The organism is Streptomyces sp. NPDC030798 (genome assembly GCF_055572275.1).
In genome coordinates this window covers 1-93,309 of the sequence record NZ_JBVIDR010000004.1, presented here as the reverse complement: position 1 = coordinate 93,309, position 93,309 = coordinate 1, and the positions used below count along the sequence as shown (strand labels likewise).

The following is a 93,309-nucleotide window of genomic DNA, read 5'->3' as shown; positions in this document are numbered from 1 at the left end:
GAGAAGGGCTGTTTGGTCAGGGGGGGGGTCGGAGAGCACCCCCCCAGGGGGGGGGGGGGGGTCGACCCCCCCCCCCCGCTCCCGCTTCATTGCGCCTCTGCCTGCTTCGCCGCCGCGTCGATCGCCGCCAGCGACTTGCGGACCTGGTTGCGGTCCGTGGTGTACCAGAAGTCGGGGAGCGAGGCCTTCAGGTATCCGCCGTACCGGGCGGTGGCGAGCCGCTGGTCCAGGACGGCGACCACACCGCGGTCCCCCGAGGCCCGGACGAGACGGCCGGCGCCCTGGGCCATGAGCAGGGCCGCGTGCGTCGCGGCCACGGCCATGAAACCGTTGCCGCCCGCGTCCTCCACCGCCTTCTGGCGCGCGCTCATCAGCGGGTCGTCGGGACGCGGGAACGGGATCTTGTCCATGACGACCAGCTGACAGCTGGGCCCCGGGACGTCGACCCCCTGCCAGAGCGACAGCGTCCCGAAGAGGCAGGTCCTGGGATCGGCCGCGAAGTTCTTGATCAACTCACCGAGCGTCTCCTCGCCCTGGAGCAGGATCGGGAACTCGGGAATCCGGGAGCGCAGCTCCTCCGCGGCGAGCTGGGCGGCCCGCATGGACGAGAACAGCCCGAGGGTGCGGCCCCCGGCGGCCTGGATCAGCTCGGTCAGCTCGTCGAGCATGTCGGCGCGCTCGCCGTCCCGCGCCGGGCGGGCGAGGTGCTTCGCGACGTACAGGATGCCCTGCCTGCGGTAGTCGAACGGCGAGCCGACATCGGTCCCCTTCCAGCGCGGCAGGTCGTCTCCCTCCACGCCCTCGGGACCGAGGCCGAGAGAGGCTCCGACGCCGTTGAAGTCTCCGCCCAGTTTGAGGGTCGCCGAGGTGAGGACGACGCTGCGGTCCGCGAAGAGCTTCTCCCTGAGCAGCCCGGAGACCGACATGGGGGCGACGCGCAACGAGGCGCCGAAGCGGTCGTGGCGCTCGTACCAGACGACGTCCCACTCCGAGCCGTTCACGACCCGCTCCGCCACGTCGTGCACGGATTCCACCGAGGCCAGCGCCTGCTTGCGGACCGCGTCCTCGTCCTGGACGGACTTGTCGCGGGTCGTGCCGAGTGCGGTGATGACGGTCCGGGCGGCGTCACGCAGGGCCATCAGGGCGTAGGCGAGGTCTTCCGGGATCTCCTCCAGGCGACCCGGCAGGGCCAGTTCCATCAGCCGCTCGAAGCCCTCGGCGGCGGTCTGGAGCTGGTCGGCGGCCTTCTCGTTGACGAGCTTGGCGGCCCGCCGCACGGCACGGTTGACCTGGCCGGGCGTGAGTTCGCCGGTGGCGACGCCAGTGACCCGGGAGACGAGTTCATGGGCCTCGTCCACGATCAGGACCTCGTGCTGCGGCAGCACCGGCGCGCCCTCGATGGCGTCGATGGCCAGGAGCGCGTGGTTGGTGACGACGACCTCGGCGAGCTTGGCCCGCTCCCGGGCCATCTCCGCGAAGCACTCCGCTCCGTACGCGCACTTCGAGGCGCCGAGGCACTCCCGGGAGGACACCGACACCTGGGCCCAGGCGCGGTCGGAGACGCCCGGCGTGAGGTCGTCGCGGTCGCCGGTCTCGGTCTCGTCGGACCAGTCGCGCAGGCGCAGCAGGTCCTGGCCCAGCTTGCTCGTGGGCGCCGCGGCCTCGAACTGGTCGAAGAGTCCGTCCTCCTCGTCCTGCGGCATGCCTTCGTGCAGACGGTGCAGGCACAGGTAGTTCGACCGGCCCTTGAGCATCGCGAACTCCGGGCGGCGGCGCAGCAGCGGGTGCAGGGCCTCGACCGTGCGCGGCAGGTCGCGCTCCACGAGCTGGCGCTGCAGCGCGAGCGTGGCCGTGGCGACGACCACCCGCTCCCCATGGGCGAGTGCGGGCACGAGATAGCCGAGCGACTTTCCGGTGCCGGTGCCGGCCTGGACCAGCAGGTGGGATCCGTCGTCGATCGCCTCGGCGACCGCTTCGGCCATGGTGACCTGGCCAGGGCGCTCCGTGCCGCCGACGGCTGCGACGGCGGCATGCAGGAGTTCGGGGAGTGAGGGCTTCGTCATAGCCCGACCACCCTACGGCCCGGCAGTGACAAACGGGTGGTCGAGGCGGAGACGAGGGCTGGGATCACGGCCAAGCTCCTGAGAGTGGAGAGGGGTCGCTGGTTCGCGGCAGTCTGCGGGCTGGTGGGGCGGTCCACGGTGGTTCCGGCACGGCGTCGAATTTCTTTCCGCGGGCGGGAACCGGCGCGGCCCGAGCCGCGTTCCTCTTGTGAACGCGTCGTCACGCAGCGTCACATCAGATCGCGCAGGACTCGGTCCCGGATCACGAGGGCGGCCCGCTTGCCGGGCAGGTCGACCTCCGCGGCGAACCGGAATCCGGCGCTCAGGAAGGCCGCGACGGAGGGAGTGTTATGAAGATCGGGTTCGGCCACGACACGGGTGCAGGCCGGGCGGCGGTCCAGGACCAGGTCCGCCACGGCTCTGAGCAGGGCGGATCCCAATCCCTTTCGCCGGTCGGCGGCCTCACCGATCAGCAGGTGGATCCCGGTGTCATGCGGGCGGGCCGGATAGTGCAGCGCCAGCGGGTCCAGGTCCGCCCGGTAGATCTCCCAGTAGCTCATGGGGTTGCCGTCCAACAGGCCCAGGCACGGGACGCTGCGCCCGTCGCCGGTGAGTTGGGCCCGCAGGTGACTCTCCGTCGCGCTCGGGGGCCCGGCCAGGTCCCAGAACGCGGCGACGGCGGGGTCGTTCATCCAGCGGTGAACGCGCGGGAGATCACGCTCGACCTGGACCGGCACCAGCTGGAAGGACCCGACCGGGGTGGCGGTGGGCCCCCAGCCCGGCACATGGTCGAGCAGGTCGTCCCCGGCACGGGTGAGGCGTTCCCGCCCTCGGCCGAGCCGCAGGGCGGTTGCAGTGCACCCGCCCCCTCCTTCCCGGCCACCGCGTTCCGCGTCGGACGTCCCCCCGGCGAGGAGAGCGGCGAACTCGCGCGGCAGGCGCAGGTCCAGGGTGTCCTCACCGCGGGCCAAGGCTCCGGTGCCCGCCGGGCCCTCGCGGTCTCGGGGGTCGCGGCAGTCCGGGCGGACGGGGACGGCGCCGGGCCCGCTGCCGGCGCTCGCATCGGTGGACGGCACAGTGCTCTCCTCTCAGGAGACGAAAGGGGTGAGGGTTCTCGCAGGTGAAGGACGGCGGTTCTGTTCGTTCACGACGGTTGGGTTCGAGTCGTTCGCTTCACGCGTGAAGGGGGTTCGCGATGGTGACGTAGACGGACTGGGTGTCGACCGGGCCGACGAGTTCGTCGAGGCCGTGCAGCCGGGTCAGCAGGTTGGCCTTGCAGCGCAGGGTGGGTGAGTCGAGCAGGAGGCCGGGCAGCGGGGTGCGCAGGGCGTCGGACCCCGAGGCGACGCCGGTGAGGAAGCGGCGGAACGCCGCCAGGAGCAGCCGCTCGTCGGCGATGCGCTGGGAGCCGAACGCGCCGATCAGGCCGAGCACGTTGTTGAGAGCGAGGTAGTACGCGAAGCGTTCGTCGGTGACGTCGTCGGAGACGAAGGTGTCGCTGTGCTCGCCGATGCCGGGCAGCCGGGCGTCGAGCTCGGCCCGGCGGGACTCTCGGAAGTAGTAGCCCTGGTTGTCGCGGTAACGGCCGCCGGCGGGCCAGCCGTCGTCGTCGAGCAGGAGCAGGGTGTTCTGCTGATGGGCCTCGAGGGCGACTCCGGCCTCGCTGTCCAGCCACAGCACGGGACGCACGACCTGCTCGAGGTAGCGCAGGAACCACTCCGCCGCCACGGCTCCCACGGGCCGCCCGGTGCGTACGGCGAGTCGCGCGACGATCTGGGCCAGGCGGGACCGGAGCGGCCAGGTGCCCTGCGCCGGCGGGGCCTGGGGGCTCGGTTCGATGAGCGGGCGCGGCGAGACGAGACCGGCGACGCAGCTGACGTCGTCGGCCGGGGAGAACGGGTTGTGCCGGATCACGACGTCGAGGCCGGGCACGGGCCGGCCCTCCGGATCGTCGACGGCCAGCCACGCCGGGTCGCGGACGATGTCGAAGCCGGGGTGGACGGCCTGCCAGTCCTTGGACAGGCCGCCGCGCAGCAGCCGGTGCACCTCGACGCCGCGGTGGAGTTCCTTGCGGAGGTTCTCGCGACGGGAGTTGGTGATGCGCAGGCCCAGCGACAGCTTGACCATCGCGGGGGCACCGGACCGGTGGACGGTGCGTACGGAGGAGGTGGGGTGCCAGGGAGGACCGAGCGGACCCAGGTCGCGGAGCGCTCCGGCCTCGAGCAGGGAGGCGACCGTCTCGCGGTGACGGACCTCGCGCGCCTGCCAGGGATGCAGGGGCAGGGCGGCGAATCCGTCGGGCAGGCGCAGCGCGGATCCCGCGAGTCGCTGGGTGAGGTGGTCCGCGGGGACGGGGCGGCCGCGTTCGGTCCAGGCCGAGTCGGTGGCGAGCAGAGAGGGGGCGACAGCCAGCCAGTGCAGGGGGAAGGAGCCGCGCACCTCCGGTGAGTACCGGCGGGCCTCGGCTTCGGTCAGGCCTTCCCTGCTCTTCGGGGTCGGGTGCAGGGGGTGTCCGAGGAGGAGGGCCTGCTCGGCGCTGAGGAAGAGGTCGGGGCCGTCGGCCGGGTGCGCCCGCCGATCCCGGAGGAAGACCGCGGTGCGGCGCACCGAGTCGGCCACCCGTGCGACAAGGTCGGCGCCGGTGGCTGTGACCCCGGGAGGGCCGGTGGTGGGCTCAGGAGTGCCGGTGGTGCCCGCAGCTCCGGCGGCCGTGGACTCAGGGGTGTAGGGGAGGTCTGCAGCGCCGGTGACCGTCGGCTCAGGAGTGCCGGTGGTGGCTGCAGCGCCGGTGGCTGTGGGTCCGGGGGTGTCGGCGGTGGTGTCGGGACTGCCGACGGTGCCCGCGGCGTCGGCGGGGGTTTCCCTGGCGAGCAGGGCTGCGAGGGTGACCGCGTCGACCGGTGGGGCCGTTTCGGCGGCTCCGGTGAGGCGGGGTGGGCCGAAGCGGTGCCAGCCCGTCGCGGACCAGTGGCGCACCGGTGCGGTGAGGGTGGTGCCGCTGGCGGGCAGCGGAATGCGCAGGGTGGCGCCGGCCGGCTCGGCGAGGTTCGTCTCCCGGGCCCAGCAGCGCAGGAGGTTGTCCACCGTCGCGGCCTGGGCGGCGGTGTACGGGTCGGGGTCCTCCAGCGGGTCGGTACCGGTGGCGCCGGGACGCGGGGCAGCCGGAGTGCGCCGCTTCTGCGGGGGCACCGACTCGGCGAGCGGCACGGACGCGGGCGGGGTGCCGGGGTCTGCCTGTTCGTCGGGGTTGCCGGAGCGGCCGTCGGGTGTGGGGGTGGCGTTCAAGACGGCTCCTCGGGGCTGGGTCGGGGTCGTGCTGGGTGGTTCTCGTGCGGTCGGGCGACCGGTCGTCCGGCCCGCGTCGGGGCGTCGGGCGGAGTCGGCCGGCGTACACGGCCGGGATGGGCGGGTGCCGGGTGGTCGAAGGGACGAGGGCGTGGACGTGCTGGTGGGAGGTGCGGGTGACATGGGGTGCTGCGCGGGCCGTGACGTGGTCTCGGGGCGTGGCGGCAGGGCGGCCGGTCTACGGCAGTCGGCCGGTGCGTGGGGCAGGGCCGTCGTGCTGTCGGTGGCGGCGACGGCGGCCCTGGTGCTGCTGATGGCGGGCCGCGGCGGCGATCGCGTCGGAGAGGCGGTCCAGTACGGCCGCCGCCTGCTCGTCGCTGATGGTCAACGGAGGAAGGATCCGTACGACGGCGGCGTGGCGGCCGCCGAGTTCCACGATCAGGCCGCGGTTCAGGCACTCCCGCTGGACGGCCGCGGCGAGTTCGGGGTCGGCGGGGCGAGGGGTGCGGGTGGGCGGGAGTCCGTCTGGGGGCGGTACGTGCCCACCGGGAGGGGCCTCGCCTTGTCCCGGCGCGGTGCCGGCGCCCTCGGGGTCCACCAGCTCGACGCCGATCATCAGCCCTCGTCCGCGGACGTCTCCCACGCAGGGCAGCTCCGCCTGGAGCCGGCGCAGTTGGGTGAGCATCCGGGAGCCGAGCGCGGCGGCTCGTTCGGCGAGGCCGTTCTCGCGGACGTGGGCCAGGGTGGCGGCGCCGGCGGCCATGGCGAGCTGGTTGCCGCGGAAGGTGCCCGCGTGGGCGCCGGGCTGCCAGACGTCGAGGTCGTCGCGGTAGACGACCACGGCCAGCGGAAGGCTGCCGCCGATGGCCTTGGACAGGACCATGACGTCGGGCGTGATCCCGCTGTGCTCGACGGCCCAGAAGGCGCCGGTCCGGCCGACGCCGGTCTGGATCTCGTCGGCGATCAGGGGGATGGACCGGTCGGCGGTGATGCTCCGCAGGCGGCGCAGCCAGTCGTCCGGTGCGGGGATCACCCCGCCCTCGCCCTGGACGGGTTCGAGGATCATCCCCGCGGGCAGCGGGACACCCGACTTGGGGTCGTCGAGCAGGGACTCGGTCCAGCGGGCGGCGAGTTCCGCGCCGCGGGGACCGCCGATTCCGAACGGGCAGCGGTAGTCCTGCGGGTACGGCAGCCGGGCGACCCGTACGTCGCCGGCGCCGCCGGACGCGGCCAGGGCACCCGCGGTCATGCCGTGGTAGGCGCCGGTGAAGGCGAGCATCCCGGTGCGCCCGGTGGCGGCGCGGACCAGTGTGAAGGCGGCTTCGACCGCGTCGGTGCCGGCCGGCCCGCAGAACTGGACGCGGGCGCGGTCGGCGAGCCCCGGCGGCAGAGTGGCGAACAGTTCGGTGATGAAGGCGTCCTTGACCGGGGTGGCCAGGTCCAGGACGGAGAGCGGGGCGCCGGAGTCGAGGACGCGGCGGACGGCCTCCAGCACGACCGGGTGGTTGTGACCGAGGGCGAGGGCGCCGGCGCCGGAGAGGCAGTCGAGATAGCGGCGGCCGTCGGCGCCCTCGATGGTCAGCCCCCGCGCCCGCACGGGGACGATGGGCAGCGCCCGGGCGTAGGTGCGCGCTGCGGACTCGCGCGCCGACTGGCGCCCGAGGATCCCCTCGTGCGCAGTGCGCGCGCCCCCGTACGCCCCTTCAGCCACCGACTCGGTCACGGCCACGGCTCGTTGTCCTCCCCGCTGTTCAGAGGCGAGTTGATCCGCGGGGACCGGACACAGGCAGCAGTCCCCCCACCGCTACCAACCGCGGACCGGCCCTCGGGTTACGGGTTGCCCCAAGATCCTTGCTGTGACGGAACCGTTGCCGTTCCATCGGAAGTCCCCCACAGCGACCGCATAGTGTGTGGTCCCGTTCCCACAGGGTCATGAGACCGGCGTGAACTCCCCATGAGTTCGGCGCCGGTGCCGGGCCCCGAGCGCCGAGTTCCTTTATCCCAGGGGGAGTCAAGAGCATGCGATCCATACGACCGTCGTTCACCGTTCGCCGAGGGAGGGGCGTGTTCCGCAGGTCCTCCCCCGTGCTGGCGACGGTCGCCCTCGTTTCCACGCTGGCGATGACCGCCACCGGCTGCAACGGCGACGACAAGGCCGACGCGAAGCCGAGCGTGAGCGCGACCGCGGCCACCGGCGACGGAAAGATCAAGATCCCGGACGACATCAGGAACAAGCTCAAAGAGCACGGGATCGACATCGACAAGTGGAAGCACGGCGCCTGGAAGAACTGGAATCGGGACGACTGGCTGCGCGAGGCCAACGACTTCATCAACCCGATCATCAAGGGCCTGTGGGACCCGGACCGGATGCGGCGCGCCGACGACCCGGACAAGGGCGTCGACGACAACGACATCTCCGGTGACCAGGGCGTGACGGACCCGACGCCGGCGCCGGTGAAGGCCCAGCAGGTCAGGCCGCCTTACCACACCAACGCGGCGACCTCGGGCAAGGTGTTCTTCGACTCCCCCGAGGGCACCATGGTCTGCTCGGCCACGGTGGTCGAGGACCCGGCGCACCCGGGCAAGTCCAACCTGATCTGGACGGCCGGGCACTGTGTGCACGCCGGCAAGAACGGCGGTTGGTACCGCAACATCGCCTTCGTGCCGTCGTACAACAACCAGGGCGAGTCGGAGGAGCAGCTGCAGAACGCGTCCAGGGCCGAGGTCGCGCCCTACGGCGTGTGGTGGGCCGATGCCGCGAAGACCTCGCAGCAGTGGATCGACCAGGGCGGCCACTCCGGCGGGAACGGGGCGTCGTACGACTTCGCCGTCATTCATGTGACGCCGGAGCAGGGCAACGCCGGCAAGTCGCTCGAGGAGACGGTCGGCGGGGCGCTGCCCGTCAACTTCAACGCGCCGGCGGTGCCGAAGGTGCAGAGCATCACGGCGAGCGGGTACCCGGCGGCGGCTCCGTACGACGGTCAGCTGCTGTACCAGTGCCAGGACAGGCCGGGGCGGCTGTCGATCAGCAAGTCGGACCCGACGATGTACCGGATCGGCTGCACGATGACCGGTGGCTCCTCCGGCGGCGGCTGGGTGGAGACAGGTGCCGACGGCAGGCCGGCGCTGGTGTCCAACACGTCGATCGGCCCGGTGAGTTCGGGCTGGCTGGCCGGTCCCCGACTGGGTGATGTGGCCAAGGGTGTCTACCAGGCGGTCAGCAAGAAGTTCGCCGGCCGGTAGGCGGACGGCACCCGGGCGCGGGCGGCGGGAGGTCCGACAGGCCTGCACGGCCTCGCCGCCGTCCGTCCGTCCGCGACCGAGGTGGCGGCATGGGCGCCTGGTGCTGTCCGGTGGCGCCGCCCTGCAACGGACGGACGGTGCTGGTGTCGAACACGTCCATCGGCCCGGTCACTCACACCTGGCTCGTGGGACCGCACTGGGCACGGAAGCAAAGGCGCTGTACCGGAACATGAGCGGGACGTACCGCGGCCGGTGGGACTCCCGGCACGCGAAAGGCCCGCCCCGGCCGGGGCGGGCCTTTCGCGTGTGTGACGGTCAGGCGGCGGAGGCCGGCGTGTACGGCGCCAGCTCGGCGGCCAGTTCCTCGTGCACCCGGGCCTTGAGGAGGGTGCCCTCGGCGGTGTGCTCCTCGGAGAGCACCTCGCCCTCGGTGTGGGCGCGGGCGACCAGCTTGCCGTGCGTGTACGGCACGAGCGCCTCGATCTCGACGGACGGCCGCGGCAGCTCGTTGTCGATCAGCGCGAGCAGTTCCTCGATGCCCTGGCCGGTACGGGCCGAGACCGCCATGGAGCGGGGCTCGATCCGCAGCAGCCGCTGGAGCACCAGGGGGTCGGCCGCGTCCGCCTTGTTGATCACGACGATCTCGGGCACGTCGGTGGCGCCGACGTCCCGGATGACCTCGCGCACGGCTGCCAGCTGCTCCTCCGGGGTCGGGTGCGAGCCGTCCACCACGTGCAGGATCAGGTCGGAGTCGCCGACCTCCTCCATGGTGGAGCGGAACGCCTCGACCAGGTGGTGCGGCAGGTGCCGGACGAAGCCGACGGTGTCCGCCAGGGTGTACACCCGGCCGCTCGGGGTCTCGGCACGGCGCACGGTCGGGTCCAGGGTCGCGAACAGCGCGTTCTCGACCAGGACGCCGGCGCCGGTGAGGCGGTTGAGCAGGGAGGACTTGCCGGCGTTGGTGTAGCCCGCGATGGCGACGGACGGCACCTTGTGGCGTCGGCGCTCCTGGCGCTTCACCTCGCGGCCGGTCTTCATGTCCGCGATCTCCCGGCGCATCTTCGCCATCTTCTCGCGGATCCGCCGCCGGTCCGTCTCGATCTTGGTCTCACCGGGGCCACGGGTGGCGAGGCCACCGCGACCGCCGCCCATCTGCCGGGACAGCGACTGACCCCAGCCGCGGAGCCTCGGCAGCATGTACTGCATCTGCGCGAGCGCGACCTGCGCCTTGCCCTCGCGGGACTTGGCGTGCTGGGCGAAGATGTCGAGGATCAGGGCCGTACGGTCGATGACCTTGACCTTGACGACGTCCTCCAGCTGGATCAGCTGGCCGGGGCTCAGCTCACCGTCGCAGATGACGGTGTCCGCGCCCGTCTCGAGGACGATGTCGCGCAGCTCGGCGGCCTTGCCGGAACCGATGTAGGTGGCGGCGTCGGGCTTGTCCCGGCGCTGGATCACGCCGTCGAGCACGAGCGCACCCGCCGTCTCCGCGAGGGCGGCCAGCTCCGCGAGGGAGTTGTCCGCGTCCTGGGCGGTGCCGGTGGTCCACACGCCGACGAGCACGACGCGCTCCAGGCGGAGCTGCCGGTACTCGACCTCGGTGACGTCCTCCAGCTCGGTGGACAGACCCGCCACGCGGCGCAGGGCCGCGCGCTCGGAGCGGTCGAACTGGTCACCGTCCCGCTCGCCGTCGATCTCGAAGCTCCAGGCGACGTCCTCTTCCATCAGGGCATCGGCCCGAAGACCTTCGGGATAGTCGTGCGCGAGGCGCTTGGTGTCCTGGGAAGGGGAAGAAGAGGAGGTCATTGGATCCTTACGTCGATGGGAGTGCCGATTCGGTGTGCCGACTCGGCGCTGGCGAGTCCGGCTGTCACCAGGGACAACGCACGGGCACCCCGGGAGATTCCCGTGTCCCGTGCCGCGCCGGCCCGAAAATGGTCGCACGGCACGGGTGGTCTCGTCACCGCCTTATTCCCGGGCGAGCATCCAGGCATTCCCGGGCATCCAGGCATTCCCGGGTGAGGATCCCACGTCTCATGTGCGGGCCGGGGTCTTGCCCGCCTTGGTCGCGTCCGCGCTCTTCCAGTCCGGGTGGCCCGGCATGGGCGGGGTCTTCTCGCCGTACAGCCAGCCGTGGAGGAAGCCGCTCAGGTCACGCCCGGCGACGGCGGACGCGAGGCGCACGAAGTCGGCGGTGCCGGCGGAGGAGTCCCGGTGCTCCTGGACCCACATGCGCTCCAGGCGCTCGAAGGCCGGCCGGCCGATCTCCTGGCGCAGGGCGTACAGCGCGAGCGCGGCGCCGTCGTAGATGTTCGGGCGGAAGATGCTGATCTTCTCACCGGGCGCGGGAGCCTTGGGCAGGGCGGGCGGGCCGCCGGCGGCGCGCCAGCGGTCGGAGGCGCCGTAGGCGGCCTTCATGCGCTCGTCCAGCGGCTTGTGCGCCGTCTCGTCCGCGTACAGGGCCTCGTACCAGGTGGCGTGCCCCTCGTTCAGCCAGACGTCGGACCAGGTGCGGGGGCTGACGCTGTCGCCGAACCACTGGTGGGACAGCTCGTGCACCATGATCGACTCGATGTACCACTTCGGGTAGGCCGGCTCGGTGAACAGCTCCTTCTCGAAGAGCGAGAGGGTCTGCGTCTCGAGTTCGAACCCGGTGGAGGCCTGTGCCATGAGCACGCCGTACCGCTCGAACGGGAAGCGGCCGACCTTGCTCTCCATCCAGGCGATCTGGCCGGGCGTCTTCGCGAGCCAGGGTTCGAGCGCCGTGCGGTCGGCGCTGGGCACGACGTCCCGGACGGGCAGCCCGTGCGGTCCCTCGCGGTGCACGACGGTGGAGCGGCCGATGGACACCTGGGCGAGCTCGGTGGCCATGGGATGCCGGGTGCGGTACGTCCACGTCGTCGCCCCGCCGGCCCGGACCGCACCGGTGGGCACGCCGTTGGCCACGGCCGTGTAGCCGTCCGGTGCGGTGACCCGGATGGTGAACATCGCCTTGTCGGAGGGATGGTCGTTGCACGGGAAGACCAGGTGGGCGGCGTCGGCCTGGTTCGCCATGGCGAGACCGTCGGCGGTGCGCACCCAGCCGCCGTCCTGGTCCTTGCCGGGGACGGGGTCGCTGGTGTGCTTGACGGTGATCCGCGTCCAGCTGCCCGCGCGCAGCGGCCGGTCGGGCGTGACGACCAGGTCCTCGCCGGAGCTGGTGAAGCCGGCCGGGCGCCCGTCGACGCGGACGGACTCGACGGTGCCGTGCGCGAAGTCGAGGTTGACGCGGTTCAGGTCGGCGGTGGCCCGGGCGTCGATCGTGGTGACGGCCTGGAGGGGCTTGTCGTTGGTGCCGGGATAGGTGAAGGAGAGGTCGTACGACGCCACGTCGTACCCCGGGTTGCCCAGGTAGGGGTAGAGCCGGTCGCCGACGCCGAGCGGCTCGGCCGGGGCGGCTGCGGAGAGGAGGCAGAGGGAGACGGCGGCGGCGAGCAGGGCCGCCGTGCGGCGGCGGGCGTGCGGGCGCGGGCGGGAGGTGAGCGGCATGCACCACCGCTACCAGCGCGCGCCTGTGCCACGGCGGCGACGCGCGCCCGGCCCACCCGAACGGGTCGGCCGGGGGAGCCTTCTTCCGGACAGCCCCCGTCTGTTCGAGTCTTTTCGGAACGTCCTTCGAACTGCCCTTCGGTGACTTCTCGGCGCGCGGGGGCCGCCCTCAGGGAGCCGGCGCCTGGTGCTGGGCGCGGCTGACGTCGTACACCCCGGGGACGTTCCGCATCGCGCGCATCAGGGCGGGGAGGTGGGCCGCGTCGGGGAGCTGGAGGGTGTAGGTGTGGCGCACCCGTTGCTGGGTGGGCGGTTCCACGGTGGCGGAGACGATCTCGGCGCCCTCCAGGGCGATCGCCTCGGTGAGGTCGGCGAGCAGATGCGGGCGGCCGAACGATTCAGCGACCAGCGTGACCCGGCACTCGGTCGCGTCCCCCCAGCGCACGCCGATCTCCGCACGCCCCCGGCTCTTCATGTGCGCCACCGCCGCGCACTCCTCACGGTGCACGGTCACCACTCCCCCGCGTACGGCGAAGCCGGTGATCGCGTCGGGCGGTACGGGCGTACAGCAGCCGGCGAGCCGTACGGTGGCCCCCGGCCGGTCGGCGAGGACGTCGGCGCCGCGGGGGCGGCCGACGGAGCCGGCGCCCGCTGCCTCGGCGGGGCGGGCGGCCGGTCCGGTGCGCGGCCCCGGCCGCTCGGCGTCGGCGGCCCGTACTGCGGGGTCACTGCTTCCGTGGCTGCCGCGTGTGTGGTGCGGTCCGGCATCGGTGGGCCCGGCCGCCGTGCCGCTTCTCGCGCTTCCGGCACCCAGGACATCGCCGAGGTGCCCCTCCGCCGCCTCCGCCCCGCTGTCGCTCTCGCCGCCCGGATGCGCCGCCAGCCAGCGCTGGATGGCGATGCGGGCAGCCGGGGTGTGGGCGTGCTCCAGCCACTCGCGGGAGGGCTCGGAGGCGGGGTCCTGGCCCATGAGGAGCTGGACCGAGTCCCCGTCCCGCAGGACGGTGCTGAGGGTCGCCAGGCGGCCGTTGACGCGGGCGCCGATGCAGGCGTGCGCGTCCTCGCCGTACTGCGCGTAGGCGGCGTCCACGCAGGTGGCGCCCTCGGGCAGGCCCAGGGTGCCGCCGTCGGGGCGGAAGACGGTGATCTCCCGGTCCTGGGCGAGGTCCTCGCGCAGCGTGGACCAGAAGGTGTCGGGGTCGGGGGCGGCCTGCTGCCAGTCGAGGAGGCGGGAGAGCCAGCCGGGGCGGGTGGGGTCGGCTCGCTCGCCGTCGGCGGGGTCGTCGGCCCCGGGGGCGTACGGGTTGCCGAGCGCGATGACCCCGGCCTCGGCGACCTTGTGCATCTGGTGGGTGCGGATGAGGACTTCGACGACCTGGCCGTCCGCGCGGGCGACGGCGGTGTGCAGCGACTGGTAGAGGTTGAACTTCGGTACGGCGATGAAGTCCTTGAACTCCGAGACGACCGGCGTCATACAGGTGTGCAGCTCGCCCAGCACGCCGTAGCAGTCGGCGTCCTCGCCCACGAGGACCAGCAGCCGGCCGAAGTCCGCGCCGCGCAGCTGTCCGCGCTTGCGGGAGACGCGGTGGACGGAGACGAAGTGGCGGGGGCGGATGAGGACTTCGGCGGTGATGCCGGCCTCGCGCAGCACCGCGCGCACCTCGTCGGCGACCTCGGTGAGGGTGTCGTCGGGGCGGCCCGCGTTCTCCGCGATCAGCTCTCTGGTGCGGTCGTACTCCTCGGGGTGCAGGATGGCGAAGACCAGGTCCTCCAGCTCGGTCTTCAGGGCCTGCACGCCCAGACGTTCGGCGAGCGGGATGAGGACGTCGCGGGTGACCTTGGCGATCCGCGCCTGTTTCTCGGGGCGCATCACGCCGAGCGTGCGCATGTTGTGCAGGCGGTCGGCGAGTTTGATCGACATCACGCGCACGTCGCTGCCCGTGGCCACGAGCATCTTGCGGAAGGTCTCGGGCTCGGCGGCCGCGCCGTAGTCGACCTTCTCCAGTTTCGTGACCCCGTCGACCAGATAACGCACTTCCTCGCCGAACTGTTCCCGCACCTGGTCCAGCGTCACGTCCGTGTCCTCGACGGTGTCGTGCAGCAGAGAGGCCGTCAGGGTGGTGGTCTCGGCGCCCAGTTCGGCGAGGATGAGGGTCACGGCCAGGGGATGCGTGATGTACGGCTCGCCGCTCTTGCGCATCTGGCCGCGGTGCGAGGACTCGGCCAGGACGTAGGCGCGGCGCAGGGGTTCGAGGTCGGCGTCGGGGTGGTGGGCGCGATGGGCCTCGACGACATGGCTGATGGCATCGGGCAGTCTGCCGCGGGCGGCGGGGCCGAGCAGCGCGGCCCGGCCGAGGCGGCGCAGGTCGATCCGGGCCCGGGACTTCTTGCGGGTCGCCGCGGGCACGGTGGCCGCTGTGGCTGCCGCGGGCGCAGTGGGCGCAGTGGGCGCTACCGGGCCAGGGGTCGCAGGGTTCGTGGCCTCCGCACTCATGGGCACCTCCGGCTCGTGGACCGGCGGACGGGGCCCCCAGGGCGTACGCGGCTCAGGGATGGCGACGTTCCCCCGTCCGTGCCGGTGCTTGATGCTACCGAGCCCATCACGCGCGACTGACCGCCTCTGGCCGAGCGTGAAACGGATCACCCCATCGAGGGATGTGTAAAAGGTTTAAGAGTTTGCGCCACCTGTCCTGCACTCGGCCGCGGTTTCGAACGGCCCCGGCCGCCGGGACACGCGGATCCGGTCGTCCGGGGCCTCGGTGGCCACGGTTTCGTTCAGCTGCCGGGTCGTCAGCGAGCGGCGCTTTCCAGCCACTCGGCGTCGATCTCGCCCTCGGCGACGATCACCGCGGGGCCGGTCATCTCGACCTCGCCGTCGGGCCGCTCGGTGATGACCAGGCGTCCGCCGGGCACGTCCACGGTGTACGTCACCGGGGTGCCGGTGACGCCCGGGTCGACGCCGTCGCGGCGGGCGGTGGCCACGGCGACGGCGCACGCGCCCGTGCCGCACGAGCGGGTCTCGCCGGAGCCGCGCTCGTGCACGCGCATCGCGACGTGCCGGGGGCCGCGGTCGACGACGAACTCCACGTTGACCCCGTCGGGGTAGGCGGCGGCCGGGCTGAACGGCGGCGGGGCGAGCAGATCACCGGCGTGCGCGAGGTCGTCGACGAAGGCGACGGCGTGCGGGTTGCCCATGTTCACGTTCCGCGCGGGCCAGCTTCGCTCGCCGACGCTCACCGTGACGTCCCCCTCGGGGAGGCGGGCGCGGCCCATACCGACGGTGACGTCACCGTCCTTCGCGATGTGGATGCTCTTGACTCCCGCACGCGTGGCGATCGCGATGTCGCCCTCGGCCACATGTCCCGCGCGCTGGAGGTAGCGGGCGAACACACGGGTGCCGTTGCCGCACATCTCGGCGATCGAGCCGTCACCGTTGCGGTAGTCCATGAACCACTCCGCCTCGGCCGCCATGTGCCGGGCCTCCGGATGCGCGGCGGACCGCACGACGTGCAGCACCCCGTCACCGCCGATGCCGGCGCGGCGGTCGCACAGGGCGGCGACGGCGGCCGGGGTCAGGTCGAGGGCGTTCTCGGGGTCCGGGACGATCACGAAGTCGTTCTCGGTGCCGTGCCCCTTGAGGAAGGCGATCCGCGTGCTCATGCCTCGATCGTACGGGGTCGGTACGACAGTCCCCGCGTCAGCGTCACCGGGCAGCCGCCCCCTCCCGCCGGCTCGCGACGAGCCCGCCTAGCGGAGCCGGGCCACGCGCCACACGGCGAGGACGGCCACCACGGCCAGCACCAGGACGTAGGCGATCACGACCCGCCAGTCCGGCCGGCGTCCGGAGCCGCGCGGCGGCAGGCCGGGCCAGGTGTAGCCGACGCGGCGGGCGGCCATCATGCCCCAGCCGGCGGCGCAGCAGCAGATCAGCAGGCCCAGCATGGCGATGACCGCGCCGCTGTCACCGAAGTCGAAGGCGAGCGGGAAGGCGAACATCAGGGAGCCGCCCGCGGCCAGCCCGACGATGGGCGCGAGCTGCCACAGGCGCAGCCGACGCTGCGGGCGCAGCTCGACCTCGACCTCCGGACCCCCGGCGTACATCTCCTCCGGCTCCGGCCCGTCGTCGGTCACCTCGCCCACGGTCTCGTCGGGGCCGTCGTCGGCGAGGGGGCCACCGTCCTCCACCAGGGCGTCCGGGCCGGCGGCGAAACGGCCGCCGTCCTCGGCCACGGGGTCGGGGCCGGCGTCCAGAAAGGGGTCGTCCAGAAGGGCGTCGTCCTCGGCCAGAAGATCGTCGCCTTCGGCCAGGCCGTCACGCCCGCCCGCAAGACCGTCGTCCTGCGGCAGGACGTCCCGACCGACCGGCAGACCGTCGCCGTCCTCCGGCAGGAGATCCCGGCCGCCGCCCCACGGACCGTCGCCGTCCTGCGGCAGGCGGTCCCGGTCGGCGTCGAGGCGGTCGGTGTCGTCCGGACGGCCGTCCCGGCCGCCGGTGAAACGGTCGCTGTCCGCAGGCAGGCGGTCCTTGCCGCCGCCGTTCGGACGGGCCTCGCACTGTTCCGGTTCGCCGCTGTCGGCGCCGACGTGCTCGGCGGTTTGTGCGGTGTCACGAGGGCCGGCCTCCATCGCCACGCGCCCTCCCAACTAGGACTCCACTTGGTCGATCGAAGCTCGATGATGGCACGGCGTCAGAGGCCGGGATGACCGGCGGCGCATCCCGATGCCATGACGTGATCAGGCTGTGACCGGTCGTTCGACCAACGCCAGAGCCAGCCTCGGAAGTTCCGCGCGGTCCGCCGCCGCCCCGCTCAGCCAGTGCACCCGGGGATCGCGGCGGAACCACGAGTCCTGGCGGCGCGCGAAGCGCTTGGTGGCGCGTACGGTCTCCGTCCGCGCCTCCGCTTCCGTGCACTCCCCGGCGAGCGCCGCGAGCACCTGCTGGTAGCCCAGCGCGCGGGACGCCGTGCGCCCCTCGCGCAGCCCCTCCGCCTCCAGGGCGCGCACCTCGTCCACGAGCCCCGCCTCCCACATCCGGTCGACGCGGCGCGCGATGCGCTCGTCGAGTTCGGGGCGGGCGACGTCGACGCCGATCTGGACGGTGTCGTAGACGGAGTCGTGGCCGGGCAGGTTGGCGGTGAACGGCTGCCCGGTGATCTCGATCACTTCCAGCGCGCGGACGATACGGCGGCCGTTGCTGGGCAGGATCGCCCGCGCGGCCTCGGGGTCGGCGGCGGCCAGGCGCGCGTGCAGCGCACCGGAGCCGCGCAGGGTGAGCTCCTCCTCCAGCCGGGCCCGCACCTCGGGGTCGGTGCCGGGGAACTCCAGGTTGTCCACGGCCCCGCGGACGTACAGTCCGGAGCCGCCGACCAGGATCGGCCAGCGGCCCTCGGCGAGCAGCGCGTCGATCCGCGCGCGGGCCAGTTTCTGGTACTCGGCGACGGACGCGGTGACCGTGACGTCCCAGATGTCCAGCAGATGGTGGGGGACGCCGGCGCGTTCCTCCGGCGTCAGCTTGGCGGTGCCGATGTCCATCCCCCGGTAGAGCTGCATGGAGTCGGCGTTGACGACCTCGCCGCCGAGTCGCTGCGCCAGGAAGACGCCGAGATCGGACTTTCCGGCCGCGGTGGGTCCGACGACGGCGATGACACGAGGAGTGGAGGGTGCGCTGCTCACCGCACCAGTCTCCCAAACCTCCCGGCCACGCCTCGAACGAGTTACGTGACGCCACGCATCCAACGTCGTTGCACCGAGGTGCCGCCCACCGGTCACCGGAGGCGGTGAACCGGGCGGCGCAAACGGACGCACCGTTTGACGCGGGATTTCGCTCGCACGAGTAACGTATGGAGTGGATATGGGCGTTTTTGCACGGCTTCTCGGCAGGTCGAAGGCGGCGCAGCAGGCGACGGCCGCCGAGGCGGAGCCCGGCACCGGGCCGGAAGAGGCCGAGGCGGAGGAAGCGGCTCAGGCAGCGGAGGCGAAGGGGTCGGCCGAGGACGGCCACGAGGGCGGCCACGAGGACGGGCACGAGGCCGTGGCAACGGAGTCCGGGACGGCCGAGGCCGCCGAGGCCGCGGAGATCCCCAAGCAGCAGTCCGCGGACGAGGCCGCCGACCGCGAGGCCGGTGACGGCGCCCGCACGTGACTGTTCCGTGAGGGAAGGTGGACCATGGGTCTTTTGGACAATATGAAGGCCAGGCTCGGCCCTGCCAAGGAAAAGGTGTCGGACCTCGCGCGCGAGCACGGGGGCAAGGTTCAGCACGGCATCGACAAGGCCGCGCGAGCCGTGGACGAGCGGACCAAGGGCAAGTACAGCGACAAGATCCACGCGGGTACGGGCAAGGCCAAGCAGGCCATGGACCGGCTCGCGCACAAGGGTGGACCGGGTACCGACGCCGCCATGCCCCCCACGCGGCCGGAGGGCCCGCCCCCCACTTCCTGAACAGCACACACATCGGCGGACGGCCGTGGAGCAGCAAGGCTCCCGGCCGTCCGCCGTTTGACGCACAGGGGCTACGACCAGGCGGCGACCAGGTAGCCCACGCCGTACGGCGCGTCGTCGTACAGCAGTGATCCGCTCAGACCCGCGCCCTCGGCGGCGCCGGCGAGGACCTGCCAGGGGGCGCGGCCGGAGACCCGCAGCTCGCGGGCCAGGCCGGGGTCCAGTGCCGCGACGGCGGCCAGGTCCGCCGTGCCCAGCGCGCGGGCGGCCTCGGCGTCGAAGGGTGCCGCCCGCTCGTCGAGGTAGCCCGGCGCCTTGACCGTGCGGCAGGCGCTGGCATCGCCCATCACCAGCAGGGCCACGCGCCCGGCCCGGGCGGCGAGGTCCCGGCCGGTCCCGGCGCACTGCTCGGGCGGCAGCGCGTCCGCGACCGCGAGCCCCTCCACGGGTGCGTCCGCCCAGCCGGTGCGCTCCAGCAGCCAGGCGCCGACGGCCAGCGACGTCGGCAGCGCGGGCCCGGGTACGGCGGCCGCGGCGTCTCCCGGGGGGCCGAGCCGTACGTCGACGCCGACGCCGAAGCCCCGGAAGGAGCCCGGGGTGCCCTGCGGGTACCGGCCGGCCCCGGCCTGTCCGGCGGCGCCGACGACCACCAGCAGATCGGGACGGGCGGCGGCGAGGACACCGAGCGCGTCGGTGCAGGCAGCGCGCCCGGGGTCCAGTTCCGGTGCGGCACCCGCCGCGACCTCCGGGACGAGCAGCGGCGGGCAGGGGCAGACGGCGGCGGCGACAAGCATGATCGGCAGGGTAACGCCGTGCGGGGACGGAGTGTTACCCCACGCCGGCCGGCGCCGGAGTCGCTCAGTCGCAGCCGCAGCCGCCGGCCGCGACCGGCAGCGGCGCGGGGACGCCGACCTTGGGCAGGCCGAGCAGCACGCCCGCCGGCTTGGCGGCCTCGGCGGCGTTGCGCTTCTCCCACGCGTCGCCCGCGCGCGTGCGGCGCACCTCGCGGACGGGGCCCTCGGCGAGGAGGTGGTGCGGGGCGGCGTACGTCACCTCGACGGTGACCACGTCGCCGGGGCGCACCTCCTGCTCCGGCTTGGTGAAGTGGACCAGGCGGTTGTCGGCGGCGCGGCCGGAGAGGCGGTGGGTGGCGCCGTCCTTGCGACCCTCGCCCTCGGCGACCATCAGCTCGAGGGTGCGGCCGACCTGCTTCTTGTTCTCCTCCCAGGAGATCTCCTCCTGGAGCGCGACGAGCCGCTCGTAGCGCGCCTGGACGACCTCCTTGGGGATCTGGTCGTCCATGGTCGCGGCAGGGGTGCCGGGCCGCTTGGAGTACTGGAAGGTGAACGCCTGCGCGAAGCGGGCCTCGCGCACCACGTGCAGCGTCTGCTCGAAGTCCTCCTCGGTCTCGCCGGGGAAGCCGACGATGATGTCGGTGGTGATCGCGGCGTGCGGGATGGCGGCGCGGACCTTCTCGATGATCCCGAGGTAGCGCTCCTGCCGGTAGGAGCGGCGCATCGCCTTCAGGACCGTGTCCGAGCCGGACTGCAGCGGCATGTGGAGCTGCGGCATGACGTTGGGCGTCTCGGCCATGGCGGCGATGACGTCGTCGGTGAAGTCGCGCGGGTGCGGGGAGGTGAAGCGGACGCGCTCCAGGCCCTCGATGGTGCCGCAGGCGCGCAGCAGCTTGCTGAACGCCTCGCGGTCGCCGATGTCGGAGCCGTAGGCGTTGACGTTCTGGCCGAGCAGCGTGATCTCGGAGACGCCCTCGGCGACCAGCGCCTCGACCTCGGCGAGGATGTCGCCGGGGCGGCGGTCCTTCTCCTTGCCGCGCAGGGCCGGGACGATGCAGAAGGTGCAGGTGTTGTTGCAGCCGACGGAGATCGACACCCAGGCCGCGTAGGCGCTCTCGCGCCGGGTCGGCAGCGTGGAGGGGAACGCCTCCAGGGACTCGGCGATCTCGACCTGCGCCTCCTCCTGCACGCGGGCGCGCTCCAGCAGGACGGGCAGCTTGCCGATGTTGTGGGTGCCGAAGACGACGTCCACCCAGGGCGCCTTCTTCACGATGGTGTCGCGGTCCTTCTGGGCCAGGCAGCCGCCGACCGCGATCTGCATCCCGGGCCTGCTCGCCTTCTTCGGCGCCAGCCGGCCGAGATTGCCGTAGAGCCGGTTGTCGGCGTTCTCGCGCACGGCGCAGGTGTTGAAGACGACGACGTCCGCGTCCCCGTCCGAGCCCTCGGGGGCCCTGACGTACCCGGCGTCCTCCAGCAGGCCGGCCAGTCGCTCCGAGTCGTGGACGTTCATCTGGCATCCGTACGTGCGGATCTCGTAGCTCTTGGGTGCGGGCACGTCCACTGCGGGGCTCCGGTCGCTGCTGCTGGTCATGGGTCAAGGGTAGGCGCTGTCGGGGGGAGCCCCGTCCCGCTCCTCGGAGGCGAGGATTCCGGGGCGGCGGTCCCCTACGCTCCCGGCATGAAGTCCGTCGTCACGGCCATCGACCAGGTCTCCCCGGACAACGACCGGACGTGCAGCATGCACACCTCGCCGAGCCCGCACTGCAGCGGTCCGGTGGTGGCCGTCGTGACGTTCGACGACGCCGGCGGCCGGGACAACCACTGGAACGTCTGTCACTGGTGGCTGACCCACCACCCCGCCGCGCGGGCGTTCCGGAGAGGCCGCACGCCCGCCGTGTTCTCACGCCCCGCGGCCGCGCCCGTACGGCTGTCGCGGCCGCCGGTCCTGGAGAGCTGGGACGCGAGCACGCACCCGAGCCGGCAACTGCTGCGCGCCCATCTCGACTCCGTCGCGGCGCTCGTCGGGCCGGCCCTCGCGGAGGACACCGCGCGGCGGGCCCTGGCGCTGGACGTCGGTCTCCCCGACCACATCGCGCTCACCCGTGGCGGACACGACCTCGACAACTACCTCTTCCCGCTGGCGCGCAGGTTCGGCGCGGACGGCTTCGATGCCGTGTTCGCCCGCAAGCGGCACGCCGCGGACTCCACGATCGCCGTCGGACCGACGACTCCGCAGGTCCCTGAGCCGCCCCTGATGTCCGTACGCACCAGCATGTCCGCCACCTCGGCCGCGTGGAAGGGAGCCGTCCACCGGGCCTGCCGTGCGGTGCGGCCGGAGCCCGCGCCCGACGGGCCGCTGAGCGTCGCCCTCTGCTTCGGCGTCTCCTCCGCGCGCAACTGGTCCACGCTCTGGAAGCCGGCGATCGACGCCCTGGGACCGCTGCTCGGCATGCCCGACCCGAGCCGCCCGTACCGGCCGAACGACGACCGCATCGTCGACCTCGCCCTGCATCGCCACGTGGACGACACGCTGGTCCACGATGTCGTGGTCACCGTGTGGTGGGCACCCGCCGAGCCGCTGGGCGAGGGTCGGGCCCGCTCGTAGACGGACCGGTCGGGGTCGGTCCTGACGATCAGTCCGCTCCCGGCCGGCAGGCGCAGGGTCCTGCGCGCCTCCTTCTCCGCGGCCCGCCGGTCCGCCGGTTCGTGTCCGGCGCACGCCTCAGGCGAGCGGTGCTCCCAAGGTCGCCGGTGCGGGGCCGTCGGGGCGGACGGTGATGCCGTGGACCGCCTTGGTGGGGGTGGAGCGGAAGACGGGGATGTACGGCGGCAGCAGGTGTTCGAGCAGGGTGGTGGACTCGCGGAGCGCGAACTGCATGCCGAGGCAGGCGCGGGGGCCGATGCCGAAGGGGTAGTAGGCGCCCGGCCGGCCGGGCCGGCCGTCCGGGGTGAGGAAGCGCCGGGGGGTGAAGTGGTCCGGGTCCGGCCACAGGGCGGGGTCACGGTGGGTGAGGTAGGGGCAGACCAGGAGGTCGGTGCCCGCCTCGATGCGGTAGCCGGCGAGGGTGTCGTCCTCGGCGGCGTGGCGGGGCAGGAGCCAGGCGGACGGGTAGAGCCGGAGTGTCTCGTGGACCAGTGCCTGGAGGGCCTGGCGCCGCCCCGGTGAGCCGTCGGGGCCGGCGGCGAGAGCTTCCTCACGGGCGGCGGGGTGCCGGTCGAGAAGCAGATACAGCCAGGTCAGGGTGGTGGCCGTGGTCTCGTGCCCGGCCACGAGCAGCGTGACCAGCTCGTCGCGGATCAGCCGGTCGGTGTACTCGGGGTGCTCGGTGGCGGCGTCGAGCAGGACGTGCAGCAGGCCCGGGCCGTCGGGGCCGGCCTGCCCGCGGCGGACGGCCTCGACGGCGCGCCGGGCGACCGCGTCGATCCGGGCCAGATCGGCGGCTACGGCCTTGCGCGCCTCGGTGTCGTCGGCGGGCAGCGTCGGCAGCGCGGCGCCCACGGCGGTGACGGCGGCCAGTTCGCGTTCCGTCGCCTCGTCGAGCGGGTGCCCGGTGAGCGAGCGCCAGATGGCGTCCAGTGCGAAGCGGCGCATCTCCTGCCCGACGTCGAAGGTCTGCCCGGTACGGGCGTACCCGGCCCATCGTCCGGCGGTGGTCCGGGCGGCCGCGGTGATCCGCCCTTCGTGACGACGCATCCCGGTACCGGTGAACTGGGCCTGCAGCAGGCGGCGTTGTCGCTTCCAGGCGTCGCCCGTGGCGGCGAGGACACCGTCGCCGATCAGCAGCCGGGCCCGGTGGGAGCGTTTGACGTAACGCTCCGGGTGCCGGGCGAGGACGTGCTGGACGGCCTCCGGGTCGGTGACGAGAACGGTGGGCTCCGGCCCGAGGCGGAAGGCGGCGACGCCACCCGACCGCACGCGCACCAGGGAGAGCAGGTCGACCAGTTCGCCCCCGTCCGCACGCCACCGCTCGACGAGTGCGGGCTCGGCCTCGGGGACCGGCAGCCCCCGTCCGGGAATGTCCGGCAGGGAGCCGGTACCGGTTTTGCGGTCCATGTTTGTGCCTCCTGGCCAGCACGGCGCCGCCCCCGCGCCGGAGCATGGTCGGCGCGGGGGCGGCGGCGGTCAGCGCACCTTGCGGGGATGTCGCTCCGCCCATGCTCCGGTCTCTTCCCGCAGATAGGCCGGGACGCACCAGCGGGGCCGGTTGAACCATGCCACCGAGAGCTGGAGAACGATGCCCGCCAGGAAGACGACGAACAGCAGGGCGGCCACGACGAGTGCCGCGGAGGGACCCTCGTTCGGGCGCTGGCCGACGCCGGCGGCGATGAACATCAGCATCGCCGCCAGCAAGGCCACCAGCCCGACCGAGAAGGGGGCCCAGCCGCGGACCAGTCCGCGGCTGACGTCGTCCCTGAACCGGAACACCCGTTGGTTCACGACTCGCCGGTAGTAGTCCGGGTCCTTCCACAACCGCTGGGCACGCCAGGCGGAGAAGCAGGCGCTGCCGCCCCAGAAGATCAGAAGAAAGATCCCCACAACTATCACTCCGAACTAGAACCAGCTGGCGATGTCGGTGATGGCATGGTTGACGTAGCTGCTGGAGAACACAGCGACGGCACCACCGACCACCCCTCCCACAGCCCCTCCGACGAGAGTGCCTCCGCCTGGCTCGATCGCCGTACCGATCGAAGCGCCCCAGGCGGCACCCGTCTCTGCGGCGCCCCAGCCTATCGCCGTGTCGGCGACGCCCTCCGAGGCCCCGACCGCGACGGACTTGCGGACGGACATGCCGTCGTCGCGCGCGGTGTCGTAGCCGCCCACCGCCGCCGTGACGGCGCCGGCGCCCAGCAGTGCCTTTCCTGCCACGTTCCAGGCCCCGCTTCTGCCGAGGGCGGCGAGCTGCCGGGTGCCGGGGTTGTTGCGCAGGACGTTGAGGGTCTTGGCACCGTTCGAGCGGATCTCGGGCGTCGCGCCGGTGCGCATGTTCTTGCCCGCCTCGCTGGAGAGGTCGCCTATCGTGCCGATGCCTCCTTGGACGGCACCGACTCCGGTGACGGCCGCTCCGCTGCCCGCGCAGGCGATCTCCGCCGTTCCACGACCGTTTCCGCACCAGAGGTTGCCCATGTTCTGGGAAGCGACCGGATTGAAGATGAGCGGTGACAGGTAGTTGATCTTCTGCGACTGGACCGTGCGGTGCACGGGGGTGGCAGGAGCGCTGCCGCAGGGGTTCAGCAGGACGTAGTAGCAGCCGGTGTGGCCGCTGCCCGAGCTGCCGGAACCACCGCCGCCGCCACCACCGCCGCCACCGCCGCCACCGCCCTGCTGGTACAGCGGCCCGCCCGTGGGATCGGCCGTGCCGTCCGGCTTCTCGGCGCTGCAGTAGATGTCGGGGTCGCTGCACTTGTCACCCGCGTGCCCGCACTTGAGGCCGCCGCACGGGTCGGTTCCGGCGGGGTCGGAGAAGGTGACGGGATTGTCGTTGGCGTAGGTGTAGCCGCCGAGCGACTGGGGCTCGGCCGTGTTGAGCAGGGGGTCGGCGCTGATGAAGCGACCCAGCTCCGGGGCGTACTTGCGGGCGCCGACGTCGGTGTATCCGGTGGAGGTGTCCTTCGGCTTGCCCAGATAGCTGTGTGTGGGGTCGGGCCATGCGGCGCTGTTGGCGCTGGCCCGCTGTTGGCCGAAGGGCGTGTACTGCTGACGCGCGACCTGCTGGGTGGTGGCGTCCATCGCCAGTGTCGCGGTGCCGTGCGGGTCGTTGAACAGGTACTTCAGGCCTCCGCCGGTGAGGCTGGAGCGTACCGCCACGGGTGATCCGCTGCCGCCGTGGGCGTAGGTGCGGACAGCGCCGAGGAGGACGTTCGGAGTCACCGAGGTGTTGACCACGATCTCGGTGTCGCCGGCGAAGAGGGTGGTCTGGCCGGGGTCGCGGCGGATGAGCTGGCTGCCGTCGGCGTCGTAGAGGTACTTGGTGGTCGACGGGTGGGCGCCGGTCGTGTCGACCTGGGCCAGGTTGCCCTCGTCGTCCCAGATCAGGCTCTGTCCCGGGGCGGTGGTGGGGGTGCGGGTGAGCAGGTTGCCGTCGACGTCGTAGACGAGTTTGGTGGGGTCGGCTCCTCCGGTGGTGGCGGTCAGGGTGTGCGGCTGGGCACCCGTGGCATTGCAGTTGGCGGTGCAGCCGTTGGTGTAGCCGGTCGTGGTCGTGGCGCCGGTGGATCCGATGCCGTGGTCCACGCTCTGCAGGCGGTCACCGACCGCGTCGTAGGTGAAGGACTGCCAGTACGCGCCCGGCGTGGTGGCCAGCGATGCGCTGGTGGGCGGGTTGGCCGCGCAGTTGTCGGTGGCCGTCCAGGCGTCCGTCAGCCGGTCCAGCGTGTCGTAGTTGTAGCACTGCTGGTCGGTGGCGGTGTTGCCGGTCTCGGACTGCTGGTCGGTGGTGGAGGTGGGGTTGCCCGAGGCGTCGTAGGTGTACTTGGTGTCGTCGACCGTGGGGCCGGGGGCCTGGGTCCGCTCGATGAGGCGGTCGGTGAGCCGGCGGGTCTGGTCGTCGTAGCTGTAGGTGATCCAGGCCGGGTTGGTCGAGGCGCCCAGGGTGACCCGGGACGGCTCGTTGTAGTTCGTGTAGACGGTCGCGCCGACGTAGGTGAAGATGCTGCTGCCCGTGGTGGTCGGGGCGCCGAGCGCGTCGTGGCCGTAGGTGATGACCTCACTGTTCAGGCCCTGGGTGCGCGGATCGGTCTGGGTCGCCAGCGTCTGGGTGTTCAGCGTGTAGGTGTAGGTGGTGGTGTACGTCGACGGCAGGGGCGTCTCCGACGAGGGCAGGGTGATCCTGGTGCCGGTGGGCCTGCCGAGGCTGGTGTAGCCGGTGGTGGCCACCGTGTAGCCGCCGGACACCCCCTGGACGTAGCGGGTGGAGCTGGTCGGCTTGCCGATCTTCAGGGTGTCGTACGTCCAGGAAGCGAACTGGAAGCCCGCCTTGGACTTGTCGGTGCCCGCGAGCTTGCGGCCGAGCAGGTCGTACGTGTAGTCGAGCTCGATCTTGCGGGCGTCCTCGGTCGAGATCATGTTGCCGGCGTCGTCGTAGCCGTAGTCGGTCTCACCGGCGTCCGGGTCGGTCGTGGAGGTCTTGCGCCCGAGCAGGTCGTAGCCGAACTTCCACACCGCCTTGTCGGGCCCCGTCACCTGACGCTGCTGACCCGCGGGGTAGTAGGCGTACGTGGTGGCCGACGTGGTGCCGCCGGTGGCGGTGAAGCCGTCGGACGCGTTGCCCGACAGCGTGGGCGCGGCGGTGTACTGGTCGAGTTCCGTGGTCTGGCCGCGGGCGTCGACCACGGTGCGGGTCGCCACGCCGCCCTTCGGAGGAACGACAGTGGTCCTGTCCCCCGTGTACGCGGTGGTCGTGGTCCAGGCCCTGGCGCCGTCGTGCTCCTCGGTGACCAGGCCGGCCCGGCCGAGTCCGTCGTAGTCGGTGACGGTGGTGTCGGGGATCGAGACCTGCGAGACCGAGATCAGGCTGCTGCCGGGGTTGCCGCCGACGCTGTAGGCGTTGTTGCTGACGACCTTCCAGCCGTGCGAGTCGTACTGCGTGTCGGACACCGTGGTGGTGCTGTTCTCCCCTGTGTCCTGCGTCTGCAAGGTGCGCAGCATGCCGTCGTACAGCGTCTCGTTCGTCCGGTAGCTCCCGTTGTCGAGGAGGGAGTTCTCGGTGACGACGGAGGGGCTGGTCTGGGACAGGCGATAGCTGTAGGTCGTGTTCGCCGGCGCGCTGTTGGCCTTGCTCTCGTTGGGCAGCCAGACCGCCGTCAGCCGGCCGAGCGCGTCGTACGTGAGGGACGTGAGCAGTCCCGCCGCGTCCGTCTTGGCGGTCGGCAGAGCGCGGGCCGGGTCCTCGGTGCTGCTCGTGAGCTCGCAGTCCTTCGACGACGTGGTGACGGCGGAGCAGTCGGTACCGGGCGTGACCTGGGTGACTGTCGTCAGGGACGTCGGCAGCGCGCCACTGGCGGGTGTGTACGCGGTGAAGACCGACTGGCTCAGGCTCTTGCCGTCGGGTGAGGTGGACTTGGGGGTGCGGGTGACCTTCGTCGGGCGGCCGTAGGAGTCATAGGTCGTGGCACTCTCGTCGACGAACGTCGTCGCGTTCGCACCGCTGGCGTCCGAGGCCCGCTGGACCAGGGTGGCGTCGCCGTGGTCGGGCAGTGCCGGGTTCTGCTGGCCGTCGCCGTCGTAGGCGAAGGGGTTCTTGTCGTACGAGGTACGGGTGTCGGAGATCAGCGTCCCGCTGGGCGTGGCACCCGCGGCGGAGCAGTCCTGGGCCGTGGTGATGACCTCGGCGGGCACCACCAGGGTGTCCACCCCACCGGTGAGGTAGCGGGTGTAGGTGCACTTGGCGACGTTGTCGCTGTCGGCGGTCTCGCCACGGTCGTCGACCTGCACCGGCATACCGGTGGTCGGCTTGCCCAGGGTGGTGGTGTAGAAGGTGTCGGTCTCGGTCTTGCGCCAGCCGTAGGACACCGCCTGCCGGGTCAGCGACTTCGCCGTGCGGACCATCTGGGCCGTCAGGTCCGGCAGGCCGCTGCGCGTGCGGGTGGCCGTCGGACCGATGATCTTGGGCACGGTGACCACGGCCTTGTCCAGGCTGCCGCCGGAAGCCGTGTAAGTGTCGGCCTCGAAGACCTGTCCGGCCAGCGCGTTGTCGTCGGCGACCGTGGTCGCGCCGTCCTGGCTGGTCAGGTCGGGCACCGAGCGGGTCTTGCCGCCGGGCAGCGTGTCGCCGTTCATGCCCAGGAAGTAGTACTTCTTCGACAGGGTCTTCCGGTCGTAGACCTTGGCGCCGTTGGTGTAGTGGAAGACGCTCGGGTCTCCGGTGGTGATGTCCACCTCGGGGTAGCCGCGGAACTGGCCCCAGGTGCGGTTCTTGGCCTTGACGACCTCGTTGTCGTCGTAGTGCCAGCCCGGGTTGCCCTTGTAGGCGTAGTCCGTCTCCAGCTTGGGCTGGGTGCCGTCCTGGTAGGAGTTGTGCGGGTCCTCGGTGACCACCGAGGTGACCTTGTACTTGTAGAACCAGTCCATCCACGGCGCCGGCTGCCCTGTCGGGGTCCAGTACACGGGGAAGCAGGACAGGGTGTTGGTGGAGGCGAAGGTCTTCGCGGCCGCGTCCGTGGGATCGTTGGGGTCGCTGGCCGGGGCGCTGGAGCAGTCCGGGCGGTCGTAGGTGACCGAGGTCTGGGCGCCGGTCTCACTGGTGACCGTCTGGATGCGGTCGTGGTACATCAGGGGCATCTGCGGGATGGTGCCGACGCGGTTGGGCAGCTGCAGCGGCGGGTCGAAGCTGACGGCCGGTGTCGAGGTGCTGCCGGAGGCGCCGCCGAGCGTGTCGAGGCCGGTGCGCTGTACCGAGTCCAGCCACAGCGTGGGGGCGTGGTCGCCGCCGTCGGGGAAGGACTGGGTGAAGGTGTACTTGTCGACCTGCTTGGTCGCCCCGCCGGTCTGGATCTGCGTGGTGATGGCGGTCAGCCGCTTGCGGGACCAGAAGCTCGGGCCGTGGTTGGTGCAACTGGAGCCGGAGGTGCAGTTCAGGTCGACCGGCACGTCGGGCCAGTAGGCGGCGTTGGCGGCGGTGAACTGGCTGTCGGCGCAGGTGTTGCCCGACGGGGTGCCCGCGATGCAGCGCTCGGCGGTCTCGAAGAGGATCTGCTCCGGCGCGGTGCCCGAGTAGATCGTCGAGGACGTCATTCCGTAGTCGATGCGCGCGAGCGTGCCGCCGCGGGTGTAGGAGACCGCGGTGTCCTTCATGTCCGCGCCGTAGTAGCCGGTCTCCGGCTTGTAGTACCACGCGGTGGCGTTGCCGTGCAGGTCCACGGCGTAGTCGAGGTTGAAACGGTAGCCCAGCGTGCAGGAGGTGGAGGCGAAGTCCGTGCTGTCCGGGCAGGCCGACACCCCGTCGTGCGCGTGGTAGACGGGCATCGTCCAGACGGACTTCGTCTCTTCCTGGCCCGACGACCAGCCCGGCAGCCGGTTGAGGCCGAAGAAGTACTGCGTCCCGCCCTCGGTGACCTTGAAGTACTCCTTGTTGTCGGTCCCGTTCGTCGTGTCCTTCAGGTTCTCGATCTTGATCGTGGAGTCGTCGTCGGCGGCGTGGAACGTCTTGGTGGCGTCGTCGTAGACGATCTCGGTGGATTTGCCGTTCAGCGACAGGGTCAGGATCTGCCCCGCCCAGCACTCGTCCCCGTCGTCCTTCGGCGCACCGGAGGAGGAGTCGTCCTTGCACGGCTTGTAGGTGCGCTCGACGTAGTTGTCCGTCGAGGACCAGCCGTCGCCGAGCCAGGAGGACTGGTTGTTCGTGCCCTCGGTGCGGGCGTCCTGGCTGGAGGAGTCGTAGGACAGGTCCACCTTCGGCGCCGCTCCGCCGACGGCCGCGGGCACGTTGATGGGGTACGTGTACGTGAACGACCCGGTGTTGCCCGAGGTCGACCACGTCCCCGCGGGCGACAGGCTCGTCGCCGAGTAGTCACCCGACGAACCCGACGTGTCCGAGGTCGCGGCCATGACCACCATGGCGCCGGACGACGCGGTCGCCTCACTCGTGCGGAAGGTGCTGCCGGGCGCCGCGCCCGGCACACCGACCTGTCCCGACAGCGGCGCCCCGGGGGCGGTGCGCACCGGCGCCTGGACCTGGCACTTGCGCAGCTTCGGCGTGGTCAGGGCGCACGCGGGCAGCTGCACCAGGTGCAGACGCGAGGCGAAGTCACCGCCGAAGGCGTAGCGGAAGGAGGAGTCGTCCACCCGCACGGCGACCTTGCCGCCGCCCGGGCCGGTGCGCCGCAGGGTGAAGAGCACACCGTGGACACCGGCGGCACGCGCCGCCTTCTGGCCCAGCACGTTCACCCGCACACGCTGCGCACCGGTCACGGCACCGCCCTGGGGCCGGGTGGTGGCGGCGGCGCCGAGCAGGACGGGGGTGTTCCCGGCCCGCACCTGCGTCGCCTTGGCGCTCAGCCTCGTCGAGGCGGGCGCGACCGGCAGGGTCACCACGGCACTGCCCGCCGCCGGGAGCTTGGCGTGTACGGCGGGATCGAAGTGCTTGAACCCCTTGTGCGAGGGGACGTGCCGGGGAGTGGCGTGCGTGAAGGGGATCCGCTTGTCGTGCGGCACGGCGGGAGCCGACACATGCCGCGTCGTCCTCGTCCCGGAGTCCGCCGCGGCCACACCGGCGGGCAGCAGGCCCGACACCAGCAGGGTGCCGGCCGTGACGAACGCCGTACGCCGAAGTCTTCGGGTGCGTGAGGCCGACCGCCCCCGTCTCCACCCCGTTGTTCGCACCATGGTGTGCGATCCCCTCCCTGAGGCAAGAGCACACAGGTCACCCGGCGGGCGTCTGAGTGCACGTCAAACGGAGGGCACACACAGCTGTCACACCCCCGTGGTGGATCACGCTAGGACCTCACATGATCTGCACAGGCAAAGAATTTCCTGTGAAAGCCCCAAGGGATCATCCAAATTGAAACTCAAGCCGTCTCGCATCCGTCAAAAGCGGACCATCCAGGGAGAGTTGCCGATCAGTTCGTGATGGACCCCGATCACCGGTGCCCGCAGAATGCACTGCGGCGCGGGCCCACGGGGGGACCGCCTTAGATCTGCGAAGGATCCCAACCTCGATGCCTTCCCATGGCACACCCATGCGTGCGTCCAGACGTCCCGCGTCCAGACCCATCGCCGTCGCCGTCGTCGCAGCACTGGCCACGGGCTCGCTGACCGCGACGGTGTCGGCCCACGCGGCGCCTGCCGCCCCGTCACCCCACGCGAAGCCGCACAGCACGCATCCACATCCCGCCACCAGGCGTCTCAACCCGACACAGGCGGCGTCCGCGCGGGCGAAGGCCACCGGCAAGCCGGTGACGATCGACCAACTCACCGACACCGGAACGGTGGTGGTCGCCAACCCGAACGGGACCTTCACCCGCACCGACTCCTCGATGCCGCAGCGCACCCTGCAGCACGGCCGGTGGGTGCCGATCGACACGACGCTGGTGCGGCGGGCCGACGGCACCTGGGCGCCCAGGGCCGCCGTCACCGACGTGACGTTCTCCGGCGGCGGTCCAGGCACGCTGGTCATGATGCGCGACGGCAGTGACAGGCTGGGCTTCTCCTGGCCGGGCAAGCTGCCCCGGCCGGTGATCTCCGGGGACACCGCCACCTACCCGAACGTGCTGCCCCAGGTCGATTTGCAGCTGACCGCGGACGCCTCCGGTTACTCCTCGATCCTGGTGGTCAAGTCCCGCAAGGCGGCGGCCGATCCGCGGCTGCGCACCCTCGCGCTGAACACCACCTCGGCCCATGTCGAGGTGACACCCACACGTGACGGCGGTGCGCAGGCCACCGACCGGCGCACCGGCCGGACGGTGTTCCACAGTGACACCGCGCTGATGTGGGACAGCGCCGGCAAGAAGGCCTCCGGTGTGTCCCCGGCCGGCACGGCGACCGTCGCCTCCGCCCGCGCCGAGCACAAGGCGGCGGTCAAGGCCGGCAGACACCGCGCCCAGGTGAAGGTGAGCCTGAAGTCCGGCAAGCAACTGCTGGGCCTGGACCGCAAGTTGCTGTCCGCGAAGAGCACCACCTACCCGGTCTACGTGGACCCGGAGTGGAGCGGCAGGCCGTCCCAGCTGGACTGGGCGCGGATCTCCGACAACGGGTGGAACGTCTACAACTCGACCTCCACGTCGGGTGAGACCAATGCCCGCGAGGGGTGGGACAACTCCTACCCCGGCAACGGTGAGCGGGCGCGCACCTACTACCAGATGAACACCAGCGGCATCAAAGGCGCTGTGGTCACGCACGCCTCGCTGTATGTGAAGCAGCTTTCGGCCGCTTCCTGCGCGGACACCCCGGCTGCCGTCTACGGCACCGACCGGCCCGCCGGATGGTCGTCGTCCTCGCTGTACTGGGGGCACGAGCCCGGCGGCCGTACCGGCTCCCTCGGCACCAACCCCAAGAGCCACGAGGCGGGCACCTGCCCGGTCACCAGCGGTTCCAACTCCTGGGTGAGCCCGCCGTCGCTGGAGTTCGACGTGACCTCCCGCGCGCAGAGCGCGGCGGCAGGCGGCTGGAAGAGCATGACGCTGATGGTCCAGTCGCCGGACATGAACGACGCCACCCAGTGGAAGCAGCTCGCGTTCGGCGGCGGCGCCACGATGTCGGTCACCTACAGCTACCGCCCGAAGCTGAAGAACGGCACCGGCACCCCGGCGATCAAGCCGTCCATCGTCAGCTCGGGCAAGACGATGACCACCACGCACACCCCGACCCTGTCGGCGCGGGCGGTCGACCCGGACCTGGCCGGCGGCAGTGAGCTGGTGCGCATCGACTACAACGTCTTCAACTCCTCCGGCACCCTGATCCACCAGGGATTCGGCCCCAATCTGGATTCCAAGAAGCGCGCCCGGTACAACACCAACGGCAGTGACTGGACCACGCCGAGCCTGCCCGACGGCACCTACACCTGGAAGGCCACCGCGCAGAACGCGGCCGGTTACTGGGTCGGGTCCGGCTCGGGCATCTGGACCAAGACGCAGACGTTCACCGTCGACACCAGCGCGCCGCCGGCGCCCACGGTGACCTCCAGTCAGTTCCCGTCGAAGCAGATCGGCTCCGCCTTCGGCGACAAGGGCACCTTCACGCTGAGCAACAACCGCACCAACAACGTCACCGGCTATCTGTTCTCGCTGGACGGCACGCTCGGCAACACGGTGTACAGCAGCAGCGTCACCCACTGGACCACCACCACGAAGATCACGCCGGGCAAGGTGTACTACGTCACCTCCGACAACGGTTCCGGCACCGGCACCGCGGTGATCAACGGCAGCGCCTCCCCCGCCTTCGCCCCCGGCACCGCGGGGCCGCACACCCTGTACGCCAAGGCCGTGGACCAGGCCGGCTCGACGTCGATCACCCAGACGTCCTACGCCTTCTACGCCGGCACCAGCACGCCGACCTACGCCTACGGCGACAAGATGGTCGCCGGGTGGACGGCGACCAATGCCGACGGCACGACCACGGCCGTGCCCAAGGCGACCCTCACCTCCAAGGGCGGTCAGCTGATCAGCCAGGCCGCCGGCAGCGGCTACGAGTTCGCCGACGGCTACCAGGCCTTCCTCGCCAACAAGAGCACGACGAAGGTCGTCTCCGGTGACAGCGCGACGTTCGGCTTCGACGTGCCCAAGGACGGTCCCTGGAGCTTCGGCGTCAACCTGACCAAGGCCAAGGACTACGGCATCTACCGCCTCGTCCTGGACGCGGGCAAGCCCACCGAGGCCACCCTGATCAACGGGTTCGACGCCTACAACTCCTATGTGACCACCCGGTTCGTGAATCTGGGCATTCCGAAGGACTCCAGTGGTCAGCTGCTCAGCCTCAAGCAGGGTGCGCACACCCTGACCCTCACCCTGACCGGGAAGAACCCCAGCTCGACCGGTTACCAGGCGGGCATCGACGTGCTGCGCCTCGCGCCCGCGCTGACCTGCGCGGTCAACAGCACCTCGAGCTGCCTGAACAACACCGCGACCAGCACCTTCACCACCACGACCAGCACGGCCGACGCCGACGGCTCGGGCAACAGCATCAACTCCGCCGACCTGACCGGCACGGCGGGCTGGCAGAGCGGCAAGTCGGTGACCGTGGACGGCGCCGCCGTCACCCTGCCCAAGTTCGGCACCGGCACCTACGACAACATGCTGGCCTCCGGGCAGACCCTCACCGTGCCGGGCAGCGGCGTGGTGAACACCGGTGGAGCGGTGGTCTTCCTGGCCTTCGCCACCGGCGGAGCGGCCAAGGGCGCCACCGGCACCATCACCTACGGCAAGAACAACTGCCTCGACCCCGACGGCAACCCCGCCGACCAGACGTACACGCTGGACACCGTGCCGGACTGGATGAGCGGTCCGGCCTCCGCGGCCACGCTGACCCTGGTCCACCAGAACCACAGCAACAACACGCAGACCAGCCCCAGCCCCGGCCCGAAGATCTACGCGATCAGCGTGCCGCTGGCCTGCCCGGGCTCGGTCGTCAGCAGCATCTCCCTGCCGCTGTTCACCAACGGTGTGCAGGCCGGCCAGCCCACCCTGCACGTCCTCGGCGTCGGTGTGCGGCCCCTCACGGGCAGCAGCGCCCAGCACTGGGTCGGCACCTGGTCCTCCGTCCAGGACACCGCCAAGGTCCAGCAGTCCGGCGGCACCACCGCCACCGTGAGCGGGCAGACGCTGCGCATCCCGGCGCACGTCAGCATCGGCACCGACGAGGGCAACGGGGTCCGCATCCACCTGTCCAACGCGATGGGCAGCAGCCCGGTGACCTTCGACGCGGCCTCCGTCGCGCTGCAGGACGCCACCGCGGGCGGCGCCACGGCGGCCGCGGCACCGGTGCCGCTCGCCTTCAACAACGGCTCCGCATCCGTCACCGTCCCGGCCGGCGGGGACGTCACCAGCGACCCGGTGACGCTGGCCGTGGGGCAGCAGGCGACCGTGCTGGTCAGCCTGCAGGTGCACGGCTCGGTGTCCGCCATGCCCGGCCACGGCCTGGCCCAGACCCCGGTGTGGGTCAGCGACGCGGCCAACCGCACCGGTGACACCGCGGCCACCAAGTACACGCAGACGACCTACACCGGTCTGCCGTACCTGGCCGGCATCGACGTCACCACTCCCACCTCCGCGCCCACCGGCTCGCTGGTCCTCTACGGCGACCAGAGCGTCAACGCGGACACCGCGAGCGGCGACGGCCGGCACCACCTCAGCGACGCCATCACCAGCGCCGTCGTCGACGACCCCAACGGGGACGACACCATCGACTACGGCATCCTCAACGCCGGCACCAACAGCGCGTCCCTGAACAACAACCTGCTGCCGCAGGTCACCAACAGCGACACCCCGACCAACGCGCTCAACCCGCTGGACCGCAACGTACTGGCCCAGGGCAACGTGCGCACCGTGCTCGTCTCCACCGGCGCCGCCGACCTGCTCAACTGCACCAGCGACGCCAACACCTGCGCCACGAAGGTCGAGAACGGACTGGCCGCGCTGAACAGCGAGCTCAGCTCGTACTACACCGACGACGGGCAGACGTACATCAACGGGCAGCCGGTCACGCAGAACTCCAACATCACCGTCTACCTCACCACCATCGCCCCGTTCACCGCCGCCCACCCGGGCACGGCGACGCAGGAGTCCGCGCGCGAGCAGGTCAACAGCTATCTGCTGGACAACTTCCCGACGCAGGTCATCGACTTCGCGGCGGCGGTCTCCACGGACGGCACGGCCACCTCGTCGACCGTCAAGGCGGCCGACCTCTCCGGCGGCAACCCGTCCAACGCGTACTACGACGATCTCGCCGCCCGGTACCTGAACGACACGAACACCCAGGTCGTCGCCATCGCGCCGAACCTGATCGTTCCGGAGGCCACCGGCAGCGACACTCCCGACAACGAGTGGGACCTGTCCGCCGACGGAAGTGACCAGCGCGGGGACAACCCGTTCACCGCGGTCGGCGGGGCCACCTTCAACGCGGCCGGGCCCGACGCGGTCAACGCCCCCGCCGGCGCCACGTCCTTCGACGGCAGCACCGGGTTCCTGGAGAGCGACCACACGGCGGTCAACACCCTCGCCGACTACACCGTCTCGGCATGGGTGAAGCTCGACTCGGCGGACAATCCCGCCACCGCCATCTGCGAGGGAACCAGCCAGCACCAGGCGTTCTACATCGGCTACGACAGAGGCAACCAGGGCTGGATGTTCCAGACCACGACGACCAACGACGACAGCGCGGACTTCCCGACCGCGGAAGGAGACACCGGCACCGGGGCCCTGGGCACCTGGACCCACCTGCTGGTCACCTACACCGCTCCGGTGGACGGTGACTCGGGCACCGGCGTGATGTCGATCTACCAGAACGGCACGCTGATGGGGACGGCCACCAACCCCACCCCGCAGTACGACTCGTCCATGCCGCTGACCATCGGCGGCTGCATCAACAGCCCCGACGCGACGTCGCCGTACAACGCCTTCCCCGGCTCCGTCTCCGACGTGCAGGTCTACCCGTACGCGATGACGGCGAGCGACGCCGGCGCGAACAGCGTGATCGTCCCGTCCGGCTGGGACAAGGGCATGCCCGAGGACGAGTGGAAGCTCGGCTCCGACGGCAGCGACAGCGCCTCCCTCAACGCGCTCACCCCGTCCGGCAGTGTCAGCTTCGGCACCGACGCGCCGAGCGGGCTGTCCGGCAGCGCGGCCTTCGACGGCAGCACCGGCTTCCTCAAGAGCAAGCAGAGCGCGGTGAACACGCTCGGCGACTACACGGTCTCGGCCTGGGTGAAGATCAACTCGGCGCTCGGCACCACCGCGGTCTGCCAGGGCACCACGGAGCACCAGTCCTTCTATCTCTCCTACGACAAACCCAGTGGCGCCTGGATGTTCCAGACCACGACCACCAACGACGACAACGCCGACTTCCCCACCGCGGAGGGAGACAACAACACCGGTCCGGTCGGCACCTGGACCCACCTGGTGGCCACCTACCGGGCACCGGTCGCCGGGGACTCCAGCACCGGCACCATGACCCTGTACCAGAACGGCACCCTGATGGGGACGGCCAAGAACCTCAGCCCGCAGTACGACTCGTCCCTGCCCCTGACCGTCGGCGGCTGCGTCAACAGCGCCTCCGCCACGACTCCCTACATGGCGTTCCCCGGCTCCGTCGCGGACGTCCACGTCTATCCGCGCACACTGTCGGCGACCGAGGTCAGTGCCCTGCACTGAGCCACGGCCGGCACCGGCACAGCGGGCCCCCGCCACTCCCAGCAGGAGCGGCGGGGGCCCGCCCGCGTTCCCGGCCGCTCAACTCCGGGCCGACGGGGCGTGCGTGCGCCGGAACCGGCCGGCGTAGAACAGCAGCGCCGCCTCCTCGTCGGCCGTGCTGGTGGAGGAGAGCACCTCGCCGAGGAACAGCGAGTGGTCCCCGGCGGTGTACGACTCCACGAGCTTGCACTCCAGCCACGCCAGCGCGCCGGTGAGCAGGGGCGCGCCGGTCAGCGGGCCGGGGTTCCAGTCGACGCCGTCGAACTGGGCGGGCCCCAGCGGGCGCAGCTTGTCGGCGAAGTGCCGGGCGGTCGCCTCCTGGTCCGCGCCCAGGATCGAGACGCCGAAGCTGCGGGAGCGGGTGAGGTGGCCGTGCATGACCGCCGTGTGCGCGATGCAGCAGTGCACCAGCGGAGGGTCGAGCGAGACCGAGCCGAAGGCGTTCGCCGTCATCGCGTGGAGGTGGGGTTCGCCGACGGACAGCACGACGACACCGGAGGCGAATCTGGACATCGTCTGCCGGAACGAGGCCGGTGCGGACCGCCCGCCGGATTCGGACACCGTCGCTCCCTTCTGTACGGCGGTACGCGGGTACGGCTGTACGGCTGTACGGCCGCTCAGTCGGACGTGAGCCTGCCGGGCAGCCGCTCCCCCACCTGGCTGCGGACGGCGAGGGCGGTCAGTTCCCGCACCCGGGCCGCCGTGACCGGGACCAGGGGCGTCTCGCGGAACCAGCGGTGCAGTTCCTCCTCGCGCGCCCCCCAGGGCGGCTGCCCCGGGAAGTACGGCCGGACGTAGACGGGTGTGCCCGGTTCGCTGCGCCAGCTGTCGGCCAGGGTGCCGAGGTCCACGGTGTCGTAGCCGAGGACGTCCAGCAGGTCCGCCACCTCGGCCTTGGCGGCCGGGTCGTCGCCGGCCAGGGGCAGCGCGCTGCGCCCGGGCGAGCCGGCGGGCCGGGCGGCGGTGAGCAGGCTCAGGAAGAAGAGGTTGTTGCACGCCTTGACCACGCGCGAGCCGGGCAGCCGGCGCTGCACCAGGGCGCTGGAGGTCAGCTCGCCCCGGACCAACGGAGCGATGCGGCCGTCGCGCTCGGGGTAGTAGTTCATGGTGTCGATCACGGTCTTGCCGGTCAGGGCGTCGGCGGGCAGGCGGTCGTGGGCGTGCAGCGGGACGGTCGCCACCACCACGTCACCGGCCCGGGCGGCCTCGGCGGGGGTGGCCGCCCGGGCTTGGTCCCCGAGGTCGGCGACGAGGCCGGTGAGGGTCTCGGGGCCGCGGGAGTTGCTCAGCACGACCTGGAGACCGGCGGCCACGGCGAGGCGGGCCAGCACGCCGCCGATCATGCCGCTGCCGATCAGCCCGAGCGTCTTCGTCACGGTACGGTCTCTCCGTTTCTGTGGAGGGGTGTCGGGTCGGGTGAGAAGGTCCGGTCGCGTCACACGAACGGGCTCACGGTGTTGTCCGCGCCCACCAGCGCGGCGCCGTAGACCTCCAGGTTGACCTGCGGGATGAGCATGCCGTGGCGCGCCGCGACGCTCGCGTCGCGCCAGATCCGCTGCAGCGGGCTGGCGTCGGCGAGACCGCTGGAGCCATGGGCGGTCATGAGGGTGTCCAGGGCGCGGCCGATGTGGCGTACGGCCACGGCGGCATCGGCGCGGTAGCGGGCGCGCAGGAGTTCGGCGGGGTACACCGCCTCGGCGGCGTGCCGGTCGAGGGCGTCGGCGGCGCGGTGGATGTGCAGGTCGGCGGTGTCGAGGGCGGTGGCGGCCTCGGCCACCTGGAGCTGGAAGGCCACGGAGTCGCGTTGCCGGGCGAAGCCGGTGAAGGCGATGCCCTTGTGCCCGGAGGCGTCGATGACGTGCTCCAGGGCGGCGCGGCCGAGGCCGAGTTGGGGACCGGCGACCATCAGGACCAGAGTGGGGACGATGGCGGTGCGGTAGGCGGGCGCGACGCTGTAGGTGACGTTCGAGCCCTGGACGAGCGGGCCGAGGCGCAGCACGCGGTGGTCGGGCACGAAGGCGTCCTCGATCACGTACCGGTTGCTGCCGGTCGACCGCATGCCGGCCATGTGCCACTCGTCCACGATCTCGTAGTCGCCGCGCGGTATCAGCATGGCCGCCGGGCCGTCCTCCAGCACGGTGGAGGCGATCACCCAGGAGGCGTGCCAGATGCCGGAGGCGTAGCTCCAGCCACCGCTGAGCCGGTAGCCGCCGGGCACCCGGCGGACCGGCCCGCTGGGCTTGAGGGTGCCACTGACCAGGGCGTCGGGGTTCTCGCCCCATATGTCGTCCTGCGCCTGTTCGGGAAAGAGGGCCACGCACCAGCTGTTGCCGTTCCACAGCGAGGTCAGCCAGCCCGCGCCGCCGTCGACGGCGGCCACGGCGGCGGCCATCTCCAGATGCGTGCGCAGCGACGCCTCGCCGCCGCCGTAGCGCTTGGGCGTGGCGATGCGGAACACGCCCGCGTCCCGCATCGCGGCCACGGTGTCGTCGGACAGCCGGCGCTCGGCGTCGGCGCGGGGGGCGGCCGCGGTCAGTCGGGGCGCCAGGGCGGCGATGGCGGTGAGTGCGTCGGAGCTCATGGCGAACCCCTTCCGGGTCGGGCCGCGTCCGCCGGGCGGAGCGACGGTTCGGGTGTCTCGTGGGTGACGGTCCTGTCGTGCGTCGGTGGCGGTCAGTGCGTGCCGTCGCCGCGTTCGACGGGGACGCCCACCAGGGAGCCGTACTCGCCCCAGGAGCCGTCGTAGTTCTGCACGGCGGGCCAGTCGAGCAGCTCGCTGAGGACGAACCAGGAGTGCGCCGAGCGCGCGCCCACCCAGCAGTAGGTGATGGTGGTGCGGGCCGGGTCCAGGCCGCCGTAGAGGTGTTCCAGTTCCTCCCGGGATTTGAAGGAACCGTCCTCGCGCAGTGCGCGGTCCCACTCCAGGTTGACCGCGCCGGGCACGTGGCCCGCCCGCTGCGCCACCTCGTGCGGGTTGTTGCCCGGCGCGAACGCCTCGCCGGCGAACCCGGGGGCGAAGATGCGGCCCGCGTACTCGTCCGGGGTGCGGACGTCGATCAGATTGCCGGTGCCGAGGGCGGCGAGCACGTCGTCCCGGGTGGCCCGGATCGAGGTGTCGGGTTTCTCGGCGTGGTAGGCGGTGGCCGGGCGGACCGTCTCGGCGGGAGTGAGCGGGCGGCCCTCGCGCTCCCACTTCTCCCGGCCGCCGTCGAGCAGTTTCACCGACCGGTGCCCGTAGAGCCGGAAGTACCACAGCGCCAGGGCCGCGAGGAGGCCCGAGTTCACCGAGTAGAGGACGACGGTGTCGTCGTTGCCGATGCCCTTGGCGCTCAGCAGCTTCTCGAACGCGCCGCGTTCCACGACTCCGAGCCGTAGGTCGTCCTGGAACTCCTCCCAGCCGATCCACACGGCACCGGGTACATGGCCGGCGCGGTAGGGGGCGGCGCTGTTGCCCGTCTCGACGAACACCGTTGCGGGGTCGCCGAGACAGGCGGCCGCCCACTCCCCGTCGACCAGGGCGGATGCACGAGCCATGAGGTGCGCTCCTTCGCGTTGGAGAAGCACGCGGCCGGCGGCGCCGGGGCGTGTCAGGCCACCGAGACCTCGGCGTCCGGGCCGGGGTCCGCGGCCACGGCCGTACGGCGGTCCCGGTGCCAGGCGAGCAGGCTCGCCAGGATGCCGAGGAAGGTGATGCCGGCGGCGACGGGGTAGATGCCGCGCAGCCCGAGGTCGGCGTCGATGATGCGGCCGCCGATCCAGGACGCGAACGCCGCCGCGAGCTGATAGGCGGAGGCGTTCACCGCGAGGGCCAGGGTGGGCGCCTGTGCGGCGGTGCCCAGCACCCGCGCCTGCATGCCGGGGACGATGGCGAAGCCCAGCGCGCCGAGCAGGAAGACCATGATCGCGGAACCGACGAGGCTGGAGCCGACCGCCCACATCGCGAGCACGGCCACGGTCAGCGCGGCGAGCAGCCCGACCAGGGCCGGCATCGGCGCCCGGTCGGAGAGCCGCCCGCCCAGCAGGTTGCCGCCGGTGGCGCCGACGCCGTAGACGAGCAGCAGGACGGGCACCGCGGAGTCGCTGAAACCGGAGACGTCCGTCAGCAGCGGCGCGAAGTAGGTGAAGACGATGAGCAGGCCCGCGTTGCCGACGACGGTGACCAGGATGGCCAACTGGACGGGGGTCTTGCGCAGCACCCGCAGTTCACCGAAGGCCGAGGTGGAGGTGCCGCCCGCGACGGCCGGCACGAACCGCATCACCATGAGCAGGCCGACGGCGCAGGTCACCGCGATGGCGACGAACGTCGCGCGCCAGCCGAGGCTGTTGCCGATGAAGGTGCCGAGCGGGGCACCGAGGATCATCGCGAGGTTCATGCCGAGGATCAGCTTCGAGACGGTGGAGGCCGCCTTCTCCGGCGGCACCGTCGAGGTGGCGATGACGATCGCGTTGGCGAAGAACGTCGAGGTCACCAGGGCGGTGACGACGCGTGCCGCGAACGCCACGCCGTAGACGGGCGCGAGCGCGGAGGCGAGGTTGCCGACGACGGCGATCACGAGCAGGGCGAGGATCAGCGGTTTGCGCTGGTACCGGGCGGTGAGCGCGGTGACCACCGGGCCGCCGAAGATCATGCCGATGGCGTACGCCGTGACGAGCAGACCGGCCGCCGGAATGGAGACGTCGAGGCCGTCGGCGACGTCCGGCAGGATGCCGGCGACCACGAACTCGCCGGTGGTGATGCCGAACACGCACAGCATCAGGGACAGGATACTGATGGGCATTTTCCCTCTCGCATCGAAATAGGGGGTGGTGCGCGGGCGCGCAGGGGGTGCGGGGGTCAGGGACGTCCGGCGTCGACCGTGGGCCGGCCGTCCTCGGTGCGGCTCTTGAGGAAGGCGTCCACGCCGTCGGGGCTGGACAGCACGGCCCATTGCGCCACCGGGTCGTGGAAGCCGCTGACGAACGCGTCGGCGATCCGGCGGTCCTCGGCCGCGTGGCCGAGCAGCCGCCGGACGTGCGGCGGGGGCGGCGCGAGGAAGGCGTTGGTCCACTCCACGACGTGGCGGGCGTGGTCCCACAGCCGCTCGGAGGCCGCGCGGCAGAAGTCGGGGTCGAGCGGGCCGGTCGCCGTGGCGATGAGCTCGGCGAGGGCGAACGCGGTGCGCGAGCCGAGGTTGGCGCCCTGGGCGGTGAGCGGGTCGTTGGTGATCCAGGCGTCCCCGATGGCCAGCGCGCCGGTGCCGTCGGCCAGCCGCGCCCAGCCCCGGCGGACCACCGGTGTGATCGCGCCCTGCGCCAGCTCGCCTGGGGCGATGAGCGCGAACCGGTCGATGTCGACGCGTGCGCGCAGACCGGGCGCGAACTCGGCCACCAGGCGCAGCACTTCCCGGTGGAAGCCGGCCGGGTCGGCGTCGGCGTCCAGGTGGGCGGGTGGCTCCAGCGGACCGCCCGGCACGGCCTCGAACGCCAGCACATGGGCCGGGCCGAGCCGGGACAGGAACGGTATCCGCAGGATCTCCCCGACGCCGGGCATGAAGTGGATGTCCAGGGTGTGCGGCGCGTCCTCCCGGATGCCGTGGTAGAAGCCGCTGCACAGGACGCGCTGCGGGGTGCTGTACGGCGAGCGGGCGGGGTCGGCCGGGAACAGCTCCCGCATCGACCGGTCGCCGTTGGCCACCACCACCAGGTCGTGCCGCCGGGCGACCTCCTCCACCGGCGCGTCCCCGGTCACGATCTCCCCGCCGCGCCGGCCGAACTCGGTGAGCAGGTGCGGCAGGTAGAGACGGAAGTCGACCACGCTGGACGGCGGGGTGAGCGCCGCGGTGAACTCCAGTGGCGCGCCCTCGCCGTGCAGGCTGACCGCCCACCGGTGCACCCGGGCTTCGTCGGACTGCCACGCGTGCACGCCGAGCGTCTCCTCGCGTTCCTGCGTGGGCCCGAACCGGGCCGGGAAGTTGCGCGGCCGTGCCGAGCCGAGCTGCTGGGCGGTCTGCGCCGAGTACAGCGTCGCGGGCACGCCGAGCTGCTGCAGACGCAGGGCCAGGTGCAGCCCGGAGATCCCGGAGCCGATGATGCCGATGCGGGTCATGCCGTCACCCGCCCGCTCTCCGCGCGGAGTTCGGCGGCCAGCCAGGCCACGCTCTCCACGGTGTACAGGGCGGCCTCCGGGGAGGCCAGCGCCGAGACGGGGATCAGCACGGGCAGGCGCAGGCCGGCGTCGGCGAGTTCGCCGATCCGGTCGAGCACCGTGCGCCGGCTGCCCACGATCGCCAGGTCGGTGACCAGCTCGTCCGGCACGACGGCCAGGGCCTCCTCGACCTCCTCGCGCGTCAGCCGGTGCGGCAGCAGCTCCGACAGCCCCTGGTAGCCGTCGCCGAACGGGTGCTCGACGCCGTACGCGCGCCACTGCGCCGCCCCGGCGTGCAGGGCCAGATAGCGGATCGCCCGGGCCGTGCACAGCTCCCGGGCCGCCTCGTCGGTCTCGGCCACCACGATCGGCACACCGCCCGCGGGGACGACCCGGTCCGGGTCCCGCCCCGCGGCGACGGCCGCCTCCCGGACGACGGCCAGCCTGCGCGCGTACGCGTCCGGCGTCATCAGGTCCGAGGGGAGCCAGCCGTCCCCGTACCGGCCGGCGAGCGCGGTCATCCGGGGTCCGCTGCCGCCGACCCAGATCTCCGGGACGCTCCCGTCGGGTGCGCGCAGGTCCATGACCGCCTGGTCGAGGGTGAAGAACTCGCCCCGGAAGTCGTAGGGCCCCTTGGAGTCGAAGAGCATCCGCAGGATCCGCAGCGCCTCCTCCACCCGGGCCGCCTTGCGGTCGGGGTGGATGCCGTAGGGCTGGAGGTTCTCCCGGGCACCGGCGCCGATGCCGAGGACCGGCGGGCGGTCGGTGAACTGGGCCAGGGTCAGCGCGGTCTGGGCGAGCACCGCGGGGTGCCTGCGGTGCGGATCGGTGACGCCGACCGCAAGCCTGACGGGACCGGCGTGCGACGCGAAGTTGCCGAGTACGGTGGCGAACTCCAGCGACAGGTCGGGGCTCGGCAGGGCCGCGGCCAGGTGGCCGAAGCCGGTGCCCCACGCCTGGCGCGGAAACACGTTGATCAAGTGGTCGAACACCAGGAACGTGTCCACGCCGGCCGTGCGCGCCAGCTCGAGCAGACCCCGCCCGCCCTCCACCGGTCCGACGGCGTCCCACGCCAGTCCCACCTTCATACCCGCTCCTCACAGCCAGTGCTTGCGCGATGAACTCGTCGGCGCCGCCGGGCAGCGGCCGCTGCCCGGGACCGGATGTGCGCTCAGATCACCTCGACCCGCTGCAGGTGGCGCGCGGTCGGGCCGGTGAACGCGTTGCGCCCGTGGATGAGCGAGAAGTTGTCCGCGATCAGGATGTCGCCGGCCTGCCAGTCGTGGGCGTAGCAGTACTCCGGGCGGTGCACGCGCTCGGCGAGCCCGGTGAGGAAGGCGTCTACGTCCGCCTCGCCGATGCCGTTCGCCTTCACGTACACCGGGTTCTTGTACGTCTCCGGCGCCAGCGGCTCGGCGAAGCGCAGGACCGGCAGCCCGGTGGCCGGGTGCTGGGTGACCAGCCGCTCGGTGACCTCGCCGCCGTAGTGCACGACCTTGTCGGTCGCGTACGTCAGGCTGATCCGGCTCCAGCGCTCGCGGGTCTCGTCGTCGGCGTCCCGGTAGACCCGTGAGGTGTCGCAGAAGACGGTCTCGCCGCCGACGCCCGGAGTGACGTCCAGGCACTGGAAGAAGAAGTAGCGCGGGTCGGCGTCGGCGAAGGCGCCGTCCCAGTGGAAGGGCACGTCGCCGCTGTCGAAGAGGTAGTTCTTCGGGTTCTCCTCGACGACGAGGTCGACCACCTCCCCCGCGTCCCACTTCAGGACCTCGCCCCAGCGGCGGCAGTAGTCGGCGAACTCCTGCTTGGCCAGTGACTGGAAGCCGCGCAGCACCAGGACCCGGGACTCCTCGGTCCAGCGGGCGAGCTTTTCGACCGGGATGTCCTCGATCCGGGCGCCGCCGCCGGCCGCCGTCACGACACGGCCGAAGGGGCGCAGCGGGGTGTGGGTCAGCTTGGTGGTCTCCGTGGAACCGCAGGGAAAGTCGCGGCCCGCGGACTGTGACACCGAAGAGGGCACGGGATTGCCTTTCTAGGAGGTGAGCGCGGAGCGGGGTTCGACGAAGTGGCTGGGGCGGCCGCCCCGCCAGACGAGGGAGGCGTCGAGTTTCTCCGCGTCCCATTTCTTGACCAGCGACAGCGAGGTGCCGTCGTCGAGGACGACGCCGTGCCAGGGCGTCAGCCAGGCGTCCTGGGCCCGCAGCAGGCGCACGCCGATCTTCCGGGAGTGCGGGGACTGCGGATGGATCGACAGCCGGACGGCCCGGGGAAAGCGTTCGGCCACCACGCCGCTCCAGGCATTGCTGCGGCTGATGGTCCGGTACGCCCGCTCCTTGGACTCGTTGCGCAGCGCCGTCCGCGACATCGTGTCGCCGCCCACGCCCACGGCGTCCTCGAACATGAAGCGGTGGATTCCGTTGAAGAGCGCCCGGGTGCCGCTGTCGGTACGCACGCTTTCCTTCAACTCGTCGAGGGGCGGCGCGTAGTGGTCCTCGAGCACCTTGCGCAGGGTCGGGTAGTCGGCGCCGCCGAAGGCGTCGTCGAGGCCGTACAGGTCCAGCGACGGCCAGTTGGCCCGCTCGATCATCCGTGCCAGGTGGGTGCGGTAGGCGGTGACCACCTCGTCGCTCACGCCGACCACGTCACCGAAGACGTGACCGTCCGAGCAGATCGTGATCCGCGCGCCCGAGGCGTGGTAGTGGCTTATGTAGTCGCACAGCGCCTGGAGGGACGCCAGCCCCAGGTACTCGCCCAGGTCGGGCAGGTCCCCCAGCACCTTGGTGCGGTTGGGCGACTTGGCCGGGAACGCCGGCAGGACCAGGTGGATCGGCTGCGCCCGGCGGATGAAGTAGTCCAGTTTGGCGCGGTGTTCCTCCAGGCAGGCCGGGCAGGGCGCGGAAACGCACTCCTGATCACCGGCGTCCTTTCCGACCGATGCCAGCCAGGTTCGCTGGGACCGGTACAGCAGTTTCACGATCTTGTCCGATAACTCCGTACAGCCGGCCTCTGTCAGGCTAGTACTCACTTTTACTCCCCCGTGGAACACAGACGTGGACATGGAATGGGCTGATGACGCACCGACCATGCCGAACTCGAGACGCCGCACACACCTCACCGATCTTCGGGATTCAGGTGGTGCGACCTGACGAGAGAAAGCGCCTGGCGCTGAAATCGGGAATTCCCGCTGCCGATCTCTGCTTCGGCTTCGTTCATCCCCAAGGCGCTGCCAGGTTTACACAGCCCCGAGCGGGGCCGCAATAGCCGACCGATTAGATACGAACGCCGATCCATAGAGGGAAGGTTATGGATCAGGTCAGGGCAGAAGTTCGGGGATGGGGCGGGGGTCGGGGGCCGGGGTCCAGCCCTCGGCGCAGTGGCGGTAGGTCCAGCGGGGGCCGCGCCGCACGAGGGCGGCCAGGGCTCCCAGGAACCGTTCGACGTGCTCGGCGGTGGTACCGAGGCCGACACTGGCCCGCAGGGCGCCGTCCGGGCCGCCCGCCAGACGGTGCACCGCCTGGTGGGCGCAGAAGGCGCCGTGGCGGATGCCGACGCCGTGCTCGGCGGCCAGCGCGGTGGCGATCAGCTGCTGGTCGGCCGGTTCTCCGGAGCGGTCCAGGACGGTGAACGACACGACACCGATCCTCGGATGGTCCGAACCCCACATCCCGAGCAGCCGCACACCGGGTATCCCGGACAGGCCACGCCGCAACCGGCCCGCCAGGGCCCGCTCGTGGGCCGTGATCGCGTCCCAGCCCGCGCCCGCCAGAGTCTCGCAGGCGATGGCCAGCGCATGCGCACCCACCACGTTCGGCGACCCCGCCTCATGCCGGTGCGGCAGATCCGCCCAGGTCACGGCCTCCTTGCCCGCCTCTACGGCCACGAGTGCGCTCGCCCCGCCCCCGGCCAGGTAGGGCTCGGCCCGGGCGAGCCAGTCGGCCGCCCCCACCAGGGCGCCGGCGCCGAACGGGGCGTACAGCTTGTGCCCGGACAGCGCCACCCAGTCCACGTCCAGCGCGGTCATGTCCAGGGGCCGGTGCGGCACCAACTGGGCGGCGTCGAGCACCACCCGTGCGCCGTGCCGGCGGGCCACCCCGGCCAGTCCGGCCACCGGCCACACCTCACCGGTGACGTTGGAGACGCTGGTGATCACCACCAGCCGGGGCCCCTTCGGCGCGCCGGCCAGTGCCTGGTCGAGCAGGCGCAGCGCCTCCTCCGGCCGCTTCGGCCAGCCGAGCCGCCGCACCCGGGCCTCGCCCCAGGGCAGCAGCGCCGCGTGATGGTCGGTCGGGAACCGGAACACGGTGGTGTCCGGCGGCACCGCGCGCGCCAGGAGGTTCAGCGCGTCGGTGGTGTTGCGGGTGAACAGCACGGTGGCACCGGGCGGCGCGCCCACGAAGGTCCGCACCGAGTCCCGGGCCCGCTCGTAGACCCGGGTGGAGACCTGGGAGGGGAAACCGGAACCCCGGTGCACGCTGCTGTACCACGGCAGCAGCCGGTTCACGCCCCGCTGGACGGCGGTGAGGCAGGGCGCGCTCGCCGCGTGGTCGAGGTTGGCCGGTGACACCCGTCGTCCGTCGACCAGCGGCACCAGGAGATCCGCGCCCACGACAGCAGGAATGCGGTTGATTCCGGCGGGCGCAAATGACTCCATCAGCATACGGACCCTCCATTGCCATTTACCTGCGCGGCCACGGGAATGGGTGAGCTGGGACGGGCGGGGGGACCGCATCGCGGCGATGCCCGGCCGAATCCCGACCGGGCTGCACCAGAATCAGCTATTCCGACCCGTCCCGGCCTGCGGATCGATCAGGGGTCCGATCCGGGGAGGTGTCGTCGCGCGGAGGCCCTAATTCCAGGCAGAACAGACCGAAAACGGATGGTTGACCCACTCGGCCGCACGCTAGAGTGGGGGTTCATGGTGTCATTTGAGGAATCTTCCGGTCAATGCCTCATCGATTAGGCATCGGTGCACGGCAATAGATCAAAGATTATCCATACGGGGGGAGATGCGGGCCATGGAGGACCCGACCGTTCACCAGCTTCGGCTGCTGCTCACGCTGGCCGAGGAACTCCACTTCAAGCGGGCGGCGGGCAAGCTCTATCTCACCCAGCCGGCGCTCAGTCAGCAGATCCGCTCCCTGGAACAGCGGCTCGGCGTGCGGTTCTTCACCCGCACCAGCCGGCGGGTCGAGCTGACCCCGACGGGGCAGGCGCTGCTGCCGCTGGTGAAGAACGTCGTCGACGCGGCGGATCATCTGCGCAACGCGGCGTCCCGCTCCGCGCTCGGTGACACCCGGCTGCGGCTCGGCGTGTGCGAGAACGTCGCGGCACTGGAGGCCACCCGCAGCGTGCTCGGTGCGATCACCGCGCTGTACCCGTGCATGGGGCCGGAGATCCATGTCCTGGACCTGGTCGAGCAGATGACGGTGCTGGAGAACGGCACGATCGACGCCGCGTTCGCCTATCTGCCGGTCCCCGAGAGCCTGCACAGCCGGCCGCTGGCGACGGAACCCCGGGTGGTTTGCGTGGCCAGTTCGGATCCGCTCGCCGCTTCCACCTCGGTGACACTGGCGGACCTGGCCGACTATCCGGTGGTCAGTCTGGCGCCGCAGATGTTCGAGGAGGGCCGTGCCTTCTGGGCGGCGGACCCACGCCCGGACGGCACGCCGGTCCGCTACACCGACCACCATGTCACCCGGTTCGAGTCGCTGCTGTCCATGGCCTCCTTCGGCGGGGCGATCGCCTTCGTGCCCTCGGCGGCGGCGCGTCTGTATCCCCGCCCGGACATCCGCTATCTGCCGGTGCGTGATCTGCCCGACTGCACACTGGGGGTGGTCTGGCCCGCGGTGGACCAGGGCAAGCCCCAGATCACGGCCCTGGAGGACATCTGCCGGCAACTGCACCACCGGGACCTGCCGGCCGACGCCCGGGACAGCCTGACCCGGCTGCCGCAGGTGGAGTCGGCGTACTGCTGAGGGTCAGGCGCCGCCGGGTGTCCATCCCTGACGGCGCAGGACGGCCGAGACGTCCGGCGCCCGGTAGTGCTCGCCCTTGAGGACCTTGCCGTCGGCCCGTCGGGCGACCTGGCCGTCGGGGCCCAGCTTGCTCATGTTGGCGCGGTGGATCTCGGCGATCACCTCGTCGAGGTCGATGCCGTGCACCAGCGCGGTGCCGTACGCCACGTACACCACGTCCGCCAGCTCGTGGGCGAGCCGGTCCAGCGGGCCCGCGACCGCCACCTCGGCGACCTCGGCGGCCTCCTCGGCGAGCAGCTCCCCACGGTGCGCGGCCAGATCGGGGGCCACCTCCGTCGGCGTACTGCGGGCGTCGAGCCCGAAGGCGTCGTGAAACTCCCGGACGAGCGGGGCGGGCGAAGAGCTCATGCCCCGAAGATACCGACCCCCACTGACAGCCCCGCCCGACCGACCGGTGCCCGCATCTCGCCCCGATGGCTCCGCCACGCTGCCCCCTCCACCCAGCCCCCGGAGTGACCCCGGCCCTGGCCAGTCCCTCGGGGGGCTGGCAGGATCGCCCGCATGGTCAAGTCGTTCCCCTCCCTCAGCAGGCGCCGGGTGCTCCAGGGCGCGGCCGCCGGGGTCGTGGCCCTCGGGCTGCTGCTGTGGTGGCTGCTGCCCCTGGGCGAGACGCCGCCGAGCGGGACGATCGTCTTCAGCACCGGCACGCCCCGTGGCGTCTATCAGGAGTACGGCGAGCGGCTGCGCGCCGAACTGGGCAGGGACATGCCGGGACTGAAGGTGAAGCTGCTGAACAGCGCGGGTTCCCAGGAGAACGTCGAGCGGGTGGCGACCGGCAAGGCCGACTTCGCGTTCGCGGCGGCCGACGCCGTGCAGACGTACGAGCTGCGGCACCGCGCGAACGCCGGCCGGTTGCGCGGGGTGGCCCGGCTCTACGACGACTACGTGCAGCTCGTCGTCCCGCGCGGCTCGAAGGTCCAGAGCGTCGCCGACCTGCGGCACAGGACGGTGGCCACCGGGCTGCCCGACTCCGGGGTGCGGCTGATCGCGAACCGGGTGCTCCGGGCCGCCGGCATCGACCCCGAGAAGGACATCACGCCGGTGGCGGACGGCATAGACACCGGCCCGGCCCACCTGCTGCAGGGGAAGATCGACGCCTTCTTCTGGTCGGGCGGGCTGCCGACCAAGGGCATCCTCGAGCTGACCCGGAAGTCCGCCGTCAGGTTCATCCCGATCGACGGCGCCCTGGTCGCCAAGCTGCACGCGAACGCGGAGTCCGCGCGGTACTACCGGGCCACCAACATGCCCGAGTCGGCGTACCCGCTCGTACAGCTCGGCTCCGTGGTGCCGACGATCGCGGTGTCCAACGTGCTGATGACCCGCAAGGACATGGATCCCCGGCTGACCGAGTGGGTGACCCGTACCGTGATCAAGAGCCGTGACGGCATAGGGGCCCACGTCCACTCGGCCCAGCTCGTCGACCTGCGCACCGCCATCTACACCGACCCCCTCCCCCTCCAGGAGGGCGCCCGCCGCTACTACCGGTCGGTCAAGCCGTAGCGGCCGCTAGCGGCCCTCCGCCTGACGGGGCACCGTCAGCGTCACCCGCAGTCCCCGCGGCTCGTGGTGGGCGTAGTGGATCGATCCGCCGCCCGCGGCGAGCAGGACGCGGGTGATGGACAGGCCGAGGCCCGAGCCCTTGACGTTCTGGTGGCGGCCGCTGCGCCAGAAACGGTCGCCCACGCGCGCGAGTTCCTCGTCGGTGAGACCGGGCCCGGTGTCGGTGACCACGACCGTCGAGGTGTCGCCGTTGGAGGAGACCGTGACCTCGACCGTGCCGTCCTCGGGCGTGAACTTCACGGCGTTGTCGATGACCGCGTCCAGCGCGCTGGACAGGGTGATCGGGTCGGCCCAGGCGGTGGTGGGCGGGCAGTCGCCGACGAGCCGGACGCCCTGGGCGGCGGCGGCCGGTGCCCAGGCGGCCACCCGCTCCCCGGCCAGCGCGCCGACGTCGGTCAGCCGGAGGTCGGCCTCGGCGTGCTCGGCCAGCGCCAGGTCGAGCAGGTCGTCGAGGACCTGCGCGAGGCGTTTGCCCTCGGTGCGGACGGAAGCGATCTCCGCATTGCCCTCCGGGAGTTCGAGCGCGAGCAGTTCGATGCGCAGCAGCAGCGCCGCGAGCGGGTTGCGCAGCTGGTGCGAGGCGTCGGCGACGAAGGCGCGCTGCTGCTCCAGCACGTCCTCGACGTTGTCCGCCATCTCGTTGAACGACCGGGCCAGCCGTCTGAGTTCCGGCGGGCCACCCCCGACCGCGACCCGGGACTTCAGCCGGCCGCTCGCGATCGCGTGCGTGGTGGCGTCGAGGATCCGCACCGGCCTGAGCACCCACCCGGTCAGCCGCAGCGCGGCGCCGACGGCGAGCAGCATCGCGGCGAACTCCCCGGCCCCGATGAACAGCCAGCCCCGCAGGATCCGCGAACGCATCTGGCCGGTGGGCGAGTCGGTGACGACGACCGCCACGACGTCCCCGTCCCGGATGACCGGCGAGGCGACGACCAGCCGGCTGCGCTGCCAGGGCCACACCTGCCGGGGATCGTGGCTGCGGCGGCTGAGCAGCGCCTCGGCGAATGCCGCCCGGACCTCGCCCGAGGCCGGTACGAACCAGTCGCCCGGCGCGTTGGCCATGGCGGTCGAGCCACTGAGGTAGAAGACGCCCGCGCGGATGCCGTAGACGCCGTAGTAGCTGTCCAGTTCGCGCTGCAGGGTCTCCCGGCGCTCGTCGGTGCTCGCCGGGCGGGAGCCGGTGGGGCTGTCGGTGACGTACTGGGCGAGCGCGGCGAAGCGCGCGGTGTCGTCGATCCGGTCGACGACGACCCGCTGCTGCTGTGCCGCGGCCACGCTGACGGCCAGCGGGACGCCGAGGGCGAGGAGTACGGCCGCCATCAGGACGATGAGCAGCGGCAGGAGCCGTGTGCGCACCCGGGCCCGCTACCCGGCCGGGGCGACGAGCCGGTAGCCGACGCCGCGTACGGTCTCGATCAGCGCGGGCATGCGCAGCTTGGCGCGCAGGGAGGCGACATGCACCTCCAGGGTGCGCCCGGTGCCCTCCCAGCTGGTCCGCCACACCTCGCTGATGATCTGCTCCCGCCGGAAGACCACGCCCGGCCGCTGGGCGAGCAGCGCCAGCAGGTCGAACTCCTTGCGGGTCAGTTGGACGACCGAACCGTCCACGCTGACCTGACGGGTGGGCAGTTCGATGTGCACGGGTCCGAGGCGCAGCGCGCTGTCGGCGCCCGGGGTGGCGTCCTCGTGCGCGGTGCGCCGGCTGACGGCGTGGATCCGGGCGAGCAGCTCCCCGGTGTCGTACGGCTTGACCACGTAGTCGTCGGCGCCCAGGTTGAGCCCGTGGATGCGGGAGCGGACGTCCGAGCGCGCGGTGACCATGATCACCGGGGTGCTGGTGCGCTTGCGGATCTTGCCGCAGACCTCGTAGCCGTCCTGGTCGGGCAGGCCGAGGTCGAGCAGGACCACGCCGAATCCGGCGCCCTCGGGGACGAGCGCCTGGAGGGCCTCCTCGCCGCTGCGCGCGTGGGTGACGTCGAAACCGTGCCGCGCGAGGACGGCGGACAGGGCCGCGGCGACATGGTTGTCGTCCTCGACGAGCAGCAGCCTCATCCCGGCCCCCTCCGGTTCAGCGGTCGTACGGTCATGATTCTTGTCCGGTGTGTAGGTCACGTGCACGCGCGCGTGCACCATGGAAGTCACGCCGATGGATGAGGACGGCGTCAAGAGGGTTCCGGTTGCCGCCTGCTTCCGTTATCCGGCCGATACGCAGGCGGGCGCAAGTGCTACGACACGTGTCCGATTGCTATCGGATCGTGATGCTCAGATCTCGCTCAGATGTGATGACGCTGGTCACCGGCCATCACTACTGTCCACCGAAACCGAGGAGGACGGAGCCTGAGAGCGATGACCGAAGTATCGGTGGCCAAGGAAGACGTGGCCGCGACCGACGAACTGGTCGTCCTGAAGAGCGTCAACAAGCACTTCGGCGCGTTGCACGTGCTCCAGGACATCGACCTGACGATCGCCCGCGGCGAGGTCGTCGTGGTCATCGGACCCTCCGGGTCCGGAAAGTCGACCCTGTGCCGCACCATCAACCGCCTGGAGACGATCGACTCCGGCACGATCACGATCGACGGGAAGCCGCTGCCCGCGGAGGGCAGGGAGCTGGCCCGGCTGCGCGCCGACGTCGGCATGGTCTTCCAGTCCTTCAACCTCTTCGCGCACAAGACCGTGCTCGAGAACGTGATGCTGGGCCAGCTCAAGGTCCGCAAGGCGGACAAGAAGCAGGCCGAGGAGCGGGCTCGCGCCCTGCTCGACCGGGTCGGCGTGGGCACCCAGGCCGACAAGTACCCCGCGCAGCTCTCCGGCGGCCAGCAGCAGCGCGTCGCCATCGCCCGCGCGCTGGCCATGGGACCGAAGGTGATGCTCTTCGACGAGCCGACCTCCGCCCTCGACCCCGAGATGATCAACGAGGTCCTCGAGGTCATGCAGCAGCTCGCCCGTGAGGGCATGACGATGGTCGTCGTCACCCACGAGATGGGCTTCGCCCGGTCGGCCGCCAACCGGGTGGTCTTCATGGCGGACGGCCGCATCGTCGAACAGGCCGCGCCCGACCAGTTCTTCAGCAACCCGCGCAGCGACCGGGCCAAGGACTTCCTGTCGAAGATCCTGCACCACTGACGCGACCGCTCCGCCCACGCGCGCGGAACGCCTCCGGCCCGTCCGTCCCGGGCCCGCTTCCTCCTCTCCAGACGTAAGGATGTTCACGATGAAGCTCCGCAAGGTCACCGCCGCCTCGGCCGCCGTACTCGCCCTGACCGTGGGCGCCACCGCCTGTGGCGGCGGCAACTCCGACGGCGGCTCGGGTGGCGGCAACAAGATCAAGATCGGTATCAAGTTCGACCAGCCGGGTCTCGGCCTGAAGGAGCCCAATGGTTCCTACTCCGGCTTCGACGTGGACGTGGCCACCTACGTCGCCCAGCAGCTCGGCTACAAGCCGAACCAGATCCAGTGGGTGGAGACCAAGAGCGCCGACCGCGAGAACGCGCTCGCCCGCGGTGACGTCAAGTTCATCGCCGCCACCTACTCCATCACCGACGAGCGCAAGCAGAAGGTCGACTTCGCCGGCCCCTACCTGCTGGCCCACCAGGACCTGCTGCTGAAGAAGGACTCGACCATCGCGAAGGGCACGGACCTCAACGGCAAGAAGCTGTGCTCCGTGACCGGCTCGACGTCGGCGCAGAACGTCCACCAGACGATCGCCCCGAAGTCCAACCTGAAGGAGTACAGCAGCTACTCGGAGTGCATCGCCGCCCTGCAGAGTGGCGCCGTGGACGCCGTGACCACCGACGACTCGATCCTCGCGGGCTTCGCGGCGCAGGACAAGTACAAGGGCCAGTTCAAGCTCGCCGGCCTCAAGCTGAGCAACGAGAACTACGGCATCGGCGTCAAGAAGGGCGACACCGAGCTGGAGAACAAGATCAACAAGGCGCTGGAGAAGATGGTCAGCGACGGTTCCTGGCAGAAGGCCGTCGACAAGAACTTCGGCCCGGCCGACTACAAGAACGAGCAGGCCCCGAAGATCGGCCAGATCGTCAAGTAACGCGGCACTCCGCCGGCGCCGACCGGCGGGTGACGCAGGGTCCCGAGGGCGCGCCGCCTGCCGCTTTCCCGGCGGCGCGCCCTGCCCTCCACGTAGGCCACACACCCGGAAGCGCGGGAGATCGTGTTCGACTTTCTTCAAGGTTATGACGTCCTCGGGGCGTTCTGGATGACGGTGAAACTCACCGTCCTCTCCGCGGCCGGCTCCCTGGTCTGGGGCACCCTGCTGGCCGCGATGCGGGTCAGCCCGGTCCCGCTGATGCGCGGGTTCGGCACCGTCTACGTGAACATCGTCCGCAACATCCCGCTGACGATCATCATCCTGTTCTCCTCGCTCGGTCTCGCCGACGTCTTCGGCGTGACCATGGGCGCCACCGACTTCAAGGTCCAGGGCTTCCGCCTGGCGGTGCTGGGACTCGTCGGCTACACGGCCGCCTTCGTCTGCGAGGCGATCCGGTCCGGCATCAACACCGTGCCGATGGGCCAGGCCGAGGCCGCGCGCGCGATCGGGCTGAACTTCAGTCAGACCCTGCGCCTGATCGTGCTGCCGCAGGCCTTCCGCGCGGTCATCGGCCCGCTGGCCAACGTCCTGATCGCCCTGACGAAGAACACCACCGTCGCGGCCGCCATCGGCGTGGCCGAGGCCGCGACCCTGATGAAGACCATGATCGAGAACGAGGCCCAGACGCTGGCGATCGGCGCGGTCTTCGCCCTCGGCTTCGTGGTCCTGACCCTGCCCGTCGGCCTGATCCTCGGCTGGCTCGGCAAGCGACTGGCGGTGAAGCGATGAGTTCCGTCCTCTACGACACTCCGGGCCCCCGCGCCAAACGGCGCAACGTGCTCGTCTCCGTCGTCTTCTTCGTGCTGCTCGCCGCCCTGGTCTGGTGGATCTGGCGGACGCTGGACGACAAGCAGCAGTTGCGGTGGGCCCTGTGGCAGCCGTTCACGACCTCCGAGGCGTGGACGACGTACCTCCTGCCAGGTCTGTCCAACACCCTCAAGGCGGCGGCGCTGGCCATGGTGATCGGCCTGCCGCTGGGCGCCGTCTTCGGCATCGCCCGTCTGTCCGACCACCGGTGGGTGCGGACCGTGGCCGGGGTGGTCGTCGAGTTCTTCCGGGCGATCCCGGTGCTGCTGCTGATGCTGTTCGCCAACGAGTTCTACAGCCGCTACACCCACGTCACCCCCGACGACCGGCCCCTGTACGCCGTGGTCACCGGCCTGGTGCTGTACAACGCCTCCGTCCTCGCCGAGGTCGTCCGGGCCGGCATCCTGGCGCTGCCCAAGGGGCAGACGGAGGCGGCGTACGCCATCGGGCTGCGCAAGGGCCAGACGATGACCAGCATCCTGCTTCCGCAGGCGGTCACCGCGATGCTGCCCGCCATCGTCAGCCAGCTCCTCGTCATCGTGAAGGACACCGCGCTGGGCGGTGTGATGATCGGCTTCACGGAGCTGCTCAACCAGCGCGGCACGCTCGCGGCCAACTACGCCAACGTCATCGCCAGCTTCGTCGTGGTGGCCGTCCTCTACATCGTCCTCAACTTCGCCCTGACCTCGTTCGCGAGCTGGCTGGAGCGCCGGCTGCGGCGCAGCAAGCGCAGCACGGGCGCGGTGCTCGGCGCGGAGGACATGGAGGAGCTCAACCCGGCGGCCGTGGGCGGCACCTTCGGCACGGGTGTCGCGGACGGCGGCGGCATGATCTGACGACCGGTCACTTCACCCGTGCGGCCCCCGGAGGCAGTGGCATGATCGCCACTGCCTCCGGTCACTTGACGCAAACACTGCCAATGGGTTGCATACGTTCTGTGATCGTGCACCCCGCTTCACCTTCCTGTTCATCTGCGTCCGTCGGGGCATCGCTGCGGGCAGGGGGCGCCACGCCGTGGACCCGGTGATCATCGTCGGAGCGGGGCCCGTCGGGCTCACGCTCGCCCTGGCGCTGGCCCGTCAGGAGGTGCCGTCCGTCGTCCTGGACGAGGGACCCGGCAAGGACGAACCCCGTCCGGCGCGCACCGTCGTGCTGCGCGAGGACACGGCCGCCCTGATGGAGCGGCTCACCGGCGCCGTGCTCGGTGACCAGGGCCTGAGATGGACCGGTTGGCGGTCGGTGCGGCGCCGGCAGGTGATGAGCGAGGTCACCTTCGACGAGGTGACGCCCGCCCCGGTGCACGTGGCGCAGCACGTCCTCACGGGTGCCCTGCGGGCGGCCGTCGCGGCCGAGCCGCTGGTGCGGGTCTCCGTGGACAGCCGGCTGGACGGCATCGAGCAGGAGCGTTCCGCCGTCACCGCGCACACGCGTGGCCCCAGCGGCACCTGGTGGCGCGGCAGTTACCTGGTGGGCTGCGACGGCCCCCGCTCGACCGTGCGCAAACTGCAGGACATCCGCTTCCCGGGCCGTACGGCGGTGGAGCGGCACGCGGTCGCCACGCTGCGCGCGGAACTTCCGTGGCCGGGCCAGGCGTTGCTCCATCGGATGCCGCCGTGGCGGCAGTCCGCGCCCTCGGCCGGGGAGGTGACCGCCCGCCCCCTCCCGGACGGCGCCTGGCGCCTGGACTGGCTGCTGCCCCCCGGCAAGGACCTGGTCACGCCCGAGCTCCTGGTGGCCCGGATCCGCGAGACCCTGGCGGGCTGGACGAACGGCACGACACCGCCGTACGACCTGCTCGACACCGGTGTCCACACCGTGCACCACCGGCTCGCCCGGCGGTGGCGCTCGGGCCGGGTCTTCCTCGCCGGGGACGCGGCCCATCTGCTCGGCGCGCTCGGCTCCCAGGGGCTCGACGAGGGCCTCAGGGACGCCGACAACCTGGCCTGGAAACTGGCTCCGGCCTGGCACCACGGACACCACGAGGCGCTGCTCGACAGCTACCAGACCGAGCGGCGCGCGGTGGTCGCCGCCCGGCTGCGCGCCGCCGACCAGGTGCTGCCGGTGCTTCGCGGCGGGGGCGGGCTGCGCCACATCGTGCCGGGCGCCGCCCGGGGCCACGACGTGCTGCTGACGGACGGTCACCTGGGGCGCGGCCCGCTGGGCGCGCCGGGGGCGTACGCCGACTCGCCTCTCGCACCCCGGCATCTGCAGGGGGTGATCCCGGTCGACACCCCGCCCGGCGCGCCGGTGAGCGACGTCCGGGTCACCGCGGAGGACGGTTCCTTCGTACGGCTGCGGGACCGGCTGGGCCGCGGCGCGCTGCTCGTCGTGCTGATCGCGCCGGGCACGGGCGTGTGGGACCGCAAGCACTGGGTGTCCGCCGGCGTCATGCCCCGGCTCGCGGCCGCCGTCGCCGCGCTGCCGCACCCTGCGGAGCTGCTGGTGGCCGAGGAGTACCCCGGGGCACCCGCGCACAGCGTGCTCCTCGTACGCCCCGACGGCCACCTGGTCACCGCGCTCGGCGGGGTCCGGCCGGCCGATCTGTACGCGGCGGCGGAGGCGACGCTGGGCGGCGCCGTGAAGGAGCAGGCGGAGGCCGGCTCCGGCGCCCGCTGACCGTGAGCCTCGTCACCCTCCGTCCACGTGGTTCACGGTGAGTTGACCGGAGTGCGGCAGCGTGCTGTACTCCGGATCGTGACCGACACCTGTGTGCGCCTGTGGCGGAGGGTCCATATGGACCTCGTCCGCTATGCGGGCTGCGTGTGTCGCCCGTCCTGCTGAATTCGCTGCCCCTTTCCGGGGTTTCTCCGGCTCTGTCTCCGGTTTCTTCTCCGGGCGCCGTCGTGCGTCCGTTCGGCGAACTCTCCTCAGGACGGTGTACGTGTCTGCCTCCCCCTCCGTGTCTTCTGCCTTCTCCGCGGCGCCTGCCGCCCCCGCGAGTGCTGCCGGTGCCGTCGGTTCTGCGCCGACGCAGGCGGACCTCCTCGACTTCGTGCGGCGTACGGCCGCCGACACCGAGCTGATCGGCTCGCTCCCGCTCGACCCGGAGGGCCGCACCTGGGTGCGGCTCGAAGGCCCCGGGGGCAGCGAGGCCTGGCTGATCGGCTGGCCGCCCGGCACCGGCACCGGCTGGCACGACCACGCCGACTCGGTCGGCGCCTTCCTCACCGCTTCGGGTGAGCTCACGGAGTACTCGCTGGCCGCCCGGCTGCCCACCGACGGCTGGAAGACCCTGGAGCTCACCGACGGTGTGGACCGCGAGCGCCGGCTGCCCGCCGGACGGGGCCGCGCCTTCGGCCACCACCATGTGCACGAGGTGCTCAACGAGTCCCCCGACCGGCACGCGATCTCGGTCCACGCCTACTACCCGCCTCTGCCGCGGATCCGCCGTTACAGTCGCACGGGCCAGGTACTGCGCCTGGAGCAGGTCGAGCGCCCGGAGGACTGGCAGTGAGCGGCGGCACGAACGGACGGCCGGCCGGCATCGACGAGGTGCTGGAGCGCGTCCGCGCGGGCTACGAGCGCATCGAGGCACGCGAGGCGTACGAGGCGGCGCGCGACGGAGCGGCCCTGCTGGTCGACATCCGGTACGCGGCCCTGCGCGAGCGGGACGGGCTGATCCCCGGCGCTCTCGTCGTCGAGCGCAATGAGCTGGAGTGGCGCCTCGATCCTCAGGGCAGCCACCGCCTCCCCGAGGCCACCTCGCACGACCTGCGCGTCGTCGTGATCTGCAACGAGGGCTACGCCTCCAGCCTCGCGGCCGCCTCCCTCCACCAGCTCGGCCTGCACCGGGCGACGGACCTGGTGGGCGGCTTCCAGGCCTGGCGAGCCGCGGGGCTGCCGGTGGAGCCGGCCAAGGAGTGACGGACCGACGGCGGTCCGGGGCACCGGCCGACCGGACGGGCACGCCGAGGCGCCGTGGGCGGCGCCGAGCACGTCGGCCGGTCACTGAGGGCCGATGCCGAGCACGTCCGTCGGGCGTTGGGGCGCGTGCCGAGCACGTCGGCCGGGCGTCGGGCGCGGCGGTCCAGCGCGTCGACCGGGGGCCGGTTACGGTGCCGAGCGCGTCGGTCGGGCATGGGGTGCCCGGCTGTCAGGGGCCCTCGCCCTCCAGGAACTCCGTGTCCTCGCCCTCCTCCTCCAGGGCCCGGCGGACGACGCGGAGGGCCATGCCCTCGGGGTAGCCCTTGCGGGCGAGCATGCCGGCGAGGCGCCGCAGCCGCTTGTCGCGGTCGAGACCTCGGGTGGCCCGCAGCTTGCGGGCGACCAGATCCCGGGCTGTCGCCTCCTCCTGCTCGGAGTCCAGCTGGGCGACGGCCTCGTCGATCAACGCGGAGTCGACCCCCTTCGTGCGCAGCTCCTGGGCGAGCGCGCGGCGGGCGAGCCCCCGCCCGTGGTGCCGGGACTCCACCCAGGCGTCCGCGAAGGCGCCGTCGTCGATGAGTCCGACCTCCTCGAACCGCGAGAGCACCTCCTCGGCCACCTCCTCGGGAATCTCCCGCTTGCGCAGGGCGTCCGCGAGCTGCTTGCGGGTGCGCGGGGTCCCGGTGAGCAAGCGCAGACAGATCGCCCGCGCCCGCTCAACCGGGTCCCCCGAAGACTCCCCCCGCTCGGCCCTCGACGAGGAAGGGGCGCCTTCGTCCTCACCGGGCGGCTCTCCGAAGCCGCCTCGCCCACGGCCACGGCCGCTCCCGCGTCTCCGCCCGCCACCGGGGTCCGCGCCGCCGTGCCCGTAGCCGCCGCCGTGCCCGCCGTGCCCGCCGTGCCCGCCGTGCTCGTCGTCACCGGCCGTGGCGCGGCCCGGGTCGCCTCCGGTGCCCCTCCCCCGGGGGGTGCCGGGGGCGGCGTACTCGTACTCGGCCCAGTCGGTTCGTCGTGTCACGGGTCAGCTCTTGGCTGCGGCGGCCTTGGGCTTGGTGGCCTTGGCGGCCGCCGGGGCGGGTGCCGCCTTGGCGTCGTCGGCCGTGGTGGTGACCGCGGCGTCCTTGCCGGGCTCGGCGGCGGGCTCCTCGGGACGGACGCCCACGCCCAGCTTCTCCTTGATCTTCTTCTCGATCTCGTTGGCCAGGTCGGGGTTGTCCTTGAGGAAGTTGCGCGCGTTCTCCTTGCCCTGGCCGAGCTGGTCGCCCTCGTACGTGTACCAGGCGCCGGCCTTGCGCACGAAGCCGTGCTCCACGCCCATGTCGATCAGACCGCCCTCGCGGCTGATGCCCTGGCCGTAGAGGATGTCGAACTCGGCCTGCTTGAAGGGCGGCGCGACCTTGTTCTTGACGACCTTGCAGCGGGTGCGGTTGCCGACCGCCTCCGTGCCGTCCTTCAGGGTCTCGATACGACGGATGTCGATGCGCACCGAGGCGTAGAACTTCAACGCGCGGCCACCGGTCGTGGTCTCCGGGGAGCCGAACATCACGCCGATCTTCTCGCGGAGCTGGTTGATGAAGATCGCGGTGGTCTTGGACTGGTTGAGCGCGCTGGTGATCTTCCGCAGGGCCTGGCTCATCAGGCGGGCCTGCAGACCGACGTGGCTGTCGCCCATCTCGCCCTCGATCTCCGCGCGCGGGACGAGCGCGGCGACGGAGTCGATGACGATGAGGTCGAGGGCACCGGAGCGGACCAGCATGTCCACGATCTCCAGCGCCTGCTCGCCGTTGTCCGGCTGGGACAGGATCAGGTTGTCGATGTCGACGCCGAGCTTGCGCGCGTACTCGGGGTCGAGGGCGTGCTCCGCGTCCACGAACGCGACCTGGCCGCCGGCCTTCTGCGCGTTCGCCACCGCGTGCAGGGTCAGGGTGGTCTTACCGGACGACTCCGGGCCGTAGATCTCCACGACACGGCCGCGCGGCAGGCCACCGACGCCGAGGGCGACGTCGAGCGCGGTCGACCCGGTCGGGATGACCTCGATGGGCTCCTTGGACCGCTCGCCCATGCGCATGACCGCGCCCTTGCCGAATTGCCGTTCAATCTGCGCGAGCGCGGCGTCGAGCGCCTTCTCGCGGTCGGTTCCTGCCATGGGTTCCACCCGGTTTGCTTGAGTCGATCGCTTCACGTCAAAGACGCTAACGCCTGCCACTGACAATGCGCCCCGACGCAGGCTCGGCCTGTGGACAACCAGGGGACTCATCCCCGCAAAACAGGACGAAAATCCCTACCCCAAGCCCCGCCTGAGGCTCCATAAGAATGGATGTTCGATTTTTGTGTCAAGCGGACCGGCGGGGTCCGCAGGGCCGTGAGGCCCCCTCCCGGCGCGCGGCTCAGCCCTGCTACGAGGATTCCTCCGTACCCGGCTCCGTACCCGGCCGGCGCTCCCACACCCGTCGTATCCGGGTGAGCACCCCGGGGCCGCCCGGGCTCCGCCGGCGGTGGCCGTGCACCCGGGGATCGTCCGTGACGGCGTACCGCTTCACATATGCCCCGAGGAAGGCCTGCAGCGTGGCGACCGCCGGAATGGCGATCAGCGCCCCGACCGCGCCGAGCAGCGCGGTGCCCGCGATCACCGAGCCGAAGGCGACGGCCGGGTGGATGTCGACGGTCTTGGAGGTCAGCTTGGGCTGCAGCATGTAGTTCTCGAACTGCTGGTAGACCACGACGAAGACCAGCACCCACAGCGCGTACCAGGGATTCACGGTGAACGCGATCAGCATCGGCAGGGCGCCCGCGAGATAGGTGCCGATGGTCGGTATGAACTGCGAGACGAGACCCACCCACACACCGAGCACGGGCGCGTACGGCACGCTCAGGGCCTGCAGCAGGATGTAGTGCGCCACCCCGGAGATCAGCGCCATGAGGCCGCGCGAGTAGAGGTAGCCGCCCGTCTTGTCGACGGCGATCTCCCAGGCGCGCAGCACCTCCGCCTGGCGCGCGGGCGGCAGCACGGAGCACAGGGCGCGGCGCAGCCGGGGGCCGTCGGCCGCGAAGTAGAACGAGAACAGCATGATCGTCAGCAGCTGGAAGAGACCGCCGAGCACCTGGGCGGAGACGTCGAGCACTCCGGCCGCGCTGTTCTGCGCGTACTTGCGCAGCCAGTCGGAGTGCAGCAGGCCTTCCTGGACGTCCACGCGTCTGAGCTGGGTGTGGAAGGTCTGGTTGATCCAGTTGATGAGCGAGTCCAGGTAGTCCGGGAAGCCCTCGACCATCTTGATGATCTGGCCGGCCAGCATCGAGCCGAGGAGGGTGACGAAGCCCGCGCTGACGACGGCCAGGCCGAGGAAGACCAGGAAGGTGGCGAGCCCCCTGCGCATGCCGTGGGCGGCCATCCGGCTCACCGCGGGCTCGATGGCGAGGGCCAGGAAGAAAGCGATCAACATGTTGATCAGCAGCCCGGTGAGCTGGTGGAAGGCCCAGCTTCCCAGCTGGAAGGAGGCTATGAGCGCGAGGGCGAGCACCATGGCGCGCGGCAGCCAGCGCGGCATGCGGCCGCCCTGCGCGGCGCCGTCGGCCGGCGGCCGGGCGGGCGGCGTCGTAGCGGTCGGGGATGCTGCGGGCCGGGTGGTCGGCTCGGTGTCGTCAGTGGGTGCCACGCGCCCAGTCTCGCCCACGCCGCCGACAGCCCGCTGCCCTCCCCGGATCCTGGCGGCCGGTCAGCGCTTCTCCCCGGGTACGTCCATGACCGCGCAGACCACCCGCCACACGTCCTTGGCCTCCCAGCCCGCGTCCAGTGCCTCGTGCACCGTGCGCCCGCCCAGCTCCGTCATGACGTGGTCGCGCGCGAAGGTGTCGGCGTACCCCGGACCGAAGTGCTCCGCCATCCGCTGCCAGAAGACCGTCAACCGCATGACTCCAGTATCCCGCCCCTGGGGGTGGAGCCTGCCGGGGACCGCCTGCCGAGACCGCTTTCCGTCCTACGGTCTGCCCCATGGCCGAAACAGGAGACTCCCCCCTCCCCCCTACGCCCCCGGCGCGCTCCCCGCTCTTCCGCGCCGAACAGTTCGTCTGGCTCACCGCGCGCGTGCTGGAGCAGCGGCTCTTCGCGTACCACTTCCTGAACGGCTCCGCCGCCGCGGTGGAGGCGGCGCTGGACGCCTACCGCAACGAGGACGGCGGGTACGGTCACGCGCTCGAGCCCGATCTGCGCGGCCCCGTGAGCCAGCCTCTGCACACCGCGCACGCGCTGCGCGTGCTGGACGCGGTCGGGTGCTGCGGCGGGCAGCGGGTGGAGCGGGTGTGCCGCTATCTGACCTCCGTCTCCACCGCGGACGGCGCCCTGCCCGCCATCCATCCCAGCCAGCGCGGGTATCCGGCGGCGCCGTTCGTCCCGGTCGTGGACGACCCGCCCAGCGACCTGCTCGCCACCGGGCCCGTGGTGGGCGTGCTCCATCGCAACGAGGTGTGGCACGCCTGGCTGTTCCGGGCCACCGACTTCTGCTGGCAGGCGGTGGAGTCCCTGGAGAAGTCCCACCCCTACGAGGTGGAGGCGGCCGTGGCCTTCCTGGACTCCGCACCGGACCGCCCGCGCGCGGAGGCCGCCGCCGACCGACTGGGCCGCCTGGTGCGCGAGCAGCGGCTCGCGGCTCTCGACCCGGACCACCTCGACGCCTGGCCGGTCGCCCCCGGTTACGCCCCGGGCGAGCACCACTTCCCACACGACTTCGCGAAGGATCCGCAGTCGCTCGCGCGCGCGTGGTTCACCGACGAGGAGATGGCGCGCTCCCTTGACCTCCTCGCCGACGGCCAGCAGGAGGACGGCGGCTGGTCCGTCCGCTGGCGCCAGTGGGCACCGGTACCCGCGCTGGAGGCACGCCCCATGGTGACGATCGAGGCCCTGCGCACCCTGCGCGCGTACGGCCGCTTCGTGGGCTGAGCCGCACGGGGCCGCGCCGGGCTGGGGCGGGCCGGGGCCGGGCGGGACTGAGCCGGGCTCGGCCGGCCGGCGCCGGGCGCGGTGAGCCAGGCTGAGCCGGGTCTGGGGCACGGCGAGCCGGGCAGAGCTGTTCAAGTACCGCGAGGTGCCGGGACGAGCCGATCCGAACCGAGCCAGGCCGAGCTGGAATCAGCGGTGCCCGACCCGAACCGAGCCAGGCCGAACTGGAATCACCGGTGCCGGGACGAGCCGGAGCCGGCGCCGGTCGTCCGAGCCCGAGCCAGGCCAGGCCGGGCCAGGCCGGGCCGGGCCGGGCCAGGCCGGGTCGGGTCGGGTCGGGTCGGGTCGGGTCGGAGTCAGCGGCGCCGGTCCGGGCCGCGCTACCGGTCCGAGCCGACCTGGGACCGGGCGATGCCGTCCGGGCCGGGGCTGCCGGTGGAGCCGCTGGGGCACTGGACGCGTCGGGCGGAGGCGGGGCCGGTCGGGCTCGGGCGGCTCAGCCGGTTATCGCCCGGACCCCCGCCGTCACCACCACGGCCACCGCGACGACCAGCAGGAACGGTGCGCGCAGCAGCAGCGCGACGGCGGCGGCGCCGAGCCCCGCCGCCTTGGCGTCCAGCACGAGCGCGTGCCCGTCGGAGAACGCCTGCTGAGCGGTGAGCGCGGCGAGGAGGGCCACCGGGAGCAGCGCGGCGAGCCGGCGGACGGCCGGCCGCTCCAGCGCGCCGGCGGGCACGAGCAGTCCGGCGAGCTTGACGGCGTAGCAGCCGAGGGCGGTCAGGCCGATCGCGATCCAGGTGTTCACCGGTCCTCCTCCGGTCCGTCGGACGCCACGCGCCGGGTACGGCCGCCCCGCCGGCCCTCGGCGAACAGCACGGCCGGCGCCGCGAGCGCCGCCACCAGGACCGGTACGCCGGCCGGCAGGACGGGCAGCAGGCCGAGGCCCAGCAGGACCGCGAGGCCGGCGACGAAGCGTTCGGTGGGCGTCTTGAGCATGGGGGCGAGCAGAGCCAGGAACACGGCCGGTCCGGCCGCGTCCAGGCCCCAGGCGTCGGTGTTCCCGAGAGCCTTCGCGCCGAGCGCGCCGAGCAGCGTGGTGAGGTTCCACAGCAGGTACAGGCTGAGCCCGGTGACGGTGAAGCCGATCCGCGCCGCCCGCCGGGTCGGCTGGGCCAGGGTCACCGCCGTGGTCTCGTCGATCACCCACTGCGCGGCGAACGGCCGCACCGCGCGCGGGAGAGCCAGCAACTGTGAAAGGCGCAGTCCGTAGAACGCGTTGCGCACGCCCAGGAAGAAGGCCCCGGCGGCGGCCGTGAACGGGTTGCCGCCGGCGGCGAGCGCGCCCACGAGGGCGAACTGAGAGGCGCCGGTGAACACCAGGAGGCTGAGCACGCAGGTCTGCAGGAGCCCGAGTCCGCTGCCGGCCGAGGTCACCCCGAAGGCGACCCCGGACAGCCCTACGGCGACGCCGACGCCCAGGGCGTCCCGTACGACGGCTGCGTCAGGCTTCTCCTCGTGCACGGCGGCCGTCTCCGCGAGTGCTGTCTGTCGTTCTGCCACGCCTCGGACGGTACGGGTGGCCGTCAGCCCGGGTCTTGTACGTTCTTGCGCTCGCGCTGGTAGGCGCCCGGGGGCACGCCGACGATGCGGCTGAAGTGGCGGTTGAGGTGAGGCTGGTCGGTGAAGCCGACGGCCACGGCGGCCTCGGCGGGTGCCGTCCCCGCGTCCAGCAGGAGCCGCGCCCGGCGCACGCGGGCGTCGGTCAGCCAGGTGTGCGGGGGCATGCCGTAGACGTCGCGGAACGCCCGCAGCAGGGCGAACGGGCTGGTGCCGAGGTCGGCGGCCAGGCGTTCCAGGCTCGGCGGTTCGGCCATCCGCTCCTCCAGTACGGCACGCGCGCGTGCTGCGGTGCGGGCGCCGGCCGTCCGGGGCCGGCGCTGGGGCAGTGAGCCGCCGTTCAGCCGCAGCAGCCGGGTCACGGCCACGCGCAGCAGGGTGTCGGCGGCCAGGGCGTTGCCCTCCTCGGCGGCCCGGAGCACCTGGTGGACCAGGCGGACGGTGTACGGGTCGTCGAGGACCGGGCTGACGAAGCCGGGAGTGCCGCGCAGGGTCGTCGTCTCGGCGGCGATCGCGGCCACCACGTCGGGCGAGGGATAGACCGCGCCGTACCGCCAGCCCTCGGGCACACCGGCCCGGCCCGTGTGCGGGGTGTCCGGGTTGACCAGCGCGAGCGCCCCCGCGCCGACGGACACATCGGAGCCACGGTGACTGAAGACCTCGACGCCGTCGGCGATGCCCGCGATCACGAAGTTCTCGTGGGTGTGGCGCACGAAGGCCTTGTGCACATACCGGGCACGCAACAGATCGACCCCCGGCAGCTCCTCGTACCGCCAGTGCCGCGCCCGCTCGACCAACCCCGCCATGCCCCCATTCTCCGCCGCCACGCCCCTCTCCCGTCGGCCGCTCCTGTCAGGCCTCTGCTGTCGGACCGACCATGTCCGAGCTCCCGACCGCTCCCACAGTCCGCCGCCCACCTCCCACCTCCCACCGCCCACCGCCATCACCCACCCGTCCGTGTGGCTGAGACCTCGGTCCCCGGCCCCTGCCCGGCCCCTCACCCGCTCCACCCCCGCCCCATTTGCCCAGGTCAGGTCGATTGTCAGTGGGTGGGTGCAGGATGGACGCATGGTCAGTTCCGCGCATCGGGCCCTCGATGGCTTCTCCCCCGCGACCCGTGGCTGGTTCGCGGGGGCGTTCTCCGCGCCCACCGCGGCCCAGGCGGGTGCGTGGCGGGCCATCGGCGCGGGTTCGGACGTGCTGGTGGTGGCCCCGACCGGCTCGGGCAAGACGCTGGCCGCGTTCCTCGCCGCGCTGGACCAGCTGGCCTCGACCCCTCCCCCGGCCGACCCGAAGAAGCGCTGCCGGGTGCTGTACGTCTCGCCTCTGAAGGCCCTTGCGGTCGACGTCGAGCGGAACCTGCGCAGTCCGCTCACCGGCATCCGCCAGGAGTCCGTCCGCCTGGGTCTGCCCGAGCCGGAGGTGAAGGTCGGCATCCGCTCCGGCGACACCCCCGCCGCCGAGCGCCGCGCCCTGTCCACGCGCCCGCCGGACATCCTGATCACCACTCCCGAGTCACTGTTCCTGATGCTGACGTCGGCCACGCGCGACGCGCTCACGGGTGTCGAGACGGTGATCCTCGACGAGGTGCACGCGGTCGCGGGCACCAAGCGCGGCGCCCACCTCGCCCTCTCCCTGGAGCGGCTGGACGAGCTGCTGCCGCGCCCCGCCCGCCGCATCGGCCTGTCGGCGACGGTGCGCCCGGTGGACGAGGTGGCCCGGTATCTCTCGCCGCGCCGCAAGGTCGAGATCGTCCAGCCGGAGTCCGGCAAGGAGTTCGACCTCTCCGTGGTCGTGCCGGTCGAGGACATGGGCGAGCTGGGCGGCTCCCCGGCGACCGACGCCAACGACGGGGCCGAGCGGCCCTCCATCTGGCCGCACGTGGAGGAGCGGATCGCCGACCTGGTGCAGGCCCATCGGTCGACCATCGTGTTCGCCAACTCCCGCCGCCTCGCGGAGCGGCTGTGCAACCGGCTCAACGAGATCGCCTACGAGCGGGCGACCGGCGAGACGCTGGACGAGCACCACGCCCCGGCCCAGCTGATGGGCGGCTCCGGGGCGGCCCAGGGTGCGCCCCCGGTGCTCGCCCGCGCGCACCACGGCTCGGTCTCCAAGGAGCAGCGCGCCCTGGTGGAGGAGGACCTGAAGGCGGGCCGGCTGCCCGCCGTGGTCGCCACCTCCAGCCTGGAGCTGGGCATCGACATGGGCGCCGTCGACCTCGTCGTCCAGGTCGAGTCCCCGCCGTCGGTGGCCTCCGGGCTCCAGCGCGTCGGCCGCGCGGGGCACCAGGTGGGCGCTGTCTCCACCGGCGTGGTCTTTCCCAAGTACCGGGGCGATCTGGTGCAGGCGGCCGTGGTCACCGAGCGGATGCGCTCGGGTGCCATCGAGTCCCTGAGGGTCCCCGCGAACCCGCTGGACGTGCTCGCCCAGCAGCTCGTCGCCATGACGGCGCTGGACACCTGGCAGTTCGACGACCTCCTCGCCACGGTCCGTCGCGCGGCCCCCTTCGCCTCGCTCCCCGAGTCGGCCTTCACGGCGACCCTCGACATGCTCGCGGGCCGCTACCCCTCGGACGCGTTCGCCGAGCTGCGCCCGCGCGTGGTGTGGGACCGCGTGGCCGGCACGGTCACCGGCCGCCCCGGCGCCCAGCGCCTCGCGGTCACCTCCGGCGGCACGATCCCGGACCGCGGCCTCTTCGGGGTCTTCCTCGCCGGTTCCGACCCCAAGAAGGGCGGGGGCCGGGTCGGCGAGCTGGACGAGGAGATGGTGTACGAGTCCCGGGTGGGGGACGTCTTCACCCTGGGCACCAGCTCCTGGCGGATCGAGGACATCACGCGCGACCGGGTCCTGGTCTCCCCCGCGCCGGGCGTGCCGGGCCGGCTGCCGTTCTGGAAGGGCGACCAGCTCGGCCGCCCGCTGGAACTGGGCCGCGCGGTGGGCGCTTTCCTGCGCGAGGTGGGCTCCCTGCCCAGGGAGGACGCGCGGCTGCGCCTGCTGGCGGCGGGCCTGGACGCGTGGGCCGCGGACAACGTCCTGTCCTACCTGGACGAGCAGCGCGAGGCGTGCGGCCATGTCCCGGACGACCGCACGATCGTCGTCGAGCGCTTCCGCGACGAGCTGGGCGACTGGCGGGTCGTCGTCCACTCCCCCTTCGGCGCCCAGGTGCACGCCCCCTGGGCCCTCGCGCTCGGCGCCCGTCTGTCCGAGCGGTACGGCATGGACGCCCAGGTCATGCATGCCGACGACGGCATCGTGCTGCGCCTGCCCGACGCCGACCTGATGGGCCTGGACCTGCTCGACCAGGCCCCGACGAAGGCCGGCACCGAGTACGACAGCGAGCAGGCACCCGTCGGAGCGGCGGACGTCGCCTTCGACAAGGGCGAGGTCGACCAGGTCGTCACCGATCAGGTCGGCAGCTCCGCCCTGTTCGCCTCCCGGTTCCGGGAATGCGCCGCCCGCGCGCTGCTGCTGCCGCGCCGCAACCCCGGCCGGCGCACCCCGCTGTGGCAGCAGCGCCAGCGGGCCGCCCAGCTGCTGCAGGTGGCGAGCGAGTTCGGTTCGTTCCCGATCGTCCTGGAGGCGGTCCGGGAGTGCCTGCAGGACGTCTTCGACGTTCCGGGCCTCGTGGAACTGATGGGTGACATCGAGGCGCGCAAGGTCCGCCTGGTCGAGGTCACCACTCCGGAGCCGTCCCCCTTCGCCCGCTCGCTCCTGTTCGGCTACGTCGCCCAGTTCCTGTACGAGGGTGACTCCCCGCTCGCCGAGCGCCGCGCCGCCGCCCTGTCGCTGGACTCCCGGCTGCTGGCCGAGCTGCTGGGCCAGGCGGAGCTGCGCGAGCTGCTCGACGCCGAGGTGCTGACCGAGCTGGAGCGCGAGCTGCAGTGGCTGACGGAGGACCGCCGGGTCAAGGACGTGGAGGGTGTGGCCGACGTCCTGCGGCTGCTGGGTCCGCTGACCGACGCCGAGCTGGCCGAGCGGGGCGCGGATCCCGCGTGGGCGCGGGATCTGGCCGGCGCCCGCCGGGCCATCAGGGTCCGCATCGCCGGCGCCGAGCACTGGGCGGCCGTCGAGGACGCGGGCCGACTGCGCGACGCCCTGGGCACGGCGCTGCCCGTGGGCGTCCCGGAGGCCTTCACCGAACCGGTCAAGGACCCGCTCGGCGACCTCCTCGCGCGCTACGCCCGCACGCACGGCCCCTTCACGTCGGCCACGGCGGCGGCCCGCTTCGGCCTGGGGGTGGCGGTCACCGAGGGCGCGCTGCACCGGCTGGCCGCGAACGGCCGTGTGGTCCAGGGCGAGTTCCACCCGGCGGGCATCGGCCAGGAGTGGTGCGACGCGGCCGTACTGCGCCGGCTGCGCCGTCGCTCCCTGGCCGCGCTCCGGCACGAACTGGAGCCCGTACCGCCCGCCGCCCTCGCCCAGTTCCTGCCTCAGTGGCAGCACATCGGCAAGGGCCATGGGCTGCGCGGCATCGACGGACTGGTGCGCGCCGTCGAGCAGCTGCAGGGCGCCTCCGTACCCGCCTCGGCGCTGGAGAAGCTGGTCCTCCCCTCCCGGGTGGCCGGCTACACGCCCTCGATGCTCGACGAACTCACCGCCGCGGGCGAGGTGGTGTGGGCCGGGGCGGGCGCGCTGCCCGGCAAGGACGGTTGGGTCTCCCTCTATCTGGCCGACGCCGCACCCCTTCTCCTGCCGCCGCCGCACCCCCTGGAGCCGACCGCGCTCCACCAGTCGGTCCTGGACGCCCTCTCCGGCGGCTACGGCCTGTTCTTCCGCCAGATCGCCGACCAGGTCCGCGCCACCACCCATCCCGACGCCACCGATCCCCAGCTGGCCGACGCCCTGTGGGACCTGGCCTGGTCGGGACGGCTCACCAACGACACCCTCGCCCCGATGCGCTCGCTCCTGGGCTCGGGCCGGACGGCGGGCTCGACGGCCCACCGCGCCAAACGCGCCGTCCCGCGCGGCCGTTACGGCTCCCTCACGGCCGCCGCGCGCACCGCCTCGCGCAGCGGCCCGCCGACGGTGGCCGGCCGCTGGTCCCTGCTCCCGGCGTCCGAACCGGACGCCACCGTGCGCGCCCACGCGCTGGCCCGCACGCTCCTGGACCGGCATGGCGTGGTCACCCGGGGAGCGGTGGCCGCGGAGGGCGTCGAGGGCGGCTTCTCGGCGGTGTACCGCGTGCTGTCGGCCTTCGAGGAGAGCGGACAGGCGCGACGCGGGTACGTGGTCGAGGGTTTGGGCGCCGCCCAGTTCGCGATGGACGGCGCGGTAGACCGCCTCCGCGCGGTGTCCAACGCCCGTGAACGCGGCGAGAGCCTGCCCGCGCCGAACGGTTTCGGCAACGGTACCGCCGGCGTCTCCCCCTTCCCCGACGGCGGCCACAGCACCCCGAGCGCCTTCGACCAGGCCGACAGCGGACTCACCCACCCGGGCGTCGACGGCGACTTCACCTGGCCACCGCGCAACAGCCCCGCCCGGCCGGGCGCCTCGACCTGGCGACCGGAGGACGCGCTCAGGCCCTCGGACGACTTCTCCTGGCCGCCGCACGGCACTCCCGCCACGCCCGGCGATCTCACCTGGCCGCCGGAGGACCACCGCCCCGCCCCGGGCGACTACGTCTCCCCGCGCGACCTCGCCCCCGCCGACCCCTTCGCCTCCCCCGGCTACGGCGGCCCCCGGGGCGGCGGGTCCACCGCCTACGTCCCGCCCGCGAGCCGGGGCTTCGGCGGCGACCGCCGTACCCGCTCCTCCTCCCCCGACTCCCGTGCCGTGGTCCTCGCCGCTGCGGACCCCGCCAACGCCTACGGCGCGGCGCTGCCCTGGCCCGAGCCGCCGAACGGGGCCGGGCACAAGCCGGGCCGCAAGGCGGGCTCGCTCGTCGTGCTGGTGGAGGGCGAGCTCACGCTGTACATGGAGCGCGGTGGCAAGACGCTGCTGGCCTGGCCGTCCGCCCCCGACACGGCCGCCACCGACGACCCCCGCCTGCGTACGGCCGCCGAGGCCCTGGCCGCGGCCGCCCGCGCGGGCTCTCTCGGCACGGTCACGGTGGAGCGGGTCAACGGCACCCAGGCCCTCACCTCCCCCCTGGGCACCCTCCTGGAAGGAGCGGGCTTCATCGCCACCCCCCGCGGCCTGCGCCTGAGACCCTGACCTGCCCGGCGGACCCGGCATCCCGCCGCCGGGAGCCCCGCCCGTGCCCCTCCGTGGCACCCTTGACGCATGCCCGAAGGTGACACCGTCTGGCAGGCCGCGAGGCGGCTGCATGAGGCTCTTGCCGGCAAGGTGCTGACCCGCAGTGACTTCCGGGTGCCGAAATACGCCACGGTCGATCTCGCCGGCCGGTCGGTGCTGAACACGATGCCCCGCGGCAAGCATCTGCTCACCCGGTTCGAGGGCGGCCTGACCCTCCACACGCATCTGCGCATGGAGGGCTCCTGGAAGGTGTTCGGCACGGGCGAGCGCTGGCGCGGCGGCCCCGCGCACCAGATCCGCGTGATCCTCGGCACCGCCGACCGCACGGCCGTGGGGTACCGCCTGCAGGTGATGGAGCTGCTGCGCACCGGCGAGGAGGACCGGGTCGTCGGCCACCTCGGCCCCGACCTGCTGGGCCCGGACTGGGACCCCGGGCGCGCCCTCGCCAACCTCCTCGAGGACCCCGCCCGCCCTCTCGGCGAGGCCCTGCTGGACCAGCGCAATCTCGCCGGCATCGGCAACGTCTACAAGAGCGAGCTGTGCTTCCTGCTCGGTGTGACCCCCTGGCTGCCGGTCGGCGCCCTGCCCGCGGACCGCGCCGCCCAGTTGCCCCCGCTCGCCAAGAGGCTCCTGGAGGTCAACCGCGTCCGCCCGGTACGCCAGACCACCGGCCTGCCCCGGCAGGACCTGTTCGTGTACGGCCGCGCACCCCGCCCCTGTCTGCGCTGCGGAACACCGGTCCGGGTGGCCGACCAGGGCGACGGCTCCCAGGAGCGCCCCACCTACTGGTGCCCGGCCTGCCAGACCGGCCCCGCCCCGGCGCCGGGCACGGCGCAGCAATGGCGGGAGCGCTACCCTCGCCGGCCTTCTCTGCCGTACTGATTGACGCCCCGTCAGAAACGCTCGTACGGTCCTTGCATGCCCCTCACGGCGTACGACCTCACGGGACGCACCGCGTTCGTCACCGGAGCCGCCGGCGGCATCGGCCGGGCCTGCGCGGTCCTGCTCGCCGAGGCGGGTGCGACGGTGCACTGTGCCGACCTGGACGCGGACGGCCTGCACGGCACCGCCAAGCTGATCGAGGACCGCGGCGGCAGCGCCCGCACGCATGTCCTCGACGTCACCGACCGGGCCGCCCTCGGCGCGGCCGTACGGTCCTGCGGGCGGCTGGACGTCATGGCGGCGATCGCCGGGATCATGCACAGCAGCCCGGTCCTGGAGACCCGGGACGAGGACCTCGACCGGGTGCTGGACGTCAACTTCAAGGGTGTGCTCCACGCCTGCCAGGAAGCGGTCCGGCTGATGCTCGCCCAGGGCACCCGCGGCAGCGTGGTCACCATGGCGTCCGGTGCGGTCGACACCGGCGGCCCCGGGCTGCTGTGCTACGGCGCCGCCAAGGCGGCCGTGGTCCAGCTGACGAAGACGCTGGCGACCGAGGTCGGCCGGCACGGCATCCGGGTCAACGCGGTCGCCCCGGGCTGGATCCGCACCCCCATGACCGACCGCCACGACAGCGAGGCGCAGGCGCACACCGAGACGCTGATGGCGCGGATGGCGCCGCTCGGCCGGGTCGGCGAGCCCGACGACGTCGCGCACACGGTGCTCTACCTGGCGTCGGACGCGTCGTCGTTCATGACAGGTCAGATCCTGCGGCCGAACGGCGGCGTGGCCATGCCCTGGTAGCGGCCCCCTCCCGCCAGGCGGCGGCCCACCGCCCCGACGCCACGGCCCCCGCCGCGCGCCCCTTGGGCACGCAGTGCACCGGCAGCACGCTCAGCCCCCACCCGCCGACCGCGACGGCCCCTTCGAGCACGCCCGCATCATCGCGCAGCACGATCCTCAGCACGGCCCACCACCACACCGCTCCCAGCCCGAGAACGGCCCCCCAGCGCACCATCCGCCTCACCATGGCCGTCACCTCCAGCGGGACGCTAGAACGCCGTCTCACGCGCGCGGGAGGCGCACCGGAGGGCTCACGGATGCAGGCGCCGGCAGCGCCACGGGGCCGCACCGCTCACGCGTTCGCGGCCTGGAACATCCAATGATGTTTCTCCAGGTCGGCCGTGATGCCGATGAAGATGTCCTGGGAGACGGGGTCCGCGTCGCCGGTGGCTGCCACCCGTTCCCGCATCCGCGTGATCACCGCGCCCAGCGCGTCCACCATCGCCCGGACCGCGTCCGAGTCCTTGATCCAGCCGGCCGGGGTGGTCCCGATGCCGCTGCCGGAGGCCACCGTGGCCGCGCGTCCGTCGGGCGGCACGCCGAGCGCCGAGGCCCGTTCGGCCACCGTGTCGGAGTGGCTGCGCGCGGAGCCGACGACCTCGTCGAGCTGCAGGTGAATGGGCCGGAAGCGGGGGCCGACGACGTTCCAGTGGATCTGCTTGGCGACCAGCGCCAGGTCCACCAGATCCATGAGGGCGCCCTGCAGCGCCTCCGCCACGGTCTTCAGGGCGTCGTCGGACAACGGGCTCTTCACGACGTACATCCGCTTCCTCCGGGTGGTGGGGCGCCGTCACGTCCCTCCACCATGACCGCCCCGCCCGATACCGGCAAACGGACGCAAAAACACCCTCCCAGGGACGACGAAAGCCCCGGCCGGGGCCCAGGGCTTCCTGGAGATCCCGGCCGGGGCTTCACACGTCTCGGGTCAGTGGGCCGCGCGCGCCAAGGTCACGCGGCGACCACGTCCACGGCCTCGGCGGGTGCCTTGATGGTCACCCGTTCCGGTGGCACACCGGTCACCGACACGGAACCCAGCATCGGACGGACCGGCGTGGGTACGGGCTCGGTGGCCCGGGCGGACTGGGCCAGTTCGGCGAGCGCCAGCTCGTCGCTCACTTCCCGCATGAGTTCCGACATCCGTACGTCCAGCGCGTCGCAGATGGCGGCGAGCAGCTCGGAGGAAGCCTCCTTCTGCCCCCGCTCCACCTCGGAGAGATAGCCGAGTGAGACTCGGGCGGACGAGGAGACTTCGCGCAGAGTACGGCCCTGGCGTTGGCGCTGCCGACGCAGCACGTCACCCAGCAGGCGACGGAGCAGAATCATCGGTGGCTCCCTCCTCGGACCGCGTAGCCGCATCCTTCTCGCCCCACCGTACCGCCTTGCGCCGCGGCCGTGCGGGGAGCGATGTCGTGTTCACTCAGGGCTGCAAACATCAAAACCCCCCGTTCCGTTCCGTATCCTGTGCCCGCTCATTCCCAGTCTGTTCGCCCGTAAGCCCCCTCAGAAGCAGGGCGAGTACGCTCCGTACACTCTCCATACGAATTTCCGCACGGCTGCCGTTCAACCGCAGGGCCTCCACTTTTCCGCCACCGGCAGAACCGGAGCGGTCGGTGAGCGGCCCGTCGACGGCCACGAAGACCGTCCCCACGGGCCGGCCGTCCTGGGGGTCGGGGCCGGCGACTCCGGTCGTGGCGATGCCCCAGTCGGCTCCCAGAGCCTTGCGCACCCCGGCCGCCATCTGGGCCGCGACCTGCGGATCCACCGCCCCGTGCTGTGCCAGCAGGGCTGCGTCGACCGCCAGCAGTTCGTGCTTGAGCTCGGTGGCGTAGGCGGTCACCGAGCCCCGCAGGACCTTGGACGCTCCGGGGACGGAAGTGATCTCCGCCGCGACCAGACCACCGGTGAGCGACTCGGCGACGGCGAGGGTCTGGCCCCTCACGGTCAGTAGTCGCACCAGTTCGGTGGCCGCGGAACTCACGCTTCCTTCTCCTCCAACGATGCCGCACGCTCGGCGATTCCCCGCCGGCGCAGCACAATGGCTTGTCTCACATAGTCCAGGCCTGTGACGACAGTGAGGACGACGGCCACGGCCATCACCCAGAACCTCAGGGTCGCCAGCCACCCCGTCAGTGCCAGGACGTACATCCCGACGGCGACGCCCTGGGTGAGCGTCTTGAGCTTGCCGCCCCGGCTCGCGGGAATCACACCGTAGCGAATGACCAGAAATCGCAGCAGCGTGATGCCCAGTTCCCGGCCCAGGATCACCGCCGTCACCCACCAGGGCAGATCGCCCAGGCCCGACAGGCAGATGAGCGCCGCCCCCATGATCGCCTTGTCGGCGATGGGGTCGGCGATCTTCCCGAAGTCGGTGACCAGGTTGTAGGTGCGCGCCAGATGCCCGTCGAACAGATCGGTGATCATGGCGACGGCGAACGCCGCCCAGGCGAGCGAGCGCCAGGCCGGGTCGTACCCCCCGTCCGCCAGCATCAGCGCGACGAAGCCCGGCACGAGGAGGAGGCGGAGCATCGTCAGCAGATTGGCGACGTTCCACACGCTCGCCTGGTTGACGGCCGCGGCAGCGATCTTCCCGCCGCGCGCGGGCCTCGCCTCACCGGCCGGGCCGGAGCCGGAATCAGGAACAGTGCCGGAGACCTCGGACGCAGCGCCGTCGGCAGCGGCGGCGGAACCCCGGGCGCCCTGCGCACCGGAGGAGCCACCCGCGGCGGATGCCGGGACTCCGGTCATCTGTCCGCCTCCTCACTACACGCGAGCGAGCTCAGCGGCTCGGCCACCAGGTCGACACCTTCCGTGCCGACCACCTTCGCCTCGACCATACGTCCGACCGTGAGAGCCGCGCCGCTCGTGAGCAGCACCTGGCCGTCGGTCTCCGGCGCCTGGTGCGCGGCGCGGCCGTACACGCCCTCTTCGTCGTCCACGGACTCCACGAGGACGCGGACGGTCTCCCCGACGCGCTCCTCCGCACGCTGCGAGACCAGCTCCTCGGCGAGCCGGGACACCCGCGCCAGGCGCTCGGCGACGACGTCCTCGTCGAGCTTGCCGTCGTACGTCGCCGCCTCGGTGCCCTCCTCGTCGGAGTAGCCGAAGACGCCGATGGCGTCCAGGCGGGCGCCGTTCAGGAAGCGCTCGAGCTCGGCCAGGTCGGACTCGCTCTCGCCGGGGAAGCCGACGATGAAGTTGGAGCGCACGCCGGCCTCGGGCGCCTTGGAGCGGATGGTGTCGAGCAGCTCCAGGAAGCGGTCGGTGTCGCCGAAGCGGCGCATGGCGCGCAGCACGGCGGGGGCGGAGTGCTGGAAGGACAGGTCGAAGTACGGCGCGACCTTGGGGGTCGAGGTCAGTACGTCGATGAGCCCCGGGCGCATCTCGGCCGGCTGCAGGTAGCTGACGCGCACGCGTTCGATGCCGTCGACCTCGGCCAGCTCGGGCAGCAGGGACTCCAGCAACCGGATGTCGCCGAGGTCCTTGCCGTAGGAGGTGTTGTTCTCGGAGACGAGCATGATCTCCGTGACGCCCTGTTCGGCCAGCCAGCGGGTCTCGTTGAGCACGTCGCTGGGGCGGCGGGAGATGAAGGAGCCGCGGAAGGACGGGATGGCGCAGAAGGAGCAGCGCCGGTCGCAGCCGGAGGCGAGCTTGACCGAGGCGACCGGGGAGCCGCCCAGACGGCGGCGCAGGGGGGCGCGCGGGCCGGAGGCGGGCGCGACGCCCTCGGGCAGGTCGGCGGGGCCGTGGCCGGGGAGGGCGACGGCGGCGGCCGACTCCTGGCGCTCGGCCGGGCTGATCGGCAGCAGCTTGCGGCGGTCGCGCGGGGTGTGGGAGGCGTGGACACCGCCGGACAGGATGGTCTGCAGGCGGTCGGAGATGTCCGCGTAGTCGTCGAAGCCGAGCACGCCGTCGGCCTCGGGCAGCGCCTCGGCCAGTTCCTTGCCGTATCGCTCGGCCATGCAGCCCACCGCCACGACGGCCTGGGTTCTGCCGTGGTCCTTGAGGTCGTTGGCCTCGAGGAGGGCGTCGACGGAGTCCTTCTTGGCGGCTTCGACGAAGCCACAGGTGTTGACCACGGCGACATCGGCGTCCGCGGCGTCCTCGACGAGCTGCCAGCCGTCCGCCTCCAAACGGCCTGCGAGCTCCTCCGAGTCCACCTCGTTACGGGCGCAGCCGAGAGTGACGAGTGCGACGGTACGGCGTTCAGGCATGGGCTCAAGACTACTTCGTCCCACGGACACCCCATGTCGACGGGGTTGGCGATCTTGGCCGACCCCGTCACCCACCCGTTCCGGGAAGGGCCTGCTAGCCGACCTCCGGGTCGCCCTTGGTGTAGGTGAGGCGTTCCACCGCGCCCGGGCGGAAGTCGTCCTCGATCTTCTTGCCGTTGACGTACAGCTGGATCGCGCCGGCGTCGCCGAGGATCAGGTTGATCTTGGAGCTGTCCTGGAAGGTCTTGGACGCGCCCTTCTGCAGCAGCCCGTCGAAGAGCATCCGGCCGTTGTGGTCCTTGGCGGAGATCCAGCTGCGCCCGTTCGCCGCGCTGACCTGGACGGTGACCTTGTCCTGCGGCGCGGCCGCGATGGCGCTGTCGGACGGCTCGGCCGTCGGCGCCGCCGGCTTGTCCTTCTTGGGGGTGGGCGAGGCGGATGTGCTGGGCTTGTGCGTGGTGCCCTCGGCCACCTGGGACTTGGCGTCGTTGCCGCTGCCGCCGCCCTTGAACGCGGTGAACCCGACGAAGCCGATGACGGCGACGATCGCGGCGACCATGGCCGCGGTCCAGTTGGGCCCCCGTCGCTCGGGGCGGATGCGTTCCGCCTCGAACAGGGGCGCGGCCGGGGTCGGTGCGGGCCGCCCGCCGTGCTCGGCGTCGTACTGCGCGATCAGCGGTGCGGGGTCGAGGTGGACGGCCCGGGCCAGCGTGCGCAGGTGCCCACGGGCGTACACGTCACCGCCGCACGGGGTGAAGTCGTCCGCCTCGATGGCGCGCACGATGGCGATCCGGACACGAGTGGCACTGCTGACGTCGTCGACGGTGAGCCCGGCCGCGATACGCGCCTGCTGCAGGGCACGACCCACGGAGGGACGGGCTTCCTCGGACACGTCGGAGAACGGACGCTCGTCTTCAGGGGAGTTGCCGATGGACACGGGGGCGCCTTTCGAGCGTTCTAGCCACCTGTGCTGGAGGTTCAGTCTAGGGGGGTGCGAAAGGTGGAGCGACCGGGCGGTGGTTCTTTATACGCCATCGGAATGGCCGGACAATCCGATGGTGGGACAGACACGTACCCCGTCACGGGAGCCGTAACTGCCCTTTCGCTCAACTTGACGTACCGCAAAGGGAAACGGTTGCCCGGCGCTCTCTAACGGCTCGATCACGACGATGCGCCACCCGGCGTACACCCGACACGCCGAGTGACCCACGGACCTACTCGGACTCTCCGCGAATCAGGGCGAGCACCCCGTCCAGCTCGTCGGGCTTCACCAGAACGTCACGCGCCTTCGAACCCTCGCTGGGCCCCACGATGTTCCGGGACTCCATGAGGTCCATCAGCCGCCCCGCCTTGGCGAAGCCGACGCGCAGCTTGCGCTGGAGCATCGACGTCGACCCGAACTGGGTGGAGACCACCAGCTCGGCCGCCTGGCACAGCAGGTCGAGGTCGTCGCCGATGTCCTCGTCGATCTCCTTCTTCTGCTTGCTGCCCACGGTGACGTCGTCCCGGAAGACCGGCGCCATCTGGTCCTTGCAGTGCTGCACGACGGCCGCGACCTCGGCCTCGGTGACGAACGCGCCCTGCATACGCGTCGGCTTGCTCGCGCCCATCGGCAGGAACAGTCCGTCGCCCTTGCCGATGAGCTTCTCGGCGCCGGGCTGGTCGAGGATGACCCGCGAGTCGGCGAGCGAGGAGGTGGCGAACGCCAGCCGCGAGGGCACGTTGGCCTTGATGAGGCCGGTGACCACGTCGACCGACGGGCGCTGGGTGGCGAGCACCAGGTGGATGCCGGCCGCGCGCGCGAGCTGAGTGATGCGCACGATGGCGTCCTCGACGTCGCGCGGGGCGACCATCATCAGGTCGGCCAGCTCGTCCACGATCACCAGCAGGTACGGGTACGGCTGCAGCTCGCGCTCGCTGCCCTCCGGCGGCTTCACCCTGCCCTCGCGCACGGCGCGGTTGAAGTCGTCGATGTGCCGGTAGCCGTAGGCGGCGAGGTCGTCGTAGCGCAGGTCCATCTCGCGCACGACCCACTGCAGCGCCTCGGCGGCCCGTTTCGGATTGGTGATGATCGGCGTGATCAGGTGCGGGATGCCCTCGTAGGCGGTCAGCTCGACGCGCTTGGGGTCGACGAGGATCATCCGGACGTCCTCGGGGGTCGCCCGCATCATGACCGAGGTGATCAGACAGTTGATGCAGGACGACTTGCCGGATCCGGTGGCACCGGCGACGAGCATGTGCGGCATCTTCGCCAGCGAGTGCATCACGTACCCGCCCTCGACGTCCTTGCCGAAGGCGACCAGCATCGGGTCGTCGTCCTCGGCGGACTCCGCGAGGCGCAGCACGTCGCCCAGGTTCACCATCTCGCGGTCGGTGTTGGGGATCTCGATGCCCACCGCGGACTTGCCGGGGATGGGGCTGATGATCCGTACGTCCGGGCTGGCGACCGCGTACGCGATGTTCTTCGTCAGCGCGGTGATGCGCTCCACCTTCACGGCGGGGCCGAGTTCGACCTCGTAGCGGGTCACCGTCGGTCCGCGCGTGAAGCCGGTGACGGCCGCGTCGACCTTGAACTCGGTGAAGACCTGGGTGAGCGAGGCGACCACCGCGTCGTTGGCGGCGCTGCGCGCCTTGCCGGGGCCGCCGCGCGTGAGGAGGTCCAGCGAGGGCAGCGCGTAGGTGATGTCCCCGGACAGCTGGAGCTGCTCCGCGCGCGCGGGCAGGTCGCGCGGCTCCTCGGGGGCCTTCTTGGTGAGGTCGGGGACGCTCCCGGTCGGGAGTTTCTCCTGCTTCGGCCGCGCGGCCGGGACGGGCGCCGCAGCGGGCGCGGGCGCAGCTGCGGGTGCGGGTGCCGGCGCGGGCACCGGGGTGGTGTCCTCCCGCTCGCCCACGCTGACCCCCTGGGTGAGGTCGGCGACGAGCGGCGACGGTGGCATGCCGTGCAGCACGGCACCGTCGAGCGCGGCCGCGGCGGCGGCCGCCACGTCCACGGCGTCCATCTGCCGGTGCGGATCGGGCTGCGGCACCGCGGAGCGCCGGGGGCGGCCGCGGCGCTGCGAGAGGGCCTGCTCCTCGGCGCTGTCGTGGTCGTACGCCTCCGGGGCGCCACGGCGCCCGCGGGGGCGCGCGGGCAGCGCCTCGCGCCACTGCTCCTCGTACCGCTGGTCGTCCGCGGTCTCCTCGTACTCCTCCGGGTCCGGCAGCAGGCCCAGGCGCACGCCGAGCGCGCGCAGGCGCTGCGGGACGGCGTTGACCGGGGTGGCGGTCACCACGAGCAGCCCGAAGATCGTCAGCAGCACCAGCAGGGGTACGGCGAGCACCTCGGTCATGGCGTACGTCAGCGGGGTCGCCGCCGCCCAGCCGATGAGGCCGCCGGCGTCCCTTATGGCCTGCATGCCGTCGCTGCGGGCGGGCGAGCCGCAGGCGATGTGGACCTGGCCGAGCACGCCGACGAGGAGCGCGGACAGGCCGATGACGATCCGGCCGTTGGCCTCCGGCTGCTCCGGGTGCCGGATGAACCGTACGGCGATCACGGCGAGCAGGATCGGCACCAGCAGGTCGAGCCGGCCGAAGGCGCCGGTGACCAGGATCTCCACGAGGTCGCCGACGGGGCCGCGCAGGTCGGCCCAGGTGCCGGCGGCGACGATCAGCGCGACACCGAGCAGCAGCAGTGCGATGCCGTCCTTGCGGTGGGCCGGGTCGAGATTCTTCGCGCCCTGCCCTATGCCCCGGAAGACGGCGCCGACGGCGTGCGCGAGCCCCAGCCAGAGGGCGCGCACCAGCCGGTACAGGCCCCCCGTGGGGCTGGGGGCCGGCCTGGGCGGCGCGGCCTTCCTCGCCGGGGCCTTCTTGGCGGGCGCCTTCTTGGCCGGGGCCTTCTTCGCGGCGGCCTTCTTCGCCGAAGCCCTCGCCGGAGCAGCCGCCTTCTTGGCGGGCTGCTTCTTGGCTGCGGAGGGACGTGAGGCCATGGAGGTGAGGTTACCGGGGGAGACGACTGCGGACACGTGTGCCCACTGCTTCACCCGTTCGTGTCGCCCCCGCCGGGGCGCGGAACTGACGCACGCTCACGGGCAACTCCGCACTCCCCGCGCGTCAGTTCTGCGACGGCACCGACGCGCCGCCGCTGCCCGCGCCCGGCTCGAGGGCGTCCAGCGCCCGGCGCAGCCCGGTGAGTTTGCGTTCGAGATGGGCCGCCGTGGCCACCGCGGCCGCGTCCGCCGACTCGTCGTCCAGCTGTTTGGACAGCGCCTCCGCCTGCTCCTCCACGGCGGCGAGCCGCGCCGACAGCTCGGCGAGCAGCCCGGCGGACTCCTTGCCGCCGACCGCGCCCTTGCCGCCGCCCTCCAACTGCAGCCGCAGCAGCGCCGCCTGCTCCCGCAGCTGGCAGTTCTTCATGTACAGCTCGACGAACACCGAGACCTTCGCGCGCAGCACCCACGGGTCGAACGGCTTGGAGATGTAGTCGACCGCGCCCGCCGCGTAACCCCGGAAGGTGTGGTGCGGGCCGTGGTTGATCGCGGTGAGGAAGATGATCGGGATGTCCCGGGTCCGCTCCCGCCGCTTGATGTGCGCGGCTGTCTCGAACCCGTCCATGCCCGGCATCTGGACATCCAGCAGAATGACCGCGAAATCGTCCGTGAGCAGTGCTTTGAGCGCTTCCTCCCCGCTCGATGCCCGCACCAGCGTCTGATCGAGCGCAGAGAGGATGGCCTCCAGCGCCAGCAGATTCTCCGGCCGGTCATCGACCAGGAGGATCTTGGCCTTCTGCACCATGGCCCGCCCTCCTCGCCCCGGCGGTACACCGGGCGCCGCCCCAGGGGACGACTCCCTTTCGCCGCCCGTCCTTGTGCCGGTCATCGTAGCCGCACCCCGCCCGTCGCCACACCCTGTCACCGTGATGTCACTGTGCACGTACCTGAAACGCGGCGCGAGTCCGGAACGTTCCCGGAATCCGGCATTCCCACACCTCCCACCATCCCGCGAACCGGCGGCCCCGGGTACTCGCGCCCGGTTCCCGCCACGTTCACGTCCGCGCGGCGCCGTTCCGTCACTCGGCACCCATCCACTGCCGCATGACCGCCAGCAGGTGGTCCGGGTCGACCGGCTTGGTCACATAGTCGGAGGCACCCGACTCGATGGCCTTCTCCCGGTCGCCCTTCATCGCCTTCGCGGTCAGCGCGATGATCGGCAGCCCGGCGAACTGCGGCATCCTGCGGATCGCCGTGGTCGTCGCGTACCCGTCCATCTCCGGCATCATGATGTCCATCAGCACCACCGCCACGTCGTCGTGCTGCTCCAGCACCTCGATGCCCTCGCGGCCGTTCTCGGCGTACAGCACCGACAGCCCGTGCTGTTCCAGGACGCTGGTCAGCGCGAACACGTTGCGGATGTCGTCGTCGACGATCAGCACCTTCTCACCGCCGAACCGCACCCCGCGCGCGGACTGCGGCGCGCTGTCCTGCTCGGCGACCGTCGTCCACTGTTCGGGCCGCTGCTCCGACGACAGCAGACTGCGCCGGCGGCGCCGGAAGAGCGCGGCCGCGCCGTTCTGCGTCTCCTGGTACGACTTCACCTCGGCCGGCGTCTCGATCTCCGCTGCGGACAGCTCCGAGGACCGGCGCGCCTCGGAGGCGACCAGCTCACCGGCCTCCAGCGTGGCCAGGGACTGCTGGTAGCCCTGCGGCGGCAGTTCGCTCGGGTGCAGCGGCAGGTAGAGCGTGAACGTCGAGCCGCGGCCCGGCTCGCTCTGCGCGTGGATCTCGCCGCCGAGCAGCTGCGCGATCTCCCGCGAGATGGACAGTCCCAGCCCGGTGCCGCCGTACTTGCGGCTCGTCGTGCCGTCCGCCTGCTTGAACGCCTCGAAGATCACCCGCATCTTGCTGGCCGCGATGCCGATACCGGTGTCGGTCACCGAGAACGCGATCAGCGGCGCGTCCGCATCGGTGAGCGAGCCGGCCTCCAGCAGCTGCTCGCGGATACCCACCGGCACATCCGCGCCGGCGGGCCGGATCACCAGCTCCACCGATCCGGAGTCGGTGAACTTCACCGCGTTGGACAGCAGGTTCCGCAGCACCTGCAGCAGCCGCTGCTCGTCGGTGTGCAGGGTCGCGGGCAGCTCCGGGGAGACCCGCACGGACAGATCCAGGCCCTTCTCCGCCGTCAGCGGCCGGAAGGTGGCCTCCACGTAGTCCACGAGCTGGACGAGCGCGATGCGCGTCGGGGAGACGTCCATCTTGCCCGCCTCGACCTTCGACAGGTCCAGGATGTCGTTGATCAGCTGCAGCAGGTCCGAGCCGGCGCCGTGGATCGTCTCGGCGAACTCCACCTGCTTCGGCGAGAGGTTGCCCTCGGCGTTGTCGGCGAGCAGCTTGGCCAGAATCAGCAGCGAGTTGAGCGGCGTACGCAGCTCGTGCGACATGTTGGCGAGGAACTCGCTCTTGTAGCGCATCGACACCGCGAGCTGCTCGGCACGCTCCTCCAGGACCTGCCGGGCCTCCTCGATCTCGGTGTTCTTCACCTCGATGTCCCGGTTCTGCCGGGCCAGCAGCTCGGCCTTCTCCTCCAGTTCGGCGTTGGAGGCCTGCAGCGCCTTCTGCCGGTTCTCCAACTCCGCCGACCGCTCGCGCAGTTGCTCGGTCAGCTCCTGCGACTGCTTCAGCAGCTGCTCGGTCTTGGTGTTGACCGAGATGGTGTTGACGCTGGTCGCGATCATCTCGGCGATCTGGTTGAGGAAGTCCTTCTGGATCTGCGTGAACGGCGTGAACGACGCCAGCTCGATCACGCCGAGCACCGTGCCCTCGAACAGCACCGGCAGCACGATCACCTGCGCGGGCGGGGCCTCGCCGAGCCCGGAGGAGATCTTCAGATAGCCGCTGGGCGCGTTCTCCACCAGGATCGTGCGCTTCTCCTCGGCGGCCGTGCCGATGAGCGCCTCACCCGGCCGGAACGACGTCGGCATGGAGCCCATCGAGTAGCCGTACGAGCCGAGCATCCGCAGTTCGTACTGGTCCTCGGCACCGCCCCCGAGGTCCTGGCCCTCCATGAGCGGCATCGCCACGAAGAACGCGCCGTGCTGCGCGGAGACCACCGGGGTCAGCTCGCTCATGATCAGCGAGGCGACGTCCTCCAGGTCCCGGCGGCCCTGCATCAGGGCGGAGATGCGGGCAAGGTTGCCCTTGAGCCAGTCCTGCTCCTTGTTGGCGATCGTGGTGTCGCGCAGGTTGGCGATCATCTTGTTGATGTAGTCCTGCAGCTCCTGGATCTCGCCGGACGCGTCCACGTCGATCTTCAGGTTCAGGTCGCCGCGGGTCACCGCGGTCGCCACGCGCGCGATGGCACGCACCTGCCGGGTCAGGTTCCCGGCCATCTCGTTCACGGACTCGGTGAGGTCCCGCCAGGTGCCGTCGACGTCCCGCACGCGTGCCTGGCCGCCGAGCTGCCCCTCGGTACCCACCTCGCGGGCCACACGCGTGACCTCCTCGGCGAAGCTGGACAGCTGATCAACCATCGTGTTGATCGTCGTCTTCAGCTCGAGGATCTCACCGCGGGCGTCAATGTCGATCTTCTTGGTCAAGTCACCCTTCGCGATGGCCGTCGTCACCATCGCGATGTTGCGCACCTGACCGGTCAGGTTGGACGCCATCTGGTTCACGGACTCGGTGAGGTCCTTCCAGGTGCCGGCCACACCCGGTACGTGCGCCTGGCCGCCCAGGATGCCGTCCGTGCCCACCTCACGGGCCACCTTGGTGACCTGGTCGGCGAACGAACTCAGCGTCTTGACCATCGTGTTGATGGTGTCGGCGAGCTGCGCCACCTCACCGCGCGCCTCGATGGTCACCTGCCGCGTCAGGTCACCGTTGGCCACCGCCGCCGCGACCTGGGAGATGTTGCGCACCTGCATGGTCAGGTTGTTGGCCATCAGGTTGACGTTGTTGCTCAGGTCCTTCCAGATGCCCGTGACGCCCGGAACGTGCGCCTGGCCGCCCAGGATGCCCTCGGTACCCACCTCACGGGCCACCCGGGTCACCTGCTCGGCGAAGCTGGACAGCTGATCAACCATCGTGTTGACCGTCGTGACGAGCTCAAGAATCTCGCCCTTGGCGTCAACGGTGATCTTCTTGGACAGGTCGCCCTTGGCGACCGCCGTCGTGACCTCGGCGATGTTGCGCACCTGGATGGTCAGGTTGTTCGCCATGAAGTTCACGGACTGCGTGAGGTCCTTCCAGGTGCCGGAGACGCCCTGGACCTCGGCCTGGCCGCCCAGGATGCCCTCCGTGCCCACCTCACGGGCCACTCGCGTGACCTCCTGGGCGAAGGACGACAACTGGTCGACCATCGTGTTCAGCGTGTTCTTCAGCTCCAGGATCTCCCCGCGCGCGTCCACGGTGATCTTCTGGGACAGGTCGCCGCGGGCCACGGCGGTGGCCACCTGGGCGATGTTGCGCACCTGGGCAGTGAGGTTGCCCGCCATGCCGTTCACGGAGTCGGTCAGGTCCCGCCACACACCGGCCACGCCCGGCACCTGCGCCTGACCGCCGAGGCGCCCCTCGGTGCCCACGTCCCGGGCGACCCGGGTCACCTGGTCGGCGAAGGCGGACAGCTGATCAACCATCGTGTTGATGGTGTTCTTCAGCTCGAGGATCTCCCCGCGCGCGTCGACATCGATCTTCTGCGACAGGTCACCCCGCGCCACGGCCGTCGTCACCTGGGCGATCTGCCGCACCTGGGAGGTGAGGTTGCCGGCCATGAAGTTGACGGAGTCCGTCAACTCCTTCCACGTGCCCGACACGCCGTCCACGCGCGCCTGACCGCCGAGGCGGCCCTCGGTGCCCACGTCCCGCGCCATCCGGGTGACCTGGTCGGCGAAGCTCGACAGCTGGTCCACCATCGTGTTCACGGTGTTCTTGAGCTGGAGCATCTCGCCGGAGACGTCCACGGTGACCTTCTGCGACAGGTCGCCGTTGGCCACCGCCGTGGTCACCTGGGCGATGTTGCGCACCTGACCGGTCAGATTGCGGAACGCCGTGTTGACGGAGTCCGTCAGGTCCTTCCACGTACCGGCCGCACCCGGCACCTGCGCCTGGCCGCCCAGCTCACCCTCGACACCGATCTCCCGCGCGACACGGGTCACCTCGGCACCGAACGCCGACAGCTGGTCCACCATCCCGTTGACGGTGTTCTTCAGCTCCAGCATCTCGCCGGCCACGTCCACCGTGACCTTCTGCGACAGGTCACCACTGGCCACCGCGGTCGTCACCGCGGCGATGTCCCGCACCTGCGTCGTCAGGTTCCGGAACACCGTGTTGACGGAGTCCGTCAGGTCCTTCCACGTGCCGGCGACACCCGGCACCGTCGCCTGACCGCCCAGCCGGCCCTCGGCACCGACCTCGTTCGCCACGCGCGTGACCTCGTCCGCGAAGATCCGCAGCGTCTCGGTCATCTGGTTGATCGTGTCCGCGAGCTGCGCGACCTCCCCGCGCGCGGGGACGGTCACCTTCTGCGACAGATCGCCGTTGGCCACCGCCGTGGTCACCTGGGCGATGCCGCGCACCTGGGCCGTCAGATTGCCGGCCATCAGGTTCACCGAGTCGGTGAGCTCCTTCCAGGTGCCGTCCACACCCGGAACGTGCGCCTGACCGCCGAGGATGCCGTCCGTGCCCACCTCGCGCGCGACCCGCGTCACCTCCGAGGAGAACGCGGAGAGCTGGTCGACCATCGTGTTGACGGTGTTCTTCAGCTCCAGCATCTCGCCGGCGACATGCACGGTGACCTTGCGCGACAGGTCGCCCTTGGCCACCGCGGTGGTCACCAGGGCGATGTCCCGGACCTGCGCCGTCAGCCGGGACGCCATCGTGTTGACGGAGTCCGTCAGGTCCTTCCAGGAACCCGACAGCCCGCGCACCCGCGCCTGGCCGCCCAGCTTGCCCTCCGTGCCCACCTCGCTGGCCACACGCGTGACCTCGTCGGTGAACGTCGACAACTGGTCGACCAGGTTGTTGACCGTACGGCCGACCTTCAGGAACTCGCCCCGCAGCGGATGCCCGGTGGTCCCGTCCGGCGCCTGCGTCCGCAGGTCCATCCGGGGCGACAGATCGCCCTCGGCGACCGCCGTCAACACCCGGCTGACCTCCGACACCGGCCATACGAGGTCGTCGACGAGCGCGTTGGAGTTGTCGATGGCGGTGGCCCACGAGCCCTCGCAGGCCCCCGTCTCCAGCCGTTCCGTGAGCTTCCCCTCACGCCCCACCATGCGGCGCACCCGCGACATCTCGCCCGTCAGGTGCAGATTGCGGTCGGCCACCTCGTTGAAGACCGCCGCGATCTCCGACATCACACCGTCGCCGGAGACGGTGAGCCGTTTGCGGAAGTTGCCGTCGCGCATCGCCACAAGAGCCGCCAGCAGCCGGTTCAGGGCAGCGGTGTCCACGGCGGTGGTGCCGCCGTTCCTGCTCAGGGACGGTCCGCCTTTCGCGCGCGTCTTCGTGCCCCGCGTCGCTGCGCCAGACTCCACTGTGTCCCTCCCGGAGGGGTAGACCGTTACTGCCGTGCTCGGCCGCGTCGGCCCGGCGTGCCGCTTCCCCGGCATACCGGTTACTTCCGCGTACTCATTACTGTTCGGTATTTCTGCCAGACGAGATCCGGCCACACCAGGGGCTGCTGCCCGGCGTACACGGAACGCACGCAGCGCGACCCGACCTTCATCAGAAGCTTGCCCAGTGTTTCACCCCGGTCGAACCAGGCCATAACAGTTCGGCAGCTTCGCACATCGTCCGCACACCCTGAGGGGGTGAACCCCGGCGACCGGCATCCGCTCGGACGGCGAAGGTAAGTAACCTTGCATGCGGCTGTCCAGCCGCACCGGTCCGACCGGCCTGGGCGGTGGCACCAGAACGAGCGGGCATCGGAGGGGCGGCCGCAGACCATGACCACCGGACTGATCCCCGGGGAGCATCCCCCGGAGCCACGGCCGACGGGCGAGCTACTGCCGCAGCAGCGGCGCGAGCCGGCCGGCCACTCAGCCCTGCACGTCGACAACCGGCCGAGGAGTTCTGTGATCACCGCGCGCGCGGCTGCCAGCTTCGAGCCCGTCGGGCGATCGGTCGCGACCGCCCGGTCCTTCGTCCGCGACACCCTGCAGGGGTGGGGCTTCGCCGACATCGTCGACGACGCGGTGGTGCTCACCAGCGAACTGGTGACCAACGCGGTGGTGCACGCGGGCACGCACGCGGACGTGCTGTGCCTGCGCACCGAGGACGCCGTGCGCATCGAGGTCTCCGACCGCTACCCCGAGCGCGAGGTCCCCCTCCAGGGCTCCCCCTCCGCCATGGGCAGCCCCGACCGCGAAGGCGGCCGCGGCCTCCAGCTCTGCGCGGCCCTGGCCGCCCGCTGGGGCGTCGACTACACACCCACGCACAAGAACGTCTGGTTCCAGCTCGACCTGCCCGAACGCCCCGTCGGCACCCGCGCCGCCGGCCCCTCCCTGCCCGCCGACCTGCTCCCGCTCGCCGACGGCCGGGTCCGCGTCGCGGTCCTCCAGATCGACCGGAAGGGATCCGTCAGCGCCTGGAACGAGGACGCGGAGGAACTCTTCGGCTACCCGGCGAGCGAGGTCGTCGGCAAGCCCCTCACCGACCTCGCGGCCTGGCCGCACACCCCCGGAACCGGCACCGGCATCGCCGAGGCGCTGCAGCTCTCCCGCTGGGAGGGCAGCTACGGCATCCGCCGCGCCGACGGCCGGGTGGCCCCGGTCTACGCCTCCCACCTCAGGGTCCGCGACACCGGCGGCGAGCCCTCCACCGTCTGTCTCCTGGTCCGCGACCACGAGCGCGCCGTCCTGCAGACGCCCTCGCGCCTGCCCGCCGGCGACCAGAACGCCCCCTCCGACGGGCAGAACACCGACCCCTTCGAGGTGTTCATCGGCTCCCCCGCCCCGGACGACCTCGACGGACTGCTCCAGCGCACCGTGGAGCGGGCCCGCGACATGCTCGACGGCGACTCCGCGTTCCTGCTCCTCGCCACCGACGACGAGACCGAGTTGGAGGTCCGCGCCTCCACCGGTCTGCCCTCCGCCCGCCAGCGCTTCGCGCGCGTGCCCGTGGAGGCCGGCCCCGGACGCTACGGCTCCGCCCGCATGCCCGCCGTCCACGACGACCTCAGCGCGGTCCCCGGCGCCGTCCCCCTGCTGTCCGGCACCGGCATGCGCTCGGTGGTCACGGTCCCGCTCAAGGTCGAGGGCCGCCTCACCGGCTCGCTCGGGGTCGCTGCCGAGGCGCCCGGACGGTACTCCAACGAAGAGGCACTGCGCCTGCAGTTCGCCGCCGACCGCATCGCCCTGGCCGTCGAGTCCGCCCGCCTCGGCGAACTGGAGCGGTTGCGCCGAGGCTCCCTGAGCTTCCTCGTCGAGGCTTCCGACCTGCTGGCCGGCACCCTGGACCGGGACCAGACCCTGGCCCTCATGGCCCAGATGACGGTCCCGACCCTCGCGACCTGGTGCGCGGTCTACACGATCGCCGACCAGGCCTCCGAGCCGTACCTGTCGTACGTACTGCACGAGGACGAGGAACTCATCGACGGCATCAAGTCGCTGCTGTCGAAGATCTCCCCGCCCGACCCGGTGCCCACCCCGGGCGCCCGAGTCTGGAACGCCCCCGGCGAGGTCGCCCACCGGGCTGCCCTGCGCAGTTCGATGCGCAGCCTCGGCCTGGCCGGCGGCCCCACCCACCAGGTGGCCTCCGGCATCGGCCCCACGCTCGCGACCGCCTCCGCGGTCGGCGGCGAGACGGTCGTCCTGCCGCTCGTCGCCCGCAACCGCGTCATCGGCATGCTGACCCTCGGCAAGCCCACCGACGAACACTTCCGCCAGGAGATCCTCGAACTCGCCGAGGACCTGTCCCGCCGGGCCGCTCTCGCGCTGGACAACGCCCGCCTGTACTCGGAGCGCACAGCGATCAGCCAGTCCCTCCAGCGCAGCCTCCTGCCGCCCGGCCTGCCGCAGATCGACGGCGTCGAGGTCGAGGTCATCTACCGCGCGGCCGGCGAGGGCAACGAGGTCGGCGGCGACTTCTACGACCTGTTCCCCATCGGCAACGGCGCCTACGGCTTCGCTATCGGCGACGTCTGCGGCACCGGACCCAACGCCGCAGCCGTCACCGGCCTCGCCCGGCACGCCCTGCGCCTGCTGGCCCGCGAAGGGCTCTCCGGCCCGGCGGTCCTCCAGCGCCTGAACTCGGCCATTCTCGACGAGGGCGACCGCAGCCGCTTCCTGACCCTCCTCTACGGCGAGCTGCGCCCCCAGGAGGACGGCAGCGCCGAACTGAAGGTGGTCTGCGCCGGCCACCCGCTCCCGCTGCGCCTGCGCCAGGACGGCACGGTGGTCGCGGCGGCCGAACCGCAGCCGCTGCTCGGCGTCATCGAGGATCTCGAACTCTACGAGGAGACGGTCAGCCTCGACCCCGGGGACGTGCTGCTCTGCGTCACCGACGGGGTCACCGAACGCCGGGAGGGCACCCGCATGCTGGGCGACGACGGCCTCGCCGACGTCCTCACCACCTGCACGGGCCTCACGGCCGGCGCGGTCGCGGCCCGCATCATGCGCGCGGTGGAACGCTTCGCGTCTGACGCGCCGTCGGACGACATGGCGATCCTGGCGATGCGGGTCCCGGAAATCCACAAGGAAGTCTGAGATCACAGGGCAGGCCGAGCCCGCACGAAAAAGCCCCACCCAAGAGGGTGGGGCTTTTTGCTGGAGCCCCCAAACGGAATCGAACCGTTGACCTTCTCCTTACCATGGAGACGCTCTGCCGACTGAGCTATAGGGGCCGGTCGCTTTCGAGGTTTCCCTCCCGGCGACGAAGAAACTGTACCCCGAACCGGCGCGGTTCCCAAATTCGTTCGGCACCCGCTCAGAAGGCGGGCTGGAGCAGGCCCCCGAGGGCATTGCAGGCCGAGACGATCCGTTGCATCTCCCGCTTGGTGAGCGAGGCGTCCACGGGCAGCGCGAGCGTCTCGTCAGCAGCCCGCTCGGTCTCCGGCAGTGACAGGCAGCGACGGAACTGCGGCAACCGGTGCACAGGCGTCTTGACCGGTACCAGGCACTCAACTCCCTTGGCCCGCAGGGCTCGCGCGAAGGCGTCCCGGTCCGGCCGGCCGTTCCCCGGCACCCGCACGACGTACTGCTGGTACGTGTGCCCGTCCCCGCCGGTCGGGGTCCGTACGCCCTTGAGCCGGGTGTCCAGGTAAGCGGCCCGCTCCCGGCGCTGCGCCATCTCGTCGTACGGCGCCGCCGACTCGCCCTGTTCCAGCACCAGCAGGCCGTGCCGCTGCCCGAGCGCGTGCAATCGCCCGATGTCGGCCCGCCGTCCGAAGCGGTGTACGACAACGACCGCGGCGGTGCGCGGAGTTACGGCTGCCTCGACGGCTTCGGGGTCGAGGCAGTAGGTCACCGGATCTATGTCGGCGAACACCGGAAGCGCACCCGCCAGGGTCACGGCCTCGGCGACTTCCACGTTCCCGAAGGCCGGGACGACAACCTCGTCACCGGCTCCGACGCCGGCGGCCCTGAGCATTGCAGCAGTACCCATGGCAACGATGCTGAGCGGGCAACGTGAACGTAAAGTTACGCATACCAGAAAAGGGTCGGTCCCCGAACCGAAGTTCGGGGACCGACCCTTTCAATAATTGTTCGGCGGTGTCCTACTCTCCCACAGGGTCCCCCCTGCAGTACCATCGGCGCTGTGAGGCTTAGCTTCCGGGTTCGGAATGTAACCGGGCGTTTCCCTCACGCTATGACCACCGAAACACTATGAAACTGACAACCGGACCATGTGTGGCACATGGGGCTGTTCGTGGTTTCAGAACCAACACAGTGGACGCGAGCAACTGAGGACAAGCCCTCGGCCTATTAGTACCGGTCACCTCCACCAGTTACCTGGCTTCCAGATCCGGCCTATCAAC

65 protein-coding genes, 1 tRNA gene and 1 rRNA gene are annotated in these 93,309 nt (G+C 71.8%); 20 read left to right on the top strand and 47 right to left on the bottom strand.

The window, feature by feature from the left end:
- Window positions 1-86: 86 nt before the first annotated feature.
- The 4 genes from ACZ404_RS11135 to ACZ404_RS11120 form a co-directional block, all read right to left on the bottom strand.
- Window positions 87-2,063 (bottom strand): ATP-dependent DNA helicase, encoded by a 1,977-nt coding sequence (locus tag ACZ404_RS11135; RefSeq protein WP_468438311.1) that lies wholly within the window; start codon window positions 2,061-2,063, stop codon window positions 87-89.
- Between the two features lie 230 nt (window positions 2,064-2,293).
- A complete protein-coding gene (locus ACZ404_RS11130; RefSeq protein WP_468438308.1) occupies window positions 2,294-3,139 on the bottom strand; it encodes a GNAT family N-acetyltransferase in 846 nt (281 codons plus the stop codon).
- Between the two features lie 97 nt (window positions 3,140-3,236).
- Window positions 3,237-5,348 (bottom strand): IucA/IucC family protein, encoded by a 2,112-nt coding sequence (locus ACZ404_RS11125; protein WP_468438305.1) that lies wholly within the window; start codon window positions 5,346-5,348, stop codon window positions 3,237-3,239.
- Window positions 5,349-5,586: 238 nt separating this feature from the next.
- Window positions 5,587-7,077, bottom strand: coding sequence for a diaminobutyrate--2-oxoglutarate transaminase family protein (locus ACZ404_RS11120; RefSeq protein ID WP_468438302.1), 1,491 nt, complete (start codon window positions 7,075-7,077; stop codon window positions 5,587-5,589).
- Window positions 7,078-7,367: 290 nt separating this feature from the next.
- Here ACZ404_RS11120 and ACZ404_RS11115 point away from each other — a divergent pair, with 290 nt between their 5' ends.
- The gene (locus tag ACZ404_RS11115; RefSeq protein WP_468438299.1) at window positions 7,368-8,591 is read left to right on the top strand and encodes a trypsin-like serine peptidase; all 1,224 of its coding nucleotides are present in this window, start codon (window positions 7,368-7,370) and stop codon (window positions 8,589-8,591) included.
- Window positions 8,592-8,906: 315 nt separating this feature from the next.
- On the opposite strand, the gene hflX is transcribed toward ACZ404_RS11115, so the two are convergent.
- The 6 genes from hflX to miaA form a co-directional block, all read right to left on the bottom strand.
- On the bottom strand, window positions 8,907-10,397 hold the full coding sequence (hflX, locus tag ACZ404_RS11110; protein WP_468438297.1) for a GTPase HflX: 1,491 nt from the start codon (window positions 10,395-10,397) through the stop codon (window positions 8,907-8,909).
- A 228-nt stretch (window positions 10,398-10,625) separates the two neighbouring features.
- The gene (locus ACZ404_RS11105) at window positions 10,626-12,119 is read right to left on the bottom strand and encodes a M1 family metallopeptidase (protein ID WP_468438295.1); all 1,494 of its coding nucleotides are present in this window, start codon (window positions 12,117-12,119) and stop codon (window positions 10,626-10,628) included.
- A gap of 169 nt (window positions 12,120-12,288) precedes the next feature.
- On the bottom strand, window positions 12,289-14,613 hold the full coding sequence (locus tag ACZ404_RS11100) for a RelA/SpoT family protein (protein ID WP_468438293.1): 2,325 nt from the start codon (window positions 14,611-14,613) through the stop codon (window positions 12,289-12,291).
- A gap of 296 nt (window positions 14,614-14,909) precedes the next feature.
- Window positions 14,910-15,779, bottom strand: coding sequence for a diaminopimelate epimerase (gene dapF, locus ACZ404_RS11095; RefSeq protein WP_468438291.1), 870 nt, complete (start codon window positions 15,777-15,779; stop codon window positions 14,910-14,912).
- A gap of 87 nt (window positions 15,780-15,866) precedes the next feature.
- Window positions 15,867-16,370, bottom strand: a complete 504-nt coding sequence (locus ACZ404_RS11090; RefSeq protein ID WP_468438985.1) for a hypothetical protein — start codon at window positions 16,368-16,370, stop codon at window positions 15,867-15,869.
- Window positions 16,371-16,853: 483 nt separating this feature from the next.
- Window positions 16,854-17,792 carry a tRNA (adenosine(37)-N6)-dimethylallyltransferase MiaA gene (gene miaA, locus ACZ404_RS11085; protein WP_468438289.1) on the bottom strand — a complete coding sequence of 313 codons (939 nt, stop codon included), beginning with the start codon at window positions 17,790-17,792 and terminating at the stop codon, window positions 16,854-16,856.
- 178 nt (window positions 17,793-17,970) lie between these two features.
- On the opposite strand from miaA, the gene ACZ404_RS11080 reads away from it, so the two are divergent.
- Both ACZ404_RS11080 and ACZ404_RS11075 read left to right on the top strand, forming a co-directional pair.
- Window positions 17,971-18,261, top strand: coding sequence for a hypothetical protein (locus tag ACZ404_RS11080; RefSeq protein ID WP_468438287.1), 291 nt, complete (start codon window positions 17,971-17,973; stop codon window positions 18,259-18,261).
- 24 nt (window positions 18,262-18,285) lie between these two features.
- Window positions 18,286-18,558 (top strand): antitoxin, encoded by a 273-nt coding sequence (locus tag ACZ404_RS11075; RefSeq protein ID WP_468438285.1) that lies wholly within the window; start codon window positions 18,286-18,288, stop codon window positions 18,556-18,558.
- A gap of 71 nt (window positions 18,559-18,629) precedes the next feature.
- Here the strand turns inward: ACZ404_RS11075 and ACZ404_RS11070 are convergent, their stop codons facing one another.
- Both ACZ404_RS11070 and miaB read right to left on the bottom strand, forming a co-directional pair.
- Window positions 18,630-19,352: a class III extradiol dioxygenase subunit B-like domain-containing protein gene (locus ACZ404_RS11070; protein WP_468438283.1), complete on the bottom strand. Its 723-nt coding sequence runs from the start codon at window positions 19,350-19,352 to the stop codon at window positions 18,630-18,632.
- A 64-nt stretch (window positions 19,353-19,416) separates the two neighbouring features.
- On the bottom strand, window positions 19,417-20,943 hold the full coding sequence (miaB, locus tag ACZ404_RS11065; protein WP_468438282.1) for a tRNA (N6-isopentenyl adenosine(37)-C2)-methylthiotransferase MiaB: 1,527 nt from the start codon (window positions 20,941-20,943) through the stop codon (window positions 19,417-19,419).
- 87 nt (window positions 20,944-21,030) lie between these two features.
- Between miaB and ACZ404_RS11060 the strand changes: the two genes are divergently transcribed.
- Window positions 21,031-21,957 (top strand): hypothetical protein, encoded by a 927-nt coding sequence (locus tag ACZ404_RS11060; RefSeq protein WP_468438280.1) that lies wholly within the window; start codon window positions 21,031-21,033, stop codon window positions 21,955-21,957.
- Window positions 21,958-22,074: 117 nt separating this feature from the next.
- Here ACZ404_RS11060 and ACZ404_RS11055 read toward each other — a convergent pair whose 3' ends face one another.
- The 3 genes from ACZ404_RS11055 to ACZ404_RS11045 all read right to left on the bottom strand — a co-directional run bounded on the left by ACZ404_RS11055 (window position 22,075) and on the right by ACZ404_RS11045 (window position 30,672).
- On the bottom strand, window positions 22,075-23,406 hold the full coding sequence (locus ACZ404_RS11055; protein ID WP_468438278.1) for a cytochrome P450: 1,332 nt from the start codon (window positions 23,404-23,406) through the stop codon (window positions 22,075-22,077).
- Window positions 23,407-23,475: 69 nt separating this feature from the next.
- Window positions 23,476-23,889: a hypothetical protein gene (locus ACZ404_RS11050; protein ID WP_468438276.1), complete on the bottom strand. Its 414-nt coding sequence runs from the start codon at window positions 23,887-23,889 to the stop codon at window positions 23,476-23,478.
- Window positions 23,890-23,904: 15 nt separating this feature from the next.
- Window positions 23,905-30,672, bottom strand: a complete 6,768-nt coding sequence (locus ACZ404_RS11045) for an RHS repeat domain-containing protein (protein ID WP_468438274.1) — start codon at window positions 30,670-30,672, stop codon at window positions 23,905-23,907.
- Between the two features lie 353 nt (window positions 30,673-31,025).
- On the opposite strand from ACZ404_RS11045, the gene ACZ404_RS11040 reads away from it, so the two are divergent.
- Window positions 31,026-37,148 (top strand): LamG-like jellyroll fold domain-containing protein, encoded by a 6,123-nt coding sequence (locus ACZ404_RS11040; protein WP_468438272.1) that lies wholly within the window; start codon window positions 31,026-31,028, stop codon window positions 37,146-37,148.
- Window positions 37,149-37,226: 78 nt separating this feature from the next.
- Here the strand turns inward: ACZ404_RS11040 and ACZ404_RS11035 are convergent, their stop codons facing one another.
- The 10 genes from ACZ404_RS11035 to ACZ404_RS10990 form a co-directional block, all read right to left on the bottom strand.
- The gene (locus ACZ404_RS11035; protein ID WP_468438270.1) at window positions 37,227-37,748 is read right to left on the bottom strand and encodes a flavin reductase family protein; all 522 of its coding nucleotides are present in this window, start codon (window positions 37,746-37,748) and stop codon (window positions 37,227-37,229) included.
- Between the two features lie 56 nt (window positions 37,749-37,804).
- A complete protein-coding gene (locus ACZ404_RS11030; protein WP_468438266.1) occupies window positions 37,805-38,563 on the bottom strand; it encodes an NADPH-dependent F420 reductase in 759 nt (252 codons plus the stop codon).
- A gap of 59 nt (window positions 38,564-38,622) precedes the next feature.
- Window positions 38,623-39,768 (bottom strand): acyl-CoA dehydrogenase family protein, encoded by a 1,146-nt coding sequence (locus tag ACZ404_RS11025; protein WP_468438264.1) that lies wholly within the window; start codon window positions 39,766-39,768, stop codon window positions 38,623-38,625.
- 92 nt (window positions 39,769-39,860) lie between these two features.
- Window positions 39,861-40,721: a sulfurtransferase gene (locus ACZ404_RS11020; protein ID WP_468438262.1), complete on the bottom strand. Its 861-nt coding sequence runs from the start codon at window positions 40,719-40,721 to the stop codon at window positions 39,861-39,863.
- A 53-nt stretch (window positions 40,722-40,774) separates the two neighbouring features.
- Window positions 40,775-41,965: an MFS transporter gene (locus ACZ404_RS11015; protein WP_468438260.1), complete on the bottom strand. Its 1,191-nt coding sequence runs from the start codon at window positions 41,963-41,965 to the stop codon at window positions 40,775-40,777.
- 56 nt (window positions 41,966-42,021) lie between these two features.
- Window positions 42,022-43,272 (bottom strand): styrene monooxygenase/indole monooxygenase family protein, encoded by a 1,251-nt coding sequence (locus ACZ404_RS11010; protein WP_468438257.1) that lies wholly within the window; start codon window positions 43,270-43,272, stop codon window positions 42,022-42,024.
- On the bottom strand, window positions 43,269-44,399 hold the full coding sequence (locus ACZ404_RS11005; RefSeq protein WP_468438255.1) for an LLM class flavin-dependent oxidoreductase: 1,131 nt from the start codon (window positions 44,397-44,399) through the stop codon (window positions 43,269-43,271). Before ACZ404_RS11005 ends, ACZ404_RS11010 begins: the two co-directional genes overlap by 4 nt.
- A gap of 83 nt (window positions 44,400-44,482) precedes the next feature.
- On the bottom strand, window positions 44,483-45,328 hold the full coding sequence (locus ACZ404_RS11000) for a TauD/TfdA dioxygenase family protein (RefSeq protein ID WP_468438253.1): 846 nt from the start codon (window positions 45,326-45,328) through the stop codon (window positions 44,483-44,485).
- Window positions 45,329-45,340: 12 nt separating this feature from the next.
- Complete coding sequence (locus ACZ404_RS10995) at window positions 45,341-46,282, bottom strand: L-tyrosine/L-tryptophan isonitrile synthase family protein (RefSeq protein ID WP_468438251.1); 942 nt, start codon at window positions 46,280-46,282, stop codon at window positions 45,341-45,343.
- 339 nt (window positions 46,283-46,621) lie between these two features.
- On the bottom strand, window positions 46,622-47,965 hold the full coding sequence (locus tag ACZ404_RS10990) for an aminotransferase class V-fold PLP-dependent enzyme (RefSeq protein ID WP_468438249.1): 1,344 nt from the start codon (window positions 47,963-47,965) through the stop codon (window positions 46,622-46,624).
- 358 nt (window positions 47,966-48,323) lie between these two features.
- Between ACZ404_RS10990 and ACZ404_RS10985 the strand changes: the two genes are divergently transcribed.
- Window positions 48,324-49,283 (top strand): LysR family transcriptional regulator, encoded by a 960-nt coding sequence (locus ACZ404_RS10985; RefSeq protein WP_468438247.1) that lies wholly within the window; start codon window positions 48,324-48,326, stop codon window positions 49,281-49,283.
- A 3-nt stretch (window positions 49,284-49,286) separates the two neighbouring features.
- Here ACZ404_RS10985 and ACZ404_RS10980 read toward each other — a convergent pair whose 3' ends face one another.
- Window positions 49,287-49,691 (bottom strand): pyrophosphohydrolase domain-containing protein, encoded by a 405-nt coding sequence (locus tag ACZ404_RS10980; protein ID WP_468438245.1) that lies wholly within the window; start codon window positions 49,689-49,691, stop codon window positions 49,287-49,289.
- 153 nt (window positions 49,692-49,844) lie between these two features.
- Here ACZ404_RS10980 and ACZ404_RS10975 point away from each other — a divergent pair, with 153 nt between their 5' ends.
- Entirely contained in the window at window positions 49,845-50,843 is a 999-nt protein-coding gene (locus tag ACZ404_RS10975; protein ID WP_468438243.1) for a TAXI family TRAP transporter solute-binding subunit, read from the top strand.
- A gap of 6 nt (window positions 50,844-50,849) precedes the next feature.
- On the opposite strand, the gene ACZ404_RS10970 is transcribed toward ACZ404_RS10975, so the two are convergent.
- Both ACZ404_RS10970 and ACZ404_RS10965 read right to left on the bottom strand, forming a co-directional pair.
- Window positions 50,850-52,259, bottom strand: a complete 1,410-nt coding sequence (locus tag ACZ404_RS10970) for a sensor histidine kinase (RefSeq protein WP_468438240.1) — start codon at window positions 52,257-52,259, stop codon at window positions 50,850-50,852.
- Between the two features lie 9 nt (window positions 52,260-52,268).
- Window positions 52,269-52,955, bottom strand: a complete 687-nt coding sequence (locus tag ACZ404_RS10965; protein ID WP_468438238.1) for a response regulator transcription factor — start codon at window positions 52,953-52,955, stop codon at window positions 52,269-52,271.
- Between the two features lie 294 nt (window positions 52,956-53,249).
- Here ACZ404_RS10965 and ACZ404_RS10960 point away from each other — a divergent pair, with 294 nt between their 5' ends.
- The 8 genes from ACZ404_RS10960 to ACZ404_RS10925 all read left to right on the top strand — a co-directional run bounded on the left by ACZ404_RS10960 (window position 53,250) and on the right by ACZ404_RS10925 (window position 59,679).
- Window positions 53,250-54,026 (top strand): amino acid ABC transporter ATP-binding protein, encoded by a 777-nt coding sequence (locus ACZ404_RS10960; protein WP_468438236.1) that lies wholly within the window; start codon window positions 53,250-53,252, stop codon window positions 54,024-54,026.
- A gap of 88 nt (window positions 54,027-54,114) precedes the next feature.
- On the top strand, window positions 54,115-54,948 hold the full coding sequence (locus ACZ404_RS10955; protein WP_468438234.1) for a glutamate ABC transporter substrate-binding protein: 834 nt from the start codon (window positions 54,115-54,117) through the stop codon (window positions 54,946-54,948).
- Window positions 54,949-55,071: 123 nt separating this feature from the next.
- A complete protein-coding gene (locus ACZ404_RS10950) occupies window positions 55,072-55,737 on the top strand; it encodes an amino acid ABC transporter permease (RefSeq protein WP_468438230.1) in 666 nt (221 codons plus the stop codon).
- Window positions 55,734-56,651 (top strand): amino acid ABC transporter permease, encoded by a 918-nt coding sequence (locus ACZ404_RS10945; RefSeq protein ID WP_468438228.1) that lies wholly within the window; start codon window positions 55,734-55,736, stop codon window positions 56,649-56,651. Before ACZ404_RS10950 ends, ACZ404_RS10945 begins: the two co-directional genes overlap by 4 nt.
- A 178-nt stretch (window positions 56,652-56,829) precedes the next feature.
- The gene (locus ACZ404_RS10940) at window positions 56,830-58,431 is read left to right on the top strand and encodes an FAD-dependent monooxygenase (RefSeq protein ID WP_468438226.1); all 1,602 of its coding nucleotides are present in this window, start codon (window positions 56,830-56,832) and stop codon (window positions 58,429-58,431) included.
- Window positions 58,432-58,458: 27 nt separating this feature from the next.
- On the top strand, window positions 58,459-58,596 hold the full coding sequence (locus ACZ404_RS10935; RefSeq protein ID WP_468438224.1) for a putative leader peptide: 138 nt from the start codon (window positions 58,459-58,461) through the stop codon (window positions 58,594-58,596).
- Between the two features lie 100 nt (window positions 58,597-58,696).
- Window positions 58,697-59,269, top strand: a complete 573-nt coding sequence (locus ACZ404_RS10930) for a cupin domain-containing protein (RefSeq protein WP_468438222.1) — start codon at window positions 58,697-58,699, stop codon at window positions 59,267-59,269.
- The gene (locus ACZ404_RS10925; protein ID WP_468438220.1) at window positions 59,266-59,679 is read left to right on the top strand and encodes a rhodanese-like domain-containing protein; all 414 of its coding nucleotides are present in this window, start codon (window positions 59,266-59,268) and stop codon (window positions 59,677-59,679) included. The genes ACZ404_RS10930 and ACZ404_RS10925 overlap by 4 nt, the downstream gene beginning before the upstream one ends.
- Window positions 59,680-59,908: 229 nt before the next feature.
- Here the strand turns inward: ACZ404_RS10925 and recX are convergent, their stop codons facing one another.
- The 4 genes from recX to ACZ404_RS10905 form a co-directional block, all read right to left on the bottom strand.
- A complete protein-coding gene (gene recX, locus ACZ404_RS10920) occupies window positions 59,909-60,697 on the bottom strand; it encodes a recombination regulator RecX (RefSeq protein WP_468438218.1) in 789 nt (262 codons plus the stop codon).
- A 3-nt stretch (window positions 60,698-60,700) separates the two neighbouring features.
- A complete protein-coding gene (gene recA / locus ACZ404_RS10915) occupies window positions 60,701-61,825 on the bottom strand; it encodes a recombinase RecA (protein WP_468438216.1) in 1,125 nt (374 codons plus the stop codon).
- Window positions 61,826-62,075: 250 nt separating this feature from the next.
- Entirely contained in the window at window positions 62,076-63,332 is a 1,257-nt protein-coding gene (locus ACZ404_RS10910; protein WP_468438214.1) for an AI-2E family transporter, read from the bottom strand.
- A 60-nt stretch (window positions 63,333-63,392) separates the two neighbouring features.
- Window positions 63,393-63,587 carry a DUF3046 domain-containing protein gene (locus ACZ404_RS10905; protein ID WP_468438211.1) on the bottom strand — a complete coding sequence of 65 codons (195 nt, stop codon included), beginning with the start codon at window positions 63,585-63,587 and terminating at the stop codon, window positions 63,393-63,395.
- A gap of 80 nt (window positions 63,588-63,667) precedes the next feature.
- Here ACZ404_RS10905 and ACZ404_RS10900 point away from each other — a divergent pair, with 80 nt between their 5' ends.
- Window positions 63,668-64,612, top strand: a complete 945-nt coding sequence (locus ACZ404_RS10900; protein ID WP_468438209.1) for a hypothetical protein — start codon at window positions 63,668-63,670, stop codon at window positions 64,610-64,612.
- Window positions 64,613-65,108: 496 nt separating this feature from the next.
- On the opposite strand, the gene ACZ404_RS10895 is transcribed toward ACZ404_RS10900, so the two are convergent.
- From ACZ404_RS10895 to ACZ404_RS10885, 3 genes are read right to left on the bottom strand one after another with little or no spacing between them, the layout of a single operon-like run.
- Window positions 65,109-65,417, bottom strand: a complete 309-nt coding sequence (locus tag ACZ404_RS10895) for an AzlD domain-containing protein (protein WP_468438207.1) — start codon at window positions 65,415-65,417, stop codon at window positions 65,109-65,111.
- Window positions 65,414-66,172, bottom strand: coding sequence for an AzlC family ABC transporter permease (locus ACZ404_RS10890; RefSeq protein WP_468438205.1), 759 nt, complete (start codon window positions 66,170-66,172; stop codon window positions 65,414-65,416). Before ACZ404_RS10890 ends, ACZ404_RS10895 begins: the two co-directional genes overlap by 4 nt.
- A 23-nt stretch (window positions 66,173-66,195) precedes the next feature.
- Window positions 66,196-67,035, bottom strand: a complete 840-nt coding sequence (locus tag ACZ404_RS10885) for an AraC family transcriptional regulator (RefSeq protein ID WP_468438203.1) — start codon at window positions 67,033-67,035, stop codon at window positions 66,196-66,198.
- A 262-nt stretch (window positions 67,036-67,297) separates the two neighbouring features.
- Here ACZ404_RS10885 and ACZ404_RS10880 point away from each other — a divergent pair, with 262 nt between their 5' ends.
- From ACZ404_RS10880 to ACZ404_RS10870, 3 genes are all read left to right on the top strand, one after another.
- Window positions 67,298-72,382 (top strand): ATP-dependent helicase, encoded by a 5,085-nt coding sequence (locus tag ACZ404_RS10880; protein WP_468438201.1) that lies wholly within the window; start codon window positions 67,298-67,300, stop codon window positions 72,380-72,382.
- A gap of 69 nt (window positions 72,383-72,451) precedes the next feature.
- Window positions 72,452-73,306: an Fpg/Nei family DNA glycosylase gene (locus ACZ404_RS10875; protein WP_468438199.1), complete on the top strand. Its 855-nt coding sequence runs from the start codon at window positions 72,452-72,454 to the stop codon at window positions 73,304-73,306.
- Window positions 73,307-73,342: 36 nt separating this feature from the next.
- A complete protein-coding gene (locus tag ACZ404_RS10870; RefSeq protein WP_468438197.1) occupies window positions 73,343-74,107 on the top strand; it encodes an SDR family NAD(P)-dependent oxidoreductase in 765 nt (254 codons plus the stop codon).
- Between the two features lie 331 nt (window positions 74,108-74,438).
- Here ACZ404_RS10870 and ACZ404_RS10865 read toward each other — a convergent pair whose 3' ends face one another.
- The 9 genes from ACZ404_RS10865 to ACZ404_RS10825 all read right to left on the bottom strand — a co-directional run bounded on the left by ACZ404_RS10865 (window position 74,439) and on the right by ACZ404_RS10825 (window position 88,867).
- Window positions 74,439-74,909, bottom strand: a complete 471-nt coding sequence (locus ACZ404_RS10865; protein ID WP_468438195.1) for a Dps family protein — start codon at window positions 74,907-74,909, stop codon at window positions 74,439-74,441.
- A 185-nt stretch (window positions 74,910-75,094) separates the two neighbouring features.
- Window positions 75,095-75,469, bottom strand: coding sequence for a helix-turn-helix domain-containing protein (locus ACZ404_RS10860; protein WP_014675397.1), 375 nt, complete (start codon window positions 75,467-75,469; stop codon window positions 75,095-75,097).
- A gap of 109 nt (window positions 75,470-75,578) precedes the next feature.
- Complete coding sequence (locus tag ACZ404_RS10855; RefSeq protein WP_468438193.1) at window positions 75,579-76,124, bottom strand: CinA family protein; 546 nt, start codon at window positions 76,122-76,124, stop codon at window positions 75,579-75,581.
- Window positions 76,121-76,891 (bottom strand): CDP-diacylglycerol--glycerol-3-phosphate 3-phosphatidyltransferase, encoded by a 771-nt coding sequence (gene pgsA / locus ACZ404_RS10850; protein WP_468438189.1) that lies wholly within the window; start codon window positions 76,889-76,891, stop codon window positions 76,121-76,123. The genes ACZ404_RS10855 and pgsA overlap by 4 nt, the downstream gene beginning before the upstream one ends.
- Entirely contained in the window at window positions 76,888-78,357 is a 1,470-nt protein-coding gene (rimO, locus tag ACZ404_RS10845; RefSeq protein ID WP_468438186.1) for a 30S ribosomal protein S12 methylthiotransferase RimO, read from the bottom strand. The genes pgsA and rimO overlap by 4 nt, the downstream gene beginning before the upstream one ends.
- A 94-nt stretch (window positions 78,358-78,451) precedes the next feature.
- Window positions 78,452-79,294, bottom strand: a complete 843-nt coding sequence (locus ACZ404_RS10840) for a helix-turn-helix domain-containing protein (RefSeq protein ID WP_468438184.1) — start codon at window positions 79,292-79,294, stop codon at window positions 78,452-78,454.
- A gap of 277 nt (window positions 79,295-79,571) precedes the next feature.
- Window positions 79,572-82,325, bottom strand: coding sequence for a DNA translocase FtsK (locus ACZ404_RS10835; RefSeq protein ID WP_468438182.1), 2,754 nt, complete (start codon window positions 82,323-82,325; stop codon window positions 79,572-79,574).
- 124 nt (window positions 82,326-82,449) lie between these two features.
- Window positions 82,450-83,130, bottom strand: a complete 681-nt coding sequence (locus ACZ404_RS10830; RefSeq protein WP_468438180.1) for a response regulator — start codon at window positions 83,128-83,130, stop codon at window positions 82,450-82,452.
- Between the two features lie 274 nt (window positions 83,131-83,404).
- A complete protein-coding gene (locus ACZ404_RS10825; RefSeq protein WP_468438178.1) occupies window positions 83,405-88,867 on the bottom strand; it encodes a HAMP domain-containing protein in 5,463 nt (1,820 codons plus the stop codon).
- A 411-nt stretch (window positions 88,868-89,278) separates the two neighbouring features.
- Here ACZ404_RS10825 and ACZ404_RS10820 point away from each other — a divergent pair, with 411 nt between their 5' ends.
- Window positions 89,279-92,038, top strand: coding sequence for a SpoIIE family protein phosphatase (locus ACZ404_RS10820; protein WP_468438176.1), 2,760 nt, complete (start codon window positions 89,279-89,281; stop codon window positions 92,036-92,038).
- Between the two features lie 61 nt (window positions 92,039-92,099).
- Here ACZ404_RS10820 and ACZ404_RS10815 read toward each other — a convergent pair.
- From ACZ404_RS10815 to rrf, 3 genes are all read right to left on the bottom strand, one after another.
- Window positions 92,100-92,175, bottom strand: a tRNA-Thr gene (locus tag ACZ404_RS10815).
- A gap of 83 nt (window positions 92,176-92,258) precedes the next feature.
- Window positions 92,259-92,921 (bottom strand): DegT/DnrJ/EryC1/StrS family aminotransferase, encoded by a 663-nt coding sequence (locus tag ACZ404_RS10810; RefSeq protein ID WP_468438984.1) that lies wholly within the window; start codon window positions 92,919-92,921, stop codon window positions 92,259-92,261.
- Window positions 92,922-93,035: 114 nt separating this feature from the next.
- Window positions 93,036-93,152, bottom strand: a 5S ribosomal RNA gene (gene rrf / locus ACZ404_RS10805).
- Window positions 93,153-93,309: the final 157 nt, after the last annotated feature.

Bases quoted from the DNA above. Each gene is read 5' to 3' on its own strand.
- ACZ404_RS11135 (WP_468438311.1), bottom strand. From the start codon at position 2,063: ATGACGAAGCCCTCACTCCCCGAACTCCTGCATGCCGCCGTCGCAGCC.
- ACZ404_RS11115 (WP_468438299.1), top strand. From the start codon at position 7,368: ATGCGATCCATACGACCGTCGTTCACCGTTCGCCGAGGGAGGGGCGTG.
- hflX (WP_468438297.1), bottom strand. From the start codon at position 10,397: ATGACCTCCTCTTCTTCCCCTTCCCAGGACACCAAGCGCCTCGCGCAC.
- ACZ404_RS11105 (WP_468438295.1), bottom strand. From the start codon at position 12,119: ATGCCGCTCACCTCCCGCCCGCGCCCGCACGCCCGCCGCCGCACGGCG.
- ACZ404_RS11100 (WP_468438293.1), bottom strand. From the start codon at position 14,613: ATGAGTGCGGAGGCCACGAACCCTGCGACCCCTGGCCCGGTAGCGCCC.
- dapF (WP_468438291.1), bottom strand. From the start codon at position 15,779: ATGAGCACGCGGATCGCCTTCCTCAAGGGGCACGGCACCGAGAACGAC.
- ACZ404_RS11080 (WP_468438287.1), top strand. From the start codon at position 17,971: ATGGGCGTTTTTGCACGGCTTCTCGGCAGGTCGAAGGCGGCGCAGCAG.
- ACZ404_RS11075 (WP_468438285.1), top strand. From the start codon at position 18,286: ATGGGTCTTTTGGACAATATGAAGGCCAGGCTCGGCCCTGCCAAGGAA.
- ACZ404_RS11070 (WP_468438283.1), bottom strand. From the start codon at position 19,352: ATGCTTGTCGCCGCCGCCGTCTGCCCCTGCCCGCCGCTGCTCGTCCCG.
- miaB (WP_468438282.1), bottom strand. From the start codon at position 20,943: ATGACCAGCAGCAGCGACCGGAGCCCCGCAGTGGACGTGCCCGCACCC.
- ACZ404_RS11060 (WP_468438280.1), top strand. From the start codon at position 21,031: ATGAAGTCCGTCGTCACGGCCATCGACCAGGTCTCCCCGGACAACGAC.
- ACZ404_RS11055 (WP_468438278.1), bottom strand. From the start codon at position 23,406: ATGGACCGCAAAACCGGTACCGGCTCCCTGCCGGACATTCCCGGACGG.
- ACZ404_RS11045 (WP_468438274.1), bottom strand. From the start codon at position 30,672: ATGGTGCGAACAACGGGGTGGAGACGGGGGCGGTCGGCCTCACGCACC.
- ACZ404_RS11040 (WP_468438272.1), top strand. From the start codon at position 31,026: ATGCGTGCGTCCAGACGTCCCGCGTCCAGACCCATCGCCGTCGCCGTC.
- ACZ404_RS11025 (WP_468438264.1), bottom strand. From the start codon at position 39,768: ATGAGCTCCGACGCACTCACCGCCATCGCCGCCCTGGCGCCCCGACTG.
- ACZ404_RS11020 (WP_468438262.1), bottom strand. From the start codon at position 40,721: ATGGCTCGTGCATCCGCCCTGGTCGACGGGGAGTGGGCGGCCGCCTGT.
- ACZ404_RS11015 (WP_468438260.1), bottom strand. From the start codon at position 41,965: ATGCCCATCAGTATCCTGTCCCTGATGCTGTGCGTGTTCGGCATCACC.
- ACZ404_RS11010 (WP_468438257.1), bottom strand. From the start codon at position 43,272: ATGACCCGCATCGGCATCATCGGCTCCGGGATCTCCGGGCTGCACCTG.
- ACZ404_RS11005 (WP_468438255.1), bottom strand. From the start codon at position 44,399: ATGAAGGTGGGACTGGCGTGGGACGCCGTCGGACCGGTGGAGGGCGGG.
- ACZ404_RS10990 (WP_468438249.1), bottom strand. From the start codon at position 47,965: ATGCTGATGGAGTCATTTGCGCCCGCCGGAATCAACCGCATTCCTGCT.
- ACZ404_RS10985 (WP_468438247.1), top strand. From the start codon at position 48,324: ATGGAGGACCCGACCGTTCACCAGCTTCGGCTGCTGCTCACGCTGGCC.
- ACZ404_RS10980 (WP_468438245.1), bottom strand. From the start codon at position 49,691: ATGAGCTCTTCGCCCGCCCCGCTCGTCCGGGAGTTTCACGACGCCTTC.
- ACZ404_RS10975 (WP_468438243.1), top strand. From the start codon at position 49,845: ATGGTCAAGTCGTTCCCCTCCCTCAGCAGGCGCCGGGTGCTCCAGGGC.
- ACZ404_RS10965 (WP_468438238.1), bottom strand. From the start codon at position 52,955: ATGAGGCTGCTGCTCGTCGAGGACGACAACCATGTCGCCGCGGCCCTG.
- ACZ404_RS10960 (WP_468438236.1), top strand. From the start codon at position 53,250: ATGACCGAAGTATCGGTGGCCAAGGAAGACGTGGCCGCGACCGACGAA.
- ACZ404_RS10955 (WP_468438234.1), top strand. From the start codon at position 54,115: ATGAAGCTCCGCAAGGTCACCGCCGCCTCGGCCGCCGTACTCGCCCTG.
- ACZ404_RS10945 (WP_468438228.1), top strand. From the start codon at position 55,734: ATGAGTTCCGTCCTCTACGACACTCCGGGCCCCCGCGCCAAACGGCGC.
- recA (WP_468438216.1), bottom strand. From the start codon at position 61,825: ATGGCAGGAACCGACCGCGAGAAGGCGCTCGACGCCGCGCTCGCGCAG.
- ACZ404_RS10905 (WP_468438211.1), bottom strand. From the start codon at position 63,587: ATGCGGTTGACGGTCTTCTGGCAGCGGATGGCGGAGCACTTCGGTCCG.
- ACZ404_RS10900 (WP_468438209.1), top strand. From the start codon at position 63,668: ATGGCCGAAACAGGAGACTCCCCCCTCCCCCCTACGCCCCCGGCGCGC.
- ACZ404_RS10885 (WP_468438203.1), bottom strand. From the start codon at position 67,035: ATGGCGGGGTTGGTCGAGCGGGCGCGGCACTGGCGGTACGAGGAGCTG.
- ACZ404_RS10880 (WP_468438201.1), top strand. From the start codon at position 67,298: ATGGTCAGTTCCGCGCATCGGGCCCTCGATGGCTTCTCCCCCGCGACC.
- ACZ404_RS10875 (WP_468438199.1), top strand. From the start codon at position 72,452: ATGCCCGAAGGTGACACCGTCTGGCAGGCCGCGAGGCGGCTGCATGAG.
- ACZ404_RS10870 (WP_468438197.1), top strand. From the start codon at position 73,343: ATGCCCCTCACGGCGTACGACCTCACGGGACGCACCGCGTTCGTCACC.
- ACZ404_RS10865 (WP_468438195.1), bottom strand. From the start codon at position 74,909: ATGTACGTCGTGAAGAGCCCGTTGTCCGACGACGCCCTGAAGACCGTG.
- ACZ404_RS10860 (WP_014675397.1), bottom strand. From the start codon at position 75,469: ATGATTCTGCTCCGTCGCCTGCTGGGTGACGTGCTGCGTCGGCAGCGC.
- pgsA (WP_468438189.1), bottom strand. From the start codon at position 76,891: ATGACCGGAGTCCCGGCATCCGCCGCGGGTGGCTCCTCCGGTGCGCAG.
- rimO (WP_468438186.1), bottom strand. From the start codon at position 78,357: ATGCCTGAACGCCGTACCGTCGCACTCGTCACTCTCGGCTGCGCCCGT.
- ACZ404_RS10835 (WP_468438182.1), bottom strand. From the start codon at position 82,325: ATGGCCTCACGTCCCTCCGCAGCCAAGAAGCAGCCCGCCAAGAAGGCG.
- ACZ404_RS10830 (WP_468438180.1), bottom strand. From the start codon at position 83,130: ATGGTGCAGAAGGCCAAGATCCTCCTGGTCGATGACCGGCCGGAGAAT.
- ACZ404_RS10820 (WP_468438176.1), top strand. From the start codon at position 89,279: ATGACCACCGGACTGATCCCCGGGGAGCATCCCCCGGAGCCACGGCCG.
- ACZ404_RS10810 (WP_468438984.1), bottom strand. From the start codon at position 92,921: ATGCTCAGGGCCGCCGGCGTCGGAGCCGGTGACGAGGTTGTCGTCCCG.